103 protein-coding genes, 1 tRNA gene and 3 pseudogenes (2 of these 107 only partly in view) are annotated in these 114,773 nt (G+C 72.1%); 45 read left to right on the top strand and 62 right to left on the bottom strand.

The window, feature by feature from the left end; genetic code table 11:
- Positions 1-878, bottom strand: partial view of an ABC transporter permease subunit gene (locus ABGB21_RS13035; protein WP_347651639.1) — the 5' portion only. It extends 46 nt beyond the left edge of the window; only the first 878 of its 924 coding nucleotides appear in the window; it begins with the start codon at positions 876-878; its stop codon lies beyond the left edge, outside the window.
- Entirely contained in the window at positions 878-3,748 is a 2,871-nt protein-coding gene (locus ABGB21_RS13030; protein ID WP_347677882.1) for an alpha/beta fold hydrolase, read from the bottom strand. The genes ABGB21_RS13035 and ABGB21_RS13030 overlap by 1 nt, the downstream gene beginning before the upstream one ends.
- Positions 3,749-4,121: 373 nt before the next feature.
- Between ABGB21_RS13030 and ABGB21_RS13025 the strand changes: the two genes are divergently transcribed.
- The 7 genes from ABGB21_RS13025 (at position 4,122) to ABGB21_RS12995 (ending at position 12,609) form a co-directional block, all read left to right on the top strand.
- Positions 4,122-5,399 carry a hypothetical protein gene (locus tag ABGB21_RS13025; protein ID WP_347651637.1) on the top strand — a complete coding sequence of 426 codons (1,278 nt, stop codon included), beginning with the start codon at positions 4,122-4,124 and terminating at the stop codon, positions 5,397-5,399.
- Positions 5,386-7,953, top strand: a complete 2,568-nt coding sequence (locus ABGB21_RS13020) for a nitrate- and nitrite sensing domain-containing protein (RefSeq protein ID WP_347677880.1) — start codon at positions 5,386-5,388, stop codon at positions 7,951-7,953. The genes ABGB21_RS13025 and ABGB21_RS13020 overlap by 14 nt, the downstream gene beginning before the upstream one ends.
- Positions 7,950-8,420, top strand: coding sequence for a roadblock/LC7 domain-containing protein (locus tag ABGB21_RS13015; RefSeq protein ID WP_331214328.1), 471 nt, complete (start codon positions 7,950-7,952; stop codon positions 8,418-8,420). Before ABGB21_RS13020 ends, ABGB21_RS13015 begins: the two co-directional genes overlap by 4 nt.
- Complete coding sequence (locus ABGB21_RS13010) at positions 8,417-8,923, top strand: DUF742 domain-containing protein (RefSeq protein ID WP_347651635.1); 507 nt, start codon at positions 8,417-8,419, stop codon at positions 8,921-8,923. Before ABGB21_RS13015 ends, ABGB21_RS13010 begins: the two co-directional genes overlap by 4 nt.
- A gap of 82 nt (positions 8,924-9,005) precedes the next feature.
- Complete coding sequence (locus tag ABGB21_RS13005; RefSeq protein ID WP_347651634.1) at positions 9,006-9,686, top strand: ATP/GTP-binding protein; 681 nt, start codon at positions 9,006-9,008, stop codon at positions 9,684-9,686.
- Positions 9,687-9,739: 53 nt separating this feature from the next.
- The gene (locus ABGB21_RS13000) at positions 9,740-10,156 is read left to right on the top strand and encodes a hypothetical protein (protein ID WP_347651633.1); all 417 of its coding nucleotides are present in this window, start codon (positions 9,740-9,742) and stop codon (positions 10,154-10,156) included.
- Positions 10,157-10,272: 116 nt separating this feature from the next.
- A complete protein-coding gene (locus tag ABGB21_RS12995) occupies positions 10,273-12,609 on the top strand; it encodes an AAA family ATPase (protein WP_347677878.1) in 2,337 nt (778 codons plus the stop codon).
- Positions 12,610-12,614: 5 nt separating this feature from the next.
- Here the strand turns inward: ABGB21_RS12995 and ABGB21_RS12990 are convergent, their stop codons facing one another.
- On the bottom strand, positions 12,615-13,022 hold the full coding sequence (locus ABGB21_RS12990; RefSeq protein ID WP_347677876.1) for a nuclear transport factor 2 family protein: 408 nt from the start codon (positions 13,020-13,022) through the stop codon (positions 12,615-12,617).
- An 89-nt stretch (positions 13,023-13,111) separates the two neighbouring features.
- On the opposite strand from ABGB21_RS12990, the gene ABGB21_RS12985 reads away from it, so the two are divergent.
- Positions 13,112-13,702, top strand: coding sequence for a TetR/AcrR family transcriptional regulator (locus ABGB21_RS12985; protein ID WP_347677874.1), 591 nt, complete (start codon positions 13,112-13,114; stop codon positions 13,700-13,702).
- Between the two features lie 75 nt (positions 13,703-13,777).
- Here ABGB21_RS12985 and ABGB21_RS12980 read toward each other — a convergent pair whose 3' ends face one another.
- From ABGB21_RS12980 to ABGB21_RS12965, 4 genes are all read right to left on the bottom strand, one after another.
- Positions 13,778-14,302, bottom strand: coding sequence for a GNAT family N-acetyltransferase (locus ABGB21_RS12980; RefSeq protein WP_347677872.1), 525 nt, complete (start codon positions 14,300-14,302; stop codon positions 13,778-13,780).
- A 115-nt stretch (positions 14,303-14,417) separates the two neighbouring features.
- On the bottom strand, positions 14,418-15,071 hold the full coding sequence (locus ABGB21_RS12975) for a DUF4291 domain-containing protein (protein ID WP_347677870.1): 654 nt from the start codon (positions 15,069-15,071) through the stop codon (positions 14,418-14,420).
- 326 nt (positions 15,072-15,397) lie between these two features.
- Positions 15,398-16,564, bottom strand: a complete 1,167-nt coding sequence (locus ABGB21_RS12970) for a hypothetical protein (protein WP_347677868.1) — start codon at positions 16,562-16,564, stop codon at positions 15,398-15,400.
- Positions 16,561-17,064, bottom strand: coding sequence for a SigE family RNA polymerase sigma factor (locus ABGB21_RS12965; RefSeq protein WP_347677866.1), 504 nt, complete (start codon positions 17,062-17,064; stop codon positions 16,561-16,563). The genes ABGB21_RS12970 and ABGB21_RS12965 overlap by 4 nt, the downstream gene beginning before the upstream one ends.
- Before the next feature lie 472 nt (positions 17,065-17,536).
- Here ABGB21_RS12965 and ABGB21_RS12960 point away from each other — a divergent pair, with 472 nt between their 5' ends.
- Genes ABGB21_RS12960 through ABGB21_RS12950 form a run of 3 tightly spaced genes read left to right on the top strand, consistent with a single transcriptional unit; the run spans position 17,537 to position 23,707 of the window.
- On the top strand, positions 17,537-20,251 hold the full coding sequence (locus ABGB21_RS12960; protein ID WP_347677864.1) for a hypothetical protein: 2,715 nt from the start codon (positions 17,537-17,539) through the stop codon (positions 20,249-20,251).
- A complete protein-coding gene (locus tag ABGB21_RS12955; RefSeq protein WP_347651626.1) occupies positions 20,248-21,768 on the top strand; it encodes a hypothetical protein in 1,521 nt (506 codons plus the stop codon). The genes ABGB21_RS12960 and ABGB21_RS12955 overlap by 4 nt, the downstream gene beginning before the upstream one ends.
- 19 nt (positions 21,769-21,787) lie before the next feature.
- Entirely contained in the window at positions 21,788-23,707 is a 1,920-nt protein-coding gene (locus tag ABGB21_RS12950; protein ID WP_347677862.1) for an ATP-binding protein, read from the top strand.
- 34 nt (positions 23,708-23,741) lie between these two features.
- On the opposite strand, the gene ABGB21_RS12945 is transcribed toward ABGB21_RS12950, so the two are convergent.
- A complete protein-coding gene (locus ABGB21_RS12945) occupies positions 23,742-24,566 on the bottom strand; it encodes a hypothetical protein (protein ID WP_347651624.1) in 825 nt (274 codons plus the stop codon).
- Between the two features lie 182 nt (positions 24,567-24,748).
- Here ABGB21_RS12945 and ABGB21_RS12940 point away from each other — a divergent pair, with 182 nt between their 5' ends.
- The gene (locus ABGB21_RS12940) at positions 24,749-24,961 is read left to right on the top strand and encodes a hypothetical protein (RefSeq protein WP_331214315.1); all 213 of its coding nucleotides are present in this window, start codon (positions 24,749-24,751) and stop codon (positions 24,959-24,961) included.
- A gap of 120 nt (positions 24,962-25,081) precedes the next feature.
- Here the strand turns inward: ABGB21_RS12940 and ABGB21_RS12935 are convergent, their stop codons facing one another.
- From ABGB21_RS12935 to ABGB21_RS12920, 4 genes are all read right to left on the bottom strand, one after another.
- On the bottom strand, positions 25,082-25,519 hold the full coding sequence (locus tag ABGB21_RS12935; protein ID WP_347677860.1) for a DUF3263 domain-containing protein: 438 nt from the start codon (positions 25,517-25,519) through the stop codon (positions 25,082-25,084).
- A gap of 190 nt (positions 25,520-25,709) precedes the next feature.
- Positions 25,710-26,726: an ABC transporter permease subunit gene (locus tag ABGB21_RS12930; protein WP_347651622.1), complete on the bottom strand. Its 1,017-nt coding sequence runs from the start codon at positions 26,724-26,726 to the stop codon at positions 25,710-25,712.
- Positions 26,723-27,742 carry an ATP-binding cassette domain-containing protein gene (locus ABGB21_RS12925; RefSeq protein ID WP_347677858.1) on the bottom strand — a complete coding sequence of 340 codons (1,020 nt, stop codon included), beginning with the start codon at positions 27,740-27,742 and terminating at the stop codon, positions 26,723-26,725. The genes ABGB21_RS12930 and ABGB21_RS12925 overlap by 4 nt, the downstream gene beginning before the upstream one ends.
- 110 nt (positions 27,743-27,852) lie before the next feature.
- Positions 27,853-28,032: a hypothetical protein gene (locus ABGB21_RS12920; protein ID WP_347651620.1), complete on the bottom strand. Its 180-nt coding sequence runs from the start codon at positions 28,030-28,032 to the stop codon at positions 27,853-27,855.
- A gap of 213 nt (positions 28,033-28,245) precedes the next feature.
- Between ABGB21_RS12920 and ABGB21_RS12915 the strand changes: the two genes are divergently transcribed.
- Positions 28,246-29,412, top strand: coding sequence for a histidine kinase (locus tag ABGB21_RS12915; RefSeq protein WP_347677856.1), 1,167 nt, complete (start codon positions 28,246-28,248; stop codon positions 29,410-29,412).
- Positions 29,400-30,044, top strand: a complete 645-nt coding sequence (locus ABGB21_RS12910) for a response regulator transcription factor (RefSeq protein WP_347651618.1) — start codon at positions 29,400-29,402, stop codon at positions 30,042-30,044. Before ABGB21_RS12915 ends, ABGB21_RS12910 begins: the two co-directional genes overlap by 13 nt.
- 14 nt (positions 30,045-30,058) lie before the next feature.
- Here ABGB21_RS12910 and ABGB21_RS12905 read toward each other — a convergent pair whose 3' ends face one another.
- Complete coding sequence (locus ABGB21_RS12905; RefSeq protein WP_347677854.1) at positions 30,059-30,763, bottom strand: hypothetical protein; 705 nt, start codon at positions 30,761-30,763, stop codon at positions 30,059-30,061.
- A 73-nt stretch (positions 30,764-30,836) separates the two neighbouring features.
- Positions 30,837-31,622 carry a DeoR/GlpR family DNA-binding transcription regulator gene (locus ABGB21_RS12900; protein WP_347651616.1) on the bottom strand — a complete coding sequence of 262 codons (786 nt, stop codon included), beginning with the start codon at positions 31,620-31,622 and terminating at the stop codon, positions 30,837-30,839.
- Positions 31,623-31,796: 174 nt separating this feature from the next.
- Here ABGB21_RS12900 and ABGB21_RS12895 point away from each other — a divergent pair, with 174 nt between their 5' ends.
- The 5 genes from ABGB21_RS12895 to ABGB21_RS12875 all read left to right on the top strand — a co-directional run bounded on the left by ABGB21_RS12895 (position 31,797) and on the right by ABGB21_RS12875 (position 36,990).
- A complete protein-coding gene (locus ABGB21_RS12895; RefSeq protein WP_347677852.1) occupies positions 31,797-32,726 on the top strand; it encodes a sugar isomerase in 930 nt (309 codons plus the stop codon).
- 98 nt (positions 32,727-32,824) lie between these two features.
- A complete protein-coding gene (locus tag ABGB21_RS12890) occupies positions 32,825-33,733 on the top strand; it encodes an ROK family protein (protein WP_347651694.1) in 909 nt (302 codons plus the stop codon).
- A 57-nt stretch (positions 33,734-33,790) separates the two neighbouring features.
- A complete protein-coding gene (gene nagA / locus ABGB21_RS12885) occupies positions 33,791-34,915 on the top strand; it encodes an N-acetylglucosamine-6-phosphate deacetylase (RefSeq protein WP_347677850.1) in 1,125 nt (374 codons plus the stop codon).
- Between the two features lie 152 nt (positions 34,916-35,067).
- Positions 35,068-35,976, top strand: a complete 909-nt coding sequence (locus tag ABGB21_RS12880; protein ID WP_347677848.1) for a hypothetical protein — start codon at positions 35,068-35,070, stop codon at positions 35,974-35,976.
- Between the two features lie 78 nt (positions 35,977-36,054).
- Positions 36,055-36,990, top strand: a complete 936-nt coding sequence (locus ABGB21_RS12875) for a DUF3105 domain-containing protein (protein WP_347677846.1) — start codon at positions 36,055-36,057, stop codon at positions 36,988-36,990.
- 1 nt (position 36,991) lies between these two features.
- Here the strand turns inward: ABGB21_RS12875 and ABGB21_RS12870 are convergent, their stop codons facing one another.
- Together ABGB21_RS12870 and ABGB21_RS12865 are read right to left on the bottom strand one after the other, a co-directional pair.
- Positions 36,992-38,251: an APC family permease gene (locus tag ABGB21_RS12870; RefSeq protein WP_347677844.1), complete on the bottom strand. Its 1,260-nt coding sequence runs from the start codon at positions 38,249-38,251 to the stop codon at positions 36,992-36,994.
- A gap of 66 nt (positions 38,252-38,317) precedes the next feature.
- Positions 38,318-39,085, bottom strand: coding sequence for a phosphatase PAP2 family protein (locus ABGB21_RS12865; protein ID WP_347651610.1), 768 nt, complete (start codon positions 39,083-39,085; stop codon positions 38,318-38,320).
- Between the two features lie 106 nt (positions 39,086-39,191).
- On the opposite strand from ABGB21_RS12865, the gene ABGB21_RS12860 reads away from it, so the two are divergent.
- Positions 39,192-40,394, top strand: a complete 1,203-nt coding sequence (locus ABGB21_RS12860; protein ID WP_347651609.1) for a DUF4032 domain-containing protein — start codon at positions 39,192-39,194, stop codon at positions 40,392-40,394.
- 230 nt (positions 40,395-40,624) lie between these two features.
- Here the strand turns inward: ABGB21_RS12860 and ABGB21_RS12855 are convergent, their stop codons facing one another.
- Positions 40,625-41,239 carry a TetR/AcrR family transcriptional regulator gene (locus ABGB21_RS12855; protein ID WP_347651608.1) on the bottom strand — a complete coding sequence of 205 codons (615 nt, stop codon included), beginning with the start codon at positions 41,237-41,239 and terminating at the stop codon, positions 40,625-40,627.
- Positions 41,240-41,525: 286 nt separating this feature from the next.
- Between ABGB21_RS12855 and ABGB21_RS12850 the strand changes: the two genes are divergently transcribed.
- Complete coding sequence (locus ABGB21_RS12850; protein ID WP_347677842.1) at positions 41,526-42,755, top strand: serine hydrolase domain-containing protein; 1,230 nt, start codon at positions 41,526-41,528, stop codon at positions 42,753-42,755.
- A gap of 101 nt (positions 42,756-42,856) precedes the next feature.
- The gene (locus ABGB21_RS12845) at positions 42,857-43,264 is read left to right on the top strand and encodes a hypothetical protein (RefSeq protein ID WP_347651606.1); all 408 of its coding nucleotides are present in this window, start codon (positions 42,857-42,859) and stop codon (positions 43,262-43,264) included.
- A gap of 176 nt (positions 43,265-43,440) precedes the next feature.
- Here ABGB21_RS12845 and ABGB21_RS12840 read toward each other — a convergent pair whose 3' ends face one another.
- Positions 43,441-45,339 carry a TrkA family potassium uptake protein gene (locus ABGB21_RS12840; RefSeq protein WP_347651605.1) on the bottom strand — a complete coding sequence of 633 codons (1,899 nt, stop codon included), beginning with the start codon at positions 45,337-45,339 and terminating at the stop codon, positions 43,441-43,443.
- 99 nt (positions 45,340-45,438) lie between these two features.
- Between ABGB21_RS12840 and ABGB21_RS12835 the strand changes: the two genes are divergently transcribed.
- Both ABGB21_RS12835 and ABGB21_RS12830 read left to right on the top strand, forming a co-directional pair.
- Positions 45,439-45,954 (top strand): MSMEG_6728 family protein, encoded by a 516-nt coding sequence (locus tag ABGB21_RS12835; protein ID WP_347651604.1) that lies wholly within the window; start codon positions 45,439-45,441, stop codon positions 45,952-45,954.
- A gap of 27 nt (positions 45,955-45,981) precedes the next feature.
- Positions 45,982-47,409: pseudogene (locus tag ABGB21_RS12830) on the top strand (FAD-dependent oxidoreductase); the annotation flags it as partial.
- Between the two features lie 16 nt (positions 47,410-47,425).
- On the opposite strand, the gene ABGB21_RS12825 reads toward ABGB21_RS12830, so the two are convergent.
- Both ABGB21_RS12825 and lhgO read right to left on the bottom strand, forming a co-directional pair.
- On the bottom strand, positions 47,426-47,665 hold the full coding sequence (locus tag ABGB21_RS12825) for a hypothetical protein (protein WP_347651603.1): 240 nt from the start codon (positions 47,663-47,665) through the stop codon (positions 47,426-47,428).
- 86 nt (positions 47,666-47,751) lie between these two features.
- Complete coding sequence (gene lhgO, locus ABGB21_RS12820) at positions 47,752-48,939, bottom strand: L-2-hydroxyglutarate oxidase (protein ID WP_347651602.1); 1,188 nt, start codon at positions 48,937-48,939, stop codon at positions 47,752-47,754.
- 274 nt (positions 48,940-49,213) lie between these two features.
- Between lhgO and ABGB21_RS12815 the strand changes: the two genes are divergently transcribed.
- From ABGB21_RS12815 to ABGB21_RS12805, 3 genes and pseudogenes are all read left to right on the top strand, one after another.
- Positions 49,214-49,786: a hypothetical protein gene (locus tag ABGB21_RS12815; RefSeq protein WP_347651601.1), complete on the top strand. Its 573-nt coding sequence runs from the start codon at positions 49,214-49,216 to the stop codon at positions 49,784-49,786.
- Positions 49,787-49,789: 3 nt separating this feature from the next.
- Entirely contained in the window at positions 49,790-50,098 is a 309-nt protein-coding gene (locus ABGB21_RS12810) for a hypothetical protein (protein ID WP_347651600.1), read from the top strand.
- 387 nt (positions 50,099-50,485) lie between these two features.
- Positions 50,486-50,671 (top strand): annotated as a pseudogene (locus ABGB21_RS12805) (hypothetical protein); the annotation flags it as partial.
- 168 nt (positions 50,672-50,839) lie between these two features.
- On the opposite strand, the gene ABGB21_RS12800 reads toward ABGB21_RS12805, so the two are convergent.
- Both ABGB21_RS12800 and ABGB21_RS12795 read right to left on the bottom strand, forming a co-directional pair.
- Positions 50,840-51,271 carry a helix-turn-helix transcriptional regulator gene (locus tag ABGB21_RS12800; RefSeq protein ID WP_347651599.1) on the bottom strand — a complete coding sequence of 144 codons (432 nt, stop codon included), beginning with the start codon at positions 51,269-51,271 and terminating at the stop codon, positions 50,840-50,842.
- 134 nt (positions 51,272-51,405) lie between these two features.
- Positions 51,406-51,482: transfer RNA gene (locus ABGB21_RS12795), tRNA-Thr, on the bottom strand.
- A gap of 324 nt (positions 51,483-51,806) precedes the next feature.
- Here ABGB21_RS12795 and ugpC point away from each other — a divergent pair.
- Positions 51,807-52,898 (top strand): sn-glycerol-3-phosphate ABC transporter ATP-binding protein UgpC, encoded by a 1,092-nt coding sequence (gene ugpC / locus ABGB21_RS12790; RefSeq protein WP_347651598.1) that lies wholly within the window; start codon positions 51,807-51,809, stop codon positions 52,896-52,898.
- Positions 52,899-53,152: 254 nt separating this feature from the next.
- Entirely contained in the window at positions 53,153-54,511 is a 1,359-nt protein-coding gene (locus ABGB21_RS12785) for a family 16 glycosylhydrolase (RefSeq protein ID WP_347677840.1), read from the top strand.
- 182 nt (positions 54,512-54,693) lie between these two features.
- Here ABGB21_RS12785 and ABGB21_RS12780 read toward each other — a convergent pair whose 3' ends face one another.
- The 6 genes from ABGB21_RS12780 to ABGB21_RS12755 form a co-directional block, all read right to left on the bottom strand.
- Complete coding sequence (locus tag ABGB21_RS12780) at positions 54,694-56,076, bottom strand: pectate lyase (RefSeq protein ID WP_347651596.1); 1,383 nt, start codon at positions 56,074-56,076, stop codon at positions 54,694-54,696.
- A 255-nt stretch (positions 56,077-56,331) separates the two neighbouring features.
- Positions 56,332-57,561 carry a Gfo/Idh/MocA family oxidoreductase gene (locus ABGB21_RS12775; protein ID WP_347677838.1) on the bottom strand — a complete coding sequence of 410 codons (1,230 nt, stop codon included), beginning with the start codon at positions 57,559-57,561 and terminating at the stop codon, positions 56,332-56,334.
- On the bottom strand, positions 57,558-59,093 hold the full coding sequence (locus ABGB21_RS12770) for a mannitol dehydrogenase family protein (RefSeq protein WP_347677836.1): 1,536 nt from the start codon (positions 59,091-59,093) through the stop codon (positions 57,558-57,560). The genes ABGB21_RS12775 and ABGB21_RS12770 overlap by 4 nt, the downstream gene beginning before the upstream one ends.
- Entirely contained in the window at positions 59,090-60,400 is a 1,311-nt protein-coding gene (locus ABGB21_RS12765) for an enolase C-terminal domain-like protein (RefSeq protein WP_347651594.1), read from the bottom strand. The genes ABGB21_RS12770 and ABGB21_RS12765 overlap by 4 nt, the downstream gene beginning before the upstream one ends.
- A 61-nt stretch (positions 60,401-60,461) precedes the next feature.
- Positions 60,462-61,916 (bottom strand): glucuronate isomerase, encoded by a 1,455-nt coding sequence (uxaC, locus tag ABGB21_RS12760; RefSeq protein ID WP_347677834.1) that lies wholly within the window; start codon positions 61,914-61,916, stop codon positions 60,462-60,464.
- Positions 61,917-62,007: 91 nt separating this feature from the next.
- A complete protein-coding gene (locus tag ABGB21_RS12755) occupies positions 62,008-63,336 on the bottom strand; it encodes a Gfo/Idh/MocA family oxidoreductase (protein WP_347677832.1) in 1,329 nt (442 codons plus the stop codon).
- 288 nt (positions 63,337-63,624) lie between these two features.
- Between ABGB21_RS12755 and ABGB21_RS12750 the strand changes: the two genes are divergently transcribed.
- From ABGB21_RS12750 to ABGB21_RS12730, 5 genes are read left to right on the top strand one after another with little or no spacing between them, the layout of a single operon-like run.
- The gene (locus ABGB21_RS12750; RefSeq protein ID WP_347651591.1) at positions 63,625-64,755 is read left to right on the top strand and encodes a LacI family DNA-binding transcriptional regulator; all 1,131 of its coding nucleotides are present in this window, start codon (positions 63,625-63,627) and stop codon (positions 64,753-64,755) included.
- Between the two features lie 19 nt (positions 64,756-64,774).
- The gene (locus ABGB21_RS12745; protein WP_347651590.1) at positions 64,775-66,121 is read left to right on the top strand and encodes an ABC transporter substrate-binding protein; all 1,347 of its coding nucleotides are present in this window, start codon (positions 64,775-64,777) and stop codon (positions 66,119-66,121) included.
- Between the two features lie 35 nt (positions 66,122-66,156).
- On the top strand, positions 66,157-67,131 hold the full coding sequence (locus tag ABGB21_RS12740; protein WP_347651589.1) for a sugar ABC transporter permease: 975 nt from the start codon (positions 66,157-66,159) through the stop codon (positions 67,129-67,131).
- Entirely contained in the window at positions 67,131-68,006 is an 876-nt protein-coding gene (locus ABGB21_RS12735) for a carbohydrate ABC transporter permease (RefSeq protein WP_347677830.1), read from the top strand. Before ABGB21_RS12740 ends, ABGB21_RS12735 begins: the two co-directional genes overlap by 1 nt.
- A 25-nt stretch (positions 68,007-68,031) precedes the next feature.
- Positions 68,032-68,694, top strand: a complete 663-nt coding sequence (locus ABGB21_RS12730) for a hypothetical protein (RefSeq protein ID WP_347651587.1) — start codon at positions 68,032-68,034, stop codon at positions 68,692-68,694.
- Positions 68,695-68,747: 53 nt separating this feature from the next.
- Here the strand turns inward: ABGB21_RS12730 and ABGB21_RS12725 are convergent, their stop codons facing one another.
- From ABGB21_RS12725 to ABGB21_RS12685, 9 genes are all read right to left on the bottom strand, one after another.
- A complete protein-coding gene (locus ABGB21_RS12725; protein WP_347677828.1) occupies positions 68,748-70,022 on the bottom strand; it encodes a cytochrome P450 in 1,275 nt (424 codons plus the stop codon).
- Positions 70,019-70,672 (bottom strand): ATP/GTP-binding protein, encoded by a 654-nt coding sequence (locus ABGB21_RS12720; protein ID WP_347677826.1) that lies wholly within the window; start codon positions 70,670-70,672, stop codon positions 70,019-70,021. The genes ABGB21_RS12725 and ABGB21_RS12720 overlap by 4 nt, the downstream gene beginning before the upstream one ends.
- A complete protein-coding gene (locus tag ABGB21_RS12715; RefSeq protein WP_347651584.1) occupies positions 70,653-71,024 on the bottom strand; it encodes a DUF742 domain-containing protein in 372 nt (123 codons plus the stop codon). Before ABGB21_RS12715 ends, ABGB21_RS12720 begins: the two co-directional genes overlap by 20 nt.
- Before the next feature lie 73 nt (positions 71,025-71,097).
- A complete protein-coding gene (locus ABGB21_RS12710) occupies positions 71,098-71,502 on the bottom strand; it encodes a roadblock/LC7 domain-containing protein (RefSeq protein ID WP_347651583.1) in 405 nt (134 codons plus the stop codon).
- A gap of 10 nt (positions 71,503-71,512) precedes the next feature.
- A complete protein-coding gene (gene tnpB / locus ABGB21_RS12705; protein WP_347651582.1) occupies positions 71,513-72,892 on the bottom strand; it encodes an IS607 family element RNA-guided endonuclease TnpB in 1,380 nt (459 codons plus the stop codon).
- Entirely contained in the window at positions 72,889-73,470 is a 582-nt protein-coding gene (locus tag ABGB21_RS12700) for an IS607 family transposase (RefSeq protein WP_347651581.1), read from the bottom strand. The genes tnpB and ABGB21_RS12700 overlap by 4 nt, the downstream gene beginning before the upstream one ends.
- Positions 73,471-73,526: 56 nt before the next feature.
- Positions 73,527-75,074 (bottom strand): ATP-binding protein, encoded by a 1,548-nt coding sequence (locus ABGB21_RS12695; protein ID WP_347651580.1) that lies wholly within the window; start codon positions 75,072-75,074, stop codon positions 73,527-73,529.
- Between the two features lie 135 nt (positions 75,075-75,209).
- Complete coding sequence (locus ABGB21_RS12690; protein WP_347677824.1) at positions 75,210-77,936, bottom strand: Hsp70 family protein; 2,727 nt, start codon at positions 77,934-77,936, stop codon at positions 75,210-75,212.
- 167 nt (positions 77,937-78,103) lie between these two features.
- Positions 78,104-78,307, bottom strand: a complete 204-nt coding sequence (locus ABGB21_RS12685; RefSeq protein WP_347651578.1) for a hypothetical protein — start codon at positions 78,305-78,307, stop codon at positions 78,104-78,106.
- Between the two features lie 177 nt (positions 78,308-78,484).
- On the opposite strand from ABGB21_RS12685, the gene ABGB21_RS12680 reads away from it, so the two are divergent.
- Both ABGB21_RS12680 and ABGB21_RS12675 read left to right on the top strand, forming a co-directional pair.
- A complete protein-coding gene (locus ABGB21_RS12680; RefSeq protein WP_347677822.1) occupies positions 78,485-78,949 on the top strand; it encodes a GNAT family N-acetyltransferase in 465 nt (154 codons plus the stop codon).
- A gap of 35 nt (positions 78,950-78,984) precedes the next feature.
- On the top strand, positions 78,985-79,530 hold the full coding sequence (locus ABGB21_RS12675; protein WP_347677820.1) for an RDD family protein: 546 nt from the start codon (positions 78,985-78,987) through the stop codon (positions 79,528-79,530).
- Between the two features lie 82 nt (positions 79,531-79,612).
- Here ABGB21_RS12675 and ABGB21_RS12670 read toward each other — a convergent pair whose 3' ends face one another.
- The 10 genes and pseudogenes from ABGB21_RS12670 to ABGB21_RS12625 form a co-directional block, all read right to left on the bottom strand.
- Positions 79,613-80,419 carry a hypothetical protein gene (locus ABGB21_RS12670; RefSeq protein ID WP_347677818.1) on the bottom strand — a complete coding sequence of 269 codons (807 nt, stop codon included), beginning with the start codon at positions 80,417-80,419 and terminating at the stop codon, positions 79,613-79,615.
- 156 nt (positions 80,420-80,575) lie between these two features.
- Positions 80,576-80,773, bottom strand: coding sequence for a DUF397 domain-containing protein (locus ABGB21_RS12665; RefSeq protein ID WP_347677816.1), 198 nt, complete (start codon positions 80,771-80,773; stop codon positions 80,576-80,578).
- The gene (locus ABGB21_RS12660; RefSeq protein WP_347677928.1) at positions 80,766-81,275 is read right to left on the bottom strand and encodes a DUF5753 domain-containing protein; all 510 of its coding nucleotides are present in this window, start codon (positions 81,273-81,275) and stop codon (positions 80,766-80,768) included. The genes ABGB21_RS12665 and ABGB21_RS12660 overlap by 8 nt, the downstream gene beginning before the upstream one ends.
- A 93-nt stretch (positions 81,276-81,368) precedes the next feature.
- Positions 81,369-81,563, bottom strand: a complete 195-nt coding sequence (locus ABGB21_RS12655; RefSeq protein WP_347651573.1) for a hypothetical protein — start codon at positions 81,561-81,563, stop codon at positions 81,369-81,371.
- Positions 81,564-81,569: 6 nt separating this feature from the next.
- Positions 81,570-81,629: pseudogene (locus ABGB21_RS12650) on the bottom strand (cell division protein DivIVA); the annotation flags it as partial.
- 210 nt (positions 81,630-81,839) lie between these two features.
- On the bottom strand, positions 81,840-82,382 hold the full coding sequence (locus ABGB21_RS12645) for a hypothetical protein (protein ID WP_347651572.1): 543 nt from the start codon (positions 82,380-82,382) through the stop codon (positions 81,840-81,842).
- Positions 82,383-82,632: 250 nt separating this feature from the next.
- A complete protein-coding gene (locus tag ABGB21_RS12640; protein WP_347677814.1) occupies positions 82,633-83,259 on the bottom strand; it encodes a hypothetical protein in 627 nt (208 codons plus the stop codon).
- Between the two features lie 38 nt (positions 83,260-83,297).
- The gene (locus ABGB21_RS12635; protein ID WP_347651570.1) at positions 83,298-84,191 is read right to left on the bottom strand and encodes a hypothetical protein; all 894 of its coding nucleotides are present in this window, start codon (positions 84,189-84,191) and stop codon (positions 83,298-83,300) included.
- A 179-nt stretch (positions 84,192-84,370) separates the two neighbouring features.
- On the bottom strand, positions 84,371-84,550 hold the full coding sequence (locus ABGB21_RS12630) for a DUF397 domain-containing protein (RefSeq protein WP_347677812.1): 180 nt from the start codon (positions 84,548-84,550) through the stop codon (positions 84,371-84,373).
- Positions 84,547-85,302 (bottom strand): helix-turn-helix transcriptional regulator, encoded by a 756-nt coding sequence (locus ABGB21_RS12625; RefSeq protein ID WP_347677810.1) that lies wholly within the window; start codon positions 85,300-85,302, stop codon positions 84,547-84,549. The genes ABGB21_RS12630 and ABGB21_RS12625 overlap by 4 nt, the downstream gene beginning before the upstream one ends.
- 653 nt (positions 85,303-85,955) lie before the next feature.
- On the opposite strand from ABGB21_RS12625, the gene ABGB21_RS12620 reads away from it, so the two are divergent.
- The gene (locus tag ABGB21_RS12620; RefSeq protein WP_347651567.1) at positions 85,956-86,216 is read left to right on the top strand and encodes a hypothetical protein; all 261 of its coding nucleotides are present in this window, start codon (positions 85,956-85,958) and stop codon (positions 86,214-86,216) included.
- On the opposite strand, the gene ABGB21_RS12615 is transcribed toward ABGB21_RS12620, so the two are convergent.
- Genes ABGB21_RS12615 through cysS form a run of 3 tightly spaced genes read right to left on the bottom strand, consistent with a single transcriptional unit; the run spans position 86,213 to position 89,333 of the window.
- Positions 86,213-86,788, bottom strand: a complete 576-nt coding sequence (locus tag ABGB21_RS12615; RefSeq protein WP_347651566.1) for a GNAT family N-acetyltransferase — start codon at positions 86,786-86,788, stop codon at positions 86,213-86,215. The two genes, ABGB21_RS12620 and ABGB21_RS12615, sit on opposite strands and share 4 nt — an antisense overlap.
- Entirely contained in the window at positions 86,785-87,918 is a 1,134-nt protein-coding gene (rlmB, locus tag ABGB21_RS12610) for a 23S rRNA (guanosine(2251)-2'-O)-methyltransferase RlmB (protein WP_347651565.1), read from the bottom strand. The genes ABGB21_RS12615 and rlmB overlap by 4 nt, the downstream gene beginning before the upstream one ends.
- The gene (gene cysS, locus ABGB21_RS12605; RefSeq protein WP_347651564.1) at positions 87,918-89,333 is read right to left on the bottom strand and encodes a cysteine--tRNA ligase; all 1,416 of its coding nucleotides are present in this window, start codon (positions 89,331-89,333) and stop codon (positions 87,918-87,920) included. The genes rlmB and cysS overlap by 1 nt, the downstream gene beginning before the upstream one ends.
- Before the next feature lie 131 nt (positions 89,334-89,464).
- On the opposite strand from cysS, the gene ABGB21_RS12600 reads away from it, so the two are divergent.
- The gene (locus ABGB21_RS12600; protein WP_347651691.1) at positions 89,465-90,130 is read left to right on the top strand and encodes a helix-turn-helix domain-containing protein; all 666 of its coding nucleotides are present in this window, start codon (positions 89,465-89,467) and stop codon (positions 90,128-90,130) included.
- Positions 90,131-90,237: 107 nt separating this feature from the next.
- Here the strand turns inward: ABGB21_RS12600 and ABGB21_RS12595 are convergent, their stop codons facing one another.
- From ABGB21_RS12595 to ABGB21_RS12580, 4 genes are all read right to left on the bottom strand, one after another.
- Positions 90,238-90,915 carry an HAD family hydrolase gene (locus tag ABGB21_RS12595; RefSeq protein ID WP_347651563.1) on the bottom strand — a complete coding sequence of 226 codons (678 nt, stop codon included), beginning with the start codon at positions 90,913-90,915 and terminating at the stop codon, positions 90,238-90,240.
- 54 nt (positions 90,916-90,969) lie between these two features.
- Entirely contained in the window at positions 90,970-92,370 is a 1,401-nt protein-coding gene (locus tag ABGB21_RS12590; protein WP_347651562.1) for a class II fumarate hydratase, read from the bottom strand.
- A gap of 124 nt (positions 92,371-92,494) precedes the next feature.
- A complete protein-coding gene (locus ABGB21_RS12585; protein WP_347677808.1) occupies positions 92,495-95,551 on the bottom strand; it encodes a BTAD domain-containing putative transcriptional regulator in 3,057 nt (1,018 codons plus the stop codon).
- A 1-nt stretch (position 95,552) separates the two neighbouring features.
- Positions 95,553-98,648 carry a BTAD domain-containing putative transcriptional regulator gene (locus ABGB21_RS12580; protein ID WP_347677806.1) on the bottom strand — a complete coding sequence of 1,032 codons (3,096 nt, stop codon included), beginning with the start codon at positions 98,646-98,648 and terminating at the stop codon, positions 95,553-95,555.
- Between the two features lie 248 nt (positions 98,649-98,896).
- Between ABGB21_RS12580 and ABGB21_RS12575 the strand changes: the two genes are divergently transcribed.
- Positions 98,897-99,151, top strand: a complete 255-nt coding sequence (locus tag ABGB21_RS12575) for a hypothetical protein (RefSeq protein ID WP_347651559.1) — start codon at positions 98,897-98,899, stop codon at positions 99,149-99,151.
- 48 nt (positions 99,152-99,199) lie between these two features.
- On the opposite strand, the gene ABGB21_RS12570 is transcribed toward ABGB21_RS12575, so the two are convergent.
- From ABGB21_RS12570 to ABGB21_RS12560, 3 genes are all read right to left on the bottom strand, one after another.
- Positions 99,200-100,870, bottom strand: a complete 1,671-nt coding sequence (locus tag ABGB21_RS12570) for a fumarate hydratase (protein WP_347677804.1) — start codon at positions 100,868-100,870, stop codon at positions 99,200-99,202.
- Between the two features lie 190 nt (positions 100,871-101,060).
- Positions 101,061-102,497 carry a PQQ-binding-like beta-propeller repeat protein gene (locus tag ABGB21_RS12565; protein ID WP_347651557.1) on the bottom strand — a complete coding sequence of 479 codons (1,437 nt, stop codon included), beginning with the start codon at positions 102,495-102,497 and terminating at the stop codon, positions 101,061-101,063.
- 36 nt (positions 102,498-102,533) lie between these two features.
- A complete protein-coding gene (locus ABGB21_RS12560) occupies positions 102,534-103,856 on the bottom strand; it encodes an MFS transporter (protein WP_347677802.1) in 1,323 nt (440 codons plus the stop codon).
- A 104-nt stretch (positions 103,857-103,960) separates the two neighbouring features.
- Between ABGB21_RS12560 and ABGB21_RS12555 the strand changes: the two genes are divergently transcribed.
- Positions 103,961-104,977, top strand: coding sequence for a DUF5937 family protein (locus tag ABGB21_RS12555; RefSeq protein WP_347677926.1), 1,017 nt, complete (start codon positions 103,961-103,963; stop codon positions 104,975-104,977).
- Positions 104,978-104,993: 16 nt separating this feature from the next.
- Here ABGB21_RS12555 and ABGB21_RS12550 read toward each other — a convergent pair whose 3' ends face one another.
- Positions 104,994-105,467, bottom strand: a complete 474-nt coding sequence (locus ABGB21_RS12550; protein ID WP_347651555.1) for an Lrp/AsnC family transcriptional regulator — start codon at positions 105,465-105,467, stop codon at positions 104,994-104,996.
- Positions 105,468-105,604: 137 nt separating this feature from the next.
- Between ABGB21_RS12550 and hppD the strand changes: the two genes are divergently transcribed.
- From hppD to hisC, 4 genes are read left to right on the top strand one after another with little or no spacing between them, the layout of a single operon-like run.
- A complete protein-coding gene (gene hppD, locus ABGB21_RS12545; protein WP_347677800.1) occupies positions 105,605-106,837 on the top strand; it encodes a 4-hydroxyphenylpyruvate dioxygenase in 1,233 nt (410 codons plus the stop codon).
- Positions 106,838-106,848: 11 nt separating this feature from the next.
- The gene (locus tag ABGB21_RS12540) at positions 106,849-107,670 is read left to right on the top strand and encodes an RDD family protein (RefSeq protein WP_347677798.1); all 822 of its coding nucleotides are present in this window, start codon (positions 106,849-106,851) and stop codon (positions 107,668-107,670) included.
- Between the two features lie 28 nt (positions 107,671-107,698).
- Positions 107,699-108,694, top strand: a complete 996-nt coding sequence (locus ABGB21_RS12535; RefSeq protein WP_347677796.1) for an RDD family protein — start codon at positions 107,699-107,701, stop codon at positions 108,692-108,694.
- Complete coding sequence (hisC, locus tag ABGB21_RS12530) at positions 108,691-109,797, top strand: histidinol-phosphate transaminase (protein WP_347651551.1); 1,107 nt, start codon at positions 108,691-108,693, stop codon at positions 109,795-109,797. The genes ABGB21_RS12535 and hisC overlap by 4 nt, the downstream gene beginning before the upstream one ends.
- A gap of 70 nt (positions 109,798-109,867) precedes the next feature.
- On the opposite strand, the gene ABGB21_RS12525 is transcribed toward hisC, so the two are convergent.
- The 4 genes from ABGB21_RS12525 to ABGB21_RS12510 all read right to left on the bottom strand — a co-directional run bounded on the left by ABGB21_RS12525 (position 109,868) and on the right by ABGB21_RS12510 (position 113,858).
- Positions 109,868-111,220, bottom strand: coding sequence for a PQQ-binding-like beta-propeller repeat protein (locus ABGB21_RS12525; RefSeq protein WP_347651550.1), 1,353 nt, complete (start codon positions 111,218-111,220; stop codon positions 109,868-109,870).
- A 111-nt stretch (positions 111,221-111,331) separates the two neighbouring features.
- Positions 111,332-111,529, bottom strand: a complete 198-nt coding sequence (locus ABGB21_RS12520; protein ID WP_347651549.1) for a DUF397 domain-containing protein — start codon at positions 111,527-111,529, stop codon at positions 111,332-111,334.
- Between the two features lie 162 nt (positions 111,530-111,691).
- Complete coding sequence (fahA, locus tag ABGB21_RS12515) at positions 111,692-112,894, bottom strand: fumarylacetoacetase (protein ID WP_347677794.1); 1,203 nt, start codon at positions 112,892-112,894, stop codon at positions 111,692-111,694.
- A gap of 37 nt (positions 112,895-112,931) precedes the next feature.
- Complete coding sequence (locus ABGB21_RS12510) at positions 112,932-113,858, bottom strand: hypothetical protein (RefSeq protein WP_347651547.1); 927 nt, start codon at positions 113,856-113,858, stop codon at positions 112,932-112,934.
- Positions 113,859-113,952: 94 nt separating this feature from the next.
- Here ABGB21_RS12510 and ABGB21_RS12505 point away from each other — a divergent pair, with 94 nt between their 5' ends.
- A protein-coding gene (locus ABGB21_RS12505) for a homogentisate 1,2-dioxygenase (RefSeq protein ID WP_347677792.1) crosses the window boundary here: on the top strand, positions 113,953-114,773 show its 5' portion. The gene runs 361 nt beyond the window's last position; 821 of the gene's 1,182 nt are visible here — the first part of the coding sequence; it begins with the start codon at positions 113,953-113,955; its stop codon lies off the right edge, out of view.

Below are 114,773 nucleotides of genomic sequence, written 5' to 3'. Positions count from 1 at the left end.
CAGAAGACGGTGGCGTAGGAGATCGCCGAGATGCAGCCCTTGACGATGTCGTCGGTCTGCACCGGCGTCGAGAGCAACCCGAGCCAGGCACTGCTGTAGTGCGTCGGCAGGAAGTCCCGCAGTACCCCGAGCGCGGTGATCTGGTCGAGGATGCTGGAGAGGATCCAGAGCAGCACGGCCCCGCCGACCGCGCCGAGCGCGGCGTCGGTGGTGACCGAGAGCAGGAACGCCAGCCCGGCCACCACCAACAGCACCACCGCCAGATAGCCGAGGATGCCGAGCAGCCGGAGCAGCCCCTCGCCGGCCGGGATCTGCGCGGCGACGGTGCTGCTCAGCGGCGACCAGCCGTACCGGAGGGTGCCGGCGAGCAGTGCGGTGCCGGCCAGCAGCAGCAGGGCCAGCAACGAGTACAACAGCGCGACCACCAGCTTCACCGCCAGCAGCCGGGCCCGGGGCACCGGTACGGCCAGCAGGTACCGCAGGCTTCCCCAGCTCGCCTCGCTGGCCACGGTGTCACCGCAGAACAACGCCACCACGACGACCAGCAGAAACGTCGAGGAGACCAGCAGCGCGAAGAGAGTGAAGTTCAAGCCACCGGAGGTGGCCAGCTCGATCAGGCTGCCGAACTCGCCGCCGCCGTTGTCGTCGTCCCCGTCACCGCCGAACTCGAACGCGACGAGGATGATCAACGGCAGCAGCACCATGAACCCGAGCGACAACTGGGTACGCCGCCGCGATGCCTGCCGGCGCCACTCGGTGGCGATCGACAGGGTGGCCCGGGGCCGGTAGCCGGCCGCCCCACCCGCCGCGTCCGGCGCCCCCGCACCCGAACCCGCCGAGTCCGGCGATCCCTCGCCCGCGACCTCGATGTCGACCATCACCGGTCCCCGCTTCCCCGTGAGTTCTCGCCGACCAGGGCGAGGAAGGCGTCCTCCAGCCGACGGCGGGGCACCACCCGGTCCACCCCGATCCCGGCCCGGACGAGTTCGGCGACGACCTCGCTGCGGGCGGTCCCGTTGGTGTCGACGACCAGGGCGCCGTTGCTCTCCGGCAGGACCCGTACCCCGGACAGCCCGTCGAGTACGGCCCGGGCCGCGTCCGGGTCGGAGACGTCGAACTGGGTGCTCGGCGACTCGCCGACGATCTCCTCCACCGCTCCCGAGGCGACGATCCGTCCCTTGTGTACGACCACCGCGTGGGTGCAGGTCTGCTCCACCTCGGCGAGCAGGTGACTGGAGACCAGCACCGCCCGGCCGTCGGTGGCGTACCGGCGCAGCACCCGGCGCATCTCGGCGATCTGCGGCGGGTCGAGCCCGTCGGTCGGCTCGTCGAGCACCAACAGCTCCGGCAGGCCGAGCATGGCCTGGGCGATGGCCAGCCGCTGCCGCATACCGTGGCTGTACTTGCGGATCTTGCGATGCACCGAGTCACCGAGTCCGGCGATCTCCAGCGCCTGTTCGAAGTGCGCGTCCGCCTCCGGGCGCCCGGTCGCCCGCCAGTACGCCTTCAGGTTCTCCAGACCGCTCAGGTGCGGCAGGAAGCCCGGCCCCTCGACCAGCGCGCCGATCCGGGACAGCACCGGCGAGCCGGGGACCAGCCGGTGCCCGAAGACGTGGATCTCGCCGGCGGTCGGCTGGGTCAGCCCCATCAGCACCCGCAACGTGGTGGTCTTGCCGGCGCCGTTCGGCCCGAGCAGACCCACCACCTGCCCCCGGTGCACCTCGAAGCCGATCCGGGAGACCGCGACGAAACCGTCCGCGTACTCCTTGCGCAGGTCGCGGACGACCAGCGGGGTGTCGGCGTACTCGGGATGCACCGAGGTGTCGTGCCGGCGGTGCCGGCGGCGGAGCACCGCGACGACCACGACGAGCCCGAGCACGATCGCGGCGAGCAGCCCGACCAGCGTCCAGCGCCAGAGCGCGGCCGGGGTGGCGATCGGTTCCCCGGTCACGGTCGGCAGGGCGACCACGGCCCGGGGCAGCGCCCCGTCCGCCGGGGCGGCACCCACCGGAGCGCCGAGTCCGACGGTGTAGGTGACCGGCTGGGCCGGGGTGGCGTACGCCTGGTCGGAGGTGGCGATCACGATCCGCAGCCGGTGCCCGGCCTCGATCCGGCGGACGATCGCCGGCAGGGTCACCTGGACCGGCTGGGCGGCGGTGATGTCGGCCGGCAGCCCGGTCAGCCGGACCGGGGCGACCAGGCCGTTCGAGAGCGCCGCCGGACCGTTCGGGTCGACGTCGTAGAGCTTGACGAAGAGCACGGCCTCACCGGTCGGCGAGGCGGCCCGGATCGGCACGGTCGGCGAGCCGACCACGTCGACCGCCTCGGTCAGCGGTGCCGACTCGAACCGGGCGTGCTGTCCGGGCAGGTCACCGGCGACCCCGTCGAGCAGCGAGGAGAAGCCGCCGGCGAACGGCAGCGCCGAGATCGCCGCCGGGTTGCCGTTCGGCGGGTTGGCGATCCGCTGCACCGGGCCGGCGACCGCGACGTCGGCCCGTCCGGTGCCCTCGACGCCCGGATAGTCGGTGGTGGAGAAGCCGGAGGCGACCAGCCCTCGGTCGAGGGCGTCGAAGCCGGCGATCCGCGACCAGGTGAAGCTGGTCGACGGGGTGGATCCGCCGCCCTTGACGTAGTGGTCGAGCCACTGGGCCATCAGGAACCGCACCCGGTCCTGGTCGCTCTGCGGGCCGGTGCCGCCGTCGTGTCCGCCGGTGAACCAGGCGACCCGGACCGGGGTGCCGTTCGCCGCGATCCCCCGGGCGTTGGCGTCCGCCTCGGCGAGCGGGAAGAGGGTGTCCGCCTCGCCCTGGACCAGCAGCGTGGGTGCCTTGATCCGGTCGAGGACCCCGGCCGGGCTGGACCGGCGCAGCAGCGCCACCGCCTCGGCGTCGGCCCGGCCGGTGGTGGCGATCCGCAGGTACGCCGCGCAGACGTCGGCGGCGAACCGCCCGCAGGCCGGGTCCGCGCCGGGGGCGGCCCCGGGCGGCGCACCGGGGACCGCGCCGAGCAGCGGGTCCCGGTTCGCCGGACCGTCGCCCGCACTGCCGTCGCTGCCGAAGAAGAGGCCGGCCCAGCCCTTCTTGAACACCCCGTCGACCGGTTCCCGACCGGTCGACTCCGGCAGGAACGAGCGGGCCAGGTCGTTCCAGGTGATCATCGGGACGATGGCGTCCACCCGCGGGTCCTGGGCGGCGAGCAGCAGGGCCAGGCCGCCGCCGTACGAGCCGCCGACCACGCCCACCCGGGGGTCACCGTCGCGGTCGCGGCGGATGTCCGGCCGGGCGGCGAGCCAGTCGAGCAGCCGGGCGGCGTCCCGTACCTCGTAGTCGGGGTTGTCCAGGTGGATCTGCCCACCGCTGCGCCCGAACCCCCGGGCGGTGTACGTCAACACCGCGTAACCGAGGTCGGCCAGGTCCTCGGCGTCGGCGCGTACCGACTGCTTGGTGCCGCCGAAGCCGTGCGCCAGCAGCACCGCCGGCACCGGACGGTCGGCGCTCGCCCCGTCCGGCAGCAGGAGCGTGGTGTCCAGTTCCACCGGTTCCGTACCGGTCGGGCCGGACCGCACGGTGATCATGGCATCGGTGGCCGACCAGGACGGCCGCTCCGGCCAGACCGCCCAGCCGACCAGGCCGCCGACCAGCACGAACACCGTCGCTCCGGCGACCACGCGACGCCGGGTCAACCGGGCCCGGACACGCCCGGCCGGGCGCAGGGCACGGCGGATCCGCGCCAGCGGTGAGGAAGGCATGGGCACCACCGTACGGTGTGGAACCTGAGGAGGGGCTGAGATCCGCCGTACGTTCGTCCGGCAACTCCGTTCGGCGGCGAAGGGTCCGACATCTGCGCCAGGTCAACCAATGTACGGCGAAGCAACTACGGATGCCGTGAATTCCGATGTTTCGGGGCAGCGCGGATCAATCGATGCATGCGCAAAGGCAACTATGTACAACGAGTCACATTTTCGGTCACCGGCCGTCACCCGTACTCAAGTGACGCATAACTGACTGCTCAGCCGCCATCCCAGACGTCCACCTTCGACTAGTTTTCCGGTCCGGTGGACGGGACCGGGCGGCCTCCCCATCCCCACCGCTCAGCTCCCCCCTCGCTGATGGAGATGGACGATGACAGTTCCCGCACAGCGGTCCCGGGGCGTGACGCACCGGGCCGGTGTCGTACTGCGAGCCCTGCTCGCGGTCGCCCTGCTGGCACCGGTCGGCGTGCTCTTCACCTCGACCTGGCGGGGCAACGACAAACAGCGCTCGGTGATCGAACTGGAGCGGGACGGAGTCGAATACCTGCGGGCCCTCGAACCGGTGATGCTCGCGCTGGTCGACGCCCGGGCCGGCGCCGTCGCGGGCCGGCCGGTCGACGCCGGCACGCTGCACCGCGCGGTCGAACACGCGCACACCGTCAACAACCGGCTCGGCGCCGAGCTCCGGGCCACCGAACGCTGGACCGGCATCCGTACCACCATCCAGGCCCTGCCGGACGCCGCCCCGACCGACCCGGTCCGGGCCTCCGCCGCGTACGGTGAGGTCGCCGACCTGCTGCTGGCGCTCTACGCCAAGGTACGGCAGAGTTCCGGGCTGGCCCGGGACCAGGCCGCCGACTCATTCCACCTGCAGGACGCCGTCGCCGACGAACTGCCGAGAGCGTTGGACGCCGCCGGACGCCTCGCCGACCTTGTGGTCCTGGCCTCCCGGCGCCCGGCGGGCGTCCAACCGGAACTCGCCACCACCCTCGCGCTGGCCCGCGCCGCCGCCCTCGGACCCGCGACCGATCTGCTGACCAACCTGCGGGCCGCGGTCGAGAACACCGAGAGCCGCACCCTCGGCGGCAACCTGCTCAGCCGGCTCGACAGCTACCAGCGGACCGTCGAGGTGCTCGCCGCGCTCGCCACCCCGGCCAACGGCGCCGAACTCATCCTCCCGGACCCGACCCGGGTCGCCTCCGCCCGGTCGGCCGCCCAGGTCAGCGGCGCCGAACTCGGCGTCATCATCCACGACGAACTCGACACCCTGCTGCGGGAGCGGGCCGACGACCTGGTCGGCGAACGCTGGCTCGGGATCGCCGCCCTGGTCTCGGCGGTACTACTGGTCCTGGCCCTGGTGGTCGTCACGGTGCTGGCCGCCCGCCGCCGCGTGCCGGTGGTCGTGGCCGGTACGCCGGCCGGGGCCGGTGCCAGCCCGACGGAGGCCACCGGACCGGCACCGGCCGGTACCGAGCCACCGACCGGACCGGCCCGCAACGGTCCGCCCCTGGCCGAGGCGCCGCTGATCGACCCGTCACTGCTCGACTCACCGCTGCTCGAACCGCCACCGCCGGGCGTACGGTGGGCCGACCCGGTACCGGTCGGCCAGGGAACGCCACACCGGGGACGCCCCGATGCTGCTCGGTAGGCTCCGGATCCGGGGCCGACTCGCCCTGCTCGTCATCATTCCGCTGCTCAGCACCATCGTCGTCGCCGTACCGCTGCTCGCCGGCCAGCTCGACTCGGCCCGCCGGGCGGCGGAAACCGTCGACACCACCCGCAACGCCGGCCGGGTCGGCACCCTCGTCCAGGACCTGCAGCGGGAACAGCTGCTCTCCGTCGGCTACCTGCTGGGTGCCGTCGACCGGACCGTGCTGATGCAGCAGACCGCGCAGGTCACCGACCGGATCGCCGACCTGCGGCTGGAACTCGGCGACACGCTGCCCGACGAGATCAGGACGGCGATCGACGGCGCGGGGCGGCTGACCGAGACCCGCGCCGGGATCCTCACCCGGCGGGCCGACCCCGGGAGGGTCGTCACCGACTTCGGGCAGGTGCACCGCGCACTCATCGACTCGCTCCGGCTGACCCGGGTCGCGGACCCGGCCACGCCGGAGGGGCGCCAGATGATCGCCCTGGACGCGATGCTCCGGACCGACGACTCGATCGCCACCTGCGCCGCCCTGGTCATCCTGATCGGCGGCACCCGCAGCACCGCCGCCGGCATCGCGTACGTCTCCGCCATGGCCCAGACGCAGGCCCACCTGGACCGGTTCCGCAGCTTCGCCACCCCGGCCCAGAACGACCTGTACCTGCTGGTCGAGCGGGCCACCGCGGCCCGGACCAACGCCGAGTTCCTCAACGCCGGCAGCCTGGACGTGGCCGGCGCCGTCGACGGGCTGAAGATGGAGGAACTCTTCCCGGCCGTCTCCTCACTGATCAACCTGGGTCAGTTCATCGAGAAGAAGATCGTCACCGACGTGGTCGCCGAGGTCACCGACCAGCGGCAGCGGGCGATCACCGGGGCGTACACGGTCGGCGCGCTGGTGCTGGTGCTGATCGCGCTGATGCTGCTGCTCAGCCTCGCGGTGGCCCGTACGGTCGCCCGACCGTTGACCCGGCTCACCGTCTCCGCCGACCGGATGGCCCGGGTCGCCGAGGCGGAACTGGTCCGGATCACCGACGACGAGTCCGAGTCGCCGGACCCGGTCCGGCTCGACCCGGTCGACGTACGCGGCCGGGACGAGATCGGCGACCTGGCCCGCGCCTTCGAACGGGTGCAGGGTACGGCCGCCCGGCTGGTCGAACGGCAGACCGCTGGCCGGCGGAACGTGGCGCAGATGTTCGGCCACGTCGGACGACGTACCCAGAACCTGGTCAACCGGCAGCTCGGCCTGATCGACCGACTGGAGCGGCAGGAGACCGATCCGACCCGGCTGCAGGACCTGTACCGGCTCGACCACGTCTCCAGCCGGCTGCGCCGCAACGCCAGCAGCCTGGTGGTGCTCTCCGGCGGGGCGGGCGGGGACGGGCACGTCGCCCCGCTCCCGCTCGGCGACGTGGTCCGGCTGGCGCTCGGTGAGATCGAGGACTACACCCGGGTCGACGTGCAGGTACGCCTCGACGTGAGCGTGACGCCCGGGGTGATCGGGGACCTCGTCCTCACCCTCGCCGAGCTGATGGAGAACGCCACCGCCTTCTCCCCGCCGCACACCCGGGTCACCGTGCTGGCCGAGGTCGTCCCCGGCGGCGTACGCCTCAACCTGGTCGACCACGGCATCGGCATGTCACCGGAGCGGCTGGCCGAGGAGAACGCCCGGCTGACCCGGCGGGAGCGGCTGGACCTCGCCCCGACCGAGGTGCTCGGGCTGTTCGTGGTCGGTCGACTCGCCCGCCGGCACGGTTGGCGGGTCACCCTGAGCGCGACCTCGGGCGGCGGGGTGACCGCCGGGGTGGAGATCGACGACCGGCTGCTGGTCACCCGGCCCACACCGGCGGAGCCGGAGCCGGAGCCGGCGCTGGTGCCGGCCGGTACGGTACTGCCGCCGGCCGTGGCGGACGTCGTGTTCGACACCGAACTGCTCTCCCGGGCGACCCGATCGCTGGCGTCCGGTCAGCCGTGGAACGCATTCCTGGTCAAGCAGCCGACCAGGGACTCGACACCGGCCCGCCCCGCGGCAGCCGGGCCAACCGCGATGGCCCGGCCCACCAGCAGCCCGGGACCCGCTCCGTCCGGATCCGGCACCGGACTGCGCCAGCGGGTCCCGGGCGCCCAACTACCGGCCGGCGCCCGTAGCCAGCGCCCCCGGCCGACCCCGGCCGACCCGGCGGTGGTCCGCGCGTTGATCGAGGACTTCGAAGCCGGGGTACGCCGCGCCCAGCAGGAGCAACGGCCGGTCCGGCCGACCACACCGTCCACGGCGCCTGCGGCGTCCATGGCGACCGCACCACCGGTCGCTCCGACCGCCACCACCTCGGCGTCGACCACGTCCAGCCCGACTCCGCCCCGACTCAACCGACGGGTCCCCGGAGCCAACCTGAGCGTGCCGCCACCACACCCGGCAACCGCCGCCATCGCGTCCGCCGGCTCGGAAGACCCCGAGCGGGTCCGCGAGCTGATCACCGAATTCGAGTCCGGCGTCGCCCGCGCGCTGAGCGAGGTCCGTGCCGAACACCGCCACGAAGAGGGAACCCAAGGATGAGCACTCCCTTCACCCGTACCGACCAGGACCAACCGGCGACCACGGCCGACGAGCTGAGCCCGGAGGCCCGTACCTTCAACTGGCTGCTCGACGCCTTCACCTCCAACACCGCCGGGGTCCGGGAGGCGATCGCGGTCTCCTCCGACGGCCTGCTGATGGCCATGTCGTCGATCAAGGACCGGTCCAACGCGGAACGGCTGGCCGCGGTGGTGTCCGGGATGACCAGCCTGGCCAGCGGGGCGGCCAACTGGTACACCCTCGGCGCGCTGAACCGGGTGGTGGTCGACATGACCGACGGCTACCTGCTGGTCAGCGCGATCAGCGCGGGCTCGGTGCTCGGCGTGGTCGCCGACCGGTCCGCCAACCTCGGCACCGTCGCGTACGAGATGACGCTCTTCGCCGGTCGGGCCGGCGGGGCGCTCACGCCGCGGCTCATCGTCGAGTTGAAGAACTCCGTGCAGTCGTGACCTGGCCCGCCTCGAACGAGGTGCCGGACCCGGAACCCGAGCCGGAGGTCGCCGCACCGACGGCTCGGATCCGTCCGTACCTGCAGGTCGCGCTGACCGGCGCGGAGGCCGAACCGGAGGACGGGGACGGTGGGCCCCCGCCGGCGGAACCCGCACCGACCGGGCTGCGCCCGTTCGTGCTCACCGCCGGCCGGGTCGCCGCGGTGGATCCGGCGATCAGTCTGGAGACCCAGGTGACCGCCAGGTACGACGACAGCTGCTGGACGGTCCCCCCGGTCAGCCGCCTCCCCTCCGAACTGCAGGAGATCGTCGCGCTCTGCGCCGAGCCGATGTCCGTGGCCGAGATCTCCGCCCGACTGCGACTGCACCTCGGCGTCACCAAGATCCTGGTCGGTGACCTCCGCGCCGCCGGCCACCTCGACGTACACCTCCGTGAGGCCGAGCACGCCCACGACCCCGAGCTGATTAGGCGAGTGATCGATGGACTTCGCGCGATCTCCTGACTGGTCCACCTCTCTCACCTCCGGCCCTCTGGGCAACAGCGCGCCCGGACGTTACGGCGGCCCGCCCGGTCACGGCCTCCAGATGGGCCGGGGTACGCCGGCCGGCTACGCCCCGCCCGCCCGGCACGTGCCGCGACACGGCGACGAGACGGTGGTCGGCGGTACGGCGCCCCGGTCCCGCCCGGAGCAGCGCCGGAGGACAAAGCCGCCGGTACCGGTGAAGATCCTGATCGCCGGTGGTTTCGGGGTCGGCAAGACCACCACCGTGGGCGCGATCTCGGAGATCGAACCGCTCACCACCGAGGCGGAGATGACCTCGGCCGGGATCGGCGTCGACGACCCCGGCATCCGGTCCGAGAAGACCACCACCACGGTCGCGATGGACTTCGGCTGCGTCACCATCGACCAGAGTCTGAAGCTCTACCTGTTCGGTACGCCGGGGCAGGCCCGGTTCGGCTTCATGTGGGACGACCTCGCCCTCGGTGCGCTCGGTGCACTGGTCGTCGTCGACAGTTCCCGGCTCGACGACTGCTATCCCGCGATCGACTACCTGGAGCGGGCCCGGCTGCCCTTTGTCGTCGCGGTCAACGCCTTCGACGGTCAGATCAGCCACGACCTGACCCAGATCCGGTGGGCCCTGGCGATCGGGGACGGCGTACCACTCATCCGGTTCGACGCCCGGGATCGGCTGTCCGTACGGGATGCCTTACTCATCGTGCTGGATCGGGCGCTGGATCGCGCGATCCGGGAGCGGGAGACTTAGGCCGGCGGCGCTCCGATCGGTTCGGTCGGCGTCGGCCGGGAAAGGTGAATCCGATGAGGGGCGAACTCGACGACGCGCTGGCCCGGATGGAACGGCGTGAGGCGTTGCAACGGCGGCTGGCGCAGGAGGCGGCGATCCGGGCCGGGTCACCCGTCGACGAGGTGACCGAGGCGGTCCAGCGGGTCGTCGCCCAGTATCCGGCGGTGGCGGTCACCATGTGGGTCGCCGACGGGCCGAACATCTCGGCGATGCACGTCGCGTGGGAGAACGGCACGGTGACCGTACGGCCAGCCGCCGAGCCGGCCCTGCCGAGCGCCGGGCAGCCGCCGCAGTCCTGGCCGATGTCGGTCCGGACGGTGCCGAACTGGTCAACCCCGGAGGACCCGCCGGCCCCGGACGCCGCCGCCCGGCTCGCCGAGATGATCCGACGGGACCCGTCACTGCTCGGCCCGGACGACGACCGCCGCTGACCCGGCCCCCGCGACCCGCAGGAGTCAGGAAGGGGCGCCAGGAGCCAGGTAGCGGCCCTTCCACCGCAGGAAGCGATAACCGGAGGCCCTTCCGCACACCCGGTAGTCTCGGCGGGGTGACCGGTCCGGATCTCACCCTCACCGCCAGTCTGCGGCCGGCCGCGCTGGACGCCCGGCGGGGCATCGTCCGGCTGCATCCGGAGGTGCTGACCGCGCTCGACCTGCACTCCGGCGACCCGGTCCGGATGACCGGCCGACGGGTGACCGCCGGGATCGTGGCCCGGGCGGAGTCGACGGCGAGCCGGGCCCTGCTCTACGCCGACGACCTGACCCTCGGCAACCTCGGGGTACGGGACGGCAGCCAAGTGGTGGTCGCGCCGATACCGGTGGTGGCGGCCCGCCGGGTGCTGCTGACCGGCCCGCCCGAGATCGCCGCCGCCGTCTCTCCGGAGATGCTCCGGCTCGCCCTGCTCGGCAAGGTGGTGACCAGCGGCGACGACGTGTCGCTGCTGCCGCAGGACGTCCTTCCGGACGCGGCGGTCCGGACCCTGGTCGAGGCGGCCCGGCGCAGCCTCGCCAACACCGTCGGCTACGCCTGGACGAGCACCCTGCTGACCGTGACCGAGGCGGAGCCGGGCCCGGAGCACGGCACCGACACCGGGGAGCCGGTCTCCGTGCTGGTCACCATGGACAGCGTGGTCGGCTGGCGGCACGGCCACACCACACCCGGCGACGGCCCGACCGAACTGCGGGCGGTGACCGGCGGCGTGCGTACCGCCGGTGGCTGGCCGGGGACGGTGTCCTGGTCGGCGGGAACCACCGCCGGGGCGGACGACCGGACCACCGGCGGGCCGGGAGCGACCCCGGCCGGGGCGGGCGCCGAGCCGGTCGCCCCGGCCCTGGACGACCTGCCCGGACTGCGTAGTCAGGCGGAGGAACTGACCGAACTGCTCGACCTCGGCTTCCACCACCGGGAGGTGCTCGGCCGGCTGGGCACCACCGTGTCGCTCGGCGTACTCGTCACCGGGCCGGCCGGTTCGGGCAAGTCTGCGCTGGTGCGGGCGGTCGCGCACGCGGTCGACGCCCGGGTGGCGGCACTCTGGGCGCCCGAGGTCGCCGCGCTGACCAACGACGCCGCCGCCCGCCGGCTCCGCGAGATCTTCGCCTCGGGCCGCGACCACGCCGGGCCGGCGGTGCTGCTGGTCTCGGACGTGGACGCGCTCGTCCCACGCGAGGCCCCGGGACCGGTCGGTACGGTGTTCCGCCAACTCCTGGGCACCGCCGTCCGGGCCGGTACGGCGGTGGTCTGCACCACCAGCCGCCCCGAGTCGGTGGACCCGTCACTGCGCGCCCCCGACCTGCTCTCGGTGGAGATCGCCGTACCGCTGCCGGACGCGGCGCTGCGTCGCGAACAGTTGACCGTGCTGACCCGGGGGATGCCGCTGGCCGAGGACGTCCGGCTGGACGAGGTCGCCGCCCGTACGCCGGGATTCGTCGCCGCCGACCTGGCCGCGCTGGCCCGCGAGGCCGGAGTGCGCGCGGCGCTGCGCCAGAAGGAGGCAGAGTCGCCGACGGTGGCGATGGCCGACTTCACCGCCGCCCTGGAGGTGGTCCGGCCGACCTCGATGGCCGAGTCGTCGGTGCTGGAGCTCGCCGGGGTGACCCTGGACGACGTCGGGGACATGGCGGAGGTCAAGGAGACGCTGACCGAGTCGGTGCTCTGGCCGTTGAACTACCCGGACACGTTCGCCCGGCTCGGCGTGCAGCCGCCGCGTGGGGTGCTGCTCTACGGCCCGCCCGGCTGCGGCAAGACCTTCCTGGTCAGTGCGCTCGCCGGGACCGGACGGGCGAACGTGCTCTCGGTCAAGGGTGCCGAGTTGCTGTCGAAGTGGGTGGGCGAGAGCGAGCGGGCGGTCCGGGAGCTGTTCCGGCGGGCCCGGGAGGCCGCGCCGACGCTGGTCTTCCTCGACGAGGTGGACGCGCTGGCACCGGTCCGGGGGCAGGCCACCGACGGCGGTACGACGGACCGGGTGGTCGCCGCCCTGCTCACCGAACTCGACGGGGTGGAGACGCTGCGCAACGTGGTGGTGGTCGGGGCGACGAACCGGCCGGACCTGGTGGATCCGGCGCTGCTGCGGCCGGGCCGGCTGGAACGTCTGGTGTACGTGCCGCCGCCGGACGGCGCCGCCCGGGCCGAGATCCTCCGGGCCGCGTCCCGGTCGGTGCCGCTCGCCGACGAGGTGGACCTGGCCGCGCTCGGCGGGGAACTCGACGGCTTCTCCGCCGCTGACTGTGCCGCCCTGGTCCGGGAGGCGGCGCTGGCCGCGATGCGCGAGTCGCTGGAGGCGACGACGGTCCGGGCCGAGCATGTGGCGGCGGCCCGGGAACGGGTCCGACCGTCCCTGGACCCGGCCCAGGTCGCCTGGCTGGCGGCGTACGCGGCACAGCGCTGAGCCGGTCAGGCCGGGTTGAGCGCCTGCATGATCGTGTGGGTGGGCTGGTACTCCCGCCAGTGCAGCAGCTTGCCGTCCCGGGCCCGGAGCACGCCGACGAACGGGGCGCTCGCGGTCGCCCCGGTGGCCGGCACCGTCGCGACGAGTTCGTACTCCACGACGATCACCTCCGGGTCGGTGGTCTGGTGGACGACCACGTTGCGGCAGTCGTCGAACCGGATCGGCAACGCGGCCCGGCCGGCCCGGGTGAAGTCGAGGATCTGGGCCCGGCCCTGGATCCGGGTCGGCTGCCCGGGTGCCGCCATCGGCATCTCCAGCACCGCCTCGTCGGCGAGTTGGTCCGGCTCGAACGTCACGTCGTTGGCCAGCCAACGCTGGCGCATCTCGGCGAAGACGTCTCGGGGCGTGGTCATGGTGGTGCCACCTCCGATTAAGGTGAGTGGAGACTCGACTTAACCGACGATAGTGAGTCATGACTCATCTTTCAAGGAGGGATTCCAGCATGCCCCCGCCCCGTACCGCCGGTCCGGACCGGCCGATGCGCGCGGACGCCCGCCGTAACCGGGTCCGCATCCTCGAAGCCGCCGAACAGGTCTTCGCCGAGCAGGGATCGTCCGGGTCGACCGAGGAGGTGGCGAGACGTGCCGGAGTGGCGATCGGCACCGTGTTCCGGCACTTTCCGACCAAGGACGACCTGCTCGCCGCCATCATGAAGAACCTGCTCGAACAGCTCGTGGCAGAGGCCGGGGCGCTCAGCGACAGCGAGCCGCGTACCGCGCTGTTCACGTTCTTCACCCGGATCGTCGAACAGGCCGCCGCCAGGAAGGCCGTGGTCGACCTCCTCGCCCAGACCGGCGTCGAGATCATGATCCCCGAACTGGTCACGGTCTTCACCGGGGCGGTCGACGACATGCTGCGGCAGGCCCAGACGGCCGGCACGGTCGATCCGGAGGTACACCTGCCCGAGGTCATGGCACTGCTGGCCAGCACCAGTCAGGGCGCGTTGCACGGCGGTTGGGACGCCGAACTGCGCCGCCGCACCCTCGACATCGTCTTCGCCGGCCTGACACCGAGGGCGGACCGGGCCCGCTGACCGGCGCGACGCTGACCCGCGCGCCGGGCAGCACGTCTACCACCGGTAACCGGGACTCCGGTCACCGCCGACCCGTCAACCGGCGTCGAGCAGGTCCACGTCCTCGCTGACCCCGAGTCGGATCTCAGCGCGGACCGCCGGACCGTCCTGGACGAGCACGGCGCCGCCGCGGCGCAGCAGGCTGACCGCCGGCAGGTTGTCCGGCCGGGTGTCGGCGACCACCCGCCGGGCGCCGGCCCCGATCGCCTCGGCAAGCACCAGCCGTAACGCGATCAGCCCGATGCCCTGGCCCCGGGTCGACTTGCCCAGCCACATCCCGGTCTCCAGGGTTCCCGGCTCGTCCCGGCGACCCAGCCTGATCATGCCGACCACGTCGCCGTCCTGCTCGATGGCGTACATCAGGTTGCCGGTCGGACCGTCCAGGCCGCCGAAATGCGAGCGGTAGAACGCTCGGAACGCGTCCATCCGGGCCTGTGACCAGCCGGCGGGCGCGTCGACCGGCGGCATGACCTCGTCCGGCTCGGCCTCGGCGACCGCCACCGAGAGCAACGGTTCGAGGTTCTGCTCGTTTACCGGCGTCAGCCGTACCTCACGGGTCACGGCTCCGATGTTTCTCGCCCCGGTCCGGCCCCGTCCACCGATTTGCCCGGCCCGCACCGTTCGGCCGATCCGCTTCGCACCGGCCGTCCACCCCACCGGCCGCTGGTCGTGTCGCTCAGGACGCCGGCCGGTCGGCACCGGAACCCCCGGCCGGCGGCGGCACCACCGCCGGGAGGGACGCGCCGACCACCGCCGCCACCTCGTCGGGCAGCGGATACGGCCGCTCCTGCGGCAGCAGCCCGGTCGCGGTGTCCCGGTCACCGGCCCGCAGCGCCGCCCGGATCTCGTGCGCCGTCGGGGTGACGTCGGTGATCCCGACGGTCCACTCGTCGACGTACCGGGCGACCGCCGGGCCACTCAGCCCGACCTGGAGCGACCGGTGGTCCAACGGCCGCAGATCCAGCGAGCGTTCCGGATCCCACTGCACCCGCACCGGACTGGCCCGCAGCCGCTGCGCCCAGTCGGCACGACTGGCGTACCGGTCCCGGTCGTAGTGGCTCAGGCAGGCGTGGGCCAACGCCCACTCGAAGCCGGCCCGGGTGATCTCGATCGCCAGCACGGTCTCCTGGCCGGGCTTGCCGGCCCAACCGCAGCGGTACATCATCCAGCGGAACGACGGCTTGATCCAGGTCATCCGCTCCCGCCGGAACGGCGGCACGAACCGGCCGGCCGCCAGCGCCGGCGCCGCGATCGACGGCGAGTACGCCTGGTAGACCGTGATCGTCTCGGCGGTGTACCCGGCCCGGACCTGACGCTGTGGCACCAACACGTCGCCGATCCTGCCCTCCGGCCGAACCGCCGCCAACCGGATTAGCCCAACGAAGCTTCTGAGGTTGAATCTCGCTCGCGACGGCAGAGCCTGCCCGACGACGATCGGGTCGGCGGCAGATTCGGATACCTCCCGCCACGAACGAGCGTGGGCGGAAGCAAGTCCGGGCTGGCAAGCGGCTCGCCCGCGCCTCGTTGAGCCAGCGCACCGTGTCGGGTCCGCCCAGGTCAGCGAGCGAGCACCGGCTGTCGTGACAAGGCTGTCAGCCACCGCACTCGAACGCCGACGCGGCGCCGGTCCGCGCCGGCACCGCGTCGGTGTGCTCGTTACTGGTCGACGTACCGCCACAGGTCGGCCGAGTTCGTCTGCTCCGGGCGGTCGACGCTCGCGGTGAGCCTGCCGTCCCTACTGACCAGGTGGAGCTGGTTCGAGGTCTGGACGACAAGGCTGTTGTCCGCCCGGAAGAAGATCCCGGTGACCTGTCCGAGCGTGTCGGGCAGCGAGATCCGCCCGCCGGTCATGGTGTCCAGCACGATGCGGGCTCCAGCGATCCGTGTCGGGCCGTTGTCGGCCTGCGTGGTGGCCACGTACCGGCCGTCGTTCGACACGGCCTGTACCGCGTACGGGCACTGGCGTTCGCATTCCGGCTGGTCCGCCACGCTGAAGCGCCGCGAGCCGCTGCCGTCTGCCCGTGCGACCACGATCGTGTTGCCGTCGGCGTGTGCCCGGTAGCCGCCGTCGGCCGACCAGATGAGGTACTTCGGGAACGGGTCGCGGCTGAGTTCGTCGTACCGGCCCGTCACGGTGTCGAGGTAGCCGTAGGACTGGCTGGTTGAGGTGTCACCGTTCATCTTGTTTACCGCGATCAGCAGCCGGCGGGAGTCGGGCATCCAGACCGGTTCGTTCCCGTCGCCCCAGGTGACCTGCCGGGCGACCACCGCGCGTACTCCTCCCGGCTCGACGATGACCAGGTCACCGGGGTATTCGCTGAGGTCCTTGGCGGGACGGACCAGAGCGACCTTGCTACCGTCGGGTGAGACGGTGGCGACCTGGTCGCCGAGCTTCCGGGCACCGAAGCTCGTGGTGCGGACCTTCCCGTTGACGACTGTCACGACCTCGATCTCGGCTCCGACCCGCAGGTAGACAAGCCGACCCGGGACATGTTCGACAGCGCCGGGCGGTGTGTCGGCCGAGGCGCTGGTCGCCGTCGACGGGGTCGCCGTGACCGAGGGCGTCGGCCCGCCGGACGCCGGCGGGGTCACCGGGGCGACCGTCGCCGAGTTGCCGGGCGGCGGGCCGGGCGGTGGGGAGAGCAGCTGGAGTCCGCCGACCGTGGTCACACCGACGACGACCAACGCCACTGCGGAATGGGCGGCGGCGCGGCGGCGACCGAGCCGACGGGCGGTGCCCTGGACCCGCGCCCGAAGCGCGGTGTAGTCGGTGTCGGCCATCTCGTCGGCCAGGGTGGCGAGTCGCTGGTTCAGGTCGTTCATCGGGTCACCCCTTTGGAGAGGTCGAGCTGGGGCATCAGCTCGCGCAGTTTGGCGAGCGCGCGGGCGGTGTGGCTCTTCACCGTGCCGATCCGGCAGTTGAGGATGTCGGCGGTCTCGGCCTCGCTGTGGTCCTCGAAGTACCGCAGGATGATGACGGCCCGCTGGCGCACCGGCAGCGCCTGTAACGCCCGGCGCAACGCCAGCCGCTCGACCGCCTCGTGCGCGTGGTCCGAGTGGTTACCACGTTCCGGCAGCTCACCCGGCATCGTCTCGACGACTCGGCGGCGACGCCACACGCTCACCTGCAGGTGGTACATGACCCGTCGGGCGTACGCCTCGGGGTTTCCACCATCCGCCAGTCGACGCCAGGTCCGAAAGGTGCGGGCCAGCGTGTCCTGCACGAGATCTTCGGCCAGGTGCCGGTCACCGGTAAGCAGGTACGCCGTGCGCAGGAGCGCGGGCGCCCGCCCTCGGAAGAAGGATTCAAAATCGCTGTTCATCTGCCTCACCACGGGCGATCGGGTCGCGCCCGCAGGGGAGTCCCCGGTCATGGCATGGGTCATGGATCAACTCCGGTCGACAAAACTTCAGGGAGGGCTCGCGCGGCGCGTGGGACACAGGTATAGACGTCAGCCCGGCCGGACCAGGGTTACCGGGGAGCGATCCTTTTCGGGTCACGAACCCGACCGTCCACGACGACAACCTCGGCTGGCCCGGCCGCGTTCACCTCGCCCGGTCTGGTAGAGCAGCAGCCCGCACCTGCTGCTGCGTCGGCAACAAGCTCGGCGCCCACTTCCAGGCCACTCTCGCCCTGGTCGAAACCCTCGACTGGCTACCCGCAGAACCCGAACCGCCAAGATCCGCAAGCCAGAACCCAGCCGGACGGCGTCGCGGACCGGACGTGTCGTCCGGGCCGGCTATTGTGCCCCGGGTTGATCGACCGGGCGACACCACGGACAGCACGGGAGTTCCATGTACGACCAGAACACCGCCCGAGCTGCCGCCGCGCTGCTCACCGTCGTCCGGACCGACGACTGGGAGCAGTTCGTCCAGCGGATCGGGGTCCCCCTCGCCGACGTGCTGCGGCAGGCCACAACCGCGCTCCCGGTGCCGCTGCTCCGGGCGGCGGTGCACGGTGCCGACTCCGACGTACGGAGCGCGCTCAGCGACAACGCCGTCCTGGTCGGCGTCTACCCCCGGTTGGTGGCTGAACTGATCGGTCGGGGCAGCCTGGTACTGGCCCGTAACGCGTTCCTGCACCGGCTCCCGCCCGGCCGCCAGTCCCGGGCGGTCTTCGCCGCCGCCGACCCGGCGGTGCCCGGCTGGACCGCCCCGGAAGGCCCGGTGCCGGCCCTGCTGGCACACACCGACCCGGCCCTGTTCCGGACCCGCACCGACCCGGCCCTGCTCCGGGCCGCGGTGGTCAGTCTCTTTCCCGACCTGGTCCGCCAGGTGATCAGCGTGGTCGGCACCGACCTCACCCCGGCGGAACAACTCCGGGCCCTGCTCTCGCTGCACGACTCGGCCGGCCCGGACGCGGTGGCGGCGGTGCTGGCCGAGGACCGGCTGGCGCCGGAGGTCGCCGACCTGGCCCGGGAGGCGCTGGCCGGCCCGGACGGACGTCGACGACTGGCCTCGGCCACCGAGGCCGCCGAGAGCACCCGGGCCCTCGTCGACGACCTGCGGCAGCGTGAGTCCGGCCGGAAGGTCCCCGGACAGCGCCGTAACCACTCGGCCACCGAACTGGTCGCGGCCCGGACCGAACTGGACTGGGAACTGCTGCACGCCGAGTACGTCCGCCAGCCGTTCCGTCGGGAGGAGACCGTCGGGGCGTTGGCCAGCCAGCCGGACTGCCCGAAGACGTTGCTGCTCGCCATCCTCGCCGCGCCGCCGAAGGTACGGAGTGCGTCGAAGTGGGCCGAGGGTCTGGCCCTGCACGCCCTGCACGCCGGGGTGCGCGGCGCGGACCTGCTGCGACTGGCCAGGCCGGCGGTCGGGGTGCTGGACGTCGCCCAAACCAATCGGGCGGCCAGCCGGTACCCCTTGCTGGACCGTGACTCGTTCGTCTCCGGATCCCGGCTCCGCACGTCGACCTGGTTGGCCCGTTGGGCGGAGTTCAACCGGGAGCTACGGGTCCTGGTGCGGGACCGGCTCGGCGACCAGGTGGCCGCCTGGCGGTCGCTGCGGGCCCGGCTCGCCGACTTCACCGGCCCGGTACCCGAGCTGATCGACGAGGCGCTGGCCACCGCCGACCACAGTCCGGCCGGGACGTCGTGGCCGGACGGCGGTGACCTGCCCGATCCCCGCCGGTCGGTGACCCGGCTGCCGGCCGCCCGCTCCGCGTTCCTGGCCCTGCTGAACGCCGCCGAGCCGGCCGCCCAGGCCGCGCTGCTGCCGCACCTCGACGACCGTACCGCGCACGACCTGGTGGTCACCGGCTCACTCACCCCCGCGCTCACCGAGTGGATCGTGACCGCCGGCAGTGCCCGGGACCGGTTGGTGCTGGCCCGCCGTAAGGGCCTCGCCGCCGAGCTGATCGAGCGGCTGCTCCGGTTCGACGATCCGGAGGTGACGACCAGCCTCTTCTTCCAGGATTCGAGCACCCCCCGACAGCGGCTGGTGATGGTGGTCGGTACGCCGTTGCGGCCGGGCGCGTCGGGGCAGTTGCCGTTGCCGTCCGGGCTCCGGGACCACCTGCTCGGCAAGCGGGCCAACTCGTGGGTCACCCCGTACAGCCTGGGTTGCGGAGATCCGCAGGTGGTCCGGAACGTTCTCCGGTACTTCGGGGTCAAGGCCGGCGCGGCCCGGTTGCGGCTGATGGCCGGGCTGTGGCGCCGTAGCGGGCCGGACGCGGTACAGGCCCTGCTCGACGAGGACCTGACGGTGGTCTCCGGCCAGCGCACCAAACGGTTCGACCCGGCGCTGGTGACGCTGCTGACCCGGTTGCTGGCCGAGCCCGACCCGGCCGTCGCGGTGGAGCGGCTGCGGGCGTACGCCGTGGTGGCGTTGCTGCGCGAGGCCGCCGCCGCACCACCGCCGCCGCCGGCCACCGAAATCGGTCTGGCCGACCTGCTCGACGTCGAGTTCCCGAGCTGGGACTGGGCGACGGTGCGGGCCGAACACGCCCGCGCGCCGCTGCCCGGCCAGCTGCTGCACCACCTCGTCGCACGGCCGGGCTGCCCGGCCGAGTTGGTCGAGGCGAAGGCCGAGGCCGACGCGGAGGCGACCAGCGGCGGCCCGGCTGGCCCGGGTATGCCGACGGGAGCGGGTACACCCCCGGCTGCTGGTGCCCCGGTGGCCGGGTCGACGGGGAGGCGGACAGGCGAATCCCCGATCCTGCGGCTGGCCCGGGGTGCGGAGGTCGCCGAGGTGCTGGCCGACACCGCCGTGGACCAACGGCCCTGGTCCGGCTGGCCGGCCCGCGCGGTCCGCGAGGAGCTGCTCCGGGCCGGGGACGTGCTGCGGTACGGACATCCGGCCGTCCAGGTGTTGGGCCTCGCCCCGGTCGCCGGGGATCCGACGGCCCGGACCACACTGGCCGAGTTGGTCGCGCCGATCGACGGGAACCTCGACGCGTGGCTGCTCGTGCTGCGTCTGCTCGCCGACTTTCCCGGCGCCCTGCCCGAACTGGTCGCCACCGCCAGACTGGCGACCCAACCCGCCACCGCCGGACCGGCGACCCGGTGAGCGGCCACGACGGCCACCACCGGCCGACCGGCGCCGGTCCCGGGGTACGTCGGCACCGGCGTGCGCCGCACCTGGCCGACCTGCGACGGCTGCTCGCCGGGGAGCCGGCCGACGCCGAGGTGGTGGAGCGGGCGCGCCGGCAGAAGGAGTCCGCACTGCTCGACTTCGGCGTCGGGCACAGCGTGGTGGCGTCCTGGTTGTACACGAAGTGCCACCACCACATCGCCACCACCGCGATACCGACCGCCGCCGTGGTCGCCACCGGGGACGGGGTCTGCGCCCTGCTCTACAACCCGTACTTCTTCGCGGGGCTCGACCTGGACGGGGTCAAGTTCGTGCTGTTCCACGAGGCGCGGCACCTGATCCACCGGCACCTGCACGTCGATGAGGACCTGCGCGACGACCCGGCGTTCGTCCTCGCCGCCGAGGTGGTGATCAACCACGTGGCGATGCGCCGCCTGGGGCGCAGCGGCCTGCCCGGCTGGACCCGGGTGGACGACGACGGGACCACGGTGACCACACCGACCGGCGTCGACCCGGTCCAGGTCCACCAGGAGTACGTCGCCGACCTGCGCGCCCAGGGCCTGACCCCGTTGTCGTACGACGACTTCGTGTACACCGACTTCACCGTGTACGGCGAGCTGAAGCGGATGACCACGCTGCTCCGGCCGGAGCCGGTGCTCTGCGTACACCTCGACGGTGACGGCGACGGCGACGGCAGCGGCGACGGTGGTGGCGACGGACGGGAGGGACGCTGGGGGGTGCCGCTGGACGACGAGACGGTCGAGCGGCTGGCCGGTGAGGTGCTGCACGAGGTGATGCAGGCTGCCCTACGCGGCAACCCGGCCGCCCGCGAGGAACTGCTCGACCTGGCGGACCGTTCGACGGACGGCGGCGAACGACTGACCCGGCTCTGGGGCCGGCTCGGGCTGGACCGGCTCCGGGGCAGCACCCCGAAGACCCGCCGGATCGACTGGTGGCAGCGCTGGCTGACCGACGTACTGGCGTCGAAGCTGACCGAGGGCGAGCGGCTGGTCTATCCGAAGAAGCACGGGGCGGTGCTGCTCGCGCTCGGCCACGAGCCGATGCTGCAGCGGCGTGGCCCGGAACGGACGAAGGTGGTGCTGATCGCCTTCGACACCTCCGGTTCGATGCCGGACGTGGTGGTGCGCTGGTTGACCACACTGGTCGGCCAGACCGCCGGGGTGGAGAGCCACTGGCTCAGCTTCGACGGGGTGGTGACGCCGTTCGTACCCGGGGAACGGGTCTCCGGCGGTGGCGGGACCAACTTCCAGAACGTGGTCGACTACGCCGAGGGCCGGCTGGAGGTGGACGGCCGGCGGTTCGACGTCGAACCCGACGCCGTCATCATGGTGACCGACGGGTACGCGCCCCCGGTCACCCCGGCCCGACCCGAGCGGTGGATCTGGCTCATCACCGATCACGGCAACGACTGGCCGGAACGACACCACCCGCCGATGGCCTGCCACCGGGTCAGCTCCGGAGGGTCGGCATGACAGGTGACAGGAGCGGCGAGTGGATACAGTGGACCTGATCCGGGACGGCGGCACGGGCGTGTCGGCCGACACGGGCGTATCGGCCGGCAGCGGTACGGCGGCCGGCCGCCGACGGTGGCGGCCGAACGCCACGTACCGGAAGCCACCCGACGCCGGGACCACCGTCCGGCTGGAACGCTTCATCGACGCGATGATCGAGACCGGGCAGACCGGTCAGATCTTCGGGGAACACGGCATCGGCAAGACCTCGACGTTCGTGTCGTACGTCCCGGCGCGCTACCCGGACACCACCCTCGTGGTGGTGCCGGCGGCCAACCTGACCCCGGACGACCTGCTGGTCAACGCCCCGGTCCGGGACGCCCGCAGCGGGGAGCTGGTACTCCGACAACTGATCATGCGACAGCTCGTCCCCGGGCAACCGTTCGTGCTGCTCATCGACGACTCGTTGCAGGCCGGCAACACCGTCCAGTCCCAGCTGATGCAGATCGCCTGCAACTGGACCCTCGGCGAGTACAACCTGCGTGACCTCGGCTGTGTCGGGGTCTTCCTCACCGACAACGAGTCCCTGGCCGAGACCGCCGTACGCCGCTCCGACCTGGCGATCCTGGACCGGATGGTGACCATTCGGCTGACCGCCAACGACACCGCGTGGCGGTACGCGCTCGCCGACCGCTTCCCCGACCGGGACCTGCGGGAGGTGTTCCGGATCTGGGCGTCGCTCAGCCCACACCTGCGTCAACTGCTGTCACCCCGCACCCTGGAGCACGTACTCGCCTGCGCGGAGGAGGAGTTTCCGCTGGCCTGGGGCCTGCCGCTGCACAACGGCAGCCGGTTGACGCTGACCGAGCAGCGCTCCGACGGCAAGCCCGGCCGGGACCGTACCGGGGAGATCCTCGACGAGATCGCGGCGGCGGTCGGCGCCCGGAACCCGGGCAGCATCCCCGATCCGGTACGGCGGATCCTGCGCACCGCGATCACCAACCGCTGGGCGGTGCTGCTGCAGGGGCCGCCCGGCTGCGGCAAGACCGAGATCACCCGACAGATCGTCCGGGAGGAGACCGGTGCCGACCCGGTCTACTTCTCGCTGCCGGTGACCAACGTCGAGGACCTCTGCGTACCGGTGCCGACCCCGGACGGCGAACTCGACGCGATGCTGGCCCGGTCGCTGCTCACCCGGGAGCCGAAGGTGCTGGTCTGGGACGAGTACAACCGCCCCAAGGACAAGGCGACCTTCGCCAAACTGATGGAGATCACCCAGGAGTGGACGCTCGCCGGGCGGACGATCCCGAACCTGCGTGCCCAGGTGGCGTTGCAGAACCCGCCCTACCACCTCGGCCGCAAACTCCTGGTGGCCAGCAACAACGTCGCCCAGGCGAGCCGGTTCACGGTCAGCTACGAGGTACGCCCCGAGGACATCCCGGCGAACGAGTGGCTGATCTCGACGTACGGCGAGACGGCCGAGACGGTCCTGGAGTGGTGGAAGACCGACATCGACGACGAGGGGCGGGACTGGGTCACCAAACGCACCCTGGAACGCCTGATCCGGCTGCACCAGGTGGGGATGCCGTTGGAGCCGGCGCTGATCTACCTCGGCGACGGCGAGTACGCCCCGGTCCCGCTGTCGGCGTTGGAGGCCCGGCTCGCCGACCGGCCCCGGATCGGGCTGCGGGAACTCGCCCGGCAGCAGGCCGCCTGGACGGCCCGGCTGGCCGCCGCGTCGGAGTCCTCGGCCGAGGGCACCAACGACACCGACCTGGTGCACCAGATCTTCTCCAACGCCGAGGTGTCCCAGTTGGAACGGCACCTGGACCTGGTCGCCGGGCTGCTGCCGTACCTGCCGCCGAAACTGCGGGCCACCTACCTGGTCGGGCAGAGCCCGGAACGGCAGCGGTTCTGGGTCACCGCGCTGGCCCGGATGGCCCAACTCGGCCAGCCCTGACCGCCGCACCCGACGCCGGTCACCGCTGTCGGCCCTACAGTTCGCAGAGGACGGCGGTGGCGTCGTCGTACCGCTTGAAGCCGGACCGGCGTTGGCCGTCGTCGGCCTCGGCGAGCCGGACCCGACGGATCAGCTCGTCCGGCCCGGCCGAGCTGAGCAGGTCGAGCAGACCCCGCCAGTCGAACAGGTCGAACTGTTCGACCGCCCGGGAGGTGCCGTCGGTGAGCAGCGCGGCCCGGCGTACCCGGTCCGGGCCGGTCAGCGGGCGGCTGCCGGTGACGGCGTGGAACGCCGCGTCGGGGTTGGCGGCGGCGACCCAGTAGCCGTGGGTCTGGTTCATCTGTTCGCGTTGCAGGGTCACCGAGCGGCGGAACCGGGTGACGTGGTCGGCGTCGTGCCCGGTCAGGCTGAGGGCCTTCTGCCGCAGGTCGGCCATTGCCGTGTCGAGCCGGTTGTCGGAGATCACCTCGATTCGCTCGCCTCGGTCGAGGATCAGCGGACTGTCACAGAGCACCAGGTAGTCGATGTGGTCACCGCCGTAGCGGAGCAGGCAGACGGTGGCCGACGGGGTGCCCGGATGGTCGAGGTCGCACCGGCCGTCGTGGTCGGCCCGGACCGCCAGGATGGCGGCGGCCAGGTTTCCGGCGAGCGCGGCGGCCGGTCGCTGGGCGGTGGCGAGCCCGATCCGGGCGGCGAGGTGCCGGACGTACCACTCCGGTCCGTGCACGCAGCCGGTGTCGAAGCCCTCCGGCACCGTCGCCCCGTCGAGTACGCCGACCAGGTCCCCGTACCGGAAGACGTGGTCCTCGTTCCCGATCCGCCCCGGTGCCGGCACCGAGGCCGACCGGACCCGCATCATCGGCCCGACTCCGCGGATGACATGACTCCTGTCTACCGCGTCGCGCCCGGCTCCGGTGTCGTCTCCGCCGATCCGCTCGTTCGGTCCGGGTGCCGGCGACACCGACATCAGCAATCCTCCGAACAGGGTTGGTCACGGACGGTAGCGTCGATCGTGGGGGTTCAGTGCGGAGGGGAGCAGAAATGTTGGGACACCTGCACAAGATGGGGCTACGCGCCGAGCACATGTACATCGCGGGCGCGGCCAGCATCGGCTTGTCGTTCCTGAGCTGGATGCTGTCGAAACAGATGGAGAACGCCGGCATCGACCGCGCCGACCGGTGGGGCATCTTCATCGGCGAGTGGGCGCCGACGTTCATCGCACTCGGCAACGGGCTGCGGACGTACGAGAAGTGAGCCGCAACCCCCGGCGGCGTCCGCGTGAGTGCCGTCGCCGGGGGTCCGCGGTGGCCGGTCGCGGCTCCTGACCATGCTCCGTCCCGACGGGGCGATCGCCCCGTCGGACGGACGGCCAGGTCAGCGGCGCCGACTGCGACTACGGGTGGCCCGGAGCCGACGCAGCCGGGCGACCAGCACCGGCTCGACCGCGAGCGCGTCCGGGTTGTCGAGCAGGCCGTTGAGGATCTGGTAGTACCGGGTCGCGGAGATGTCGAAGCTGTCCCGGATCGCCTGCTCCTTGGCACCGGCGTGCTTCCACCAGCGCCGCTCGAAGGCGAGGATCTCCCGCTCCCGGTCGGTCAGGCGGGTGGCGGGAACAGCGCCGGGCGCCGGTGCCGATCCGTCCGGCGACAGCCCGCTCTCCGGGGCGTCGGTAAGCGCCGATGCAGCCGGTTCCGGCCCGTTGTCGGACCGCTCGGTGGATCCGGCCGGTTCCGGCCCGCGCGGCTGTGGCACGCGTACCGGGGCGGTGTTGTCGTCCGCCTCGTCGTCGGCGGGAGCGTCGGCGTACCTCATCCGCTCCTCCGTGGTTTGGGGGTCATGACCTGCGAACAGCCTCCCCAGGGTAGCGACGGCCGGCCAGGACCGCATCGGCCGCCGCGCCCGGTGACCCGGCACACCACGAACGGTGCGGGGCGGCGCCCCCCGGTCGCCGCCCCGCACTCCCACGGCCCCCGCGTGGGAGCCCTTCCTGACACCGGTCGGGTCAGGTGATGTCCCGCCGCCGCATCGTCCAGATCGCCGCACCGAGCACCAGCACCAGCGCGGCCGAGAGCAGGATCGACGAGTTCTGCCAGGTGACGTCCAGGGTCTCCGGCTGGCACTCGCCGGTGTAGGAGACCTGGCAGGAGTCCCAGTTCTGCAGAGTGATCTTCTTCTGCATCCAGGCGAGCAGGTACGTCGGCAACAGCCAGGTCTCCATGAACTTCACCTGGGCGATGGCCAGGACGGCACCGAGTCCGAACTGTCCCACCACCATGACCCCGAGCACCCCGCCGAGCGCCAGCGCGGTGTGCCGGCCCAGTGAGGCGAGGCCGAAGCCGAGTGTGCCGGCGACCAGGATCAGCACCAGTCCGCGCAGCCCGGTCAGGCCGGCCGACTGCCAGGCCCCCGAGGTCATCCCGCCGGTGGTCCCGCGGTAGGTGCCGGTCGCCCAGAACGCCGCCGTCCAGGCCGCCGCGGCGACCACCGTCACCCCGAACAGCGCAGTCAGCAGCGCGGCCAGTTTGGTGAGCAGCACCCTGACCCGTTGTGGTCGCCAGAGCAGCAGGTTCATCATGCCGCCGGTGCTCCACTCCGCGCCGACGAACGAGGCCCCGGCGACAAACGCGACAAGCGCCAGCACCGCGGTGAAGGTGATCGCGGTCTCCGGGAACTGCTCCCGGAAGTCGAAGGTCGCCGGCAGGAACCACCGGGCCTCGAAGGACTCCCGGGGCGGCGGCGTGATCGTCGAGCAGTCCTCGGGGAACCGGTTGTTGTTCGGCTCGCCGGCCGCCTTGGCCCGTTCACAGTCCGTACGGGCCTGCTGGGCGTACCCGACGTTCTGCTGGTACACCTGCTCGGCGGAGCGCTCCGCCGCGGCGAGCTGCTTCGGCCCGATCTTCTGGTTGGTGAAGAACATCCCGGCCGCCACCGCGACCAGCACCAGCAGACCGGCCAGGGTCATGTACCGGACAAAACGCCGCTTGCGCAGCCGACGCAGCTCGGTCGTGTAGAGGCTCATACTCCCCACCCCTTGGCGGTCGAGTCGGACGAGGCGCCGCCGGACTGGCCACCGACCACCGCGGACTGGTCGACCTGCCGGTGCTGGCCGGGGACCGGGGCGGTGGCGGTCAGCTCCAGGAAGACGCTCTCCAGGTCGACGGTGACCGGGGCGAGTTCGCTGACGTACAGGTCGGCGTCGGCGAGGGTACGGGTGACCGTGGCCGGCTTGTCGAGGCCGTACACCAGCAGGTGGTCCTCGGCCGGGGTGACCTGGGCGCCCGCGCGGGTCAGCAGGTCGGCGGCGGACGGCAGGTCGGTGACCGCCTCCAGGCGTACCCGCAGGCCGTTGCCGGAGTGCTGGGCCAGCACCTCGGCGACCGGACCGGCGGCGACCCGCCGGCCCAGCGAGATGATGGTGACCGAGTCGCAGATCAGCTGGACCTCACCCAGGATGTGGCTGGAGAGGACCACGGTCATCCCGCTCGAGGCGAGGTCGCGCATCAGGCTCCGCATCTCGCGGATGCCGCCGGGGTCGAGCCCGTTCGCCGGCTCGTCGAGGATCAGCAGCTTCGGGTTCTTCAGCAGCGCCGAGGCGACGGCGAGCCGCTGCTTCATGCCGAGCGAGTACGCCTTGACCCGTTCCCTGGCCCGCTCGCGCAGCCCGACCATCTCCAGCACCTCGGTCACCCGCTGCTGCGGCACCCCGCCGGCGCCGGCCAGCAGGGAGAGGGTGTCCTGGGCGGTGAAGTGCGGGAAGAACTGGGGGCTCTCCACGATCGCGCCGACCTGGCCGGCGACGGTCGGCAGTGCCGCCGGCACCTCCTGACCGAGGATCGCCATCCGGCCCCCGTTCGGCCGGATCAGCCCGAGCAGCGTACGCAGGGTGGTCGTCTTGCCCGAGCCGTTGGGCCCGAGGAAGCCGTGCACCTGACCGGCCTCGACCACCATGTCGAACCCGTCCAACGCGCGACGGGTGCCCCGGCGTCTACTCCGGTAGGTCTTCTGTAATCCCTCGATCTCCAGTACGGGAGCCATCCATCGGCCTCTCTGGTCACGTCCGATATCGCCGACACCGTACCATCGCTTTGCGAGCTAGTGTGCTATCCGCGCTACTGGCGCGCCGCCGGGCGGCGAGCCGCCACGGCTCAGGGCTGCTCCTGCCGCTGCCGCCGGTGCAGGCCGACCAGCCCGACCAGCGCGGCGATCCCGACCCCGCCGGTGCCGGCACTCATCGCGAGCTGGGAGATCCCGTCCGGGACGGTGATACCGACCAGGATGTTCGCGACGATGGCGGCCGCGAGCACGATCCAGAACAGAGCCTTCATGAGTTTCGATCCCTTCGAGATGGTCCGACCGGCGCTCCGCGAGCCGCGGGGTCCGTCGGACGAGCCGTCGTCCGTGGTACGACTCCATCGTGCCGGCGACAACGGAAGGGATCGATGGGCCGAACCCCCGGATCCGGGGTGCAGCCTGCTACACCACGACTCCGGCGGTCCGCCCCACCGTCAGCGTCCGGTTCCGCGCCTAGCCTGGTGGCCATGCGGGAGGCGATCGACAACGCACTACGCGGGACGTACCGGTTGACCGTCGCGGCGGGACTGGCCCTCGGGTCGTACGTCTTCCTCGCGCTGGTCCCGCTGGCCGTGGTGCTGACCGGCACGGTGATCGGCGCGGGAACCCTGCCGGAGACCGTGCTGGTGCTCCGCCACCTCGCCGGGTTCAAACGTCGGCAGGCCGCCGAGTGGAGCGGCGTCGAGATACCCGAGGCGTACCTGCCGCTGACCGGCCGGCTCGGCGAACGGGTCCGGACCGCGCTGACCGATCCACAGACCTGGCGGGACCTGCGCTGGCTGGTCCTGCACCTCGGCTACGGGCTGGGGCTGTTCATCGCGGCGCTGGTGGTCTGGCCGTTCGCGCTGCTGGTCGACGGCGCCTGGTCCGGTCTGCTCGGTCAGCGGCCGGTCCTGCTGCCCCAACTCGACCGGCTCACCGACCTCGACGCCGCCTGGTCCCGGGCCCTGCTGACCCCGGGTCCCGGCCGGAGTGCGGAGCTGGCCGAGCGGATCGCCGCGCTCACCGCCACCCGGGCGGACGCGATCGCCGCACACGGCGCCGAGCTGCGCCGGATCGAACGGGACCTGCACGACGGCGCCCAGGCCCGACTGGTGGCCCTGTCGATGCGGGTCGGCCTGGCCCGGCGGCAGTTCGACCGTGACCCGGAGGGTGCCCGGAGTCTGCTCGACGCGGCCCAGGACCAGGCCGAGCAGGCGTTGGCCGAACTGCGGCAGGTGGTCCGGGCCATCTATCCGCCGATCCTCAGCGACCGGGGTCTGGTCGGCGCGGTACGCGCCCTCGCCGCCAGCAGCGGACTGACGGTGGCGGTCGAGGTGGACGGACTGGCAGGGCCGGACGACCCGCGCCCACCGGCGGCGATCGAGGCAGCCGGGTACTTTGTCGTCGCGGAGGCGCTGACGAACGCGGCGCGGCACAGCGGGGCGAACCGGGCGGCGGTACACCTGAGCCGCGTCCCCCGGGGATTACGGATCGTGGTCCGGGACTCCGGTCGCGGAGGTGCCCACGAGGCGGGCGGCAGCGGACTGTTGGGCATCCGGCGCCGGGTCGCCGCCCTGGACGGGGCGATGACCATGACCAGCCCCGTCGGGGGGCCGACGACGATCGAGGTGGACCTGCCGTGCGTGTGGTGATCGCCGAGGACAACGCCCTGCTCCGGGAAGGGCTGGTCCTGTTGCTGACCTCCGCCGGCCACGAGGTGGTGGCGGCGGTGGTCACCGGGCCGGAGGTGCTGCCCGCGATCCTGGAGCACCGCCCGGAGATCGCCGTGCTCGACGTACGTCTGCCGCCGGGCCTGCGGGACGAGGGCCTGCGCGCGGCCCTCGACGCCCGGCGGAAGATCCCTGGCCAGCCGGTCCTGGTGCTGTCCCAGTACGTGGAGGAGACGTACGCGGCCGAGCTGCTCCGCGGCGGCGCCGCCGGGGTCGGCTACCTGCTCAAGGACCGGGTCGGTCGGGTCGACGAGTTCCTCGACGCCCTGGAGCGGGTGGCGGACGGCGGGACGGCGCTCGACCCGGAGGTGGTGACCGAGCTGCTGACCCGCCGGCGCGACGATCCGCTGGAGTCGCTCACCCCACGCGAGCGTGAGGTGCTGAAACTGATGGCCGAGGGGCGGGACAACTCGACGATCGCCCGGACCCTGGTGGTGACCGAACGCGCGGTGAGCAAGCACATCGGCAACGTCTTCCTGAAGCTGGGGCTGCCGCCGAGCGACAGTGGACACCGTCGGGTGCTGGCGGTGCTGGCCTACCTGAACCACACCTGACCCGCCACAGAGTGTTACCGGGGATCGGTTCGCCACAACTCCCAGGCCAGCCAGGCCGAGCCGAGGCCGACGAGTACACCGTGGGCGATCCGCAGGCCGGCGGGCGCGAAGAACTGCGGGAGAAAGAGAACGAAGCCGGCAGCGAACGGAACCGCGCTGTGCCGAGCCAGCGTCCCGGCATGCCGGACCGCGAGCGCGGCCAGGATCCCGGCGACGGCGAGCAGCAGCAGACCGAGCGCGAACGTGGTCGCCGCGACCGGGTGGAAGCGTACGGAGTCGGCCAGCGCGAGCAGGTCGAGCCGCTGCCCGTCGGCACCGGCCCGGGCGACGGCGTGCAGGCCGAAGTCCTCCGCGCCGTAGTACGGCAGGGTCAGGCCGGCTCCGGTCCAGCCGGTGACCACGGCACCGAGGCCGTACGACTCGGCGCGGGAGTGGCCGGACGCCTCGTGGGCGGCCCGGATGGTGCCCCAGAGCGCCAGCAGGCCGAGCGGCACCAGGACAAAGCCGAGCATGGCGAACAGGTGCGAGGCGACCCAGGCACCGGAACTCATCGAGGCGGTCGCCCCGTCGACGGTGGTCTCGTCGTGCCAGGGGCGCACCGCCGGGTAGAGCACGAACAGCACTCCGGCGGCGGCGAGCGCGAGGGCGCCGAGCCGGGTACGGGTACGGGTACGCGTCGAGGTGGGATCGGTCCGGTCGACAGAAACGCTCAGGTTCATAGTCATTAGGCTAATAACAATAGCCGAAGGCCGTGAACCGGCCAGCGACCCTCGGCCGGGCGAGGGGAACGACTCAGGCGCAGATGACGTTGACGCCGGCGTCCCGGAAGGACCGGACCGTCGCCGGGTCGGCGCCGGAGTCGGTGACCAGGGTCTCGATCCGCTCCACCGGACAGATCCGGGCGAAGGCGTGCCCACCCAGTTTCGACGAGTCCGCGATGATCACCACGCGCTTGGCCCGGGCCACCATCAGGTTGTTCATCGACGCCTCGCCCTCGTGGTGCGCCGCCGCCCCGAGCTGTACGTCGATGGCGTCCACCCCGAGCAGCGCCACGTCCAGGGTGACCTCGCGCAGCAGCGCGCCGCCGAGCGGGCCGACCAGCTCGAACGACTGGGGACGGACCACCCCGCCGGCCACCACGATCTTCATCCGGGACCGGACCAGCAGCTCGTTGGCGATGTTCAACGCGTTCGTCACCACGGTCAGCTGGGCCCCGTCGGCGCTGCTGTTGAGGTCGGGGCGGACCGCGAGGGCCCGGGCTACCTCGGTGGTGGTGGTACCGCCGTTGAGCCCGACCACCATGCCCGGCGAGACGAGCGCGGCGGCGGCCGTACCGATCCGCTGCTTCTCGGCGGAGTGCTTGGCCGTCTTGTAGCGCAGCGGCAGGTCGTACGAGACGCCGTTGGCGACCGCCCCGCCCCGGGTACGCGTGATCATCTGCTGCTGGGCGAGCTGGTCGAAGTCCCGACGGATGGTCGCCTGCGAGACCCCGAGTCGGTCCGCCGCGTCCTCGACGCTGACCCGACCGCTCTCGGTCAGCAGTTCGAGCAGGGCGTTCCATCGCGCATAGCGGTCCACCGTGAACCTCCGGGTGCCTACGGCGTGAAGATTGCGTGCACAATAGTGCGCGAAAGGTGGCGCCGCAAAACCAACTTATGCGCAAACCTGCGCGCGGTTGCCACACGCCGGCAACTTCGCGCAGAATGACGCTCGAAAGACCGTTGAACTGAGCCATTATGCGCAGGAGCTGACATGGGCCACGTCGACGCGGAAATCAGCAGCCAGCCCGAGTGCTGGCGACAAGCCGCCGCCCTGGCCGCCGGCTCCGCCGGCGTACTCCCCGCCCGGGGTGAACGGGTCGCGGTCATCGGCTGCGGCACGTCCTGGTTCATGGCGATGGCCTACGCCGTCCTGCGGGAACAGGCCGGACACGGCGAGACCGACGCCTTCCAGGCCTCCGAGTTCCCCCTCGACCGCCGGTACGACCGGATCGTGGCGATCACCCGCTCCGGCACCACCACCGAGGTCCTCGACGTACTGGACGCGCTGCGGGGACTCCGGCCAAGCACGGTCATCGTCGGCGACCCCGGTTCCCCCGCCGTCGACCTCGCCGCCGACACGGTCGCGCTGCCCTTCGCCGACGAGCGTTCCGTGGTGCAGACCCGGTTCGCCACCAGCGCCCTCGCCCTGCTCCGGGCCCACCTCGGCACCGAGATCACCGCCCTGGCCGCCGACGCCGAGGTCGCGGTCCGGGCACCCCTGCCGTTCGACCCGGCCCGGGTCGAGCAGATCACCTTCCTCGGCCGCGGCTGGACGGTCGGGATCGCCCACGAGGCCGCCCTGAAGTGCCGCGAGGCCGCCACCGCCTGGGCCGAGGCCTATCCGGCGATGGACTACCGGCACGGTCCGATCTCCATCGCCGCCCCCGGCCGGGTGGTCTGGGCCTTCGGCGAGATCCCCGACGGGCTCGCCGAGGACATCGCGGCGACCGGGGCGGCGTTCATCCACAGCCGCACCAACGGCGTACACGCGGTGATCGGCGGCTGGGCCGCCGGACGCCCGCCGCTGGACCCGATGGCCGACCTGATCCTGGCCCAGCGGTTCGCGGTCGCCCTGGCCGCCGGACGCGGGCTCGACCCGGACGCACCCCGGCACCTCACCCGGTCCGTGGTGCTCGCGTGACCGACCCCGCCTCCGGCACCGCCGCGAACCCCGGAACCGCACAGCCCGGCACGGCCACCAGGCCCGGCACCGGGGCGGACCAGCCGCCGGCCGGTGAGGTGGTCGTCGCGCTCGACGTCGGTGGCACCGGCATGAAGTGCGCCCTGGTCCGACCGGACGGCACAGGTGTGCACACCGAGCGGCACCGCACCCGAGCCGAACGCGGCCCCGCCGCCGTCGTGGCGAGCATCCTCGACATCGCCGAGGGCCTGACGGAAAAGGCCCGGGCCGACGGCCTGACCCCGGTCGCGGTCGGCGTGGCGGTGCCCGGCGTGGTCGACGAGTCGACCGGGACGGCGGTCTGGTCGGCGAATCTCGGCTTCCGGGACGTACCCCTGCGGGAGCCGGTCGAAGCGCGGCTCGGGCTGCCCACGGCGCTCGGCCACGACGTGCGGGTCGGCGGCATCGCCGAGGCCCGGCTCGGCGCCGGACGCGACACCCGCCACGTGCTGTTCGTCGCCGTCGGCACCGGCATCGCCGCCGCCCACGTGGTGAACGGGTCGGCCGCCGCCGGCGCGCACGGCGCCGCCGGCGAGCTCGGGCACATCGTCGTTCGCCCCGGCGGCCCGCCCTGCGGCTGCGGCGGTGCCGGCTGCCTGGAGGCGGTCGCCTCGGCCGCCGCGGTCGGTCGGCGCTACACCGCCCTGACCGGCACCCCGGCAACCGCCGCCGAGGTGTTCACCCGCTCCGCCGCCGGCGAGGAAGCCGCAGGTCAGGTATGGCGCGAGACGGTCGACGCCCTCGCCGACGGGCTGGCCGTCGCCCAGGCCCTGTACGACACTGAGGTGGTCGTACTCGGCGGCGGGCTGGCCGAGGCCGGCCCCGGGCTGCTCGACCCGCTCCGGTTCGCGCTCCGGCAGCGGCTGACCTTCCAGACCGAACCCCGGCTGGTCCGTGCGGCGCTCGGCGACGAGGCCGGCTGCCTCGGCGCCGCCCTGCTCGCCCTCGACACGTGGAAGACTTCGTAACCGGTCGATCCCCCGTTCGCCCGGACGGGACGACGACGAGCAGCGCGAGGAGGCGACGTGACCGTACGCGTCAGTGGGAGAGTGGTGACCCCGAGCGGGGTGATCCGACAGGGCTGCGTGGAACTCGACGGTGACCGGATCACCGCCGTCGCCGAGTATCCGTCGATCCGGGACGGACACTGGATCGTCCCCGGTTTTGTCGACATCCACACCCACGGCGGCGGTGGACACACCTTCACCACCGGCGACGCGGACGCGGCCCGGGGCGCCGCCGCCTTCCACCTGACGCACGGCACCACCACCCTGCTCGCCAGTCTGGTTTCCTCGCCGTACCAGCTGATGCGGGACGCCACCGAGGCGTACGCTCCGCTGGTCAAGGAGGGGGTGCTGGCCGGCGTCCACTACGAGGGGCCGTACCTGTCGGCGGTGCGGTGCGGGGCGCAGAACCCGGAGTTCCTCCGCGATCCGTCGGTCGACGAGCTCGCCGAACTGCTCGCGCTCGGCGGCGGTACGGTCCGGATGGTCACCCTCGCCCCGGAACTGCCCGGCGCCCTGGCCGCGATCGAACTGCTCGTCTCGCAGCGGGTGGTGGCGGCGATCGGGCACACCGACGCGACGTACGAGCAGACCGGCGCCGGGATCATCGCCGGCGCGACCGTCGCGACCCACCTGTTCAACGGCATGCGCGGCCCGCACCACCGCGAACCCGGGCCGGTCTTCGCCCTGCTCGGCTCCCCGAACGTGGTCTGTGAGCTGGTCGCCGACGGGGTGCACCTGCACGACGGCACGCTCGCCTTCGCCGCCGGGGTCGCCGGGGCGGACCGGGCCGCGCTAATCACGGACGCGATGGCCGCCGCCGGGATGCCGGACGGTGGGTACGAACTCGGCGGGCAGCCGGTGGTGGTCAGCGACGGTGTCGTCCGGCTCGCCGGGGACGACGGCGCCCCGGGTGCGATCGCCGGCAGCACCCTGACCATGGACGTCGCGCTGCGTCGGGCGGTCGCCGCCGGAGTCTCCATCGTGGACGCCTGCCGGATGGCGGCCACCACCCCGGCCCGGACGATCGGGCTCGGCGAGCGGGTCGGTTCGCTGGCGCCCGGCCTGCGCGCCGACCTGGTGGTGCTGGACGACAACCTGAACGTGGTCCGGGTGATGCGCGCCGGTACCTGGCTCGACGACTAGCGTTCGCCCGGCCCGCCCCACCCGGTCGGCCCCGACCGGCGTCCGCCCGACCGGCCCGGTGTCGGCCCGACCGGCCCGGTGTCGGCCCGGTGGACGCCGGTGCCAGCCCGGTCGGGTACGGTCCCCCGGACGCACAACCGGGGAGGAACGCCATGAATGTCGACCCCACCAGGAACATGGTGGTCTTCCTGCTGCGCCGCGGGGAGGGCGAGCACGCGATAGCCGACGCGCCGACCCGGGACGAGGACGGTGTCCGGCAGGCCTGGCAGGTCGTGGCGGCCCGGGACGGCGCACGGCCCGAGGAGGTCGTCGCCCTGCACACCGAGTGGGCGACGACGGACACGGACGCCCGCTTCATCGGCGAGTTCTTCCCGCAGGCACAGGTCACCCACAACTTCGACCGCCCGGAGCCGGGCGACTGGGACCGGGCCTTCGCCGAGGTACGCGACATCATGCGACAGGCGCACGAGGAGCAGTTGGCGGCGGAGACGTCGGACCGGATGCGGCACGCCGAGGAGAACGGCGAACTGCTGCCGGTGCTGTGGAGCGCCGCGTCCCCCCGCTCCGGGATGCTCCAGTCCCTGCCCCACCAGACGCTGGTGCCGGGCCGGTTGCACGTCGCACTCGCCATGGTGGCGCCGACGCCGCGCGGCACCCTCGGCATGAGTCACCTGACCCACGACACCCGGCAGCGGATCGGGGAACCCCCGGTCGCCGACCTGTTCGACGAGGCGTACGGCGCGCTCAGCCGGGGCCTGCGGATCGACGGCCGCGAGTCGGAGAAGGGCCAGCTGCTCACCCTGCACCGGGAGGGTTCGTTGGCCGCCTCGGCGGTGGCGCTGCCCGGGTTCGGCGAGCGGATGATGGAGGTGCTCGACACCGACCGGCTCGTGGTGGGGATACCCTGCCCGGACGACCTGGTCGTCGCCGCGGCCGACTCGGGTTGGGCGCCGGAGATCCAGGAGATGGTCCGCTCCTCGCCGTACCCGACGACCGAGCTGGTGCCGTCGGTGCTGCTGATCGACCGTGCCGGAATCCAACTGGTCGGCGAGCGCGAATAGCCGTGGACCGGCAGCCGAACATTCCTCGGTAGGATCGGCTCCGCGCCGCCCGTGCCGCAGAGCAGAGCAGAGGCAGAGATGGGTCATCCGCAGCCGCCGTACCAGCAGCAGCCCGGCACGCCGGGCATCCCGCCGACCTCCGGGCCGCCGGTGCCCCCGCAACCCGGGTACGGACCGCCGCCGGTCTCCTCCGCCCCGCCGGGGCACCCGCAGCAGCAGGGTTATCCCCCACAGCCGGCCTACCCGGCCCAGCCGGGTTACCCCGCGCAGCCGGGCCAGCCGCAACAGCCGGGTTACCCCGCACAGCCCGGGTACCCGGGCCAGGCCGGGCAGCCGGGCCAGCCGGGATACCCGCCGGCCGGTTACGGTCAGCCCGGGACACCGCCGGGTTACGGCCAGCCGGGACAGCCGTACCCGGGGCAGCCGCAGCCGGCGGCGAAGAAGCGGACCGGTCTGATCATCGGACTTGTCGCGGGCGGGCTGGCCCTGGTCCTCCTCGCCGCCTGCGGCATCGGCGGATTCCTCTGGTACCAGCAGCGCGACGACAACGGCACCGACCTGGCGGCGGTGGTGAACTACCGGGAGACGAGCCCCGAGGTGCTCTCCCCCGACCACGTCTCGGGCCTGGTCACCTACCCGATGTCGCCGCCGGCCGGCGGCCCGCACTACATCCAGTGGCAGAACTGCAACGGTGACGTCTATCCGGCGCCGATCGCCAACGGCAACGCGGTACACAGCCTGGAGCACGGCGCGGTGTGGATCACGTACCGGCTGGAGCTGGCGGGGCCCGAGGTGGAGAAGCTCGCCGAACGGGTACGCGGCCAGGAGTACATGATGCTCAGTCCGTACCCCGGCCAGACGCCACGCATCTCGTTGCAGGCGTGGGGTTACCAGCTCGCCGTCGAAAGCCCCGACGACCCGGCGATCGACGAGTTCATCAAGCGTTACCGGGTCACCGCGTCACTCGAACCCGGTGCACCCTGCGGCGGCGGCATCACCGACACGGCCCGCTGAGTTACCTCCGCAGGAGGTGGACGAGGGCGCCGACGGCGAGGACCGCGATGCCGGCCAGCAGACTGCCGAGCGGCAGGGCGAGCGCGAGCAGCAGGCAGCCGGCGAGCCCGAGTACGGCGAGCAGTCGTACCGGCAGCCGCCGGTCGGGATCACGCCCGAGGGTGAGCGCGGCGGCGTTGGTGATCGCGTAGTAGACCAGCACGGTGCAGCTGGAGAAGCCGATCGCGTGCCGGATGTCGCCGAGCGAGACCACCAGGACCACCACGGCGGCGACCGCGATCTCGGCCCGGTGCGGCACCCGGTGCCGGGGGTGTACGGCGGCGAGCCCGCCGGGCAGGTCGTGGCGCCGGGCCATCGCCAGCACGGTCCGGCCGACCCCGGCGATCAGCGCCAGCAGTACGCCGGTCACCGCGACCGTGGCTCCGGCCCGGACCACCCAGTCGAGGCCGGTCAGCCCGGTCGTGTCGACCACGTCCGCCAACGGCGCGGTCGAGGCGGCGAGCCGGGCCGGGCCGAGCACCGCCAACGTGATCACGGCGAGCGCGAGGTAGACCAGCAGCACCAGGCCGAGGGCAAGCGGGACCGCGCGCGGGATGGTGCGCTCCGGTTCCCGTACCTCCTCGCCGAGGGTGGCGATCCGGGCGTAGCCGGCGAAGGCGAAGAAGAGCAGCCCGGCGGCGGTGAGCAGGCCGACCGGGACCAGCCCGTGGTCGATCGACCCGGCGCCGCCGGTCGCCTCGGAGATCCGGCCCGCCCCGAACTCTCCGCCGAACAGTCCGACCGCCGCGACCAGGACCAGCACCGTCAGGGTGACGGCGACCAACCACCGGGTGGCCCGGGCGGTCTTCTGCACGCCGCGCAGGTTGACCGCGGTCAACGCCAGCACGGCGGCCACCGCCACCGGTCGGGCCTGTCCGGGCCAGAGGTACGCCCCGATGGTCAGCGCCATCGCGGCGCAGCTCGCGGTCTTGCCGACGACAAAGCCCCAGCCGGCGACAAATCCGGCGAACGGGCCGAGCCGCTCCCGCCCGTACACGTAGGTGCCGCCGGATTCGGGGTAGCGGGCGGCGAGCCGGGCCGAACTGGTCGCGTTGCAGTACGCGACGAAGCCGGCGACCGCGAGGGCGGCGAGCAGGCCCGGTCCACTGCCGGCGGCGGCGGTGGCCGGGGCGAAGACCACGAAGACCCCGGCGCCGAGCATCGAGCCGAGTCCGATGACCACCGCGTCCGATACGCCCAGTCGGCGGGTCAACTGTTCCACGGTGCGTGACCCTAGCCGGCACTGATGAACATCTGGCAACGCGCCGCAGGTGGGACCGGGCGGGCGTCAGTCGTCGGCGGTGAGGCCGGCGGGGCGGTGCACCCCGCCGGGCAGCGCGGGAAGCGGCAGGTCGTCCCAGGGGACCCGGGTCAGCAGGCGGCCGAGCAGCAGGCCGAGCAGCAGACCGGCGATCGAGTCGGTGATCCAGTGCCAGCCGAGATAGGTGGTGGTGCAGAAGACGATCGCGGGCGGCACGACCCGGATCGCCCGGTACAGCCCGGCCGGGGCGTCCGGCCGGCCGAAGGTCCGCAGCAGCGCGGCGACCAGCACCGCCATCGCCGCGTACCAGACGATCGCGTTCGCCACGTGGCCCGACGGGTACGACAGGTCCCACTCGTCCGGCGGCAGCGTGTTGAAGAGCTGCACCGACTCCTGCGGCGGCAACTGCTTCGAACTGGGCGCGGCCCGGTCGGTGAGGATCTTCACCGGGCCGACCACGAACGAGGTGAGCGCGAACGCGCCGACCCCGACCAGCAGTGGCCGGATCGACCGGGTCCGGAGGATGACCAGTGCCGCCAGCCCGAAGGTGATCGGCATCAGGAACCAGCCGCCCTGGCCAAGCGAGTTGAGGACCCGGGCCACCCAGTACGCCGACTCAGGGCGATGCCCGTTGGCCCAGGACCGGACCGCCAGGTCAAGATCGTGCAGCTGGCCGGCGGCGAGGGCGGCGGTGAGTCCGATCACCGCCGCGAGCAGCAGCCCGTCGAACCACCAGCCGGCCGGGCTGACCGGACGCAGCCGCAGCGGCCGCCGTACCGTCGTGGTTTCCCGCATCCGACCACGCTACCGGGCGGACGCACGCCGAACGGGACGGCGCCGGGGTGTGTGCCCAACCACGTGGGGAGGCGGTGGGCGGCGCGGACCGGCATGCTTGATAACCGTGCGGATCACTTCGGCTCTCGTCGACCCGGCGCTGCTCGACCTTCCCTGGTCGACACCGCTGGAGCAGTGGCCCGCCGACCAGCTGGTGGCGCTGCCCCAGGGTATTTCCCGGCACATCGTCCGGTTCGTCCGGCTGGCCGGCACGGTGTACGCGGTCAAGGAGACCGGTGAACGGGTCGCCGAGCGGGAGTACGACCTGCTCCGCGCTCTGGAACGGATCGACTTCCCGAGCGTCGAGGCGGTGGCCATCGTCGCCGACCGGCACACCCCGGACGGCGAACCGCTCGACCCGGTGCTGATCACCCGGCACCTGCAGTTCTCCCTCCCCTACCGGGCGCTCTTCTCGCACACGCTGCGCCCGGAGACGATGACCCGGCTGCTCGACGCGCTGGCCGCCCTGCTGGTCCGGATGCACCTGACCGGTTTCTTCTGGGGCGACTGTTCGCTCTCCAACACCCTGTTCCGGCGGGACGCCGGCGCCTTCGCGGCCTATCTGGTCGACGCCGAGACCGGCATGCTGCATCGGCAGCTCTCGAACGGGCAGCGGAGCGAGGATCTGGAGATCGCCCGGGTCAACATCTTCGGCGAGGCACTCGACCTGGAGGCCGCCGGGCTGCTGCACGACGCGATCGACCCGGAGACCGTTTCCGAGGAGGTCGTCCAGCGCTACGAGCGGCTGTGGCACGAGATCACGTACGAGCAGCAGGTCGAGCGGGAGGCCCGGCACGACATCGAGCGGCGGATCCGCCGGCTCAACGAACTCGGCTTCGACGTCGCCGAGGTGGCGATGTCCGTTGTGGACAACGGGCGCTACCTGGTCCGGCCAAAGGTGGTGGACGCCGGTTACCACACCCGGCGGCTGCTCCGGCTGACCGGCCTGGACGCCGAGGAGAACCAGGCCCGCCGGCTGCTCAACGACCTCGACACCTACCGGGCGGAGAGCGACCTGACCGACGAGCAGCAGGCGGCGCACCGCTGGCTGACCGAGGTCTTCGAGCCGGTGGTCCGGGCGGTGCCGACACACCTGCGCGGCAAACTCGAACCGGCCGAACTCTTCGTGCAGATCATCGAGCACCGTTGGCGGCTCTCCGAACAGGCGGGTCGGGACCTCGGGCTGGCGCCGGCCGTCCAGTCGTTCCTCTCCGACGTGCTGGTGCACCGGCCGGACGAGCAGGCCGTACTCGGCGTCGAGGTCAGCTGACGACACGCTCAGGTCGGCCGACCCGCACCCGCGCCGGCTGACCCGCACGTCCGGTCAGGGCGGCTGACCCGCACTCAGGTCGGCTGATCCGGGCTCAACGGGCGGCAAGGCGAGCGCGTCGACCCGGACCATCAGTTGTCGGCAGGGCGGATGCCGGTCGACGTGCTCCGCAGCGCGTGGTCTTGGCGTGCCCTCACCACCATCCGCAGGGCGAGGTCGACGCGGTGCGGTCATCGCGTCCGATACGTTCCGGCCTTCGCTGCCGCGATGGCGGTCGCTGCGGCCTGTTCGGCCACGATTTCGTCGATCGGTTCATGGGTGACGAGCATCCGGTAGTAGAGGGGCGCGCCGAGAGTTCGGATGACCTCCACCGGGTCGGTGTCGGCGGGTAGATCCCCACGCTTGATGGCGTTTCGCACTGGCTCGGCTGCCAGGTTGTTGCGGACCTGGAAGAAGTCATGCAACGCCTGTGCCGCTCGCGGGTCGTGTACACCTGCGGCGATCAGGCCGAGCACCATCGGACGCCACGCCCGGTGGGTGTACAAGCGGTAGATGCCCAGCGCCAGGTCGCGCAGGGCCACCTCCAGCGATCCGGCGTCGGGCAGAGGCACCTCGGCCCCGGACAGATCGTGGAGGAGTTCGGTGAGTAGGCCGACCGGGTCGCGCCATCGACGGTACACGGTGCTCTTGGCAACTCCGGCGATCTCCGCGACGCGTTCCACGCTCAGGCCGGAGTATCCGTGCGCCTCCAGTTCGGCGCGGGTGGCGGCCAGGACGGCGGTGCGGACACGTTCGGTGCGCCCGCGGGGTCGCACTGTTCCTGGTGCCGGGCGGTCGTCGGACAAGGGTGGCTCCTCTCGCGGTGGTCAGCGTCCTGCCCGGCCAGCTTAACGCAACCACATTCTCCTTTATTCGCCCAATCCAGGTGCAAAGAAAACCTGGGTTGCGTTAGCGATGCCATGGCGCTACCTTGATCGCAGTTAACGCTACAACGGAGGCGTTAATGCGCCCCACAGAACATCTTCCGGCAGGCCGCTGTCGCAAGACCGACGCCGGGGCCCAGCTCGCCGGGCCGTTGGCGCCACGCGGGTCGGATCTCTCGGATCGAACACGGACACAGGGAGACATACGATGCATACCGGCAACAAGGGCTTCTCCGAAGCAGGGCTGCGCAGACTCCACGACGTGCTGGCACGGCATGTCGAGTCCAAGAAGATTCCCGGGCTCGTCGCACTGATCAGCCGGGGCGGTCAGACGCACGTCGAGGCGCTCGGCACGATGCGCCACGACGGTGGCCCGGCGATGGCCCGGGACACGATCTTCCGGCTGGCGTCCGCGTCCAAGCCGGTCACGATGGCGGCCACGATGGTGCTGCTCGACGAGTGCAGGCTGCGGCTCGACGACCTGATCGAGCAGTGGCTGCCGGAACTGGCCGACCGACGCGTGCTGACCAGCGTCGACGCCCCGCTGGACAACACCGTGCCGGCGCGGCGGCCGATCACCGTACGGGACCTGCTGACCTCCACGTTCGGGCTCGGCATGGACATGACGGCGCTGGGCACTCCCCTCATGGGGGCGATCTTCGAGCAGGCGATCTTCCCGGCGAGGATGACGGATTATCCCGAGCCGGACGAGTGGATGCGCCGCCTCGGCCAGCTCCCGCTGATGTACCAGCCCGGCGAACGGTGGCAGTACCACATCAGCCACGACGTACTCGGCATCCTCGTCGCCAGGGTCACGGGCCAGTCGTTCGGGACGTTCCTGCGCGAGCGCATCCTTGATCCACTAGGCATGAAGGACACGGGTTTCCACGTGTCCGCCCGCGACGTCGACCGGCTGCCGCCCAGCTACGCTCCCGACGCCCAGACCGGAGAGTTCATCGTGTGGGACGAGGCAGACGGCGGACAGTACAGCCAGCCTCCGGCGTTCCAGTCAGGCGGTAGTGGGCTGGTCACCACCGTCGACGACTACCACACGTACTTCCGGATGCTGCTCAACGGCGGGATGCACGGTACCGAACGGATCCTCTCCCGGCCCGCCGTCGCGCTGATGACCACCAACCACCTCACACCCGAGCAAAAGGCCGCCCGGGACGCCATGGCCAGGAACAACGTCCATCTGTCGTTCGGGCAGGGGCAGCACGGCGGCTGGGGCTTCGGCATGGCGGTGCGTACCTACCGCGGCGACTACGCACCCATCGGCCAGTTCGGCTGGGACGGTGGAATGGGCACCTCGGCCTACGCCGACCCGCACAACCAGCTCGCCGGCATCCTGCTCACCCAGGTCGGGATGTCCGTACCGGACCCGGCCCGGGCCATCCACGACTTCTGGACCACGGTCTACCAGGCCCTCGACGACTGACCCGCCAGCGTTTCGGTAGGCCCCCGACACCCAACGGTCAACCCACGACGGGCCGAACCGTCGATGCACCACCCGTCCCCCAGCCAAAGGAGCACCCAACCATGTCCATAACCCTGACCGACCAGGACAAGCGCACCCTGCGCACCGCCGCGTACGGCGCCGTCACGCTGCTGGCCGCCGCTGACGCCGCCGGCTCGCCCCACAAGGTCGCCACCCACGGCTCCCTCGCGCTGGCCTCCGCCACCGGTCCGATCGGGCATGTGCTCGCCACCTATCCGAAGGGCAAGGACCTGGACGGCAGATCCGTCGCCGCTATCGCCGAGCATGTGCTGCCGGCCCTGACAGCAACCGCCAGCCTGCTCAGGCAGCAGGACCCGGCAGAAGCCGACAACTTCCGCAGGGCCGTCCTCGTCGCCGTCGAAGCAGCCACCCAGGCACACGAAGGCGAGACCAGCCCCACCATGGCGGAGATGACGCGCAGGATCATCGAAGCCCTCGACGCCGCTTGATCGCAGGTTTCCGGGGTCCGTACCGGGCCCCGGAACCGCGGCGAGGGTCGGACGGTCGGTACCGATGGGTCTGGTCGGTGTGACGCGGATTGTTGAGGACTGCCCACGGCCCGCGGAACGCCGACCTTCGAGGGTCACCTCGAAGGCGCCGACCGTTACGGCAGTTCCCGCCGTTCCTATCCACCTGACGGGTTCGACGGCCGACGGGGCGGCGGGATCGACTGACTCCGCCGGCCGGCCCGCCCCGACTTCCCGGACGGGAGTGCCCGGGTCACCACCGGCACCGGATCCTCCGGCGGACGGTACGACGGTGCCGGGGACGGCGCACTCGCCTCCCGGAGCAGCCGGTTGAGCCCGGCCCGCCGGACCACCACGGTCAGCCGGTCGCCGGGGCGGAGCTGGTGCTCCGGTGGCAGCGTCCACTCGATCCGGCCCTGCCCGGCCCGGGTCAACGCGATCACCCGGACCCCGGCGGACGTACCGACCGCGCGCAGTTCCCGGCCGGCGAGCGCCGAGCCGACGGCGACCGACACCTCCGCCACCAGCAGCGCGTGCCGGTCGACCGGGATCGTGGCGATCACCGCCCGGTTCAGCAGGGCCGCCGCGAAGGAGGGCGCGGCCAGGTACGAAACGCTGCGGGAGACGTCGATCGCGTACGTCTTCTGGATGCGCTGGGCGAAGTCGCCGTCGTAGAGCCGGAGCACCACCCGCAGGTCGGGGTTGAGCGTCCGGGCGTTCAGGGCCGCCTGAAGGTTGCTGACGTCGTCGGTGGAGACGACCACCAGGGCCTGACAGTTCGCCACCGAGGCGGTTTCCAGGGTCTCCTCCCGGGCCGCGTCCCCGATGATCAGCGGTACGTTGAGCCGGCGGGCGACCGCCGTCCCCCGGGCCTCCGGGTCCTTGTCGATCGCGACCACGTCGATCCCGAGGTCGTGGAGCTGGTACATCACCCGGGTACCGACGTTGCCGAGCCCGACCACGACCACGTGTCCGCTGCGCTCGCTCGGCAGCGCACCGGCGTCCAGGGCGAGACGGGCCTTGACGATGCCGTCGACCACCGAGGCGGTGATCAGCGGGATCAACGCCAGCCCGGCGATGTTGAGCACCACCTGGAGAGCCTGCGCCGCCGCTCCCTTCTCGACGTCCGGATCGGCGCCGGCGACCGCGGTCACCAGGGTCACGTAGAGCGCGTTGCCGAGACTCTGGTCCTCGATGTAGTGCAGCAGGAACCCGAGGACGAGGACCACACCGAGCACGGTCAGGGTGGCGATCCCGATCTTGCGGGTGGCGAACGAGCGTACCGCCCGGAGCAGCACCGACTTCCGGCGTCGCCGCCGGCGCCGCAGCCACTGCGACCGCCGCTGGTCGGCCAGGTCGGCGCCGGCCTGCCCGGTCGCCGCGGCCAGCACCAGGTCGGCGATGGCCGGGTCGGTCGGCAGCACCACCGGGTGGCTCGGGTCGTGGGTGTCGGCGAGCGCGCAGACCACCTGGTCCGGGTGGACGTCGGCGCGCGGGGCGACGTACAAGGTCCGGCCGCCGTAGCGGAAGTGTGTCGGCGCGACCTCGCCGAGTGCCGCCGCGACGAACGCGGGCGCCGCCATCGACGCGTCGGAGAGGACGGCCGCGTCCGGAAAGAGCTGACGGATCTTGTAGCCGAGGCTCATGTTGAACATCCGCAGCACCATCCGGAGTTCGGGCTCGACCTCCTGGGCGCAGAGCGCAGCGTCGATGTTCCCGACGTCGTCCTGGTGCAGCAGCGCCAGCCCGGCCGCCCCGACCAGTCCCGCCGCCCGGAACGTCGTCTCGTCGAGCCGGTCGGCCCGGAGCAGTCGTACGCCCCGGATCGACCGGAGATCCGGGCCGCCGTCGCGGGGCCGCAGGTGCGGCACGATGACGGTCAGCCGGAGGTTGGCGCCGTTCGGGTCGTTGCCGATCAGCTCCTGGACAAGTTGTACGACCAGGGAGCCCTGGCCGCAGACGACGTAGTGCGGGCGGGTGTCCCCGACCGGTCGCAACCCGTCGCGGAGTCTGGTTTCGAACGCCCGCCGGGCCTTTGTCCGCCAGAGATCCGCCATGTCCGGATCGTAGTCAGCACGATCACCCGCCGGGACCCCGAAATGATCAACGGGGGCGGACCGGACATGACCACGCCGTTCAGGGGGTAGTCGCGCCGGGTGCAGACGTTCCTGCCGTACCCGAACTTCCGGGACAGCGCCCGGACCCTGGACCAGCGGCGGCTCGGCAAGCAGCGGGTCGAGGCGCTGCAGGTGCTGCGCGGCCTGACCCGTCCCGGGTACGGCTGGCGGCACCACCCGGCGGTCAAGATGTGGGCCGGGTACGAGGAGGCGCTGGTCCGCTACGGCCTGGACATCTGTGACGAGTGGTGTTCGACCGGCCGGGCGGACACCTGCGCCGGCACGCTCGTCGCCGACCTCGCCGCCGGTTGCGGTCTGACCGAGGTACGTCAGCAGGACGAACTCGTCGAGGCGGGCGAGGTGCCGCCCTGGCTCGGCCGGGAGGACCTGCACCTGAGCCACCGCTCGTCGCTGCTGCGCAAGGATCCCGACCACTACGGGCGGCTCTTCGGCGACGTCCCGCCCGACCTGCCGTACGTCTGGCCGGACTCGGACCGGCCACCCCGCTGCCGCGACGATGCCTCCGCCGCCCCGGCGGACCCGGCGGTCCGGTAGGCAGGCGTGTCCGAGACGGTTGACGTCCTGGTGGTCGGTGGCGGGGTCGCCGGCATCTGCGCGGCGGTGCTGCTCGCCGAGCGGGGCGTACCGGTGACCGTCCTGGAGGGACGGCCGACGCTCGGCGGGCGCCTCGACACCACCCCGGTCACCCTCGCCGACGGCACCGTCCAGCCGGTCGACCACGGCTTCCACGCGTTCTTCCGGCAGTACCACAACCTGCGGGCCCTGCTGCGGCGGATCGATCCGACGCTCGGACTGCTCCGGCCCGTACCCGGTTATCCGGCGTTGCACCGGAGCTGGCCGGCCGAGGAGTTCGGCCGGCTGCCGGCCGCCCCGCCGTGGAACGTGCTCGCCCTGCTGCTGCGCAGCCCCAGTTTCCGGCTGCGGGACCTGCGCCGGATGGACGGCCGGGCGGCGCTGCCGCTGCTGGCGTACCACCCGGAGCGGACCTTCGCCGAGTTGGACGGTACGACGGCGGCCGACCTGCTCGACCGGCTGCGGCTGCCGGACCGGGCGCGGGCGATGCTCTTCGAGGTCTTCTCGCACGCGTTCTTCAACCACGAGGCGGAGTTCTCCGCCGCCGAACTGGTGGCGAACTTCCACTTCTATTTCCTCGGCAACCCGGAGGGGCTGGCCTTCGACGCCCCGGACGCCGACTACCAGACGGCGATCTGGGCCCCGCTCACCGTCCACCTGCACCGGCACGGCGCGCAGCTCCACTGTGGTGCGCACGTCGAGGCGGTCCGCCCCGAGGGCTCCGGCTGGCGGGTGGCGACCGCCGACGGGACCGGGCACCGGGCCCGGTATCTGGTGCTCGCGGTCGACCCACCGGCCCTGACCCGGCTGCTCGGAAACTCACCGGAGCTGGCCGCCACGGCTCCGGTCCTCGCCCGCCGGGTGGCCCGGCTCGGGGTCGGACCGCCGTACGCGGTCGCCCGGTACTGGCTGGGCGGCGACGTGGCTCCGGACCGGGCGATCTTCAGCAGCGTCTCCCGGGAGCCGACCCTGGACTCGGTGACGCTCTACCACCGGCAGGAGGCGGCGTCGCGCCGCTGGGCGGCCGGCACCGGCGGGTCGGTCCTGGAACTGCACGCGTACGCCTGCCCGGAGGGTGTGCCCGCGCCGGAGCTGGCCGAACGGATGCGCCGGGAGCTGGCCGGGCTCTGGCCGGAGGTGGCGACATTGCCGGTACGCGACCTGCGGGCCCGGGTCGAACGGCAGGCCCCGGCGTTCCGGCCCGGCGACCACGCCGAACGCCCCGGGGTGGTCACCGACGCCGACGGAATCTGGCTGGCCGGCGACGGGGTCACCACCGACGTGCCGAGTGCGCTGCTGGAACGGGCGGCGGTGACCGGCTTCCAGGCCGCGAACCAGATCCTGCGTCGGCTCGGCGCGGCCACCGAACCGGTCCGGGCGATCCGTCGGTACGGCCTGCTCGCCCGCCGCCGCTGATCCAACGGTCTCCGGGTCAGGGCTCGCCGCCGGTTGCCGCCCAGCCGACGACGGCGAGGCAGAGCAGCAGCACGATGCCGCCCTTGCTGGTGGCGAGCCGGGTCAACGCCCAGGCAGCCTTCCGCATCCCGGGCAGGCTGGCCCGGGTCTTGCGGTAGTCGGCCCAGGCCCGCCTCGCCACCGCGTACGCGATGCCGACGACAACACCGAGCGTGACCCCGATCAGCAGGGTGGCGGCGGGCAAGGGGCGTTCCACCAGGTCAGTCTGACCCCGATGGGTTACCGCCGACCATCACCCGATGTAGTGAAGTACCCAGATGGATCACTGGGCTGACGGCCGGGTCAGCCCTTCGGCAGCCGGGCGACGATGTGCCGGGCGATCTCGAACGAACTGGTGGCGGCCGGCGACGGCGCGTTCAGGACGTGCACCTGCCGCTGCGCCTCGACGATGAGGAAGTCGTCGACCAGGCTGCCGTCCGGGCGGATCGCCTGGGCACGTACCCCGGATCCGGCCGGGACGATGTCGGCCTCGGTCAGTGCGGGGACGAGCCGGGCGAGGCTGGCGGCGAAGCGGCGGCGGGACAGCGACCGGGCCACCTCGGTCCACCCGTACCGGTGGTGTCGGCGGGCCAGTGCCCAGAGGCCCGGATAGCTGACCTGGTCCCAGAGGTCGCGCGGGTTGACCCGGAGCCAGGAGTAGCCCTCCCGGGCGGTGGCGAGTACGGCGTTCGGCCCGGCGTGCACCGTGCCGTCGATCATCCGGGTCAGGTGTACGCCGAGGAACGGGAACTGCGGGTCGGGCACCGGGTAGATCAGCCCGCGGACGAGGTCCCGGCGGGCCGGGACGAGTTCGTGGTACTCGCCCCGGAACGGCACGATCCGGACCGGTGGGTCGAGTCCGGCCAGCCGGGCCACCCGGTCGGCGTGCAGCCCGGCACAGTTGACCAGCACGTCGCCGGTCAGTTCTCCCGCCTCGGTGGTGACCCGTACCTCGCCGCCGGTGGTGTGGATTCCGGTGACCCGGGTGCTGGGCCGCAGGTCGGCGCCGCCGAGGGCGAGCAGGTCCGCGAGTCTCCGGCAGACCGCACCGAAGTCGACGATCCCGGTCGAGGCGACCCGCAGCGCGGCGACGGCGGCCACGTGTGGCTCGTACTCGTTCGCCTCGGCGGCGTCGACCAGGGTGACCGGCAGTCCGTTGGCGACGGCCCGCTGGTGGAGTTCGTGCAGTCGGGGCAGTTCGGTCGACTCGGTCGCGACGATGAGTTTGCCGCAGGTGGCGTACGGCAGTTCCTGCTCGGCGCAGAACCGCACCATCGAGGCGCTGCCGGCCCGGCACAGGGTCGCCTTGAGGCTGCCCGGTCGGTAGTAGACGCCGGCGTGGATCACCCCGGAGTTGTGTCCGGTCTGGTGGACCGCCCAGCCGGCTTCCTTCTCCAGCACGGTGACCTGGTCGCCCGGGCGGTCGAGTCGGAGCCGGTGTGCCACCGCCAGGCCGACGATGCCGCCGCCCACGATCAGGTATCTGGTCACCGCGTTCCCCCGGCCGGTCAGGTAGACGCCGATCGTAGAGCGACGGATCCATCGTCGTGGCGCCTGCGGGCGGCGCCCGGGCCGGTCGGGCGGCTGGTCCGCCGACCCCGGACACGAGACGTATTGCCTGGTCACAGCCGGTTTCTCGGCCCGGCGGGGATGGCACTGTCGGGTTGCCGACTGGCCGCTCCCCAGGGGCGGGGAACAGCACGAGTATCAATACTGCCTGGATCGCCCCAAATTGAGAAAATTATTCGTGTGCCCGGGAGGTCCGATGCCGACCTATGCCCAGCTCCAGGCGGAGACCTGGTGGGGACGGGAGCTGACCACGCCCGAACTCGCCTGGCTCGGCGCCGAACTGTGCCGACGTACCGGACGGCCCCGGGGCGCCTTCGGCACCAAGGGCGACAACAACCACCTGCGCGGCGCCCACCGCTCCCAGGAATGGATCCTCAAGTCCCGGTACGCCACGTCCCCGGACGTACACGGTGCAGACCGGCCTGACCGCGACCCAGGCCCGGCACATCGCCGGAGTCGACTTCACCCCCCGAGGGAGGAAGACGTGGACGACGCGACGATAGACAAGATCGCCACCCGTACCAAGACGAAGGTGCTGGTCGACTCCGGCATCCAGCAGTTGCTGTCCCGGGTGCAGCAGCTGACCGTGAGCCAGGCGGCACTGCTTGACGCGATGGGCCGGGACCCGACCGACGAACAGGCGATCATCGACGGCGTACTCTCCGGCCTCGGGGCCCGGAACCTGGACAGCGTCGCGGAGGCGCTCAAGACCGCGTTCGGGGACCGGGCGGCGGAACTGGCGGCGAAGCTGGGCACCCCGGCGAGTTGACGTGTGGGCGAACTGGCATCTCTGCTGCCGGCCGGCGGGTTCGGAGCCGTCGGCGTCGGCGGCCTGCTCGTCACGGTCGTCGCGTACCTGCTCAACGCCAACCGCGCCGACCGCAAGGAGTACCAGGAGGCGATCGACCGGGCGGAGAAGCGCGCGGACGACGCCGCCCGGCGTACCGACGCCGCCGAGCAGCGGGCCGAGGCGTTGCAACTGGCCGTCGACGAGGCCCGCCGGGCCCGCCGCGCGGCCGAGGACCGGCTCGCCCTGCTCGAACGTGAGATCGCCCGGTACCGCCCGGACAACCTGGCCTGAGTCTCCGGCCGCCGGCCCGACGCGGTCGGCGGCCCCGACGGGGGTGCGGCGATGACCGAGGCGGAGCGCGCGGTCAGCGATGACACGGTGGAGTTCCGGCGCCGGATGGACCAGCGGGTCCGACGCCGCTTGATCATCGTGGTGGTGGCGACCGCGTTGCTCGCCGCCGCCGGCGGCTGGGGTTGGGCGAGCCTGGGTCGACAGGCGGCGAGCGAACAGCAGCGCGCGGACAGCGCCGTCTCCGGCGCCGAACAGCTCTGCCAGCAGGTACGGCAGCTCGGCGGGGAGTGCGTGGTGGATCCGGCGAACCTGCGGGGCGAGCGGGGCCCGGCCGGGCCGGCGGGGCCACCCGGCCCGCCGGGGGTACCCGGGCTGGACGGACGCGACGGGCGTCCCGGGGCGACCGGGCCGCCGGGGCCGGCCGGACCACCCGGAGCGAACGGCGATCCGGGTGCGCCCGGCGGGACCGGGGCGGAGGGCCCGTCCGGGCCGCCGGGGCCGTCCGGGCCGGAGGGACCACCGGGCCCGGCAGGTGGGTCCGGTCCGCCGGGGGATCCCGGTCCGCCGGGGCCGGACTGCCCCACGGGTACGACGTTGCGCACGCTGGTCGTGGTGACGACCGAGGGTCCGGAGGAGATCGCCGCCTGCGTCACCGCCGTCGACGACCCGGCCGACTGAACAGGCCCGGCCGACTCGACTGGAGACCCGGAACCACATCGCACCGCAGCGCGGCCGGGTCCGCTACCGGCGGGCGCTGCCCGCACGCAGGGTCTCGATCGCCGCGACCTTCTCCGCCGGCGACGCCGTACCCTGCAGCACCGCGTCGATCGGGTCGCCACCCTGCCGCAATGCCCTGATAATGATGACCTTGAGGCTGTCCGGCCGGTCGAGCGCCAGTACCCAGTCGATGAGTTCCTCGGACCGCCCCGACCCGCCGGGCTCCTCGCCGGTCGCCAGGTAGTCCTCGATCGTGCCGGGCTGCCAGCCGAGCACCTTCTCGACCTTGCCGAGCGAGAACACCTTCACCCGCGCCCCGGATTCGACGTTGCGCCAGGTGACCGGGCTCATCTTCGCCCGCGCCGCGAGCCCCTCGATGGTCTCCCCCGCCTGGTGCCGCGCCTGCCGGACGAGCTGGCCGAGACGAATCCGGCGGGCCGCCGCCTGATCGGTCACTGGCTCCCCGTTCGATGTGGATCGTGGTCTGTTCCGGCGAGCCAAGGTTACTCAAGAGGCACTGGCAGGAACAGCGGGGGAACATGTGCGACGAACCCCCGACAGCTTTTCCATCCGCATGGCGGGGAGATTGCTGGAGCCCCCGGTCGGACTCGAACCGACGACCACTCGCTTACAAGGCGAGTGCTCTGGCCAACTGAGCTACAGGGGCGCGCTGTCCGTGGTCAGCATAGCCACTGATCGCCTCGTACCACGTCCGGCACCGATTCCGACAGCCCGGGTTCCGCAAAACCTGGCGACGGTTGGCGACACAGCATCCCCAGATGCCCGAAATGTGGCGTCGGCTAGCTCCCAATGGGGGCACTGACCTTGGCATGTGAGAAAAACCCGTTTACCGTGGCGTGACGCGGATGACAACCAGGGGCTGCCCACAGCCGCCCGGGACGTCGCCGCAGGGCCGGTACGGCAACGTACCGGTCGCTCCTTCACTCGGATCGTCCGGCACGTTCCTGCCGGTGAAAGGAAGCGCTACACCATGGCTACGGTCACCTACGCGAAGGCCACCCGGATCTACCCGGGCACCCCGCGCCCCGCGGTCGACCACCTCGATCTGGAGATCGGCGACGGCGAGTTCCTCGTCCTGGTCGGCCCCTCCGGTTGCGGTAAGTCCACCAGCCTCCGGATGCTCGCCGGTCTGGAGGACGTCGACGACGGCTCGATCTTCATCGACACCCGCGACGTCACCCACCTGCCGCCGAAGGCCCGGGACATCGCGATGGTCTTCCAGAACTACGCGCTCTACCCGCACATGACCGTCTACGAGAACATGGCGTTCGCGCTCAAGCTCCGTAAGACCTCGAAGTCGGAGATCGACCGGCGGGTCAAGGAGGCGGCGGCCCTGCTCCAGCTCGAGGAGTACCTCGGCCGCAAGCCGAAGGCGCTCTCCGGTGGTCAGCGTCAGCGGGTCGCGATGGGCCGGGCGATCGTCCGCGAGCCGCAGGTCTTCCTGATGGACGAGCCGCTGTCCAACCTGGACGCCAAGCTCCGGGTGCAGACCCGTACCCAGATCGCAACCCTGCAGGCCAAGCTCGGCGTCACCACGGTCTACGTCACCCACGACCAGGTCGAGGCGATGACCATGGGCCACCGGGTGGCGGTCATGCTCGACGGCGTGCTCCAGCAGGTGGACACCCCGCGTGCGCTGTACGACAGCCCGTCCAACGTCTTCGTCGCCGGCTTCATGGGCTCGCCGGCGATGAACATCAAGACCGTCCCGCTGACCGACGCGGGCGCTGTCTTCGCCGACCTGACCGTGCCGCTCAGCCGCGAGCAGGTCGCCGCCGCCCAGGCGGAAGGCGGCAACGGCAAGGTTGTCGTCGGCTTCCGTCCCGAGGACTGCGACCTGGTGTCGCAGAGCGAGGGCGGCCTGGCGGTGGTCGTCGAGCTGGTCGAGGACCTCGGCTCGGACGCCAACATCTACGGCCACGCCACCATCGACGGCGTCTCCGAGCGGTTCGTGGTCCGCACCGACCGCCGGAGCATGCCGAACATGGGCGAGACCGTGTACGTGAAGCCGCGTACCGGCCGCCACCACGCGTTCCACGCCGCGACCAAGAACCGGATCTGACTCCGGTACGGCTGAACCGAGCGCCCTGACGGGGCGGTCGCCTCCACCGAGGCGGCCGCCCCGTTACCCTTTCTCGACCTTGACAGTCCTCGATCGCCGGCCCGCCGCGACCTCCGGTTCTGCCGGATCGACCGGACCGGATGCCGCGCACCGGCCGCCGGGGCCGATCTTCGCCCCCACGGGACACCGATCCGCCGTTACGGTTGTCGATCAACCGGGGCGACGAACGCTCCGGCGATCGGAAGGAAACCGACGTGCGTACCACACGGGGATGGTCGGTCGGCGGCCTGGCCGCGACGACCATGGTGACAGTGCTGCTGTCCAGCGCGACCGGGCCCGCTCGGGCCGACCAGACGAACACCCGACAGGCCAGCGGCTCCGCCGCCGCGGCGGCGACGACCGCGACCTTCGGCGCCACCGCCGACACCACCTACACCCCCGTCAGCGCCGACGGCGACAACGGGGTCAAGACGACCCTGGCGTCGTGCCCGCAGTCCTGTGAGGGCAATCCGAACGGGGAACGGCAGCCGGCGCTGGCGTTCACCGTGCAGGGCCTGCCCGCCAACGCGACGAACATCCGCGCCGCCCTGGAGCTCTACTCCTGGCAGGCGTTCTCGGCCGGCACCACCGTCCACCGGGCGACCGGCAGCGCGGCCGGCCCCGGCACCTGGGCGAACCGGCCGACCCTGGGCGCCGCTCTGGCGACCCGGGCCAGCGTGGCCGTCGGATACAACAGCTGGGACGTCTCGACGGCGGTGACCGGCAACGGCGACTACACGTTCGCACTGCGCCAGTCGACGTACAACAACCGGGTGTACTGGCCCTCCCGGGAGCACCAGACGACCTCGATCCGGCCACGGCTGGTCGTCAGCTACGACACCGCCGTCGACCCCTGGCAGCTGGTCTGGTCGGACGAGTTCAACGAAACCGCCCTGGACACCGCGAAGTGGGACGCCCGCAACAACGCCTACACCGACTACGACCTGCCCTGCATCACCAACCGTCCGGAGAACGTCTTCGTCTCCGGCGGCAACCTGACGCTGCGGGTCCGCAAGGAGCAGTACGCCTGCGGTGGCGGCGGTACGAAGCAGTACACGACGGCCTACCTGGCGACCGACAAGACGAACCAGACCTTCACCTACGGGCGCTTCGAGATGCGGGCCAAGTCGCCGACCGGTCCGACCAACTCGAAGGGGCTGTGGCCGGCGTTCTGGATGCGTCCGCAGACCGGCGGCAACGGTGAGATCGACGTGGTCGAGCTGCAGGGCGGCGCGCAGTACTACCGGACTCCCGTCCAGGCGATCTTCTACAGCTACCAGCCGCAGGTCAAGCAGGACCACCGGTACGCCATGCCGACCGGTCACCCGGCCGACGGTTTCCACACCTACACCACGGAGTGGGAGCCGGACGCCATCCGCTGGTACGTCGACGGGGTACAGGTCTGGGAACGGACCCCGGCCACCACGCCGTGGTTCGACGAGGTCTTCCACAAGCCGTACCACCTGCGGTTGAACTTCCAGGTCGGCGGCTGGCTGGGTGATCCGGACGCGACCACCGTGTTGCCGGCCGACTTCCAGGTCGACTACATCCGGGTCTACCAGCGGACGTCCTGACCCGCCGGAACTGAGCAATGCCCGGCAAGCGGGCCGGGTGCGGTGACCGGTAGGCGTGCCGGACCACGACCGACGCGGACCGTCATCGGGGACGACAGGTCGGCGCGGTGCCGCCCCGAGGGGTGACACCGCGCCGGTCCGTTGACGTGGCCGCACCGCGCACGACGGGCGCGGGCCGGGGATCAGACCAGCAGTCGACCGGCGCCGGCGAGGGTCTGCACGACCAGCGGCACCAGCGGAGCCGGCAGCACCGGCCCGGCCCGCAGCGTCGGCCGCCAGCCGGCGTCCGCGCCCAGGTCGGGGTCGTGTTCGGCGTTGTACGCGGCGAGCAGGCTGACCGGACGGGCCGGCCGCTTACCGGTACGCACCCAGTTGCCGTGCTCGGTCAGCGCGGTGCCACCCCAGTCGTGGAGCAGGTCCGCCGCGTTGATCCCGTCGTCGAGGGTGAAGTGGTTGTGCTCGGCGACGATCGCCGACCGGACCCCGACACCCAGCGCGTAGCCGAAGCCGTCGCCGGCCAGCCGGTAGGCGTTGTTGTAGATGTCGACCTGGCCGAACCGTACCCGGGGCAGCCGCTGCATCGTGCCGTCGAAGAGGTTGTGGTGCAGGGTCACGTTCAGCCGGCCGACATCCGGGCCGACCGTGTTCGACGACCCGATCAGCATCACCTTGTCCCGGGCCACGAACCTGTTGTACGAGGCCGTCACCAGGCTGGCGGTGTGGGTGATGTCCAGCGAGCCGTCGTGCACCATGTACGGGCGTCCGAAGTGGACCGGCAGGCCGCTGTCCGGGTTGTCGCCGTCGGTGAACGTGTTGTGGTCGACCCAGACGTTCTCGCTGCGGCGTACCGACATCAGGTCGAACTGGGAGTTCCAGTTCCCCGCCTCCCCGTCCGTCGGCGACCAGGCCGGGAAACAGTCCCGGGCGTCGGCGAGGTGCAGGTTGCGGACGATGACGTTGTCGGCACCGTCGACCATCAGGGTCAGTCCGCGCAGCACCGCCCCGCGCAGTCCGACGATTGTGGTGTTCGGGCCGACGTTGATCTGGGTCTGCCGGGTCTGGTTCGCCACCGACCGGACCCGGGCCTCCTCCAGCGGGCCGGACGGGTTGACCCGGCCCCAGGTCGTCGGGTCGTACGCGGCCAGGTACGCGTCCAGCGTGTACTCCGGATCGGCCAGGTCGGCGCAGCCCAACAGTCGCCCGTCCGGGCCCTCGAAACCGTCGACGAGTCCCCGGACGTAGATGATTTTGTGGGTGGCGTTGCTCCGGTTGGTGGCGTTGTCACCGCCCAGCGCGTCGACCAGCCCGGTCCGGGTGGTAACCACGTGCACCTGGTCGGACGTGGCGCCGGATCCGCCGGTGGTGCCGGGCCCGGCGGCGGCCCACCCGTCACGGGGCGACAGTGTCTGCCGGCCCAGCAGTCGATCTCCCCAGGACAGCGAATCCAGGTCCGAATGGCCGCCGTGGCCGCCGGTCGCGACGGCGGGACCGGGCGCCACCAGGGCCCCGGAGGCCAGCACGACCAGGCTGCCGACCACGGCGGCGGCCCACCTCGTTGATCGCATCGCATTCTCCGCGTCTGTCTACCGTCTGCCGGACTGTCGTAACGAATACGAAATCCTCTTGCCACAGAACGGTAGGCATCAGCACTGAGGAGAGTCAATGAACGACGTTTGCAGATATGTTGCAGAGAATAGACACAATGGCCATCGGCCCGGCGACGCACTGCCGAGAAGAGAGATATTGGGTCTGATTTCTACCGGTCAGATTCCCTCGCGATTTGCAGCCCGTACGCGATTGTCACGCAGTACGCCCGTACCTCATTCACCACCCGCACCCCCGTCCGGCACCGCCCGGTGCGGCTTGACCGCCCACGGCACCGACAACTCCGACAGCAGCGCCAGTTCGGCGGCGGCCCGGCGCAGCACCGCGTTGACCCCCCGGATGGTGACCACCCGGTCCGCGCCCTCCCCGCTCGCCACCACCCGCTCGCCGTCGACAAGCGCCGGTTCCGGGGCCGCCTGGACCACCTCCACCAGCGCGGTGAACCCGGCGGTACGCGCCAACGGCGCGATCAGCGGCACGCCGGCCGGATCGGCCCGGTGGTCGAGCAGGTTCTCCAGCAGTCCGGTCCGACCCGGCACCTCCCGGGGCGCCGGATCACCGGGCAGCAGCAGCCGGTCCGTCGGGTACTCCAACACCGCCCGACCCGCCGTACCGTGCACAATCACCTCGCCGGCGACGAAGTCCTCACCGGCCAACGTCACCGCCGCCACCACCGGCAGTCCGCAGCCGAGGGTCAACCGCAGCGCGGCCGTGTCGTCGACCTCGATCGTCGGCCGGACCCGGTACCGTTCCAGCTCGACCTGCACCGGCCAGTCCGGCGCCACCCCCTCCGGAGCCGGCGTGACGAGGCCGGCGGCCACCGCGACCGAGCCGACGGCAAGCGACTGCATCACCGCGTGCGCCAACGGGTTGACCAGCACCCCGTCCAGCACCGGCCGCCCGTTCACGGTACGCCGACCGGCCCACGGGGCCCGCGCGTAGTAGCCGTCGGTCCGCTGCCAGGACGCCACCGTCGAGATCCCGGTGATCCGGCCCAGCCGGCCGTCGGCGACCGCGGTCGACAACTCGGCAAGCGCCGCCGACCCGAGCGCCTGGAACCCGACCTGGCAGACCCGGCCCGTCTCGGCCAACGCGGCGGCGAGTTCCCGGTGCTCGGCGAGCGAGAGCACCGGCGGCTTCTCCAGCAGCAGATCCGCGCCGGCCCGTAGTGCGGCCAGCGCGATCGGCAGGTGGGTGTGCGGCGGGGTGCAGATCACCACCACGTCCGGCCGGACCGTCGCCAGCATCTCGACATGGTCGGTGAAGACGGCGGTCCCGGGCGGGACCGGCGCGTCCGGTGCCGCCTCCACCGGCCGTACGTCGACCAGGGCGACCAGGTCGAGCCGGCCGGCGGCCTGCAGTTCCGCGATGATCCGGCGGTGCCAGCGGCCGTGGCCGCTCGCCCCGACCAGCGCCACCCGGGGTGCCGTATTCCCGCCGCTCATGCTGTACCCCCCGCCAGAGTCTTCTCCACGCCGTACCGGTCCAGGGCGGTCAGCCACTCGACCACCAGGTCCCGGACCTCGTCGTCGTCGGCCAGCGTCGCCGGGAACACCTCGGTCAACCCGAACAACGCGGTCGCCACCCCCTCCGGGGTCGACCTCGCCTCGGCCAGCGCCGCCCGGATCCGCCCGGCGAGCGGGTCGTCCAACGGCAGCGTCGTACCGTCGTCGGCCCGGCCCTGGACGAACCGCATCCAGGCCGCGACCACCAGCGTCGCCCAGCGTGGCCGGGCCCCGGCGGCCCGCAGGTCACCGATGGTGTGCAGCACCCGCTGCGGCAGCTTCTGCGAACCGTCCATGGCGATCTGGATGGTGCGGTGCCGGATCACCGGGTTGGCGAACCGGGTCAGCACCTCCTCGCCGTAGTCGACGACCGAGACCCCGTCCGGCGGGCGGAAACTCGCCGCCACGTCCTCGGCGACCAGCCGGCGCAGCACCGTGGCCAGGTGCGGGATCCGCAACGCCTCCGCGATGGTCTCCCGGCCGGCGAGCGCGCCGAGGTAGGCGGCGGCAGAGTGCAGGCCGTTCAGGGTCCGCAGCTTCAGGCTCTCCCACGGACGGGCGTCGTCGGTGAGCACTGCCCCGGCCCGTTCCCAGGCGGGCCGGCCGCCCGGGAAGTCGTCCTCGATCACCCACTGCCGGTACGGCTCGGCGGCCACCGCCGCCAGGTCGGCGACCCCGAGCGCCTGTTCCGCGTCGGCCAGGGTCTGCGGCGTGCTCGCCGGCACGATCCGGTCGACCATCGTGCCGGGATAGCTCAGGTTCTCCCGCAGCCAGTCGGCGATCCGCTCGGACCGGCCGCCGGCGCCGGAGCTGACCAGCCGCAGCGCCTCACCGACCAGACGGTGCAGCAGCTTCCCGTTCGACGGCAGGTTGTCGCAGCTGACCAGCGCCAACGGGCCAGCCTCGGCGACCGCCCGGGCGAGCAGGCCACGGACCAGCAGGCCGGGCACCGTCCGGGGCGGTCGGTCGCTGGTCAGGTCGGCGAGCAGTTCGTCGTCCGGCCGCAGCCGCCCGGTCGCCGGGTCGAGCTGGTACGCCTTCTCGGTCACCGTCAGGGTCACCACCCGGATCGCCGGGTCGGCGAGCAGCGCCACCACCCCGGCCGGGTCACCGGCGGCGTGCCGGATCCCGGCCAGCGCGCCGACCACCCGGGTCCGGTTGCCCTCGCCGGAGGTGCTGGTGACGCTGAACAGGCCGTCCTGGTCGGCGAGCGTGCGTACGGTGTCGAGGCTGCGGGGCGCCACCCCGACGATGCCCCAGTCGCCACCGGCGGCGGCGACCGCCTCCTCCGTGTAGACCGCCTGGTGGGCGCGGTGGAACGCGCCCAGTCCGAGGTGCACGATGCCGGCCGGTACGTCGCCGGGACGCAGCAGCGGACGGCTCTGGACCGGCACCCGGGCCAGGCTGCCGAGGCTGAGCCGGGGCGCACCCGTCGACCCGGTGCCCGTCGACCCGGTCGGGTCGGCAGTCACCGCCATACCGGGCCGTCCGGGAAGGCGTACTCGGCGATCGACTCCGGCTTCATCGTCGAGCTGTAACCGGGCTGCTCGGGCAGCAGGTAACGCCCGTCGCGGGTGCGGACCGGGTCGACGAAGTGCTCGTGCAGGTGGTCGACGTACTCGACCATCCGGCCGTCGAGCGAGGTGCCGACCCGCAGGTAGTCGAAGATCGCCAGGTGCTGGACGTACTCGCAGAGGCCGACGCCGCCAGCGTGCGGGCAGATCGGCACCCCGAACTTCGCCGCCATCAGCATCACCGACAGCACCTCGTTGACCCCGCCGATCCGGCAGGCGTCGATCTGGCAGACCCGGATCGCCTCCGCCTGCATCAGCTGCTTGAAGATGACCCGGTTCGCCGCCACCTCGCCGGTGGCGACCCGGCAGCGTCCGCCGGAGAGTTCGGCCACCGCCTTCGCGATCCGGGCATGCCCGAGTACGTCGTCCGCGTGCGTCGGCTCCTCGATCCAGTACGGGTCGAACTCGGCCAGCCGCGCCATGTTGGCGATCGCCTCGTCGACGTCCCAGACCTGGTTGGCGTCCATCATCAGCAACGCGTCCGGGCCGATCTCCTCGCGGATGATCCGCGCCCGGCGTACGTCGTCGGAGACCGGGCCGCCGACCTTCATCTTCATCGCCCGCCACCCCTGGGCGTACGCCTCGCGGGTCAGCGCCCGGACCTTGTCGTCCGGGTAGCCGAGCCAACCCACGGACGTGGTGTACGACGGGAAGCCGTCCCGGTCCAGTTCGGCGATCCGGTCGGCGAGCCCGACCTGCCCCTTGTCGAGGATCGCAACCGCCTCGGCCGGGGTGAGCGCGTCGCTGATGTGGTGGAAGTCGACGTTGCGGACGAGTTCCTCGGTCGGCATCTCGGCGAGCAGCCGCCACAGCGGCACCCCGGCCAGCTTGGCCCGCAGGTCCCAGACCGCGTTCACCAGCGCGCCGGTCGCCATGTGGATGACGCCCTTCTCCGGCCCCAGCCAGCGCAGCTGCACGTCGGCGGTGAGCGAACGCCAGAACGCCACCGGCTCGGCGACGATCTCGTCGACCGTCTTCCCGACCACGTGGTGCGCCAGCGCCCGGATGGCCGCGCAGGTCAGTTCGTTGCCCCGGCCGTTGGTGAAGGTGAAACCGGCACCGAAGGTCCCGTCCGGCGCGTCGGTACGCAACTCGACGTAGCTGGCGGAGTAGTCGCCCCGGTTGATCGCGTCCGAGCCGTCCCCGGCCGCCGCGGTCGGAAACCGCACGTCGTGTACGTCGATCCCGGTGATGGTCACGGTCACTGGTTGAACCTTTCGTTCCCGACTGCGGGACTCACTCGCTGCGCTCGCTCATTCCTCGCGCTCACTGGTTGTCGCTCCCGAGCTTGAAGACCTTCTTGGGCAGGTGGTACGCGAGGTCGACGATGGTCTCGGCGGCCTCGTCCAGCGGCAGCCGGTCCTCGGCGACGAGCCGGGCCAGGAAGCCGGCGTCGATCCGCCGGGCCACGTCGTGGCGTACCGGGATCGAGCAGAACGCCCGGGTGTCGTCGACGAAGCCGGCGGTGTTGTAGAAGCCGGCGGTCTCGGTGACCGCCTCCCGGAACCGGCGCAGCACCTCCGGCGAGTCCAGGAACCACCAGGGTGCGCCGAGGTAGAGCGCGGCGTAGCCGCCGGCCAGCGGGGCCAGTTCCCGGGTGAAGGTGTACTCGTCGAGGGTGTAGACCACCAGCCGCAGCCGGGGATCGTTGCCGTACGCGTCGAGCAGCGGGGTCAGCGCGTGCAGGTACTCGGTCGCCTGCGGAATGTCGCCGCCGACGTCCCGGCCGTGCCGCTGGTAGAGCCACCGGTTGTGGTTGCGGACCGCACCCGGGTGCAGCTGCATCACCAGACCGTCCTCGATGGACATCCTGGCGAACTCGACGAGCATGTGTGCCCGGAACGCCTCGGCGTCCTCCGGGGTCGCCTCGCCCCGCAGGCCGCGCTCGTACAGGGTGGCCGCCTCGGCGTCGCCGAGCCGCAGCGTCAACGCGGTCAGGTGCCCGTGGTCGGTCGAGGTGGCGCCGGCGGCGATGAACGCCTCCCGGCGCCGACGCAGCGCGGCGAGGTAGCCGGCGTACCGTCCGGTGTCCTCGCCGGCGATCTCGCCGAGCCGGGCGACGTTGTCGGCCCAGCCGTCGAACTCCATGTCGACGACGTTGTCCGGCCGGAAGCTGGTGATCACCCGGCCGCCCGGCCCGCCCCAGCCGTCGGCGGCGAGTTTGGCGTGCCGGCCGAGGTCGTCCAGCGGCGACTCGGTGGTGGCCAGCACCTCGATGTTGAAGCGTTCGAAGAGTGCCCGGGGCCGGAACTCCGGCTGGACGAGCTGGGCCGCGATCGCGTCGTAGATCTCGTCGGCGGTGGCCGGGGAGAGCGCGGTGGTGACGCCGAAGACGTTCCGGAACGTCTCCTCCAGCCAGAGCCGGGACGGGGTGCCCCGGAACAGGTACCAGTGCGCGGCGAAGCGCCGCCAGATGGTCCGGCCGTCGGTCTCCACCGGGTCGCCGTTGACCGCCGGTACGCCCAGGTCGGCCGGTGACACGCCCTGGCTGAGCAGCATCCGGGTGACGTAGTGGTCCGGCACGATGATCAGCTGCGCCGGGTCGGGGAAGGCCAGGTCATCGGCGAGGATGCCCGGGTCCACGTGCCCGTGCGGCGAGATCAGCGGCCGGTCCCGGACCAGCGCGTAGAGCTCACGGGCGATCGCCCGCTGGCTTGGTTCGGACGGGAAGAGCAGGTCGGGCCGGTCGGACTGGTCGGGCTGGTCGGACTGGGCAGACACCAGCGGGCTCCTTGGCTCGTCGAAGGTGTAAGGAAGGGCCCCTTCCTATCGTTTTCTGTTGTACAGGGGGCCCTTCCTAACAGCCGAGGGATCAGGGGACGGTGAGCAGGTCGGCGACCCGTACCGGCTGTCCGGTTTCGAAGGACCGGTTCGCGGCCAGGCCGGTGAGCAGGGCGAGGGCGCCGTCCCGGGCGGTGGCGGCCCGGCCCATCGGGTCGACGTGCCCGCCGAACAGCACCGCCGTCATCCGGGCGTCCGCGCCGCCGTGTCCGCCCCGGGTGTAGCCGGTGACCGGCACCTCCCGCGACCGCTCCCAGAAGGGGTGCACGGTGAGTCGGGCGTGCCCCTCCTCCACGGCGGCCTCGGTGCCGTGCAGGGCGGCGCCCTTCAGTTCGCCGGCCGCCCGCCGGGAGACGAAGTCGTTCTCCACCACTTCCAGTTCGAGCCGGCCCCTGCTGCCGTTGAACATCACCCGGTAACCCTCCCACGGGGCGTACGCGGTGAGGTGGTACGTCATGGTGGCGCCGGTGGAGTAGCGGGCCAGCACCGACATGTCGTCCTCGATGGTGACGCCGGGGGCGAAGACGTTCTGGTCGCGGTGGTAGCCGTCCTCGGCCTCCGCCTCCAGGTACAGCTCGCGCAACCGGGGGTGGTCGGCGAGGTGCAGCGCGAACGGGTCGTCGGCGGCCTCCGGGGCGCCGTGCGCCCGGTCGTAGTCGCGGGCGTAGCCGTGCCGCTTGCCGTTCTCGCCGTAGAAGAAGAGCCGACCGGAGGCGTAGACCTCCTCCGGAGTGGCGTCCAACCACCAGTTGACCAGGTCGAAGTGGTGGCTGGCCTTGTGCACCATCAGGCCGCCGGAGTTCGCCTTGTCCCGGTGCCAGCGGCGGAAGTAGTCGGCGCCGTGCCGGACGTCGAGCAGCCACTCGAAGTGCACCGAGCCGACCTCGCCGATGGTGCCCTCGGCGAGCACCTCGCGGACCTTCTCGTGCAAGGGGTTGTAGCGGTAGTTGAAGGCGACCGAAACTTTACGGCCGGTTTCGGCCACGGTACGCAGGATCCGCTCGCACCGCGTCACGTCGGTGGTCATCGGCTTCTCGGTGACCACGTCGCGGCCGGCCCGCAGCGCGGTCACGATGTACTCGTCGTGGGTCCGGTCCACGGTGGTCACCAGGACCACGTCGACGTGTTCCTTCTCCAACATGGTCTCGAACTCGCCGGCCGGGTACGTCGGCACCGGGTCGAAGCCCAGCTCGGCGAGCCAGCCGTTGTGGGCGTTCATCCGGGTCTGGTTGACGTCGGCGAAGGCGACGAGTTCGGCGGTGCCCGGGTGGTCGAGGACCAGGGCCCGGACGAACATCTCGGCGCGGGCTCCCGTGCCGACCAGAGCGAATCGTTGGGGCCTTCCAGCTGTTCCGGACATCCCGGTTGCCTCCGAGGGACTGCAAAGGTTTGCAGCAGAAGTAACCACGGTCCCCCTGGTCGCGTCAACGAGTCGAGGCAAACCTGCGGTAGATGTCCCGGATTGCACCTATGGGCACACCCTGACGGCTGCGTACCGCAATACAGCCGTAACCGATGCCCGTTGACACCTGAGCAACCGTTTGCATTAATTGGCCAACCACAGTGACGGTGACCACAGCAGTCCGTAGTCACCACGCTGTCGACACCACATCGGACGGACCAGCCGGCAACCACGGAAGGGACTCGCGTGCCAGCCACCATTCGAGACGTCGCACGCGCCTCCGGGGTGCACATCTCCACCGTGTCGCGGACGTTCTCGGCCCCGCACCTGGTCAACCCGGAAACCCGCAACCGGGTGCTGGCCAGCGCCGAGAGCCTCGGCTACCGACCCAACCGGGCAGCCCGGGCGCTGATCACGGGGCGTACCCACAACATCGGTCTGATCATCGCCGACATCGCGAACCCGTTCTTCCCGCCCCTGATCAAGGCGGCGGAGAGCCAGGCCCGGCAGCGCGACTACCACATCTTCATCGCCGACACCAACGAGGACCCCGCGACCGAGGAGGATCTGGTACACGCCCTGGCCAAGCAGGTCGACGGCGTACTGCTCTGCAGCCCCCGGATGAGCAACAGCCTGATCGAGCAGCTCAGCCGCGAGGTGCCGCTGGTGGTGATCAACCGCCAGGTGACCGGGCTGCCGGCGGTGGTGATGGACGTCGGACAGGGCGCCCGGCTCGCGATCGAGCACCTGACCGGGCTCGGGCACCGCGACCTCGCCCTGCTCGCCGGGCCGCGCGGCTCGTGGACCAGCCGGGAGATCCGCCGGTCCGCGACGGCCGCGGCCCGCGCGGCGGAGGCGACCCTGACCGTGCTCGGCCCCAACCCGCCCACCGAGGACGGCGGGCTCGGCATGGCGGAACAGGTACGCCGTACCGGCGCCACCGCCGTGCTCACCTACAACGACCTGATGGCGATCGGCCTGATGGAAGGGCTCGACTCACTCGGGCTCAGGGTGCCACTGGACATCAGCGTGGTCGGGATCGACGACATCGCGCTGAGCCGGCTCACCCGCCCCAAATTGACGACGGTGGCCACGCCAACCGCGGCCGCCGGCCGGACGGCCGTCGACATGCTGCTCCAGCACGACGGCGCCGCATCCGCGCGCACCGGGCGTGGAAGGAGCGGCTCCACCGACGACCGTCGTACCACCGCACAGGTAACGCTCCAGACCGAACTGGTCATCCGCGACTCGACGGGCGTGGGTCCGGCGGCTCCCCTGCGCCGCTCCGGGCCGGCGGCACCAGCGGAACCGGGTCCGCACAGCCATCCGGACCCGGGTCACGCGGCCGCCGCCACCCCCGACGTTGTCGCCTCCTAACGCCAAGGAGTGAGCGCACATGCACCCCGCTTCATCCCCGACGGTCGACGCGCGAGCCGCGCGTGGCCACCGTACCCCTGGACGGCGAACCGGCCTGCTCCGCCGGCTCACCGCCGCGCTGGTCGCGGTCCCGCTCGTCCTCGGCGCCGCGGCCTGCGGCGGCGACGACGGCGGATCCGACGGCAAGACCGAACTGTCGATCTTCTGGTGGGGCGGCGAGGCACGGGCCAAGCTGACCGAGGACGCCCTCGCCCTCTACACCGCCAAGAACCCGAACGTCACCTTCAAGAAGACCTGGCAGGCCAACCAGGGTTACTTCGACAAGCTCGCCACCCTGACCGCCGGCGGCGACGCACCGGACATCTTCCAGATCGACGACAACTACCTCGCCGAGTACGCCGCCCGCAACACCACGCTCGACCTGACCGAGTACACGACCAACGGCAAGCTGGACGTCTCCAAGTTCCCGCCCAGCCTGCTGAACTACGGCAAGGTCGGCGGCAAGCTCGCCGGGCTGCCGTTCGGCGAGAACACCCAGGGCCTGGTCTACAACAAGAGCCTGCTGGCCAAGCACAACCTGCCGGAGCCGACCACCGGGATGAGCTGGGAGGAGCACATCGCCTGGGCGGAGAACGTCAGCAAGGTCGCCAAGATCCCCGGCACCCAGGACGCCAGCGCCAACTACATGGCGTTCTGGATCTGGCTGCGCCAGCAGGGCAAGGGCCTCTACCAGGGCAGCGACCTCGGCTTCACGGCCGAGGACGTGACCAAGTGGTTCGAGCTGTGGAAGGGTGCCCGGGACCGGGGCGCCACCCCCACCCCGGACGTGATCCACGAGGGCAACGAGACCAGCATCACCAAGCAGCTCGTGCTCACCGGCAAGGCGGCCACGTCGTGGGTCTGGGTCAACCAGATGCCGGAGATGAAGAAGAGCACCCAGGACGAGCTCGGTGTCATCGCCTTCCCGGGTGACCCCTCGGCCCAGTGGGCCCGCGCGTCGATGTACTTCAGCGCGTTCCGGGGCACCAAGCACAAGGACGCGGTGGTCGACGTCCTCAACTTCCTCGCCAACGACCCGGAGGCCGGCAAGATCCTCGGCACCGAGCGCGGGCTCCCGTCCAACCTCGACATCCGCAAGGCGGTGGCGGAAACCGTCACCGACGCGGCGATGAAGCAGTCGATCCAGGTCCAGGACGAGCTGGGCACCAAGTTCGGCCCCTCCTCGCCCGAGGTGCCGCTCAAGGGGCACAGCAAGATCCGGGAGGAGCTGAAGAAGGCCGCCGAGAGCGTGATCTACGGGCAGCAGACGCCGGCTCAGGCGGGCGCCGCGTTCGCCGAGTTCAGCAAGACCGCGATCGCGTCCTAGCCGAGACCGCGAGAAGTTCGGAGAGGAGTCCCCGCGTGGCTGTGATCACGGGGCCCGACCCGACCAGACGCGCCACCAAACCCGTCCGGACCGGTGCCCGCGGGCGCCGGTCCGGACGGCCGCGCGACGGTCTGGCCGGGTACGTCTTCCTGTCGCCCTGGCTCATCGGCCTGATGGGCGTCACCGCAGTTCCCATGCTGCTCTCGCTCTACCTGAGCTTCACCAACTACGACGTGCTCTCGCCGTTGGGCGAGGTCGAGTGGGTGGGGTTCGACAACTACCGACGGATGTTCACCACCGACCCGTCGTACTGGCACTCGGTCCGGGTGACGGTCGCCTTCGCGTTGATCGCCGTGCCGCTCAAGCTCGCCGTCGCACTCGGGGTCGCGTTGCTGCTCAACCGGGCCTGGCGGGGCGTCGGGCTGTTCCGTGGCCTGTTCTACCTGCCGTCGCTGATCGGTGGCAGCGTCGCCCTGGCCATCGTCTGGGTGGCGATGTTCAACCGCGACGGCGCCTTCAACAGCCTGCTCGGCCTCTTCGGCATCCAGGGCAAACCGTGGGTCAACGACCCCGAGTGGGCGCTGGAAACCCTGATGGTGCTCGCCATCTGGCAGTTCGGCGCACCCATGGTGATCTTCCTGGCCGGCCTCAAGCAGGTGCCGACCGAGCTCTACGAGGCCGCGTCGGTGGACGGCGCCGGACGGTTCCGCCAGTTCTGGCACGTCACCCTGCCGATGCTCTCCCCGGTCATCTTCTTCAACCTGGTGCTGGAGACGATCAACGGCTTCCAGGGCTTCACCGCCGCGTTTGTCCTCAGCGGCGGCACCGGTGGCCCGGTCGACTCCACCCTGATGTACACGCTGAACCTCTACATCAAGGGCTTCTCCGAGTACGAGATGGGGTACGCCTCGGCGCTCGCCTGGGTCTTCCTCCTGGTCATCGGGTTGATCACAGCGGTCTTCTTCAGCACCGGACGGTTCTGGGTGCACTACTCGGATGGGGAGCGCTGATGGCGGCGCAGGCAACGGCCGCGGTCGGCCCACGCGGCACCGGTCGACGCGGCCTGCTGCGGACCCTCGTACTGGTGGCGATCCTGCTCGTCGTCCTGTACCCGCTGGTCTGGATGATCGGCACGTCGTTCAAGTCGCAGGAGGAGATCGTCAGTAACACCGGGCTGCTCCCCGAGCGGTTCACCCCGGGCAACTACACCGACGGCTGGCAGCACTTTGATGTCAGCTTCACGCGGTTCTTCCTGAACAGCACGATGGTCGCACTGCTCACCGTGCTGGGGAACGCGGCGTCGTGCCTGGTCGCCGCGTACGCCTTCGCCCGGCTGAGGTTCCGGTTCCGGCGCTTCTGGTTCGCCATCATGATCGGAACGCTGCTGTTGCCGCAGCACGTCCTGACCGTGCCGCAGTACATCCTCTTCAAGCAGTTCGGCCTGGTCGGTGGGGAGTGGCCGTACCTGCCACTGCTCATCCCGCAGTTCCTCGCCACCGAGGCGTTCTTCGTCTTCCTCATGGTGCAGTTCATGCGGGGCATCCCACCCGAACTCGACGAGGCCGCGAAGATCGACGGCGCGAGTGCGTACCGCACCTTCTGGCACGTCATGCTGCCGTTGAGCCGACCGGCGCTGGTCACCACGGCGATCTTCTCGTTCATCTGGACCTGGAACGAGTTCTTCCGACAGCTGGTCTACCTGTCGGACCTCGACCACTACACCCTGCCGGTGGCGATGACCCTGTTCATCGACTCCACCGGACAGAGTTCGGTCGGGCCGATGTTCGCCATGTCCGTGCTGTCGCTGCTGCCGGTGTTCCTGTTCTTCGTCGCCTTCCAACGGATGCTGGTCGAGGGCATCAACACCAGCGGGTTGAAGGGCTGAGGCGACCAGGGTGCAGACTCGGGGCATGAGCGAGCCGACGACCGGGCAGCGGAACTCCCAGCCGAACTGGCCGGAGGAGCCGCCCGCACCGGGCGCGCACCGACCGGACTGGCGGGACACCCTGCGCAACGCCAGCGACCTGGCGTTGCTCGGCATCGTCACCGCCCTCGCGACGCTGCCGGTGGTCACCGCCGGTGCCGCGGTCGGCACCGCCAGCGCCGCCCTGCAGCACTGGATCGAGACCGGTTCCTGGCCCGGCGTACGGGTGGCGCTGCGCGGCTTCGGCCGTGCCGTGCTGCCCGGCGCCGGGGCGACGGCGGTCGCCGGGATCGCCGCCGCGATCCTCGCCGTCAACCTGCTGGCCCTGGGCCGGGGGACGGTACCCGGCGGGACGGCACTGGTCGCGGTCACCGTCGCCCTGGCCGTGGCCGCCGGCGGCTTCGCCGGCCTGACCGTCGTCCAGCTCGGCCGCCGCGACGGTCAGGGCTGGCTCCCAGCGGTACGCGCCGCCGCCCGGCTCGTCGCGGCCCGCCCGGTCGTGCTGCTCGGCACCGCCGGGGTGGTCACGCTCGCCGGGCTGCTCTGCGTGCTGGTCCTGCCGCTGCTCACCCCGATCCTGCTCGGCTACACCCTGTTCGGGCTGCACGCCGCCACCCGCCGGATCGCCGGCCCGGCGCTGGACGACTGACAGAGATCAGTTGTTCGGCTGGTCCGCTACCGCTGACCCGCCTGTCCGGCTGCTCAGTGCTCGTCGGACTCCTGCGCGACGGGTGGGAAACGTACCGGCAGCGCGGCCGGACTGCGGCCCCACGGTGACGGTACGGTCGGCACCTCGTCGGCCGGGATCGCCAGCCGGACCCCCGGCAGCAGGTGCAGGGCGGTCTCGACGGCGGTCCGGACGATCAACCGGGCCGGGACCTGGGCCGGGCAGGCGTGCGGGCCGGCGCCCCAGGAGAGGTGCGCCCGGTTGCCCACCTCCAGCCAGGCCTGTCCGATGGGATGGATCCGGGGGTCCGCGTTGGCGGCGGTCAGCCCGAGGATCAACGCGTCACCCCGGCGGATCGGCTGCCCGCCCAGCTCGGTGTCGCGCAGCGCGTACCGGGCCGGCGCGTTGGTCATCGGCGGGTCCCGCCACAGCACCTCGTCCAGCGCGTCATCGACCCCGAGCCGTCCGCCGCGCAGCCGGCCGGCGAACCGTTCGTCGGTCAGCATCAGCCGTAGCGTCTGGGCGATCGTGGTCGCGGTGTTCTCGTTCGCCGCGACCAGGGTCAGCATCATCGTGTCGAAGATCTCGGCGTCGTCGCGTAGGTTCGGGTGCTGGACCAGGAACGTCGTCAGGTCGTCCGCCGGCGCCGCGCGGCGGGCCGCGACCACGTCGGCGAAGATCGTCATGACCCGACGCCGGGCGGCTTCCGCGTCGGCGCCCCAGGCGAACGAGTTCATCAGCGCGATCCGCAGCTCCCGCCCGACCTCCGGTTCCAGGCCGAACCGGTCCGCGACGGCGAGCAGGGGTACGACGGCGGCGTAGTCCACGACCAGGTCAGCCTCGCCCCGGCCGGCGAACGAGCCGATCACCTCGGTGCAGAGCGCCGCCACCGCGCGCCGCATCGCCCGCTGGTCGATCCGGGCCATCCCGCCGTCGATCGGCGCCCGGAGGCGACGGTGCCGCTCGCCGTCGGTGAAGTAGGCGTTGTTGTACGGCGACATCATCGGCCGGAGCAGCGACTCCGCCGGCAGGCTGCCGTCGTGGTGCGCGGACCAGTTGTCCGGGTCGCAGGCGAAGACCTGCTCCTGCCGGAGGACGGTGAGGATCTCCTGGTAGCCCAGGACCAGCCAGGCGGGCACGCCCGGTTCGAGTTCGACCGGGGCGACCGGCCCGTGCTCGTCACGCAGCCGCTGGTAGACGTGCTGCGGATCGGGGCACATCGTGGTCGCGACCAGCGGGGTCAGTCCGGTCAGCTCGGCGAGCGGCCGACGGGCACCGGTCAGGCAGTCGACCGACGGTGTCGAGGTCACGAGACCACCTCCTGCAGGGCGGGCGCCTCCGGTGCGGAGCCGGCGCCGTCGGACGAGGCGCCGGCGGCAATGTCGAGCGCGTGCTGGACCAGGGTGGTCAACGCGGTCAGCGCCGAGTCGCGGTCGCGGGCGTCGCAGTCCACGATCGGCGTCTCCGGCAGCAGGTCCAGCGCGGTACGCAGTTCCTCGGCGCTGTGTCGCACGGTGTCCGGGAAGTGGTTGACCGCCACCACGAACGGCATCTGGGTGCCGATCTCCAACTGGTCGAAGACCTCGAAGCTGGCCTCCAGCCGGCCGGGCCGGGTGTCGACCAGGACCAGTACGCCGGCGGCTCCCTCGGCCAGGCCCTCCCAGAGATCCCAGAACCGCCGCTGTCCCGGCGTACCGAACAGGTAGAGCGCCACGCTCTCGTTGAGGGTGATCCGGCCGAAGTCCATCGCCACCGTGGTGGTGCGTTTCCCCGACAGGCCGGTGAGGTCGTCGACGCCCTCGCTGACCTGGGTCATCGCCTCCTCGGTGCGCAGCGGGGTGATCTCGCTGACCGAGCCGATCAGGGTGGTCTTGCCGACCCCGAAGCTGCCGACCACCAGGATCTTCACCGACCTGGTGACCGTACCGGGCAGGTAGTGGTCAGAGAGCGCGGAGACCATTCAGCACCTCTTGCAGTAGTTCCCGGGACGGCCGCGCGGAGCGGGGACTGCCGGCCCGCGCGGTCAGGTGGCCGGAGTCGACCAGGTCGCTGGCGAGCACGCGGACGACGCTCACCGGCAGTTCCAGCCGGGCGGCGGCCTCGACCAGCGAGAGCAGCCCCTGGCACATGGCGAGCAGGGCGCGTTCCTGTCGACCGGCCGAGACCGGCAGCGGGGGCGCCGGGTCGGTGGCGATCAGCAGCGTGTCGACGCCGATGGTGTTCCGGGACGGACGGGCCCGTCCCCCGGTGAGCACGTACGGCCGCAGCGCGGTGTCCCGGTAGCGGCCGGCGGCACGGTCAGCCGCGCTCATCCGCCCTCCCCGCCCGGCCGGTCGCTCCGGCCACCGGCGCGGCCGAGCCACCCGACGACCTCGCGTCGCCCGGTCATGACCCGCTGCCGTACCGCGCCGTCGTCGCCAGAGCCCGTTCGCCGATCTTGTTCACCTGGGTCTGCATCTGTTGCGCGATCAGCGCCGGATCGACGGCAGCCTCGGTCACCACCGCCAGGTGTGAACCGTTTCCGGCCCGGCGGACGAAGAGGTAGCCGCCGTCAAACTCGATCATCAGGTGGCGCAGGGACCGGGCACCGGAGCCGAACTCCCGGCCAACACTGCGGCCCAGGGACTGCAGCCCGGAGCAGGCGGCGGCGAGCCGTTCGGCGATGTCCGGCGCGGTGTGCTCCGACCAGACCATCGCCAGGCCGTCGGCGGAGAGCACCACGGCGTGTCGGACGTACGGCACCGCCACGACCTCGGCGAGCATCCAACTCTGGTCCTGTTTCGTCGTCATCCGTTACCTCTCAGTGCGCTTTAGTGAGCACACGGTTGGTAGTCCTGCCTTGCGGTAGGACGGTCCCGGTCTGACCGACTGGCGTCGTGCCGGGTTCACGTTTCACAGCCACCTGCCCGCCGAGGCGGGTCTTCTGGTCGGCTCCACGTGCTGCCACCGGGCCACTCCCGGCGGTGTCGAACTGCGCCGCCAGAGCGACCAGGTTCAGCGCGGCGTTACGGTCCCGGTCGATGACCAGACCACACGCCTCGCACTGATATTCACGCTCGGACAGGGCCAGCTTGGCTTTCACCGCGCCACATGCCGAGCAGGTCTTCGAGGACGGATACCAGCGGTCGGCCACGAGCAGCCGACCACCGTTCCAACCGGTCTTGTACGCCAACTGGCGGCGAATCTCCGCGAACCCGGCGTCGGCGATCTGCCGGGCCAGCCTACGGTTGGCGAGCATCCCGGTGACGTGGAGGTCTTCCACCACAACCGTGCCGTGCTCGCGAGCCAGGCGGGTGGTGAGCTTGTGCAGCCCGTCACGGCACAGGTTCGCCACCCTGCCGTGCGCCCGGCCGAGCCGGGCCGCCGCCCGCCCCCAACGTTTCGACGCCCGCCGTCCGGTGCGCCGGTCCGGGCCGGCCTTACGCGACAGTGCCCGGCCGAGTGCCCGCATGCGCTGCCGCGCGGCGGTCAGGTGGCGCGGGTTGTCGACCAACTCGCCGGTGGACAACACGGCGAGGTGTGTGATCCCGACATCAACGCCAACCACCGAGCCGGGCTGAGCCAGTCGCCGCTCGGGCCGGTCGACCTCGACGGTGAACGCGACGTGCCAGCGACCACCGTCACGGCGCACCGTAGCAGACATGATCCGCGCGCTGCCGTTATCGAGACGGCGGGCGAGTTTGCGGGCCGACTCGTGCAGCTTCAACCGGCCCAACCGGGGCAGCACCACATGCATCCGATCGGGTGCGACCCGGATCGCCCCGGTGGTGAACCGCACGCTGGGTGTGGTGCGGCGGCGGGACTTGAACCGAGGGAACCCGACCGGCCGACCGGCACGGGCGCCGGTGCGGGAGTCGGCCCAGTTCTTCAGCCCGCGGGCCAGGGCGTCGAGGCCGGTGTTGAATGCCTCCTTGGACACCCCAGCCCACCACGGCGCAACCTCCGGCTTCGCGGCGTTCCACGCCTTACGCAGACCAGCCAACGACCAGGACAGCGACGGCGTCAGCAGTTCCTCGGACACGCCGTAGGAACGCTCCGCGGCCCGCTGGTCCATGACCGCCTTCACCCTCGCCAGCGCCCAGTTGTACGCGACCCGGGCGGCGCCGGCATGCGCATGAACATCGCGTTCCTGACCCGGAGTCAGGTCGAGGGCGAACCGGTACGCCTGGATCGCCTTCACACCGGGCCGCCTCCGGTGGCGGCCCCGACAGCACGGCGGGCCCGATCCACCGCTGCACGCCGACCGTACAGCCGGGCGCACAACAACGTCAGGATCTCGGTCACGTCACCGACCAGGTCGTCATCGACCTCGGCCGGATCGACCACAAGCAGACGACGCCCCTGCGCCGACAGAACGGCCTCAACCGAGTCGGCGCCGAAGCGGGCGAACCGGTCCCGGTGCTCGACCACGATCGTGGTCACGGCCGGGTCGCGGAGTAGGGCGAGAAACCTCTTCCGGTGACCGTTGAGTGCGGACCCGACTTCGGTCACCACCCGGTCCACACCAAGCTTCTGCCCGGTCGCCCACACGGTCACCCGGGCGACCTGCCGGTCCAAATCCGGCTCCTGATCAGCCGACGACACCCGGGCGTACACCACCGTCTGCCCGGCCTTGGCCGACGTGCCGGTCACCGGCACCCCGACCATGATCAGACGGCCAAGCCGGTAGGTCGGAACGGGCAGTGTCCCGGACTCGTAGCGTCGACGTGCCGTCGCGTACGAGATCCCGGTCACCGCTGCCCATTCCTTCAAGTTCACAAAGACAACCATAACTGACTAGTGAGCGCCCATGACGACCAGCGCGCCGTAAGCTGCTAACCCTGTTCATCCTCCACGGTTGTCGACGTTGAGGTGGAGCCCGCCGGATCCGTACCGTCGTCGGTCCGGCCACCCTTGATGAAGGCGCTCATCCAGGCGCCTGCCTGCTCGGGGGTTGGCGCCGGCGCCGCTGCCGGCTCGACGTCATCGTCGGTGAGGGCGTCGCTTTCCGTCCCGGCCACCGCACCGGCGGCCTCGCCGCGCCGGGAGCGCCGTCGGGGCAGTCCCTCCCGGGTCGGCGGCAGGGCGGCGGCGTCGGCATCCTGCCGGGATCCGGAGGGCGTACCGGCACCGGCGGCCGGGGTGACCTCGACCGACTCCGGCTGTCGTGCCGCCGGTGGCCGGACCGCGAGCGCCTCCGGCGACTCGACCGTCTCCACGGACTTCGCCGGGATCAGCACCACCGCCCGCAACCCGCCGTACGGCGACTCGCTCAGGTCGGCCCGGAAGTTGTGGCGACGGACGTAGTGGCCGACGACGGCGAGACCGGTCTGCGGGATCTCCCCCAGCTCGCCGAGCCCGACGGTACGACGACCGGAGACGATCTCGCGGGCCTGCTGCAGCCGGTGCTCGTCCATCCCGACGCCACCGTCGTCGATCTCGATGACCGCGCCGCGCTGCACGCGGCGTACGGTCACCGGCACCTGGGTCGACGGCGGAGACGACTGGGTCGCGTTGGCCAGCAGTTCGGCCACCAGGTGGATCACCGGCTCCACCACCTCGGCGGCGACCGCCACGTCCTGGTCCCCGGAAACCTCGACCCGCTGGTAGGCGAGGATCCGCGCGGACGCGGCCCGGACCACGTCGACCATCGCCAGCGGCTCCTGCCACTGCTGGCCCGGCCATTCACCGCAGAGTACGGCCAGGCTCTGCGCGTGCCGGGCCTGCTGGGCGGCGGCGTGGTCGACCCGCATCGTCGACTCGACCACGTCGGGGTCGTGCTGGTGGCGGTCGGCCAGCAGCGACACCTGCTCCTGGATGGAGTGTGCGGCCGTCTGCACCCGGCGGGCCAACGCGACCACCGCGAGCCGCAGCGACTCCTCCCGCTCGTCGGTTCGCTTCAGTCCGCCGGTCAGCTCCGTCAGCAGTTCCTCGAGGAGCGCGGCCGTGGTGTCGTCCAGGGTGGTGTCGACCGGCGCGGGTGGCACCGCCGTGCCGGCCAGCAGCTTCGGGAGGCGTACCCGGGTCAGGTTTTCCAACGCCTCGTTGGCAGCCGCCGACCGCGCCTCGACCAGCTCGCGCCAGCCGGTTTCCTGCTCGGCCAGCTCCCGCTGCTGGTCTTGCAGCCGCCGCTCGGCCTCCTGCTCACGTTCGGCGACCGCCTGCCAGGCGGCCCGCTGCCGTCGGTGCAGGACGCCGAGCAGGAGCAGCGTCAACACGGTGCCGCCGGCGGCGCATCCGGCGGCCCAGATCCCGGCCTGACCGTCGCCGGAGACTCCGGCGAGCACCGCCGCCGTACCGGTGGCGACGGTGAGCAGGACGGCGGCCGACCACACCGGCAGGCCGCCGGGCGCGGAGCGACCGGACGAAGAGAGGGGTGCCATGTTCACCTTCGCGCGGGGGGATCTGACAGGACGGGACGGCAAACCGCAGTTCACCCGGGCAGCGGTTCAGGATCGTAACCGATCCCAGGTGGACCGTTGTCCCCCTGAGCGGGCAGACCTCGGACGCTGAACGCGCTATCCCGCGGTGAACCGGGTGACGACAAACTCGGAATCCGCGCCGCAGACCAGCACCGAGCGGTTCCAGGAACAGCTCGTCGAGGCAACCTTCTTGAGCGGTCCCAGCTGGGTCAGCCCGCCGTCCCGGGCCGACACCCCGGCCACGCTCACGTCCCCGGGGTACGTCGTCAACGCGTCGTCGAAGACCAGCAGGTTTCCGCCGTCGATCCGGAGCGCCACACCGTCCCGGTCCAGGGTCTTCGTCCCGTCCGGGGTGAACAGTCGGGACGTCTGCTTCGGCGTGACCGCCCGGACCAGGATGTTCCGGCCGACCGGCCGCAGGTGGTCGGCCTGGGGTACGTCCCTGCGCCAGGCCACCTTTGGCTCGTCGGTCCGGACCGCCACCAGTTGGGCGGTCGCACTGTCCGACCCGGCCGTCTCCAGTAGGCAGACCTGGTGTTCCCCGCAGGGCTGCAGGTCGACGGGGCGGCGGCTGGTGTCCGGCGCGGTGTAGAGGGTGGCCGGCGTGCCGAGGCTGGTCAGGTCGAGCCGGACCAGCCCGTAGCCCTCGCTCTTCGGGGCGACAAAGAGCTGGTTGTCGTACGCCAGCACCAGGTCGTCGGTGTCGGCGGCGTTCTGCCGCGACCGCAGTTCCCGGCCCGAGGTCACGTCGATGACCCGTACCGACCGGTCGGCGCCGATCTCGACCAGCCGGGCGTCGTCGCCCCGGTTCGGCAGCGTGTGCTCGCCGTTGGTGTCCGCCGCGCCGTCGAACTCGGCGACGGTGTGCATCGGATGAACGGCCGAGTCGCTGCTGTAGTCCCCCTTCGGGCTGGGCAGGCTCCATTCGGCACCGGTACGGGCGTTGATGCCGACCACGGTGTTGTTGGTCTTGTCGAACAGGGCGACGTACCCGTCGAAGTAGTGGACCTCGTCGTCGTTGTGGATCTGCCGGCTCCACAGCCGGCCGCCGGTGGCCGGGTCGTAGCCGACCAGTTTGCCGGGCACGTTGTAGCCGCCTCCGTCGGCCCGCAGGACCAGCACGCCCGGCAGCGCCCGCAGCCCGGTCCACCGGTCCGCCGGGTCCTCGGTGGTGAACCAGCGGTCGACCTTCGCCGTGCCGGGGTTCACCACGGCGATGTCGAACCGGTTGTCGGCGCGCTGGTAGCCGACGTACGCCCGGTCGTGGCCCATCGCGGTGAGCGCCCCCGTGCGGCTCGGCTCCCGGGTCTCGATCCGGCCGACCTCGGTGAAGGAGGCGAAGTCGAGTGGGGGGTTGGGGTCCCGGACCAGGTAGAGCACGGTCGCGACGACCACCGCCAGCAGCGCGACGGCCGCGCCCGCGCCGATCCAGAGCACGCGCCGCCGCAGCAGCGCAGCCCACCCGGTCGGCCCGGCCGGCTGTGGGTACGACAGTCCGCCGGCCTGCTGCGGGTACGCCGGGCCGGTCGGCGCGGGCGCGAGGGTCGCCATACCGTGCTGCGCCGGGCTGGTCGGCGCGGGCGGAGTCCCGTACGCCGGGCTGGTCGGCGCCTCCCCCGCCGGTGCGGCGATCCCGGCGCCGGGTGACGCAGCCGGCGGCGGAAGCTCGGCGAGTGCCCCCTCGGCGACCGGGAGTTCCGGCTGTTCGAGCACGGTCGGCGCGATCCCGAGTTCGGCGTGCAGCAGCCGGGCCACCAGTGGGACCCGGGAGGAGCCACCGACCAGGAACAGTCCGGCGAGCTGGTCGACGCTGAGCCGGCAGTGCGCGATCACCGTGGCGGCCTCGTGGACCCCGCGCCGCAGCAGCGGGGTGACGACCTCCTCCAACTCGTCCCGGGTCAGGTGCAGCGCCTGCTCGATGCCGGGTACCGGCACCGGGGCGGTGGCGGACCGGGACAGCATCTCCTTGGCCCCGCGTACGTCGTCCCAGAACTGCCGTCGGTTACGCCACTGGCCGGCGGTGGTCGGCTGGTCGAGCTGCTGCCAGACCGGCGCGTGGGCGACGCTGACCACCGTGCCGAGGTGCTGGACCAGGGCGGCGTCCAGGTCCAACCCACCGAGGTCGGCGACGCCGCCGGAGCCGATCACGACAAACCGGGGGCGTCCGGTGTCGTCGACGCCCTCGTTGCGGACCACCGCGATGTCCAGGGTGCCGCCGCCGAAGTCGAAGACCGCCAGGGCCGAGCCGACCGGCACCGGCCGGCGCAGCACGTCGGCGAAGTAGCGGGCGGCGGCGACCGGCTCCGGGACCAGCAGCGTTCCCCCACCCCCGGTACGCGGTGCCGGTATCCCCGGTGCCGACGGCACACCCGGGTTGGGGATGCTGACCGGTGGCCAGCCGGCCCGGGCCACGGCGGCGACCAACGCCTCACGCCGTCGGGTGCCCCAGGTCGCCGGACAGGTCAGCACCGCCTGCGGCAGGAAGCCGACCGCCTCGACCGCGGCGTCCGCCACCCTACGCAGCACGGCGGCGAGCAGGTCGACGGTCGACACCTCCCGGTCGCCGAGCAGCACCGCCGGCTCGTCGATCCGCCGTTTCGGGTTCGGCTCGTACCGGGCCGGGTCGGCCTGGGCCATCCGCTGGGCGTCCCGGCCGACGTACGCCCGGCCGGCCGGGTCGAGGAAAACGCCGGAGGGCAGGATCGGCTGCCCGTCGAAGAGCAGCGGCCGGGTCCGTCCGTCGGGCCAGCGCAACACGGCGACGGTGTGCGACGTCCCGAGGTCGACGGCGAGCCCGTACCCGCCTCCGTCCAGGCCTGCCATGCCGCGACTCCTCCTGAGGGCGAGGGGATGCCCGGCCCTGCATGTTACGGGGCACCGCCCACCGGCGACCTGGTACGCCGCTGCTCAGCGGCCCCGGGTCCCGATGTCCGGTGGCTCGCTCACCAGGGCCGGCGGCCGGCGGCTCACCGGGCGGCACGTTCGGCGGCTCACCGGGCGGCACGTTCGGCGGCGGCGTGCCACCACCCGGGCGGGCTCGGTGCGCTGATGGTCGCGGTCGGCTGGTCGGGATGCAGTCCGAGACGACGGAGTGCGGCCGGCTCGATCCGGATGTCGAACCAGCCGTGCCAGTGACCGTCCGGGCCGATGCCGCAGGCCAGGCCGATCCGGATCTCACCCGGCTCGAACGGCATCCAGTCGATGCCCCGGTCACGCAGTCAAGCGCGGACGGCAGCCGCCGGGTGGGGGCAGCGGGGGATGTTCTCGTACGCCGCGATCCTGATCCAGTCGTCGTAGAGAGCGGTCACGGCGCCCATCATGCCCGAATTAACCGTTGGCGACGAGCACCGCCGGCCTCGTACGGTGCGGGGGTGAGTGACGAGGAGACGACCCGGATCCGGGTCGCGGTGGCGGCGGACGCCGACGAGATCGCCCGGATCCACCTGGCCTCCCGGGCGGCGACCATGCCCTACCTGCCTCCCGCGCGCCACGACGCGGCGGAGGTGACCTGGTGGATCCGGGAGGTGGTGCTGACGCGGTGCCGCGCCTGGGTCGCGGTCCGGGGCACCGGGATCGTCGGCTACGCGGCCCTCGACGGTGACCTGCTCGACCAGCTCTACCTGCGGCCGGACGTACGACGTCAGGGAGTCGGGACGCTGCTGCTCGACGAGGTACGGCGACACAGCCCGGACGGCCTGTCCCTGTACGTCTTCCAGCAAAACGCCGAAGCCCGAGCGTTCTACCAGCGGCACGGTTTTGTCGTCGTGGACAGCAACAACGGCGATCGCAACATGGAGAACCTGCCCGACCTGACGCTTCGATGGATTCCCGAGTGAGGCGTACGATGCCGGCGACCTGAAAGGACGGTGCGGTGACGATATCCGGAGCGGGCCAGAGGTTGAGCCGACTCGACATCGCCAAGGCCCAGGCGGAGCCGCTGCTCGGGCCGCGTACCGCACGGCGGCTTGCGGCGTTCGACAACGGCACCCTGTACGTCGAGGCCGGCGGGGGAGCACGGTTCCTCGCGTGGCTCGTCGACTTCGTGGTGTTCGTGCTGGCGGTCGGGGTGGGTTTTGTCGTCGTGTCGGGGGTGTACGTCGCGGCGGGTCTCTCCGACGGGGTCCTCGTCCTGCTGTTGGCCGCGTTGTTGTTCGGGGTGCCCCTGCTCTACGGCCTCTGCTACGGCAACGGTCGGGCACTCGGCGCGGTCCTCACCGGTACGCAACTTGTCCGGATCCGGGACGGCGGTCGGGTCGGTGCCAGGGCGTGCTGGGCGATGCTGGTCAGGACGATGTTCATGCCGGCGCTGCTCGTCGCGGTGACGGTCGGCGCGGCCGGGTCACCGCCCGGGTCGCTGGCGAGGACCAGCATCGACCGCTCGGCGACCCGACGGCTCCACGCCGCCGGGATCCGATGACCCTGCCCCAGGTTGCCGGCATCCGACGACCCTGGCCCGGTGACCGCCATCGGACGGTCGCGCGCCGGGCGTGCGTCGCGGGTCAGCTGTCGCGGTCGCTGACCACCTCGAGCGCGGCTCCGAGGCTCGGCGCCGCTGCCCGGGCGAGTTCCTCGGCGTGCTCCCGGTCGGCGCCGGCCGCCACCACGATCCTCGCCCGGTCGGGTTCCAGCGAGGCTCGGACGATCGCAGACCGGGCCCGCACGGCCTCGTAGGCCGCGATCGCGTCGGTGGGGACGGTGCCCTGGTGGTCGGTCTGGACCACGAGCCCGGGTCGCCCGCCGGACGCCGTGCCGACCTTCACGTCCGTCACGTCCGACAGTGGCTGGTGGCGGTCGCCGTCGGCGACCATGTCCTTGAAGATGGCCAGCGCGGCACCGGCATCGCGGCTGATGATCTCGATCCGCCAACCGTCGCCGTCCTTACTGGACACGTCGTCGATGTCGGCGCCCGTCACCCGGTCGTCGGCGGCCAGTGACCGCCACAGCGTGACCGTTTCGGTGGCACGTTCCCGGTCGGCGACGACGATGAAGGTGATCCCGTCCGCCGCGATCTGGCCGGTGACGTTGTCGTGGGCGGCGACGTACTTCCGCATTTCCTCCGCCAGTCCGGCCACCCGGTCGGCCGGGGTGCCGTCCCCGACGGTCAGCGTGCCGGTCGCGGTACCGAGGAAGGGAAGTGTGTTGTTCTTCGTGGTCTGGACGTCCACGACGTCCGGCGTACCGGCCCAGTCCTCGGCGAAATCGGCGGCGAGCGCGGAGCCCTTGTCGATGGCGCACCCCGTCAGCAGGCTCAGGCCCAGCATGATCCCGATGATCGGCATGAACCGCAGCCGGTGACTTCCGCTCAACGTCGTCTCCTTGGTCATCGATGAGCCGGCCGACGTCGACCCGCCCAGGATCGGGGTGCGTAGTCGTGGCCGGTTACACCCCGACTGTCACCGGATCAGTGCACGTTGGAGGGTAGTGGGGCGACCCGGGTCGTCGGATGAGGGCTTTGACGGTGGTCAGCGAGTACGGAGCAGGTTGACAAAGGCGCGCCAGGCCGACGGGTCGAAGTTCAGCGCCGGCCCGCTCTGGTCCTTTGAGTTTCGGACCAGCACCCGGCCCGGCAGATTGTCGGCGACCTCGACGCAGTTGCCGCCGATGTCGCCGCTGCGGCTGCTCTTGCGCCACCGGATGCCGGGGGTTGTCGGTTCAGCCATGGTGGACCTCCGTGCGGATCGTGTCGATGAGGTGTCGGGACTGGTGTTCGTCGAGGGCGAGGGCGTCGAGGCTGGCCCAGATCCGTCGGTACGCGTCGACCTCGGTCATCTCGTCGGGATAGAGCGCCCCGGTGAGGAACTCGCGGTAGACGAGGGACGACGGCCCGGCGCTGCTCCCATCGTCGGCTGGCAACACGGCGGTCGGCCCGTCGTCGGGTGACGGGACGACGGACGGGTCGGGTGCTCCGTTGTCGGGTGGGAAGTCGAGCAGGGTGAACGCTCCGGCGACGGTGCCGTGGTGGGCGCCGGCGGCGAGTGGGACGACCCGGATCGAGACGTACGGCAGCTCGGACGCCTCGCCCAGTCGCCGGAGCTGACCGGCCATGATGGCGGGTCCGCCGACGAGCCGCAGCAGTACCGCCTCGGTGAGGATGACGTCGAGGCGGGGCGGTGGCGGCGAACCTCGTCGGAGCAGGTGTTGGCGGTGCAGGCGTACCTCGATCAGGCGGTCTCGTTATCACGTAATTATCGGCCTGCCCCAGCAGGCCACCGTTTACCGGATCATGGCCGGGGTGGGGCCGCCGGGCAGGGCTGGTCACCAGGGGCCGCGATTCGGGGTACGGGTGGTCGCGGCGGCACGCCGTTCCTGCTCGTTGAGGTAACACCGGGTGTGCCGGGTCTGCCACTGGCACAACCCTTGGCGGATCCGTTCCGCCTCGGCGCGGGCGATTGACTCCGAGCGCAGTACCTGGTCGAGTTCGTCGGCGACCTGCCGCAGGTAGGCGTACACCTCGTCGGGGTCGAGGCCGCGCCACCGGCGGCCGAACGTCTTGGCGCGGACCTGGTAGGACCGGATCCGCTGCCCGACCCCGATACAACATCGGAGCGCTGTTGCTGGTCACCCTCATCATCGGTTTCCTTTCACAGGGTCGACGGCGCCGAGGCGGGCGGGGGCGTCCACCGCCGCTTCCGGATGCGGCGCCGGCCGGTGGCCCGGCACCCGCCCCGGGCCAGTACGGGCCCCCTGGCCACCCGCAGGGGGTGAGGTGGCCAGGGGGAGTCACGGTCAGGCGGGTACGCCGGTGATCCGATCGGTGTACGACGCCAGCGCGCCGACCGCCTCGGTCAGGTTTCCGGTGAGCAGGCCGAGGTGTTCGGCCGCCTGCGACCAGTCGTCGGCGACGCCGACGATCCGCAGCCGCGGGTCGTCGGTCTCCCGGAGCTGCCGTTCGGCGTCGCGGAGCCGGCTGGGGAGCCCGGCGAGCCGTTCGGCGGCCTCGGCAAACCGGGTACGCGACTCGTCCAGCGAGCCGACGACCCGGCCGATGCTCGTCACGTCACCGCCGCCGATCTGGTCCCACAGTCGGGCCAGCCCACTGCCGAGCAACTGCTCGACGTGACTGGCCGGGTCCAGGGCCTCCTCGCCGCAGCGACGCGCCTGACGCAGCTCCGGATGCATCGACCCGGCGCCGGCCCGGCCGAGCAGCACGGCCGCCGCCGCCACCGTCAGGTACACCTCCCGCAACTCGCCGCAGACCCGTTCCGCGGCCCACGCCGCAGCTTCCGCACCCGTCGGTACGTCTGTCGTCGCCGCTTCCGGCACTGTCACGCCGCTCTCCTTCACGTTCATGCGGCTCATGGGTGCTCACGAGATCCGGATGCGACTGGGCGGGATCAGCTGGTAGCGCGTCTACGCGATCACGTCGCACCGGTCTTTCCCGGCACCGATCGCCGAGCTGCAACAGGGCAAGGTGTGGCGTGCCTCGGACGTCGAGAAGTGGACTTCAAAGTACCGACCGGAGCTTGCCGGCCCAGGGCGACGAGGAGTAACCAGCGCTACGACGGGTCCACGTGCGAGGTCAGCAGAAGGTGCCTTCGCCGCTGGGAGGCCGGCCCCGCCCGTCCGGCGGCGGACCACCGTCCCACCAGTCGCCGAGGGTGTGGCGGAAGCTCTCCCGGAGGTGCCCCGGGAGCACGTCGACGAACAGGTCACGCGGCAGTGGTGTGGGCTCCTGCCGGGTCAACCCGATGAGCAGCGGCCGGACCCGCTCCGCAGCATAGGCGGCCAGCTTGTGGTGACCGTCGAGCAGGTAGCGCACCTCTCCGCCGGCCGGGCTGATCGTGACGGCGGCCGGCCGTACCCCGTTGGCGATCCGACCCCGGTACGCCGCCACGGTCGTCCCGTCCGGTGGCGGCCACGGACCCGTGGTGATGATCGCGTCGCCGTCCAACGGGAGGTACCAGGACCGGACGCCACGCTTCCCGGGGTCCACGACGACGGTTTCGGACCATTTCGGCGCGCTCACCGTGACGACGTACCGGCCGCGGGCGAGTAGCCGGGTGAACGGCTCCAGCGGCTCGACCAGCAGGCCGTGGACCTCGCCGCTACGGCGGTCGACCCGCAGGTAGAGCAGGCTCGCGAAGCTGTTGCCGAGCACGTCGACCACCCCGACGCCGTCGCGTACGTCGATCGGCCTGCCCCGCATCCGGGCAAGGGTAGTGTGTCGCGCCCCTTTTCGGCTGTTCAACGGGGCGTGGGTGGGGCCGCGCCGGCGCGGGCCATCCGTCGACGGGTCGCGTCGTAGCCGAGCACGAAGACGAAGACCGCCATAATCAACGCCAGCAGGGCGGCCAGCGGCACCCACGCCGTCAACGACACGTACCAGTACAGCCACCACGGTGCGGTCAGCAGCGTCGCGCCGATCAGCAGCGCCGTGCCCACCGACTCGGCCAGGCCGCCCAGTCCGGCCAGCCAGTTCTGCACCGCGTACGACACGGCGCAGGTCAGCACGGCGAGCCCGCCGACGGCCGCCCAGCGACGGCCGAGCAGCGCGGCCAGTCCCAGACCGATGACCGCGAACAGTGCGACGCCCGCCGCCGCGCACAGCACCGTGGCGATCACCGACGGGCTGGTCAGGGTCAGTTCGCGCACCTCGACCCCGGACCGGCGCAGGTTGTCCGGGACCCAGTGGTTGGCGACGTACGGCCGCGCGTACGGCAACACCACAGCGAGGTCGACCACGGCGAGAATCAACCCGAAGAGTGCCGCGACGGCTGCCTTCGCCACCATGAGCGGCCCGGGGTCGTCCGGCAGGGCCGGTGGCGTCGCAGGCGGCATGGAACGCCGCGCCGTCGAGCGGGTCCGCAACCGTGGTTCGCCCACCAGCAGAAACCCACCGACCGTCAGCGCGACCAGTTGGGCCCAGCCGAGACCGGAGGTGCACACCGCCCGCACGTCGGCCTCGTACGCTGCGAGCTGCTGACCGGGGCCCTGCGGATCCTGGTAGATGTACGACATGTACGCGTCTGCGTTGACCGGCAGCATGGCCAGGCCGACGACGGCGACCAGCGGGGGCAGGATCCACAGTGGCCAGCGGCGGAGGAGCCCGCGAAGTTCCTGTCGGAACAGTTCTCGCATGGTCGTCGACGGTGCCGATTTCCTGCCACGACTGAGGTGGCCAAACGGCTACAACGGGGTCACGATTCGCCGGAATGTCGGCGGCGTGCCCCGGCCCACGGCGGCGACAGTGGTGATCCGGCGGCCGTGGCACTACACGGCACCCTGCCCGCCGGGGTGGGACCGGGAGTGTGTCGCGGTCAGCCGCGCTTGGCCAGTTCGACGAAGGCGCGCCAGGCCGTCGGCTCGAAGGTTAGTGCCGGGCCAGCCTGGTCCTTCGAGTCCCGGACCAGCACCCGGCCCGGCAGGTTGTCGGCGACCTCGACACAGTTGCCACCGTTGGAGTTGCTGCGCGTCGCCTTTCGCCACACCGGGTTCATAGCTCGCTCGCCATCCTCAGGATCAGGTCCCGGGACAGGTCCCGGGGCAGTGCCACCGAGCGTATCGCCTCCCAGGTGCGAGCCATCGCGGCGAGTCGATCCGGATCGGTGATCACCTTGCCGTCCAGCGGGTCCTCCAGGTAGGCCACCTCGCCCTCACCGGGGACGGAGGCCAGCACGAAGTTTCCGGTCAGCCCGGCGTAGAAGCCGGCGGACCGGGGCACCACGTGCACAGAAAGTCGGGGCTGCCGCGACATCTGGGCGAGGTGGGCCAACTGCTCCCGCATGATGGCCTGGTCGCCGCGCAGCAGCGCACACTCGTCGACGGTGAAGGTGCAGACCGGAGGCTTCTCCTGGCCGAAGACCGCCGTCTGCCGCTCCAACCGGATCGCCAGGTGCCGTTCGACCTCGTCCGGGGTGTGCAGGCCGACGGCGAGCACGGCTCGGGCGTACGCCTCGGTCTGGAGCAGGCCCGGCACGTAGGTCGGCTCGTGAGACCGGAGCGCAGCTGCGTCCCGCTCCAGTTCCGGCCACGGCCGGAACCACTCCGGCGGCCCCATCTTCCGTACGTCGAGGGCGAGCCCCTGGATCAGGTCGCCGCTGCCGAAGAACTCGTCCAGGCTCCGTGCGGTGTCCTCCACCGGCACCAGCCGGGCCGTCTCGAACTTGGCGATCAACGACGTGCTCACGTTGAGCTGCTCGGCCACCCGTTCCTGGGTGAGACCGCCTTTGGCCGCGCGCAGATATTTCATGACTCGCGGAAGACCGTTGTTAGCCACCATTCTTGATCTTTCTCCTCACGACGTGCCCGGATGAGTGCCTGAATGCTGTCCGCTGCTCATCTTCCATCAATCACCGTCAACGGTCCAGGGTGGAGTTCAGCGGAACCGCTCGGATCCGGTGGGCCCGACAAAGGACGGGCGGAACCGCGCGGGGGCCGTCGCAGTCCCCCCCCTCGCCCGAGGCGGCCCCCGCTTCCATATCTCCCCAGGAAGGAATTCCCGAGATGAGACTGCCGCGATTGAGATCGGGCAACCCGCACCGGCGCGACTGGCGATGCCTGTGGCGACACTGCCGGTGCGGCTGGCACGGATACCCCTGCCCCGACTCGCTCGGCCAGACACCCTCGCTGACCCCGCCGACCAGCCCCGGCCCCGGAACCCCGTCCCTGCCGGCCGTACGTCGACGGTCACCGAACACCGGCCCGACGTGGAACACCAGGTCCGCAACCCGGAAACGGACCGGCGCCTGCCAGGACGCCAGGTGAACGATTCGAGGAAAGGCTGAAGCTGCTCCGGTCAGCACAATGGAAACCCGTAGGAACATTGAGGAACACGGGGCAACTTCGAGGAACTCTGAGGAATCAAGAGGAACTGAGAGGAACTGAGAGGAACAACTTCCGGCCATGAACGGACAGCCGTCACACGTACCCAGACGCCCGAGCTGGCTCTGCCGAATCTGCGAAACCGAATGGCCCTGCCTGACCGCCCGCAGCCTGCTTCCGATCGAATACCACGCCGACCCGCTGGCGCTGCGGGTCTACCTCGGTCTGGTGCTCTACGAGGCGACCGAAGACCTCTACCGGCTGCACCCGAATCCCGGGCCGGACCCGGCCGAACTGCACGCCCGCTTTCTCGGCTGGGTGGATTCCCGACAGGGGAGCTAGCTTCGGTCGGCCGCCGACCGGACGTGCCGGTGACCGTCGAGCGGGAACGGCGGGTGGGCCGGCACGACCCGGTCGAACCGGTAGCCGGCCTTCTCCGCCACCCGGCAGGAGGCGACGTTGTCCACCTGGTGCAGCAGTTCGAGACAGCGCAGACCGTCAGCGGTGAACGTCTCGAACGCCCAACGGGTCAACACCTCCAGGGCGCGGGACGCCACGCCCTGACCCCGGGCGGCCGCCGCCGTCCAGTAGCCGACCCCGGCAGAGCCGCTGGCCAGATCCGGCGCCTTGAGCGCCACGTTGCCGACCAGCCGCCCCGCCCCGGCGCCCGAATCGTCGACCACCGCGAAGCTGAACCGTTTCCCGCTCTCCCAGCCGTCCCACTGCAGTTCCAGCCAGCGTCGCGCGTCGTCGACGTCGGTCACCCGGAACTGGCTGAAACGGCGCTGCACCGGATCCCGGTACGCCTCGATCAGCGACTCGACGTCCCCGTCGGTCCACTGGCGGAGCAGCAGGGCCGGGGCGGCCGGTGTCGCCGCGACCCGCAGCGACACCGGCTCCACTCGTACGGTCACGCGGCGAGGCGACGCCGCGACACCTCGGCGAGCGCCACCGCCGCCGCCACGCTGGCGTTCAACGACTCGACCTCGGAGACCATCGGAATGCTGATCCGCAGATCACAGGTCTGCCCGACCAGCCGGGACAGGCCGCGACCCTCGGAACCGACCACCACCACGAGCGGGCCGACCGCCGCCTCCAGGTCGTACAGGTCGGTTTCGCCGTCGGCGTCCAGGCCGACCACCAGGAAACCTGACTGCTGGGCCAGCTTCAGTGCCCGGGTCATGTTGGTGACCTGGCTGACCGGCACCCGGGCCGCCGCGCCGGCGCTGGTCCGCCAGGCGGTCGCGGTGATCCCGGCGGCCCGCCGCTCGGGTACGAAGACCCCCTGCGCGCCGAACGCCGCCGCCGACCGGATCACCGCACCGAGGTTGCGTGGGTCGGTGATCCCGTCCAGGCCCACCAGCAGCGGCGACGGCTGCTCCATCGCCACCGACACCATGTCCTCGAACGCCTCGTAGGCGAACGGCGGCACCTGCAACCCGAGACCCTGGTGCAGCACACCACCGGTCATCCGGTCCAGCTCGGCTCGGCTCACCTCGAGGATGGCGATGCCCCGGTCGGCCGCCGTCCGGACCGCCTCGTTCACCCGGTCGTCCATGTCGATGCCCTGGGCGACGTACAACGCGGTCGCCGGCACCGCCGTGCGCAGCGCCTCCACCACCGGGTTCCGGCCGACCAGCAGCTCGGCGGCCTCCCGGCCCGGGGTGCCCTTGCGACCGGGCGCGACCCGGGGCCCGGAGCGCGGTGCCGGCTTGCCGCCGGTACGCCCGGCGGTCGCCGCGCCGCGACCGGCGCTGACCCCCCGACGGGTGCCCTTGCCCCAGGTGGTGTCCTTGCTGCCCGGCACACCGACCTTCGGCGCCCGGCCCTCCTCGGCGGCGGCCCGGCGTTCCTTCTCCTGCTTCCAGGCGGTCCGCTGCGGCAGCTTCTCGGTGCCCGAGTACGCCTTGTGCCAGGGCCGTTCGTCGGCGGGCAGGGTCTTGCCCCGACCGGCGAGACTGCCCCGGTTCTTGCCGCCGGAACCGACCGTGGACCCCTTCTTCGGGGTGACCCGACGGCCACGACGTTGCGAGTTTCCGGGCATCAGTCCTGTTCTCCGATCGTCCAACGAGTGCCCTGCGGGGTGTCCTCGACCACCACGCCGGCATTTTTGAGCTGGTCGCGCACCGCGTCCGCGGCGGCCCAGTCCTTCCGGGCCCGGGCCTGCGCCCGCTGCTCGATCGCCAACGCGACCAGCGCGTCGACGACCCCCCGCAGCTCACCATCCTGCCCGCCGCCGTCCCAGGCCGGGTCGAGGGGGTCGAGACCGAGTACGTCGAGCATCGCCCGGACCTCGGCCAACGCCGCCGCCGTCGCCTGGTCGTCGCCGCCGGTCAGCGCGACCTGCCCCTGCTTCACGCTCTCGTGCAGCACGGCGAGCGCGGCGGAGGTGTTCAGGTCGTCGTCCAGGGCGGCGCCGAAGGCGTCCGGCAGCGCGCCGGGCTTGCCGGCCCCGACCCGGTCCGCCGCCCGCCGGACGAAGCCCTCCACCCGCCGGTACGCCACCGCAGACTCGCCCAGCGACTCGTCCGAGTAGTCGATCCGGGACCGGTAGTGCGGGGCGACCAGGTAGTAGCGCAGCTCCGCCGGCCGGACCCCGAGCCTGGTGACGTGGTCGAGGTCGATCACGTTGCCCAGCGACTTGCTCATCTTGGCCTCGCCGAGGTTGAGCAGCCCGTGGTGCACCCAGTAGCGGGCGAACGGCAGCCCGGCGGCCCGGGACTGGGCCTGCTCGTTCTCGTGGTGCGGGAAGGTCAGGTCGAGCCCGCCGCCGTGGATGTCGAACTCGGCGCCGAGGTAGCGCCAGCACATCGCCGAGCACTCGATGTGCCAGCCGGGACGCCCGGGGCCCCACGGGGACGGCCAGACCGCGTCGGCCGGCTCCTCCGGCTTGGCACCCTTCCAGAGCGCGAAGTCCCGGACGTCCCGTTTGCCGCGCTCGTCGACCTCGCCGGTGCTCTGGGTGGCGTCCGGGTCCTGCCCGGAGAGGACGCCGTACTCCGGGAACGACCGGACGTCGAAGTAGACGTCGCCGGAACCGTCCTGCGCCGGATAGGCGTGCCCGTTCGCGATCAACTTCTTGATCAGCTCGTGCATCTCCGGGATGTGCCCGGTCGCCCGTGGCTCGTACGTCGGCGCCAGCACGTTCAACGACCGGTACGCGGCGCCGAGGATGACCTCGTTGGCGTACGCGATGGACCAGAACGGCCGCTGCTGCTCAAGCGCCTTGGTCAACACCTTGTCGTCGACGTCGGTGATGTTCCGGACGAACGTCACCTGGAAGCCGCCGTGCAGCAGCCACCGGCGCAGCACGTCGTAGTTGACCCCGGATCGAAGGTGCCCGATGTGCGGCCCGGACTGGACAGTGAGACCACACAGGTAGATCCCCACCCTGCCGGCGTGCAGGGGGACGAAGTCCCGCACCGATCGGGTGGCGGTGTCATACAGGCGTAGCGTCACCGTACAAGGGTACCGGGTGCGTCGAAGGGCCTTCGTCTATCGCTCACGGCCGCGCCGGACCGACGGACACCTCCCGGTACGACCGGGCTGCCTCTCGTACGCTGCCTGGTGTGGTGACGGCGGCGAACGGGATGCCACCGGCGGCGGACGGGACCGCCGGCCGGGGCGGTGGCGAGACGGCCCAGACCCTGGACCGTGGCCTGCGGCTGCTGCACCTGGTCGCCGAGGCGACCGGCGGGCTGACCGTCACCGAGGCGGCGGCCCGGCTCGGCGTCGGGCGGACGGTGGTCTACCGGCTGCTCGGCACCCTCACCGAACACGGCATGCTCCGCCGGGACGCGGCCGGCCGGCTGCACCTCGGCGCCGGGCTGCTGCACCTGGCCCGGCGGGCCCAGCCGCTGCTCGCCGACGGGGCGCTGCCGGCACTGCGCCGACTGGCCGAGCAGACCGGCGCGACGGCACACCTGACCGTGGTCGACGGCGGCGAGGGGATGGCGTTGGCGGTCGTCGAGCCGAGCTGGACGGCGTTCCACGTGGCGTACCGGACCGGTGCCCGGCACCCGCTGGAGCGGGGTGCCGCCGGACGCGCGATCCTGGCCGGTCGGCTCGGCCGGTCCGAGCCGGTGGCGAGCAGCGGTGAACTGCAGGCCGGCGCGTACGGGGTGGCCGCACCGGTGCTCGGCGTCGCCGGGCTGGAGGCGAGCGTCGGCGTGGTCGCCCTCGCCCCGCTGGACGTCGGGGCGGTCGGCGCCCGGGTCGCGGTCGCCGCCGCCGAGATCACCGCCGCGCTCGCCTGACCCGACCGTTCCCCCCGGCCGGCGAACCGGGACTCGGCGCGGGCACCTTCCTGGCGCCGGGCATTCGCCAGGCGGCGAGCACCGCCGGGAACCCGGCGAGCCGGAACTCAGCGCCAGGCGGCGAGCACCGCCGGCAACTCGGCGAGGGACCGGATCTCGGCGTCCGGCCGCAGGCCGGCCGGCCGGGGACGGGCGTCCCGGTTGAGCCAGACCGCGCGCAGCCCGGCCGCCTGCGGTGCCCGTACGTCGTGCTCGGGCGAGTCGCCGACGTAGACCAGGGCGGCCGGGTCGGCGGTGGCGGCCGAGGCGACGGCGGCGAAGAAGGCCGGGGCGGGCTTCTTCGGCACCCCGGCCTGGTGTGCGTAGATCTCGAAGGAGAACTGGGCGGCCAGCCCGCACCGGTCGGCCCGGCTGTTGCCGTTCGTCGCGTACCCCAGGGTGTACGACCGGCGCAGCGCGGCCAGCGCCGGCAACGCGTCGTCGAACGGCCGGGTCAGCGCGAACCGGCGGGCGAAGAAGAGTTCGAGGATCCGGTCCGCCTCACCGGCGAGCCCGACCCGGTCGAGTGACCGGACGAACGCGGCCCGCCGGATCTCCACGATCGGATCCGCCGGCCGCGCGGCGAAGAGTGCGGCGAAGTCGGCCCGCAGGTCCGCGACCGAGACGTCGTCCGCCGCCGGGGTCAGCCGCCGCAGCTCCGCCAGTACGGCAATCAGCCCGCCGTCCACCGCCGGGTCCAGGTCGAGCAGGGTGTGGTCGGCGTCGAAAACCACGGTGGTCAGCACCCGCGAAAGGGTAGTCCCGGGGTCAGGGGGCGCGTCATCCGGAATAGTCCCCGGTCAGGGGTGCGTCATCCGGAGCACGTTCAGCGCCTCGTCGAGCTGTTCCTCGGTGAGCCGGCCGTCCTCGACGTGCCCGCGTTCGAGCACCACCGCCCGGATCGTCATCTCCTTGGCCAACGCCTCCTTGGCGATCGACGCGGCCTCGTCGTACCCGAGGTAGCGGTTGAGCGGGGTGACGATCGACGGCGAACCCTCGGCGTACGACAGGCAGACGTCGACGTTCGCGACCAGGCCGACCACGCAGCGGTCGGCGAGCAACCGGCTCCCGGCGGCCAGCAGCCGGATCGACTCCAGGACGTTGCGGGCCAGCACCGGCAGCATCACGTTCAGTTCGAAGTCGCCCTGGGAGCCGGCGAAGGCGACGGTGGCGTCGTTGCCGATCACCTGGGCGCAGAGCTGCCGGACCGACTCGCAGACCACCGGGTTCACCTTGCCCGGCATGATCGACGACCCGGGCTGGAGGTCGGGGATCTGGAGCTCACGCAGGCCGGCGCGGGGGCCGGAACCCATCCACCGGATGTCGTTGGCGATCTTGTAGAGCCCGACCGCGTACGTCCGCAGCTGCCCGGAGACCTCGACCAGCCCGTCCCGGGCGCCCTGCGCCTCGAAGTGGTTGCGGGCCTCGGTCAGCGGCAGCCCGGTCATCTCCCGCAGCTTCTCGATCACCTTCGGCGCGAAGCCGGCCGGGGTGTTGATGCCGGTGCCGACGGCGGTCCCGCCGAGCGGCAGTTCGGCGAGCCGGGGCAGGCAGCTCTCCAGCCGTTCGATGCCGTACTGCACCTGGGTGGCGTAGCCGGAGAACTCCTGGCCGAGCGTGACCGGGGTGGCGTCCATCAGGTGGGTCCGCCCCGCCTTCACCACCTCGGCGAACTCGTCCACCTTGGACTCGAGGGTGAACTGCAGGTGCCGCAACGCGGGCAGCAGGTCGTGCACCACCGCCTGGGTGGCGGCCAGGTGGATCGAGGACGGGAAGACGTCGTTGCTGGACTGCGCGGCGTTCACGTCATCGTTCGGATGCACCTCCCGACCCAGCTCCCGGGCGGCCAGGGTGGCGATCACCTCGTTGGCGTTCATGTTGGACGAGGTGCCGGAGCCGGTCTGGAAGACGTCGATCGGGAACTGGTCGTCGTAGCCGCCGTCGGCCACGTGCGCCGCCGCGGTCGCGATCGCCTCGGCGACGTCCGCGCCGATCACCCCCAGCTCGGCGTTGGCCTGGGCGGCCGCCCCCTTGATCTGGGCCAGCGCCTTGATGTGCGCCGGTTCCAGTCCGCGTCCGGAGATCGGGAAGTTCTGCACCGCACGCTGGGTCTGGGCCCGCCACAGCGCCTCGGCGGGCACCTCGACCTCGCCCATCGTGTCGCGTTCGATCCGGTAGCCGGTCGCCTCTGAAGTGCTCACGGATCCATCCTGCCCCGAGCCGCGCCGGATCGCAGATGATCCCCGCCACCCGCCGGACCACGGCCGAAGCCCGCCACCCGCCGCCATCCACCGGCCGCGGGTCTGCCCCGCCCCGTGCCGGCGCTCAGCGCCGGCTCGCCGGAACCGGCTCGTCCAGCTCCGCCAGTCGGCGGCGGACGACCGCCGCCTCCGCCAGCTCCAGGTCGTCGTACGTGACCAGCGCCTGCTCCCAGTACCGTCGCGCGGTCGCCGGATCGTCGTCCACCAGGCAGCCGGCCAGACCGTCGAGCGCCCGGGCCCGCTCCAACGGATAGCGGGCCACGATCGGGTCGGCGAGCACCCGCTCGTGCATCCGGGTCGCGCCCGGCACGTCACCCAACAGGAGCAGGGTGCTGCCCAGCGAGTTGTACAACTCGACCAGCCGGGCCCGGTCGCCGATGTCCTGGACGAACGCCAACGCCGCCTGGTGCATCGCCAGCGCCTCCGCCGGCCGACCGAGACCGGCCAGCACCAGCCCGAGACCGTGCCGTCCCTCGGCCTCGCCGTACCGGTTGCCATTGCGCCGGCTCAACGCCAGTGCGGCGACGAGCAACCGGTACGCCGGCCGGTGGTGGCCGAGCCGGGCCCGGACCACCCCCAGGTTGACCAGCGCGGTGTCGAACGTGAACCCCTGGTCCGCCCGCCGGGCCAGGGTGACGTGCCGCCGTCCCCAGTACAGGGCGGCGCGGTACCGGCCCAGTTTCAGGTTCGCGTCGGTGATCGCCGAGAGGGCGTGGCTGATCCCGGTCAGGTCGCCGATCCTCCGCCGCAGACGCAGCCCCGCCGCGCAGTGCGCCAACGCCGTCTCCGGCTGGTTCAGGTGCACGTACGGGAGGGAGAGGTTCAGCCGTACCCGGGCCTGCCCTGGCAGGTCCCCGTCGCGCTCGTACTGCTCCAGCGCGGCGAGCAACTGATCGACCGCCTCCTGGTGTCGACCCATCCGGAAGTAGCCGCTGGCCAGGTAGTTGCGCATCGCGGTGGCCGCCGGCTGGTCGGCCAGCCGCTGCGCCGCCGCCAGCCCCCGGGTGTGCGTCTCGACCAGGTCGTCGTGGTACCCGCCGACGTAGAACAGCCGCCAGGCCGCCCGGGCGATCGACCAGACGTACCGGTCCTCGCCGATGCTCTCCGCGAAGCGGACCGCCGCCACCACGTTCTGCCGTTCCGCCTCCAGCCGCCGCAACCCGACGGTGGGCGGTGCCAACAGGTCCGGGCGGCGGGGCTGAGCGAGCCGGAACGCGTGCAGTCCGTCCGCCGCCTCCTGCGGTCCGGTCGCCACCGCCCCCAGGTGCAGGTAGTGGTCGAGCAGCCCGATCGCCGCCTCCGCCCGTTCCTCCGCCGGCCCGGCGGCGGCCAGCGACGCGGCGTACTCGCGGACCAGGTCGTGGAAGCGGAAGCGGCCGGCGGCCGGTTCCTCCACCAGGTGCCAGTCGACCAGCCGGTCGAGCAGGTCGGTCGCCTCGGCCAGCGGCAGCCCGGTGAGCGCGGCGGCGGCGTACCCGTCGAAGCTCTCCCCCGGATGCAGGCCGAGCAGCCGGAACATCCGCTGCGCCGGGGCGGGCAGATGTGTGTACGACAGCGCGAAGGCGCTCTGCACGGACCGGTGTTCGGCGGCGAGCTGTGCCAACGCGGACCGGTCCGGGCGCAGCCGCTCGGCGAGGTCGGCGACCCGCCAGCTCGGCCGGTGGGCCAGCCGGGCGCCGGCCAGCCGGATCGCCAGCGGCAGGTGGCCGCAGCGCCGTACCACCGCCTCCGCCGCCTCCGGCTCGTCCCGTACCCGGTCGCCGGCCACCCGGCTCAGCAGCTCCACCCCCTCGGCGGTGGTGAACAGCCGCAGCGGCTCCGGCCGGATGCCGTCCAGGCCGAGCAGCCGACGCCGGCTGGTGATCAACGTCAGGCAGTTCGCGGTCGCCGGCAGCAACGGGGACACCTGGTCGGTACCGCTCGCGTTGTCGAGCACCAGCACCGTACGCCGGGTGGCCAGCTCGTCGTGCCAGAGCCGGATCCGGTCGTCGAGATCGGCGGGTATCGCGGCCGCCGGTACGCCGAGCTGCCGCAACAGGGTGACCAGCGCGGCCGCCGGCTCCACCGGGGTACGGTCGCTGTCGCCGTGCAGGTCGACGAAGAGCTGGGCATCCGGATAGTACGGCCGCAGCAGGCTCGCCACGTGCACCACGAACGTCGTCTTGCCACTGCCGGCCATCCCGTCCACCACGTACGGCGCGGTGGCAGCCCGGTCCTGACCCCGCTCCCCTGCACCGTCGCCGTGGCCGGCGGCCGCCAGCAGTCGACGGACCGTCTCCTCGTGTCCGGTGAAGTCGCCGACCGCCCGGGGCAGGTGGTGCACCGGCGGCCTCGGCCGTACGGTGGCGAGGGTGGTCAGCGGCGTGGCCGGCGCCCCGGGCGGCACCACCTCGTCGGTGAGGATCTGCTGGTGCAGTTCGCGCAGCTGGCGGCCGGGTTCGAGGCCCAGCTCGTCACTGAGCAGCCGCCACCCCTCCCGGTAGACGCCCAACGCCTCGGCCGGTCGGCCCGCCTGGTGGAGTGCCCGCATCAGCTGGGCCCGGCTCCGCTCCCGCAGCGGGTACGCGGCCACCAGATCGGTCAGCTCGACGACCAGGTCGTTCGCCATGCCGAGCCGGAGTTCCACCTCGACGCACTCCTCGAGGACGGTGATCCGCTGCTCGCCGAGGAAGGCCGCCGCGCGGCGGATCACCTCGCTGTCGAAGCCGGGCAGCGCCGGGCCCCGCCACAGGGCCAGCGCCGAGCGGTAGGTCTCCCTGGTCTCGGCCCAGCGGTGGTCCGTGGCGGCGAGCCGGGCCGCGGCGACCAGTCGGTCGAAGACCTGGACGTCCAGCTCGTCCGGGCCGACCTCGACCCGGTAGCCGGCCGGTCCGGTGACGATCCGCTCGCCGGTCACCCCGGCCTCGGCGATCGACCGACGCAGCCGCGACACGCAGGTCTGCAGTTGCCCACGGGCGGTGGCCGGCGGGTCGACGCCCCAGACCGCGTCGATCAGCTCGTCGACCGGCACCACCCGGCCGGCGTGCAGCAGGAGCACGGCCAGCACGGTCCGGTCCCGGCCGGCCGTCACCGCCGTTTCGCTCCCGCCCACCCGCAGCGGGCCCAGTATGCCGAACCGCACCTCAGCCGTTACCTCTCGACGCGCCCAGTGAGTCGTCCAGGTCCTGCAGCCGGGCCAGCACCTCGTGCTGGTCCGGCGACTCGACCTGAACCAGCAGGGCCAGTGCCCGGGTCCAGTACGACCGCGCGGCGTCCGGGTCGGTCGGCCGGAGGCAGGCCGCGATGCCGTCCAGGGCCCGGGCCTGCTCGTACCGGAACTGGATCCGGGTCGCGGTCTGCAGGGCCTGCTGGTGCAGCGCCAGCGCGGCGGCGACCTCCCCGAGATCCCGCAGCGCCCGACCCAGCAGGTTCCGGGCGGCGCACTCCCCACCCCGGTCCCCGGCGTCCCGCATCGCGACGAGCGCGGCCCGGTGCCGCCGCACCGCCTCGGCGGGACGCCCCCGGGCCCGTTCCACCGCACCAAGCTCGTTGAGCAGGTCCGCCTCGGCGAACGGGTTGTCCAACGTCCGCAGTATCCGCAACGCCACCCGCATCCGGCGCACCGCCCGGTCGTGGTCGCCGCGCCGGCCGTACACCGCGCCGATCGCGCCGAGGCTGTCCGCCACCAGCCCGATCCTGCCGTGTTGCCGGGCCAGGAAGAGCCGGCTGCGCAACACCCGCAGCGCCTCCGGGTAGCGGCCCAGAAGCAGGTAGCCGGCGCCCAGGTTGGTCAGCGCGTTCGGCAGGCTGTGCCAGTCCTCGGTCTGCCGGGCCAACACCAGCCCCAGTTCGAGGTGCTGCACCGCCTCCCGGGTCCGGCCGAGCATGATCAGCGGCAGGCCGAGGTTCACCGTCGCCATCGACTGGCCGGCGACGTCGCCGAGCCGCTGCCAGATCTCGATGACCACCCGCAGCGAGTCCGCCGACCGCTGGAACTCACCCCGGCGGAAGTACGCCGAGGCCAGGTAGTTGTGCATGGTGGCGACCCCGGCGTCGTCGCCGAGCGCCTCCGCGGCCCGCAGCCCGTCGGTGTGGGCCTGGATCAGCTCGTCGAGGTGGCCACCGACGTACAGCTGTCGCCAGTTGGCCCGGGCCAGCCGCCAACCGTACCGGTGCAGGCCCTGTTCGATCGCGAGGCTGACCAGCGGGACCAGGTTGGTGCGTTCCGCCTCCAGCCAGGCGCGCCCCTCCCGGGCGGCCGGGACGACCAGGTCCGGCCGGGCCGGCTGCCCCGGGATCACCGTCCGCAGGTTCCTCGTCGGCTCGAAGGTCTGGCTGATCTCGACCGCGGTGTACAGGCAGAAATCGAGCAGGGCGAGCGCCGCCTCCGCCCGCTCCGCGCCGGTGCCGCTGACCGCGAGCAGCTCGACGGCGTACTCCCGGACCAGGCCGTGCAGCCGGTAGCGGCCGGCGTCCAGTTCGTCGACCAGGTGGGCGTCGACCAGCTCGTCGAGGTGCTCCCGGGCCACCAGCAGCGGCAGCCCGGTCAGCGCCGCCACCGCGTACCGGTCGAACCGCTCACCCGGATGCAGGCCCAGCAGCCGGAACGTCCGCTGCACCGGCTCCGGCAACTGGGCGTACGACAGGGCGAAGGCGTCCGCCAGGGTGCGGTGCTCGACCGCGAACTCGGCCAGCACCGGCCGGTCCGACTCGGCGAGTCGCTCCACCAGGTCGGCGACCCGCCACCGGGACCGGTGCGCCAGCCGCGCACCGGCGAGCCGGATCGCCAGCGGCAAATAGCCGCAGCGGCGTACCACCTCGGCGGCGGCCGCCGGTTCGGCCCGTACCCGCTCCGGGCCGGCGATCCGGGCCAGCAGCTCCACCGCCTCGTCCGGTTCCAGCACGGTCAACGACTGGGCCCGTACCCCGTCGAGTCCGACCAGCCGACGACGGCTGGTGACCAGGGTCAGAGACCCCGGGCCGGCCGGCAGCAGCGGGGTGACCTGGGCCGTGCCGGCCGCGTTGTCGAGCACGATCAGGGCCCGCCGGCTGGCCAGCTCGGTCCGCCACAGGGCGACCCGGTCGGCGTGGTCGGCCGGGATCCGCTCGCCGGGCACGCCGAGCTGACGCAGCAGTGCGGCGAGGGCGGTGGCCGGCGGCAGCGGGCTCCGTACACTGTGGCCCCGCAGGTCGACGAAGAGCTGCGCGTCCGGGTAGCGGGGGCCGAGCGTGGTCGCCAGGTGTACGGCGAGGGTGGTCTTCCCGCTGCCGGGCATGCCGTCGATGACGTACACGACGGCCTGCTCGCCGGCGTCCTCGATCTCCTTGCGTAGCCGGGTGACGATGTCGCGGCGGCCGGTGAAGTCCGCGATCGCCCGGGGCAGGCTGCGTACCGGCACCACCTCGACGACGTTGCCGGGGCCGGCGCCGTCGCCCGGACCGGTTCCGGTCCGGGCCCCCGCGCCGTTCCCGCCGCCCGTCCAGTTGTCTTCGGCGCCCGCCCCGTTGTCCTCGGCGAGCAGCCGGCGGTGGATGTCCCGCAGCGCCGGGCCGGGCTCGATCCCGAGTTCTCCCCGGAGGATCCGCCGCCCGGCCTGGAAGACGGCCAACGCCTCCGCCCGCCGGCCGCTGCCGGCCAGTGCCAGCATCAGCTGACCCCGGAGCCGCTCGCGCAGCGGATGCCGTCCGACCAGCTCGGTCAGCTCGGCGACCAGGTCGCCGGGCCGACCGACGCGCAGCTCCACGTCGAAGCATTCCTCCATCACGAGCATTCGCTGCTCGTCGAGGAAGGCGGCGCCGCGCCGGACCGCCGCGCCGGGGATCCCGGCGAGTGCCGGGCCGCGCCACAGGGCGAGTGCCTCCCGGTACGCCTCCCGCGCCTCCGTCCAGCATCGTCGGGCGGCGGCGCTCCGGGCGTCGGCCACCAGCCGCTCGAACACCTCGGCGTCCAGTTCGTCCGGTCCGAGCATGATGCGGTATCCGGCCGGACCGGTGACGATGGTCTCGCCCGGCAGTGCGACGGCGGCGAGCGACCGACGCAGCCGCGACACGCAGGTCTGCAACTGGCCACGGGCGGTCGCCGGTGGTTCGGTGTCCCAGACCGCGTCGACCAGGGCGTCGACCGGCACCATCTGCCGGGCGTGCAGCAGGAGCAGGGCGAGCACGGCCCGGTCACGGTTGGCCGTCACCGCCGTTTCACCGCCGCTCACCTGGAGCGGGCCAAGGATCTCGAAGCGCACCCCAGCTCCCTGACCGTGGACACGTCCGGCTGCAGGGTAACCCGTTGGTCACACCGAGCAGAATCGAGATGAGAGCCAGGTGGCAGCGGATTGAGAGCGGCGGGCAGAACAATTCGCGGCGGGACGCACTACAGCAGGTGAAAGACACCAACGGGGGCGGTGCGTCCACCTACCTGTGACGGGTGGTGGACGCACCGTGTCGGAGCTGCGGTTTCTACCGCTTTCCACACCTGAGGGAGACGCCACTGATGGACGCCTCTACCGCATCCGCACCACGACGTCCGGCACCGGCCGCCGGAGACGTACTGCGATTCGCCGAATCCGACTACTGCTACGGCGTGGGGCCGCTCGTGCTGCGGGTCACCAAGGTCGGCGCGGACCTCGACAGGTATCCACAACTCGAATGGCTGTCGCTGCGCGGCGTGGAGCTGCGGCAGGACGGGAGCAGCGGGCCGGAACGGCAGGTGCTGGTCCGGACCAGCGCGCTGTTCCGACCCGCCTGAGTACGGACAGCATCCCCGGTCCGGCAGCCGGTCACGGTCGACCGTCGGTCAGCGACGCCCGACGGTCAACACCGGCTTGGTCACCTCGGCGAAGAAGTCGTTGCCCTTGTCGTCGACCACGATGAAGGCCGGGAAGTCCTCCACCTCGATCTTCCAGACCGCCTCCATGCCGAGCTCGGGGTATTCGAGCACCTCGACGTGCTTGATGCAGTCCTGGGCGAGCCGGGCCGCCGGACCGCCGATCGAGCCGAGGTAGAAACCGCCGTGCTCCTGGCAGGAGCGGGTGACCTGGGCGGACCGGTTGCCCTTGGCGAGCATCACCTGGGAGCCGCCGGCGGCCTGGAACTTCGCCACGTACGCGTCCATCCGGCCGGCGGTGGTCGGGCCGAACGATCCGGAGGCGTAGCCCTCCGGGGTCTTCGCCGGGCCGGCGTAGTAGACCGCGTGGTCACGCAGGTACTGCGGCATCGGCTCACCGGCGTCCAACCGCTCCGCGATCTTGGCGTGGGCGATGTCCCGGGCCACCACCAGCGGACCGGTCAGCGACAGGCGGGTCCTGACCGGGTACTTCGACAGCTCGGCACGGATCTCGGCCATCGGCCGGTTGAGGTCGACCCGGACCACCTCGGCCCCCTGGTCGAGCTGGGCGTCGGTGACGTCGGGCAGAAACCGGGCCGGGTCGGTCTCCAGCCGCTCCAGCCAGACCCCGGACGGAGTGATCTTGCCCACCGCCTGCCGGTCGGCGGAACACGAGACGGCGATCGCGACCGGGCAGGAGGCGCCGTGCCGGGGCAGCCGGACCACCCGTACGTCGTGGCAGAAGTAGCGGCCGCCGAACTGGGCACCGATGCCGAACTGCCGGGTCAGCTCCAGCACCTCCTCCTCCAGCTCCAGGTCACGGAAGCCGTGCGCCAGCATGGAGCCTGCGGTGGGCAGGTTGTCGAGGTATTTGGCGGAGGCCAGCTTGGCGGTCTTCAGGGCGTACTCGGCGGAGGTGCCGCCGATGACCACGGCCAGGTGGTACGGCGGGCAGGCCGAGGTGCCGATCAGCCGCAGCTTCTCCTCCAGGAACTGCATCATCCGGGTCGGATTGAGCAGCGCCTTCGTCTCCTGGTAGAGGTACGACTTGTTGGCCGAACCGCCGCCCTTGGCCATGAAGAGAAACTTGTACGCGTCCGGGTGCCCGTCCGGGTCCTCGGCGTAGAGCTCGACCTGGGCCGGCAGGTTGTTCCCGGTGTTCCGCTCCTCCCACATGGTGAGCGGGGCGAGCTGGGAGTAGCGCAGGTTCAGCCGGGTGTACGCCTGGTAGACGCCCCGGGTCAGCGCCTCCTCGTCCGAGCCGTCGGTCAGCACGTGCCGTCCGCGTTTGCCCATCACGATCGCCGTACCGGTGTCCTGGCACATCGGCAGCACGCCGCCGGCCGCGATGTTCGCGTTGCGCAGCAGGTCGAGCGCGACGAACCGGTCGTTCGGTGACGCGGCCGGGTCGTCGATGATGGACCGCAGCTGGGCGAGGTGCGCCGGCCTCAGGTAGTGGGCGATGTCGTGCATCGCCTCGGCGGTCAGCGCGGTCAGCGCCGCCGGCTCCACCGTCAGGAACCGTCGGCCACCCGGCCCGTGGACCACGTCGACACCCTCGTCGGTGACCAGGCGGTACTCGGTCTGGTCGGCGCCGACGGGCAGGAGGGGAGAGTAGGAGAACGGCGCGCCACTGCTCATAGCCGGCAAGCCTAGGACAGTCCTCGCGGGCCGGCCCACCCGCCGGGTCGACGCTGCGACACCGCTCTCACCGCCGGCCACCCCGGAGCGCCGGGCCGAAAAAGTTTCCGCCGCTCGGGGGCGTCGGCCGGGCGAGCGAGCGGGTCGGTGGCCGGGCGTCGGCCGGGGCTGCCCGAGGGGCCAGCCGGGGTCAGCCGGCCTTGCCGCCGTTGGCCGGTGGACACTCGGGCTGCTTCGGGCCGCCGCAGTCCGGGCCGGATCCGGGACCGCTCCCGGGGCCGGGTGTCCCGGAGCCCGGTCCCGGGCCGCCGGACGTCGTACCGAAGCGGAGGTATCCGAGGTCGCGGCCGTCGCCGATCACCATGCCGGCCGGTCCCACCGCGAGCACCTCCGCGGACGATCGGACGTTGGCCAGCTCCCGTCCGGTACGCGGGTCGAGCGCGACCAGCCGGTCCGGGTTCCGGTCGGTCACCAGCGCGGCGTACGGGGTCAGCGCGGCACCGCCGTCCCGGTGCACCGGCCGGGTCCACCGGGCCCGGTCGATGCCGAGTTCGTGGCCGGTCACCGACCTCTTGTCGGCGGACCGGACCAGCGCGTACCGGTCGTCGACGGCGAGCAGTTTCTCGCCCGCCGCCCCGGTCCAGAGCGTCCGACCGTCGTACGCGTCGACGATGGTCTCCCGGGCGTCCGGTGCGACGCCGACGAAGACGTTCTCCCCGCCCTGCGGATCCTCCCGCTGCGGGCAGCCGGCGCCGTCGGCGGTCCGCAGGTTGAGCCCGTCCCGCCGCCACACCTCCTGGCCGGTGGCCGGGTCACGGGCGACCACGGTGAAGTAGCAGGTGCCGTCCGCGCTGCGGGCCTCGATCCGCAGCATCCGGCCGCCGACCACCACGATCCGGTCGTGCTGTCCCGGCTCGATGTCCTGCACGGTACGACCGGTCGCGGTGTCGACGATGTGCACCCGACCGTCGACCGGGAACCCGATCAGCGGCGGCATCTCGACCGGCCCGGCGGCGCGGTCGTCTACGTCCCGGGTGGTGAACCGCCGGGTGCCGAGCACCTCGGGGTTGCCGGCCAGCGGCCCGGTCTCCACACCGGGCAGGAAGGCGGTCCAGATCGGCACCGTGCCCCGGGGCTCGTACGCGGTCAGCTGGCAGTCCCGGGGTTCCCGGCAGCGCGCGTCGACCACCGCGTTGCGGTACGTCCACACCCCGGACGCCGAGGTGTCCTTGCGCCGTACCGCGCCGGTCTCCGGGTCCAGCAGTTCGTAGCCCTTGCTGAGCAGCTTGCCGGCGGCGATGACCGGGTCCCGGTCACCGCCGGCGACCGCCGCCCAGTCGGCCTTGCGTTCCCACAGCCGCAGGCCGGTGGCCAGGCTGCGGGCCTCGATCCGGGTCCGGTAGCGGATCACCACCGTGTTTCCGGCGATGGTGACGTCCTGCGGCGTGCCGCCGATCCGCTGCTGCCACACCACGTCGGGTTCGGAGAGGGGCCGGTCCCGGTTGACCCAGTCCCAGACGCCGGGGAAGGGGTTCCACACGTTTGTCGCGGCGAGCACGATCACCGCGATCAGCGCGACAGCCACCGCGGTCTTGACGCCCAGGCTGCCGGCGCTCCCCTTCGCCATCCGGATACCGTAAACGAGATCGTCCGGCAAGTGCCGCTAGGGCGTTTTGTCCGTGTCGTCAGGTCGGCCCGGAACGCCAGCAGGCTCGACACCCGAGCCGACGGCGGGGCCCGGCCAATCGCCGTCGGCCGGCGCCGCGGGTGCCGGGCGCAGCCGGCGCCAGAGCAGTCCGGTCGCGGTCAGGGACGCCGCGCCGGCGAGCGCCATCACCGTACCGGGGGCGACGATCTCGGCGAACGCGCCGGCCAGCCCGGCGGCGACGCCCTGGGCCGTCATCAGCCCGGTGCTCAGCAACCCGAACGCCTGGCCCCGCCGGTCCTCCGGCACCGCGGCGAGGAACCGTCGGGCCAGCCCGAGGTGGTAGGCGAAACCGAAGGTGGCGACCCCGAACAGCACGGCGGCCACGGCCAGCCCGGGACCGGCGACGAAGCCCAGCGTCGGCACCCCGAGCAGCAGCGCCAGCCATGGGGTCAGCCGCTCCCGGCGGGCCGGCGCGACCAGTCGACCCAGCACCAGGTCCCCGGCGAGCATGCCGAGCGCGGACGCGGCGAACAGGACTCCGGCGCCGGCCGCCCGACCCAGGCCGTCGACGTACGGCACGATGACCCCCTCGGCGGCGACCACCAGCGAACCGGGCAGCCACTGGGCCAGCAGCAGTCCCCGGACCACCGGGTCGGCGAGCAGCAGCCGGTTCACCCGCCAGGTCTGTCCGACGACCCCCTGATCCGACGGCGCCGCCCGGCGCGGATGGTCAGCCACCCCGTACCGGACCAGCAGGGCCGAGACAGCGCAGGTGCCGGCGGTCAGCCACAGCGCGCCGTACGGGCCGACCAGGCCGAGCAGCAGGCCGCCGGTGGCGAACCCCAACACCTGGGTCGCGCCGGCGGCGACCGTGAACAGCGACCGGCCGAGGACGTAGGCGTCCCCGGCGAGCAGGTCCGGCAGCAGCGCGTTGCGGGTGGCGGTGCTGACCGGCGAGAAGAGCCCGACCAGCAGCACCAGCCCGAGCATGCCGGCCGGCGGCAGCACCCCGGAGGCGAGCACGGCGACGCTGGCCAGCCGCAGCAGGTCGTACCCGACCAGCAGGACCCGCGGCCGCCACCGGTCGGCGAGGGCGGTCAGCAGCAGGCCACCCACCGCGTACGGCAGGAAGCCCGTCACGTACGCGAGGGCGGAGAGCAGTGGCGAGCCGGTGCGCTCGTACACCAGCACGGCGAGGGCGAGCATCTTCACCGTCTCGCCGACCATGAACACGCCGAAGCTGGCGTACAGGGCCCGGAACTGCGGTACGGCCAGCACGGCCCGGAAGGTCGCCGGCCGGTCCGCGTCGGTGGCCGCGAGGCTGCGGGAGGTGGTCACCGGCCCAGCGTCGGAGAAGATGGGACCGGGAGCCAGGGTTTCGCTCAGCAGCGAAAGATGTGGTGCCGGGCTCCCCTCCGTACCCGGTCCATCGAGGTGGTCCCATCATCATCGACGTGACACCGGCCGACGTGGCGGCGAGCCGGTTCGCGATCTCGCCGCTGGGCGAGACGATGTCGGCGGCCCGGCTGCACGCCGGACAGCACAGCTCGGCGGCGCTCACCCCGTGGGTGGCCCGGACCCGGGACCGCTACCTGCGGCTGCGTCGCGAGTATCCGGCGGTCGGCGCGCTGCTGGGGCTGCTACGCCGGGGCGGGTACAACGCCGACTTCATCCAGCCGCCGCCGGCCGGGGTCGGGCTCGACTTCGCCGACGAACTGGCCACCGTCCGGGCCACCCCGCTCGCCCAGGCCCGGGACGAGCTGGCCCGGAACCTGGCCGGGAACCGCCCACCGGCGGCGTACGCACGACGGATCTTCGAGTCGTCGGACGTGGTGGGCCGGATCGCCGACGCGATCGAGGCGACCTGGGAGACGCTTGTCGCGCCGGACTGGCCCCGACTGCGGGCGGTGCTGGAACGGGACGTGGTGCAGCGGGCCGGGCGGCTCACGACGTACGGCTGGGCGGCCGCGCTCGCCGACCTCGACCCGCGCCTGCGGTTCGTCTCCGACGACGGGGGCAGCCGGATCGAGGTACGGCACCGGGACCAGAACCGGTACCCGCTGGCCGGCCAGGGCCTGCTCTTCGTACCCAGCGCACTCGGCCCACTGATCACGTACGTCGACCCGCCGTGGCCGCACGCGATCGTCTATCCGGCCCGTGGGGTCGGCGACCTGCTCGGCCCGCCCCCGACCGACGGCGGACCGGACGCGCTGGACCGGTTGATCGGCCCGACCCGGGCGGCGGTCCTGCGGGCGCTGGCCGTACCCGCCACCACCAGCCAGCTCGTCGTCCAGCTCGGCACCGGGCTGGGCAACGTCGGCGGGCACCTCGCGGTGCTCCGGGACGCCGGTCTGGTCAACCGGACCCGGACCGGCCGGTCGGTCCGGTACGCCCGCACCCCGCTCGGCGACGCCCTCGCCGCGGAGCACCACCGACCCGCACCGCACGGCGGGCGGTAGAAAGAGGGGCCCTTCCTCACGTCACGGAGTGCAGGAGGGGCAGGACCCGGTACGGGATCTTCTCGGCGAGGGCGATGATGCTCGACGCCCGGGCGACACCCTCGTGCGACATGATCTGGTCGAGCACCCGCTGCAGGTCGGTGTTGGACCGGGCGACGATCCGGCAGAGCACGTCGCCGGAGCCGGTGATGGTGTGCGCCTCCAGCACCTCCGGGATGCCCCGCAGGTGGCGGGTCACCGGGTCGTGGCCGTGCCGCTGGTTGATCTCCAGGGTGACGAACGAGGTCACCCCGAAGCCGATGGCGGCCGGGTCGATCTCCGGCCCGAAGCCCCGGATCACGCCCCGGGCGACCAGCTTGTCGAGCCGGGCCTGCACGGTGCCCCGGGCCACCCGCAGCCGGCGCGAACACTCCAGGACCCCGATCCGGGGTTCGGCGGTGAGGAGCTCGACCAGATCGGTGTCGAGCTGATCGAGTTGGACATCCTGCATAGCGGAGACGGTAGTTGACCGTACGAATTGCACAAGATGCCCACCGTCCATCGAGTCTGTTGCCCAGGGCCGAGGCCGACCGGGATGCTTCCGCCAAAGACGGCCGAGTCAGGTCGGTACGCCAGGGAGGTTCGACGATGACCAGCGCACTCCAGCAGCCATCCAGCACCGGTACGGGCGGCGCCCTCGGGGTTGACGTCGACGTCGACGTCGACCGGCTCGTCGGCGCCGTCGCGCACGACACCTCCGCCGACCCATTCCCGGTGCAGGGCATCGACCACATCCGGTTCGTGGTCGGCAACGCCAAGCAGACCGCGCACTACTACTCGACCGCGTTCGGCATGACCTGTGTCGCCTACCGCGGACCGGAGCAGGGCTTCCGGGACTACGCCGAGTACGTCCTGACCAGCGGTTCCGCCCGGTTCGTCTTCACCGGCGCGGTCCGGCCGGACGCCCCGGAGGCGGAGCACGTGACGGTGCACGGGGACGGCGTACGGGACATCGCGCTGGCGGTGCCGGACGTCGACGCGGCGTACGCGCACGCCGTCGCGCAGGGGGCGACAAGCGTCGCCGCCCCGTACGACGTCACCGACTCCCACGGCACCGTCCGGGTCGCCGTCATCGCCACGTACGGCGACACCCGGCACTCGCTGGTCGACCGGTCGAGGTACGACGGCCCGTTCCTGCCCGGTTTTGTCGCCCGGGGTCCGATCGTCGACCGGCAGCCGATGATCGACGCCGGGGTGCAGCCCAAGCGCTTCTTCCAGGCGGTCGACCACGTGGTCGGCAACGTGGAGCTGGGCCGGATGGACGAGTGGGTGGAGTTCTACCGCCGGGTCATGGGCTTCACCAACATGGCCGAGTTCATCGGCGACGACATCGCCACCGACTACTCGGCACTGATGTCCAAGGTGGTCGCGAACGGCACCCGCAAGGTCAAGTTCCCGCTCAACGAGCCGGCGGTGGCCCGGAAGAAGTCGCAGATCGACGAGTACCTGGAGTTCTACCAGGGCCCCGGCGCCCAGCACATCGCGGTGGCCACGAACGACATCCTGGCCAGCGTCGACGCGATGCGGGCGGCCGGTGTGGAGTTCCTGGACACCCCGGACTCGTACTACGACGACCCGGAGCTGCGGGCCCGGATCGGCACCGTACGGGCACCGATCGAGGAGCTGAAGGCCCGCAAGATCCTGGTCGACCGGGACGAGGACGGCTACCTGCTGCAGATCTTCACCAAGCCGGTGCAGGACCGCCCGACGGTCTTCTTCGAGCTGATCGAACGGCACGGCTCCCTCGGCTTCGGCAAGGGGAACTTCAAGGCGCTGTTCGAGGCCATCGAACGGGAACAAGAGGCGCGCGGAAACCTGTAACACTGTCCCCCGTGACGGAGCAGCCCGCGTACCCGACGTCCCCGGGGGAGGGCCGGCCGACGGCCGGTCCTCCCGCCGTACCCGTGCCCCGGCCCGGGTCGGCCGGCCAGGCCGGATATCCGCCGCCCGGCCAGCCGGGTCCGCCCCACCAGCCGGGTTACGCCGCGCTGCCGGGCTACCCGGTCCCACCCGGCCAGCCGGCCTACCCGGGCCGCCAGCCGGCCTACCCGGGCGGCCAGCCGGGCTACCCGGTCCCGCCGGGCCAGTACGCCGCGCCGCCGGGGTATCCGGTGCCGCCGGCGGCGCAGCTGCCGACCAGTCCGGGCGGGCAGCCGCTCGCCTCGTTCACGGACCGGCTGCTGGCGGTGCTGATCGACGGCGCCATCCTCGCCGGGGTCGGCATGGTGCTCGCGATTCCGGCCGTGATCATCTTCTTCGTGGTGACCGGACCGGACCTCTTCGCCGTGGAGTACAACCCGGACGGCACCATCGCCGACCCCGATCCTCTCGCCTTCCTGGTGCCACTCCTGATCATGGAAGGAATCCTGATCCTGGTCGTGTACGTCGCGCAGTACGTCTACCAGGTCGAGATGGCGCGTCGGACCGGTCAGACGGTCGGCAAGCGGATCATGAAGATCCGGATCACGCCGCTGGACCCGAACCGGTCGCTGACCCGGGGCGCCCTGGCCCGGCGTTTCCTCGCCCAGGTCGGCATCGGGTTCATTCCGGGGCTCGCCTACCTCGACGGGCTGTGGCAACTCTGGGACAAGCCGTACCAGCAGTGCCTCCACGACAAGTTCGCCAAAACCGTGGTGGTTAAGGTTCCAGCGTGAACGTCAGGACTGAACCGAGGTCGTCGCGGTGACGGTACAGCCGGGTTGGTACCCCGACCCCGCCGAGCCGACCACCCAGCGGTACTGGGACGGCGACGGCTGGATCGGCGCGCCGCTGCCCGTGGACGCCGAGCCGCCGGCCGGCCCGCCGCCGGCCGAACCGGAACCCGCACCCGTCTCCGGGCCGTCCGGGGCGACGGACACCGGCCCGACCTCGCCCGCCGCCCCGTCGCCTCCGGCCGGGCCGTTCGGCGCGCCGCCGGCCGGGCCGTTCGGCGCGCCGCCGGGTACGCCGCCGTACGGTCCACCGCCGGGCTGGAACCCCCACGCCGGCCCACCGCCGGGCTGGAACCCGTACGCCGGTCCGCCACCCGGCTGGCACCCGTCCTGGACGCCGCCGCCCCGGCCACACGGGATGGCGCTGGCACCGCTCAGCGCCCGGCTGGTCGCCCGGTTGATCGACATCAGCATCGTGTTCCTGCTCAACGTGGTGGTCAACGGCTGGTTCGTCTGGCGGTTCGTGCAGGAGATCGAACCGCTCTCCCAGGAACTCAGTCGACGCTGGCTGAACGGCGAGGCGAGCACCGCCAACCTGCCGCAGGCCAGTCCGCAGGCCGACGGGCTGCAGGTGGTGATCCTGCTCATCGCGGTCGCGCTCTGGTTCGCCTACGAGGTGCCGTCGGTGGCCAACAGCGGGCAGACCCTCGGCAAACGGCTGATGGGCATCAAGGTCGTACCGGTGACCGAAACGGAGCAGTTGGGCTTCGGACGCTCGTTCCGCCGCTGGAACATGCTCGGGCTGCCGGTGTTCCTCTGGAGCTGCTGCGGGATCGGCTTCCTGATCCAGCTGCTCGACTGCGGGCTCGCGGTTTTCGACCGGCCGTTGCGGCAGACGCTGCACGACAAACGGGCGATGACCGTCGTGGTCCAACTCCCGCGCCGGACCGTTCCGCCGCACGCACCGGGCTCTCCCGCCGGACCCACCGGCTCCCCCACCGACCGCCCTGGAGGCACCGAGTCATGACCAGTCCCGCCCCCGACCGGACGCCCCGGCTGACCCGTGCCGACCTCGACGCGCTGCCGAGCTACGTACCGGGCCGCAGTCCGGCCGACCTCGCCCGGGAGCTGGGTCTGCCCGAGGCGATCAAGCTGGCCAGCAACGAGGTGCCGTACGGCCCGCTGCCGGGGGTGGTCGAGGCGGTCGCCGAGGCGGTCGCGGGGGTGCACCGCTATCCGGACATGGGGGTGCTGGCGCTGCGGGGCGCCCTGGCCGAGCGGTACGGGGTGAGTCCGGACCGGATCGCCACCGGCTGTGGTTCGGTGGCGCTGGCCGAGCACCTGGTCCGGGCCACCTGCCTGCCCGGGGACGAGGTCCTCTACTCGTGGCGCTCGTTCGAGGCGTACCCGATCATCGCGGCCACCGGCGGCGCGACGAGTGTGCGGGTGCCGAACGACGCCGGGCACGGCCACGACCTGACCGCGATGGCGGCGGCGGTGACCGACCGGACCCGGCTGATCTTCGTCTGCAACCCGAACAACCCGACCGGCACCGCGGTACGCCGGGCCGAGCTGGACCGCTTCCTCGCCGCCGTACCGGACGACGTGCTGGTGGTGCTCGACGAGGCGTACCGGGAGTTCGTCACCGATCCGGAGGTGCCGGACGGGCTGGCCACGTACGGCGACCGGCCGAACGTGGTGGTGCTGCGCACCCTCTCCAAGGCCTGGGGGCTGGCCGGGCTGCGGATCGGTTTCCTGGTCGGGCACCCGGAGGTGGCCGGCACCGTACGCAAGGTGGTGACCCCGTTCTCGACCAGCCTGGCCGCGCAGGCCGGCGCGCTGGCCGCACTAACCCAGGAGACCGAGGTACGACGCCGCTGTGCGCTGGTGGTCGCCGAACGGGACCGGGTGACCGAGGCGCTGCGCAAGCGGCTGCCGGGCGGCGCCGTGCCGGAGAGCCAGGCCAACTTCGTCTGGTTGCCGCTCGGTGACCAGGCGGTACCGTTCGGCCAGGCCTGCGAGGCGCGCGGGGTGATCGTCCGGCCGTTCGCCGGGGACGGGGTCCGGGTCACCATCGGCACCCCGGCCGAGAACGACGCGTTCCTGGCTGCCGCCGAGGCCGCGCTCTGAACCTGTCGGGGGACTTGTCCCCGGGCCGGGCCGCGACCGAGGCTGGCGCCCCGAACCGGGCTGACCGGGCTCAGGTCGCGGCGAGGATGACCGGCTGGGCCGACAGGTAGTAGCGGTCGTCCTCGGCATCCGGGGCAACCGGCTCGGCCAGCCGCTCCACGGCGAGGAAACCGTGCCCCGCGTAGGCAAGCCCCGGCGACCAGGCGGTGGAGTCCCGACCGTAGGTGAACGGGAACCGGGACCGCTGCACCCCGGTCGCCGCGTCCAGCGTCACCAGGTCGTTCGACGCGGTACGCAGATGCACCAGGCCCGGTTGGACCGCGAGGATCGTGGTCTGCCGGTCGGCGGGGGCCAGGGTCGGATCGTCGCCGGCCCACCGCCACCGCTCGCCCCCGGTCCGCACCGACCTGGCGACCAGGCCGGTCCCGGCCGGCGCCACCGCGACGTCGTCGACGAGTACGGTCTCCGGGCCGTCCAGCACCGGTGCGGCAAGCAGCCCAGGCCGGTCCACCAGCCAACCCCGGCTGCCGTCAGCGGTCTCGGTCCGCAACGCCCGGCAGTCTGCACGGAGGCTCGCACAACCGAGCGGGGTGACCCGCAGACCGACGGTCCCGCCGTCCGGGTCCGCGGCGGGCGGACCGGCACCCGGGGCGCCGGTCGGCTGCCAGCGGGTGTCGAGGCGCCCGGTGGCCACGTCGTAGAAACCGAGCACGGGTGCGCCGGCGCAGGTCTCGGGGATCACGAACTGACCGTCGACGGTGGTCAGCGCCGCCGCCGGGTCACCGGTCGGGCAGGCCGGGTCGACCTCGGCCCGCCACAGTTCGCGCCCGGTCGCCACGTCGATGCCCCGGCGTTCGGTCGTACCGGCCACGATCAACAGTCGGCTGCCGTCCGGCCCGGCCGCCGGATAGAGGCCGACCGGGGTGTAGACGGTGGCGGCGCCGGTGCGCCGGCCGACGTACCCGTCTCCGGGGCGCGGCCCGGCGGCCCGCCACCGGACCAGGCCGGTCCGGGCGTCCAGCGCGACGAGTTCCCCGTCGGACCAGCGGGTGACCACCGTGCCGCCGTCCGCCAGCGCCCCGGTCACCTCGGCCGGCCAGCGCCGGTACGACCAGTACGGGGTCCGTCGGGTCGGCGCGTCGACCGGCTGGTCGGCCCAGACCTTCCGGGATGTGGCGTAGACCCGCAGCCGGCCGTCGACGATCAACGGCGCCGCGTTCAGGGTGCCGACCACCCCCGGTTCCCGGGTCGCCGGGGCGGGATAGCCGTCCCCGGCCGAGTCGACCACCTCGGCCGGGGCGAGCACCCGGTACACGGTCACGGCGGAGGCGAGCAGCACCAGCACCGCCGCCACGACGGCGAGGGCCGTGGCTGCCCATTTCCTCGTACCGGCGGGTCCGCCGGAGCCGTTCGGCGTTGTCATGCCCGCACCTCCGCCGGCAAACCCTACCCAGGCCCGGCGGCCAACCGCCGTGCGGTGCGCGGCACGCGGGCGGCCGGCTCACGCCACCGGCGCGCCCACCCGTCCGCCGGTTCAGGGGGTGAAGTGTCCCGTCCGGGTCGCGGCGACGAACGCGGCCCAGCCGGTCGGCCGGAACTCCAGCACCGGCCCCGGGTCCTTCGAGTCCCGCACCCCGACGATCCCCGGCAGGTTGTCCGCCACCTCGATGCAGAGCCCCTGGTCGTTGGAGCGACTGCTCTTGCGCCACACGGCGCGTGAATCGTCAAACATATTTACACCCTTTCAACCGATAAGGCACTCAATGGGCGAAGTTCGTCCGCCGAGATGCCTAACGGAGGATGGATGCTCCTGTTACTCAGCCGAGCGGAGGATCGCACCGACTGTGCGAGAGACGCCGCCCCCGGCCCGGCCAGCGCTTCCGCCCCGGCCGGGTCAGGCTACGGCCGGAGCGATGGTGCCGGTCACCTCGCCGAGCCCGACGACCCGGCCGTCCGGGCCGGGTGCCGTACCGCTGATCGTGACGGTGTCCCCGTCCAGCAGAAAGGTCCGGGTCGCGCCGTCGGCCAGCCGGACCGGTTCGGCACCGCCCCAGGTCAGCTCCAGGAACGATCCGGTCTGGTCCCGGCGCGGCCCGGAGACGGTGCCGGAGGCGTAGAGGTCGCCGGTCCGCAGTGCCGCGCCGTTCACGGTCAGGTGGGCGAGCTGCTGGGCCGGGGTCCAGTACATCGGGGCGAACGGCGGCTCGGTGACCCGGTGCCCGTTCCAGTCGACCGCCAACCGCAGGTCCAGCCCCCGGTGCGGTACGTCGGCCAGATAGTCGAGCACCGGCGGGTCCTGCTCCGGCGCCGGCACCCAGGCGTGCTCCAGGGCCTCCAGCGGCACCACCCAGGGCGAGACCGAGGTGGCGAACGACTTGCCGAGGAACGGGCCGAGCGGCTGGTACTCCCAGGCCTGGATGTCCCGGGCCGACCAGTCGTTGACCAGTACCAGGCCGAAGACGTGGGTGGCGAGTTCGTCGACGCCGACCCGGTTGCCGAGCGCCGACGGCACCCCGACCACAAAACCGACCTCGACCTCGATGTCGAGCCGGGTCGATGGCCCGTACACCGGACCGTCCGGGGTGGCCCGCTGGCCGCAGGGGCGGACGACCGGCGTACCGGAGACCACCACCGTGCCGGCCCTGCCGTGGTAGCCGACCGGCAGGTGCCGCCAGTTCGGCAACAGTGCGGGCTGGCCGGGGCGGAAGATCTGCCCGACGTTGCCGGCGTGGTGTTCCGAGGAGTAGAAGTCGACGTAGTCGCCGACCTCGAACGGCAGCACCATCGTGACCCGGTCGAGCGGGATCAGCAGCGGCTCGACCGCCGGGCGGTGCTCCGGACCGGTCAGCAGTTCGACGATCCGGTGGCGTACCGTCGTCCACTGCGGACGGCCGAGGGCCAGGAAGGCGTTCAGTGTCGGCCGGCGCAGCGCCCCACCGGCCAGGACCAGTCCGGCCTCCTCCGCGCCGTCGAGGTCCAGCACCAGGTCACCGACGCGTACGCCGATCCGGGGCGCCCGGTCGTCCGCGACGAAGACCCCGTACGGCAGGTTGTGCACCCCGTACGGCGAGTCCGTCGCTCCCTCCACCCACGTCACCCTCGGTCCTCCCCCGCCCACGTGCCACGCCGCCCGTTCACTCCTCGAATCCTCCGTTCACCAGGCCCAGCCGGACCAGGTCGATGAGCGGCTCCATGACGCTGCACGAGCCGAAGCCGATCCAGAGCGGACGCCGCTGCTCCCGCCGGGACCGGGCCGCCTCGACCAGCGGCAGCGGGTCGGTCCCGGCCAGCAGTTCGGCGATCTCGGCCACCTCGGCGCCGGTGTGTGCGGCGGCGCTGGCGGCCAGGATGTTGACGAACCCGTGGTGGGTGAAGCCGGTCTCCGGGTCGATGTGCCGGATCGCGTGGTGCAGGCCGGCGGTGAGCTTGAACGGCAGGTCGCGATCCCGGCAGGCGCCGATCACGGCGGCCAGTTCGACCGGGGTGGGAAAGAGTTCGGCGGCCAGCCCGCCGGTGCGGAACTTCGCCCCGATCCGCTTGCCGGCGGCCCGTTCCCGGGCCAGCCGGTCGAGCGCGCCGAGCAGTCCCCAGGTCAGCGGAATCTCGGCGAAGACCACCGGAGCGTCGCGGTGACCGGGGCCGTCACGGTGACCGGGGCCGTCACGGTGACCGGCGGTAGGAGGGCCCACCTCGTCGAGGTGGGCGGGGAGGCCGACGAGGTCGTCGAGGCCGGGCTGCGGGTCCTCACCGCGTTTGGCCACCGCGGCCTCGACCTGACGGATCCGGATGCGACTGTCGACCTGGTCGCGCAGTTGGTAGAGCCGGGGGATCGGCACGTCCGCGATGACACCGACGTCGATCCGCTCGTCCGCGCCGAGCAGTGCCGGCAGTTCGGGCAGTGCCGTGGCGGGCAGCAGCAACGGTCCGACCATGGTGGCGTACCAGGCCGTCCGGTGCCGGCGATGTGCGGCGACCGCCTCGGGCAGGCTGGCACTGCCGGGCGGAAAGACGGCGGCGTCGTCGACCAGCCCGTCGAAGAGCCGGGGCACCTGCGTTGACACGAACAGAGAACTTACGGGACGCTACGACTAGCGGACAACAGCGTCCGATTATCGGACGTTTCCGGCCGCTGACTGGGACAAAACGGAGGCGATCATGCCGTACTACCGCAGCGTCGGCGAGGTACCCCGCAAGCGCCACACCCAGTTCCGGCAACCCGACGGCAGCCTCTACGCCGAGGAGTTGATGGGGCAGGAAGGGTTCTCGTCCGACTCGTCGCTGCTCTACCACCGACACCTGCCGACCGCGATCGTCGCGGCCGAGGAGTACACCCCACCCACCTGGTCGCGGGTGCCGAACCGGCCGCTGAAGCCACGCCACCTGCGTACCCACAAGCTCGACTCGTCCGGCGCCGACCCGGTGCTCGGCCGGCAGCACCTGCTGGTCAACGACGACGTCCGGATCTCGTACGTGGTCGCCGACCGCCCCTCGCCGCTCTACCGCAACGCCGTCGGCGACGAGTGCCTGTACGTCGAGTCCGGCGCCGCCCGGATCGAGTCGACCTTCGGCGTCCTCGGGGTCACCGCCGGGGACTACGTCATCATCCCGACCTCGGTGATCTACCGGGTCGTCCCGGTCGCCCCCGACCCGCTGCGGATGCTCACCATCGAGGCGTCCGGACACATCGGGCCACCCAAGCGCTACCTCTCGGTCCGCGGCCAGTTCCTCGAGCACTCGCCGTACTGCGAGCGCGACGTCCGGGGCCCGGAGGCGCCGCTGCTGGTCGAGGAGACCGAGGTCGACGTCTACGTCCAGCACCGCCGGGGCTGGACCCGCCACGTGTACGCCCACCACCCGTTCGACGTGGTCGGCTGGGACGGCCACCTCTACCCGTGGGCGTTCTCGATCCACGACTTCGAACCGATCACCGGCCGGATCCACCAGCCGCCGCCGGTGCACCAGACGTTCCAGGGGCC

It is taken from the genome of Plantactinospora sp. B24E8 (genome assembly GCF_039871735.1).
Lineage (GTDB): Bacteria > Actinomycetota > Actinomycetes > Mycobacteriales > Micromonosporaceae > Plantactinospora.
Note: the sequence above shows the minus strand (reverse complement) of the source record. Positions and strands in the feature narration are given on the sequence as shown.

Bases quoted from the DNA above. Each gene is read 5' to 3' on its own strand.
- ABGB21_RS13030 (WP_347677882.1), bottom strand. From the start codon at position 3,748: ATGCCTTCCTCACCGCTGGCGCGGATCCGCCGTGCCCTGCGCCCGGCC.
- ABGB21_RS13025 (WP_347651637.1), top strand. From the start codon at position 4,122: ATGACAGTTCCCGCACAGCGGTCCCGGGGCGTGACGCACCGGGCCGGT.
- ABGB21_RS13020 (WP_347677880.1), top strand. From the start codon at position 5,386: ATGCTGCTCGGTAGGCTCCGGATCCGGGGCCGACTCGCCCTGCTCGTC.
- ABGB21_RS13015 (WP_331214328.1), top strand. From the start codon at position 7,950: ATGAGCACTCCCTTCACCCGTACCGACCAGGACCAACCGGCGACCACG.
- ABGB21_RS13005 (WP_347651634.1), top strand. From the start codon at position 9,006: ATGGGCCGGGGTACGCCGGCCGGCTACGCCCCGCCCGCCCGGCACGTG.
- ABGB21_RS13000 (WP_347651633.1), top strand. From the start codon at position 9,740: ATGAGGGGCGAACTCGACGACGCGCTGGCCCGGATGGAACGGCGTGAG.
- ABGB21_RS12990 (WP_347677876.1), bottom strand. From the start codon at position 13,022: ATGACCACGCCCCGAGACGTCTTCGCCGAGATGCGCCAGCGTTGGCTG.
- ABGB21_RS12985 (WP_347677874.1), top strand. From the start codon at position 13,112: ATGCCCCCGCCCCGTACCGCCGGTCCGGACCGGCCGATGCGCGCGGAC.
- ABGB21_RS12970 (WP_347677868.1), bottom strand. From the start codon at position 16,564: ATGAACGACCTGAACCAGCGACTCGCCACCCTGGCCGACGAGATGGCC.
- ABGB21_RS12965 (WP_347677866.1), bottom strand. From the start codon at position 17,064: ATGAACAGCGATTTTGAATCCTTCTTCCGAGGGCGGGCGCCCGCGCTC.
- ABGB21_RS12960 (WP_347677864.1), top strand. From the start codon at position 17,537: ATGTACGACCAGAACACCGCCCGAGCTGCCGCCGCGCTGCTCACCGTC.
- ABGB21_RS12945 (WP_347651624.1), bottom strand. From the start codon at position 24,566: ATGATGCGGGTCCGGTCGGCCTCGGTGCCGGCACCGGGGCGGATCGGG.
- ABGB21_RS12940 (WP_331214315.1), top strand. From the start codon at position 24,749: ATGTTGGGACACCTGCACAAGATGGGGCTACGCGCCGAGCACATGTAC.
- ABGB21_RS12935 (WP_347677860.1), bottom strand. From the start codon at position 25,519: ATGAGGTACGCCGACGCTCCCGCCGACGACGAGGCGGACGACAACACC.
- ABGB21_RS12930 (WP_347651622.1), bottom strand. From the start codon at position 26,726: ATGAGCCTCTACACGACCGAGCTGCGTCGGCTGCGCAAGCGGCGTTTT.
- ABGB21_RS12925 (WP_347677858.1), bottom strand. From the start codon at position 27,742: ATGGCTCCCGTACTGGAGATCGAGGGATTACAGAAGACCTACCGGAGT.
- ABGB21_RS12920 (WP_347651620.1), bottom strand. From the start codon at position 28,032: ATGAAGGCTCTGTTCTGGATCGTGCTCGCGGCCGCCATCGTCGCGAAC.
- ABGB21_RS12915 (WP_347677856.1), top strand. From the start codon at position 28,246: ATGCGGGAGGCGATCGACAACGCACTACGCGGGACGTACCGGTTGACC.
- ABGB21_RS12905 (WP_347677854.1), bottom strand. From the start codon at position 30,763: ATGAACCTGAGCGTTTCTGTCGACCGGACCGATCCCACCTCGACGCGT.
- ABGB21_RS12895 (WP_347677852.1), top strand. From the start codon at position 31,797: ATGGGCCACGTCGACGCGGAAATCAGCAGCCAGCCCGAGTGCTGGCGA.
- ABGB21_RS12880 (WP_347677848.1), top strand. From the start codon at position 35,068: ATGAATGTCGACCCCACCAGGAACATGGTGGTCTTCCTGCTGCGCCGC.
- ABGB21_RS12875 (WP_347677846.1), top strand. From the start codon at position 36,055: ATGGGTCATCCGCAGCCGCCGTACCAGCAGCAGCCCGGCACGCCGGGC.
- ABGB21_RS12865 (WP_347651610.1), bottom strand. From the start codon at position 39,085: ATGCGGGAAACCACGACGGTACGGCGGCCGCTGCGGCTGCGTCCGGTC.
- ABGB21_RS12850 (WP_347677842.1), top strand. From the start codon at position 41,526: ATGCATACCGGCAACAAGGGCTTCTCCGAAGCAGGGCTGCGCAGACTC.
- ABGB21_RS12845 (WP_347651606.1), top strand. From the start codon at position 42,857: ATGTCCATAACCCTGACCGACCAGGACAAGCGCACCCTGCGCACCGCC.
- ABGB21_RS12840 (WP_347651605.1), bottom strand. From the start codon at position 45,339: ATGGCGGATCTCTGGCGGACAAAGGCCCGGCGGGCGTTCGAAACCAGA.
- ABGB21_RS12815 (WP_347651601.1), top strand. From the start codon at position 49,214: ATGCCGACCTATGCCCAGCTCCAGGCGGAGACCTGGTGGGGACGGGAG.
- ugpC (WP_347651598.1), top strand. From the start codon at position 51,807: ATGGCTACGGTCACCTACGCGAAGGCCACCCGGATCTACCCGGGCACC.
- ABGB21_RS12780 (WP_347651596.1), bottom strand. From the start codon at position 56,076: ATGCGATCAACGAGGTGGGCCGCCGCCGTGGTCGGCAGCCTGGTCGTG.
- ABGB21_RS12775 (WP_347677838.1), bottom strand. From the start codon at position 57,561: ATGAGCGGCGGGAATACGGCACCCCGGGTGGCGCTGGTCGGGGCGAGC.
- ABGB21_RS12755 (WP_347677832.1), bottom strand. From the start codon at position 63,336: ATGTCCGGAACAGCTGGAAGGCCCCAACGATTCGCTCTGGTCGGCACG.
- ABGB21_RS12745 (WP_347651590.1), top strand. From the start codon at position 64,775: ATGCACCCCGCTTCATCCCCGACGGTCGACGCGCGAGCCGCGCGTGGC.
- ABGB21_RS12735 (WP_347677830.1), top strand. From the start codon at position 67,131: ATGGCGGCGCAGGCAACGGCCGCGGTCGGCCCACGCGGCACCGGTCGA.
- ABGB21_RS12730 (WP_347651587.1), top strand. From the start codon at position 68,032: ATGAGCGAGCCGACGACCGGGCAGCGGAACTCCCAGCCGAACTGGCCG.
- ABGB21_RS12720 (WP_347677826.1), bottom strand. From the start codon at position 70,672: ATGGTCTCCGCGCTCTCTGACCACTACCTGCCCGGTACGGTCACCAGG.
- ABGB21_RS12715 (WP_347651584.1), bottom strand. From the start codon at position 71,024: ATGAGCGCGGCTGACCGTGCCGCCGGCCGCTACCGGGACACCGCGCTG.
- ABGB21_RS12710 (WP_347651583.1), bottom strand. From the start codon at position 71,502: ATGACGACGAAACAGGACCAGAGTTGGATGCTCGCCGAGGTCGTGGCG.
- ABGB21_RS12695 (WP_347651580.1), bottom strand. From the start codon at position 75,074: ATGGCACCCCTCTCTTCGTCCGGTCGCTCCGCGCCCGGCGGCCTGCCG.
- ABGB21_RS12690 (WP_347677824.1), bottom strand. From the start codon at position 77,936: ATGGCAGGCCTGGACGGAGGCGGGTACGGGCTCGCCGTCGACCTCGGG.
- ABGB21_RS12685 (WP_347651578.1), bottom strand. From the start codon at position 78,307: ATGCCGTTCGAGCCGGGTGAGATCCGGATCGGCCTGGCCTGCGGCATC.
- ABGB21_RS12665 (WP_347677816.1), bottom strand. From the start codon at position 80,773: ATGGCTGAACCGACAACCCCCGGCATCCGGTGGCGCAAGAGCAGCCGC.
- ABGB21_RS12640 (WP_347677814.1), bottom strand. From the start codon at position 83,259: ATGCGGGGCAGGCCGATCGACGTACGCGACGGCGTCGGGGTGGTCGAC.
- ABGB21_RS12635 (WP_347651570.1), bottom strand. From the start codon at position 84,191: ATGCGAGAACTGTTCCGACAGGAACTTCGCGGGCTCCTCCGCCGCTGG.
- ABGB21_RS12630 (WP_347677812.1), bottom strand. From the start codon at position 84,550: ATGAACCCGGTGTGGCGAAAGGCGACGCGCAGCAACTCCAACGGTGGC.
- ABGB21_RS12625 (WP_347677810.1), bottom strand. From the start codon at position 85,302: ATGAAATATCTGCGCGCGGCCAAAGGCGGTCTCACCCAGGAACGGGTG.
- ABGB21_RS12620 (WP_347651567.1), top strand. From the start codon at position 85,956: ATGAACGGACAGCCGTCACACGTACCCAGACGCCCGAGCTGGCTCTGC.
- rlmB (WP_347651565.1), bottom strand. From the start codon at position 87,918: ATGCCCGGAAACTCGCAACGTCGTGGCCGTCGGGTCACCCCGAAGAAG.
- ABGB21_RS12600 (WP_347651691.1), top strand. From the start codon at position 89,465: ATGCCACCGGCGGCGGACGGGACCGCCGGCCGGGGCGGTGGCGAGACG.
- ABGB21_RS12575 (WP_347651559.1), top strand. From the start codon at position 98,897: ATGGACGCCTCTACCGCATCCGCACCACGACGTCCGGCACCGGCCGCC.
- ABGB21_RS12570 (WP_347677804.1), bottom strand. From the start codon at position 100,870: ATGAGCAGTGGCGCGCCGTTCTCCTACTCTCCCCTCCTGCCCGTCGGC.
- ABGB21_RS12565 (WP_347651557.1), bottom strand. From the start codon at position 102,497: ATGGCGAAGGGGAGCGCCGGCAGCCTGGGCGTCAAGACCGCGGTGGCT.
- ABGB21_RS12550 (WP_347651555.1), bottom strand. From the start codon at position 105,467: ATGCAGGATGTCCAACTCGATCAGCTCGACACCGATCTGGTCGAGCTC.
- hppD (WP_347677800.1), top strand. From the start codon at position 105,605: ATGACCAGCGCACTCCAGCAGCCATCCAGCACCGGTACGGGCGGCGCC.
- hisC (WP_347651551.1), top strand. From the start codon at position 108,691: ATGACCAGTCCCGCCCCCGACCGGACGCCCCGGCTGACCCGTGCCGAC.
- ABGB21_RS12525 (WP_347651550.1), bottom strand. From the start codon at position 111,220: ATGACAACGCCGAACGGCTCCGGCGGACCCGCCGGTACGAGGAAATGG.
- ABGB21_RS12520 (WP_347651549.1), bottom strand. From the start codon at position 111,529: ATGTTTGACGATTCACGCGCCGTGTGGCGCAAGAGCAGTCGCTCCAAC.